Consider the following 111081-nt stretch of genomic DNA (forward strand, 5'->3'; position numbering starts at 1 on the left):
GTGCAGCCGACGCCCGCTCCGGCCGCGGTTCCGCCGCCGGTGATCGTGACCCAGCCCCTGCCGGAGCCCGCGCCCGCCACGCCGGCGCCGACCGCGGCCGAGCGCACGACGGCCGACCCCGACGCGCCGATCACGACGCGGCCGCAACGGCTGGATTGACCCGAGAAACCCGGCCTAGCGCAGGGTGATGTAGCCCCGCTCGACCATCCGGCGCAGGCCTTCATAGACCTCGGCCAGCTCTTCATAGGCCATGCGCGCGGCGGTCAGCCGGGCGACCTGGTCGACGGTCGAGGGCGCGCCGGATTCGGATTGGCGGAGGCCCTCCGACACCCATTTGCCGCGCGCCGTGGCGGTCAGCACCGCCAGCCGCTGGAAGGCTGCCGCGTCCAGGCCTGGGACCATCTGGCCGATGACCTCGCGGTTGGCGACGAAGGCCGAATAGTCGATCTGTTCCAGCAGGCCGCGCAGCCGGCGCTGTTCCTGGGGGTCGATGTCCTGCGGCTCGAAATGGTCCCGCTGGCGACGGTAGCTGCCGGTCTGCATGGTCGACATCGCGCCTCTCCCAACAACACACGAGGGACCTGAACCCTGCGCCGCGCCGATTAACGGGGCGTTGCGATGCGAAAAGCCCCTCGCTTGCAATTGCAGGCGCGCCGTAATACTTAAGTGAATGCTTCAGTATCAACAGCCGCTCGATCTCGCCTTCCAGGCCCTGTCGGACCCGACCCGGCGGCGCATGGTCGAACGCCTGTCGGCGGGGCCGGTCTCGGTCAGCGACCTGGCCGAGCCCCTGCCGATGTCGATGTCGGCGGTGATGCAGCATCTGAAGGTACTGGAGGCGGCGGGGCTGGTCCGGTCGGAGAAGGTGGGCCGCGTGCGCACCTGCCGGGTCGAGCCCGAGGCCCTGAGCGCCGCCGAACGCTGGCTCAATGACCGGCGCCGGTCCGTCGAACGCAGTCTCGACCGGCTGGGCGCCTTCCTGGACGAAACCAAACCAGAGACGGAGACCTGACCATGAAGACCCCGGACACGCCGGTCCTCGCCCACGGGACCTTCACGATCAAGCGCCGCTACGACGCCTCGCCCGAACGGGTGTTCCGCGCCTATGCCGATCCGGCCGCCTTCCGCCGATGGTTCGTCGACGGCGAGGGCTGGACCATCCATGACTGGTCCCACGACTTCCGCGTCGGCGGCAGCGCCGGCGGCAGTTTCCGGTTCGGCGACGAGACCAACGACACCTGGTTCAACGACACCGAATACCTCGACATCGTCGAGAACAGTCGGATCATCACCAGCTATGTGATGGGCCGGATGGTGGGCGGGGAGAAGGAGCGCGCCTCCGCCTCCCTGGCCACGATCGAACTGGTCGCCGACGGCTCCGGCACGCGCCTGATCTACACCGAGCAGGGCGCCTTCTTCGGTCCGGACGGGGCGGATCACATCCCGCTGCGCGAGCACGGCTGCGGCGAGATGCTGGATGCGCTCGGCCGCGAGTTGAAGGCGCAGGCGTGATGGCCGGCAAGGTTCGCGTCAGCAGCTTCGCGATCTCCGCCGACGGGTTCGGCGCGGGGCCGGACCAGAGCCTGGAGGCGCCTCTGGGCGTCGGCGGCGAGCGGCTGCACGACTGGTTCTTTCCAACCCGGACCTTCCAGGCGATGTACGGCGACGGCAAGGGCGCGGACGGGATCGACAACGGGTTCGCCGAGCGCGGCATGGCCGGCCTGGGGGCCTGGATCCTGGGCCGCAACATGTTCGCGCACTCGCGCGGCCCCTGGGTGGATGACGGCTGGGAGGGCTGGTGGGGCGAGGAGCCGCCCTATCACTGTCCGGTCTATGTCCTGACCCACCACCCGCGCGCGCCGCTCGAGATGAAGGGCGGCACGGTCTTCCATTTCGAGACCGGCGGGATCGAGGCGGCGCTGGACAAGGCGCGCGCCGCGGCCGGCGACCGGGACATCCGCATCGGCGGCGGAACCGAGACCGTCCGCCAGTACCTGCGGGCCGGGCTGATCGACGTGCTGCACCTCGCCGTCTCGCCGGTGCTGCTGGGCCGGGGCGAGGCGTTCTGGGACGGGCTGGATCTGCCCGCGCTCGGTTACGAGATCGGCAGATCGACCGCGGGCGAGCGGGCGACCCATCTGGAGATCGTGCGCATCGGCCGGCGAGGCGAGGCATGACCGACGACCGCCTTGTCTTCGGCGCCTTCACGATCGAGCGCCGTTACGACGCCCGCCCCGAGCGGGTCTTCCGCGCCTTCACCGACCGCGAGATCAAGCAGCGCTGGATGGGCTGCGAGCATGTCGCCTCGCCGGTGATCGAACAGCTGGACTTCCGTGTCGGCGGCAGGGAGGTCAGCCGGGGCGGCGGCGAGGACGGCGAGCATCTGTTCGAGGGGACCTATCTCGACATCGTCGAGGGCCGCCGCTTCATCTTCGCCTTCGTCATGACGGTGGGCGGCCGCAAGCTGTCGGCCTCCCTCGCCTCGGTCGAGATCCTGGCCGACGGGGACGGGGCGCGGCTGATCTTCAACGAGCAGGGCGTCTATTTCGGCCAGGACGGCTGGGCCGAGCGCGAGGAAGGCACGGCCGTCGGAATGCAACAGATGGCCGACTGGCTGGCCGCCAACGAGGAGACTGTCTGATGGCCCTGATCCTGTGGTCCCACCCCTATGCCGGATACGGGCAGAAGACCGCGGTCGCCCTGTACGAACTGGGCCTGCCGTTCGAGCTGAAGCTGGTGGACGGTTCGCCGGAGGCCATGGAAGGCTTCATGGCCGTGTCGCCCTTCGCCAAGATGCCCGCGCTGGTGGACACGGCGGCGGGCCGCACGGTGATCGAGTCCAGCATCGTCATCGAATACCTGGACCGGCTGGCGGGCGGCGGGCGGCTGATCCCTGCCGATCCTGACCTGGCCCTTGAGGCGCGCTTCATCGACCGCATCCTGGACACCTATGTCGGGGGCAACATGAACAGGATCGTCTTCAACCGGCTGGGCCGCGCCGGCACGCCGAACGAGACGGCGATGGCGCTGGATGCGAAGGAGCTGGAAAGCGCCTGGGACATGCTGGAGGCGCGGCTGGGCGACGGCCGGACCTGGGGCGCGGGCGAGACCTTCACCCTGGCCGACTGCGGAGCTGCACCGCTGATGACCTACGCCCGGCGGCTGGTCCCGTTTGGCGACCGGCCCCGGCTGCGGGCCTGGCACGCGCGGCTGATGGCGCGGCCCAGTTTCGTGCGCGCACTGGAAGACGCCGCGCCGTTCGGAAATCTGATGCCCGCCCCTCTGCCTGAGGACTAGGCCAAGGCGCTCAAGGCCTCGGCTGCAGCACCATCAGGGTCGACAGGCCGTGCGCCAGCAGGCGGCCGGCTTCATCCTTCACCGTCGCCTCGGCGGTGATGATCTGGCGTCCGGCGTTGACCACCCGGCCCTCGCAGCGGACCCGGCCGGCGTCGGCGGTGATCGGCCGGGTGAAATTGGCCTGGGTCGACAGGGTCGAATAGCTGACCCCCGCCGGCAGCAGCGAATGGGCCGCGCAGCCCGTGGCGCTGTCGATCAGCGTCAGGGCCCAGCCGCCGTGGACCGTGCCCTGCGGGTTGAGGATGTGCGGCCCGGTCCGCCCTTCAAACGCGGCGAAGCCCTCGCCGACCTCGACCAGGTCGAAGTCCAGGGTGGTGCTGATGGTGGCGGGCGGCAGCTTTCCGTCCAGCACGGCCTGCAGGACCTCGCGGCCGGGCAGGCGTCCGACGGCTTCGGCGGTGGTCTTCGGCGTATCGGTCATGGCGTCACAGTTAGGGGGTCGGCGATCCGACGCAAGCACGCGGCGGATCGCCGCGCGGGGGTGGCCGTTCCACCGTCCCGCACGTAGCTGTGGGGAAACCACCGGAGGAAACCCCGATGCCGCTTCTGATGTGCCCCAACGACAACGCCGCGATGCAGACGCTGGAACGCGGCGGCGTCCAGTTCGACATGTGCCCGAATTGCCGGGGCGTCTGGCTGGACCGCGGCGAGCTGGAAAAGCTGATGGAGTCCGCGACCGCTGAAGGCCGCGCCTCGGCCCCGCAGGCCGCGCCGGCGCCCCAGCCCCAGGCCCCCTATCCGCCGCAACAGGCGCAGCAGCCGTGGGGCGGCCAGCCGCAGGGCTATCGCGACGACCATCGCCGGGACGACCGCTACCGCCACGACGACGACTACAAATACAAAAAGAAGAAGCGCGACAGCATCTTCGACATTTTCGACTGACGCCTAGGCGGCCAGGCCGGCCGCCTTCATCAGGGTCTTCAGCGGGACCAGAACCTCGGGCTGCGCGGCCAGTGCGGCCCGGGCCTCGGGTGCGCGGAACAGCTTGATCGCCTCGGCCTTGGCCCGATCGGCCGCGGGGCCCAGCGGTGCCGTCTCGCCCGCCGCCAGCCGCAGCAGCACCACCAGTTTCTGCGGCGCGGGCGCCGGCGAGCGGGACAGCATGGCCACGATCCGCGCCTCCGCCTCGACGGCGCCCCCCACCTTGCCGATCGCCTCGGTGATGTCGGCCTCGTCCTTGTCCGACAGGCCGCAGGCGCGCACCGCCCGCTGCAGGACGGCCAGAACGCCCAGCTTCTGCGCCGCCGTCTGCCCGCCCGCCTGCCGCATCTCGGTTTCGAAGCGCAGCGAGCCGACGCAGGCCGACAGCCAGCGCGCGGCGGACCGCTTGTTGGCCACGCCGGTGACGTTCTCGCACAGCCGGGTCAGGGCCTCGGCCTCGCACAGGACCGTGCGGCAGGTCTTGACGTAGGCGGCGACGAAATCGGCGGTGACCAGGGCCTTGGATCGCTCGTTGAAGGCGTTCTGGACCTCCTCCAGCGTCAGCAGCCGCCCGGCGGTGGCGGTCAGACAGGTCGCCAGCGCCCGCAGGATGTCGATCTCGCCGGCGGCGTCGTTGGGCCGCAGGCGGCGCGGGCTCATCAGCTCGCGCAGCACCATCCGGGCCAGGGCGGCCGACAGCAGGGGGAATTCGGCGATCTCGATGCGCGCCCCCAGCCGGGCGGCGGGGCCTTCCACGGCGGGGACGTGCAAGGCCATGCGCGGATCGTGCCGAACCAGAATTCCCACCTCGCGCGGGGCCACCATGCGAACCACGGCCGCCATGGCCGCGCCCTGGTCCAGCGACGGTCCCAGAATGTCGGCCAGGCCGGCGCGCGACCCCAGCATCTCGCACAGGATCTGTTCGATCGGGACCAGCACCATGGCGCGAGCCTGGCCGTCGCCCGGTGCGCGGTCGGCCAGGTCCATCAGCCGGTCCAGACGCGTCCGGCCGTCCTTCAGCCCCGCCAGGGCCGCGGCGACGACGCCGCCCATGATGAAGGCGCGCTCGGCCTGACCTTCCAGTCGGTGGGCCAGGTCCGCGAGCGAATGATGCTCAAGGCTGGGGAACCGGTTCTTGCGGCCCGCCATGACCAGCCGCTCGATCGTCGCGTCCGACAGCTTCTGATAGTGGCGCACCAAGTCGTGGACCGGCTTCCCGTCCGCCTGCGCCTCGGGCACGGCGACCTTCTGGATGGCGTGCTGAAGCTCCACGCCCGAGGCGTCCAGCCGTTCCGCCAGATCAGGCCGGTGCAGAAGCTCGAAGGCGGTCACGCCCTGCCGCTGCAGCCAGTCCTCCAGAACGCGGCCGATCTGTTCGCGGGCCATGGGCGCGTAGAGGTCGTAGGGCGTGCTGCAGCGCGGGCCCGCGGCGTCCTCCACCGTGACCCGCTTGGCCTTCATCTCCGGGACGCCGCGGGTCAGCACCGTCACGCTGTTGAATTCCATGGTGTCGGGGTCGAGGGTTTCCTTGGTCACCCGCACCGCCGCCGCATAGCCGTCGCGCAGCAGATCCTCGGCCGTGTCGATCGCATGGGCGCGATGCTCGGTCGCGATCTGGAGGGTCCAGGACGACGGCGCGGTCTTGCGGATATAGACTTCGTAGTGGATCGGGCCGGCCATGGAACGCTCTGACAGTTCCCCCTGATCATGGGACGGAGACTTTAAGGGCGGGTTTCGTTGCGGAATTGGCCGACGCGGCCCATCTTTTGCGCCGTAAAGTAACCGCGATGACGTAGAACGGTTACGCTTGCCGTGCGTTCATTGCGCGGACGATGAGCCTGCAAGGAGAAGCCGACTTGGCCAATATCACCCTGGTGGACGACGACGAGAACATCGTGGCGTCGGTTTCGCTGGCGCTGGAAAGCCATGGCCACAAGATCACGGCCTACCATGACGGCGCCGCCGGACTGGAAGCCCTGGAGGCGTCGCCGCCGGATCTGGCCATCCTCGATGTGAAGATGCCCCGCATGGACGGCATGGAAGTGCTGCGCCGCCTGCGCCAGACCTCCCAGATCCCGGTCATCATGCTGACGTCGAAGGATGAGGAGATCGACGAGATTCTCGGCTTCAACCTCGGCGCCGACGACTACATCCACAAGCCCTTCAGCCAGCGCCTGCTGATCGAACGGGTGAAGGCCCTGCTGCGCCGCACCGGCGCCGACGGCGGCGAGCCCGAGCCCAGCGCCGAGAACTCGAACAAGGCCATCAAGCGCGGCAAGCTGACGATGGACCCGGCGCGCCACGAAAGCACCTGGGACGGCCGTCCGGTGAAGCTGACGGTCACCGAATTCCTGCTGCTGCAGGCCCTGGCGCAGCGTCCCGGCTTCGTGAAGAGCCGCGACAACCTGATGGACGCCGCCTACGACGATCAGGTCTATGTCGATGACCGCACCATCGACAGCCACGTGAAGCGCATGCGCAAGAAGTTCAGGGTCGTCGATCCCGAGTTCGACGCGATCGAGACCCTGTATGGCGTCGGATACCGTTACCGCGAAAGCTGATCCGGCGCGGGCCGGAGACGGCCGGCCCCGCCGACCCAAGCGGTTCGGCGGGTCGCGTCTCGGCGGCCTGATTCTCGCGCTCAACCTGCTCAGCCTGCTGATCCTGTTCGTCGGGGCCCTGCTCCTGAACGAATGGCAGCGGGGCCTGATCGAGTCCCGGCAGGAGACGCTGGCGGCCCAGGCCGAACTGCTGGTGCGCGTGCTCGGCGAGCCCCAGATCGGCGTCACCCGCGGCGAACCGATCCCGGCGCTGGACCCGATCGAGGCCAGCCGCTGGCTGCGCGACAACTTCATTCCCGCCGGGCAGCGCGCGCGCCTGTTCGACGTGGACGGCATCCTGGTGGCCGACAGTTACTGGGTGACCGAGGCCATCCCCGGCGAACCCCTGCCTGACGCCCGGCCCGCGGGTTCGCCGGTGGCCGCGCCCGATGACGCGGCGGTGGCGGGTGACAGCCAGAAGGCCGAACGCGCCCGCCTCGCCCTCGCCGCCGAGGTCGAAGGGGCGCTGGAAGGCCAGCCCCAGGCCGAGGTGCGCACCTCGGAGAGCGGCGACCGCGTGGTGTCGGTCTCCATTCCCGTCCGTCACGTCCAGATGGTGCTCGGCGTCCTGACGCTGGAGGCCGGCGATGTCGACGAGACCATCGGCGCCCAGCGCCGCGCCCTGATGCCCTTCGCCCTGGTGGCCCTGTTCGTGAACCTGCTGGGGTCGCTGCTGCTGCACCTGTTCGTCGCCCGGCCGGTGATGCGGCTGTCCGCCGCCGCCGACGAGGTCCGTCTGCAGCGGGCGCGAGCCATCTCCCTGCCCGACCTGGAAAGCCGCAAGGACGAGATCGGCGATCTGGCGCGGTCGCTGGAGTCCATGACCGAGACCCTGTCCGCCCGGATGGACGCCATCGAGGCCTTCGCCGCCGACGTCAGTCACGAGATCAAGAATCCCCTGACCTCGATCCGTTCGGCGCTGGAGACCCTGCCGCTGGTCAAGACCGAGGCCCAGCGCGAGAAGCTGACCGCCCTGCTGCAACAGGACGTGCGCCGCCTCGACCGGCTGATCACCGACATCTCCAACGCCTCGCGCCTGGACGCCGAGCTGAACCGCGACCGGCCCCGGACCATCGATCTGACCGCCCTGCTGGTCGATATCGTCGGCGTCTATGAGGCGGGGCGCAAACCCGGAGAGGCGCGTGTGACCTTCACCCCGCCCGCCGGTGACCACGCCCTGATCGTCGGCCGCGATGGGCCGCTGGGGCAGGTGTTCCGCAACCTGATCGACAACGCCCGTTCGTTCAGCCCGCCGGACGGCGAGGTGCGCCTGACCCTGCTGCGCGACGAGATCGACGAACGCGCGGTCCATGTCCGGATCGACGACGACGGCCCCGGCATTCCGGTCGAGAACCTCGAGACCGTGTTCGAGCGCTTCTACACCTCGCGTCCGCGCGGCACGGCCTTCGGGGCCAACTCGGGCCTCGGCCTGTCGATCGTGCGCCAGATCGTCGAGGCTCACGGCGGGACGGTGCGGGCGGAGAACCGGCCCGGCGACGGCGGCCCCGCCGGAGCCCGCTTCGAGGTGGCCCTGCCCGCCGCCCCCGGAGCCCGCCGCCCATGACCCAGCCCGTTCACGCCACCGTCGTCGCGCAATGGGCCCCGGGCCGGGGCTGGCGCGCCGCCGCCCTGTTCGGGCCGCCGGGCGCGGGCAAGAGCGATCTGGCCCTGAGGTTGATCGGCGCCGGTTGGCGGCTGGCGGCCGACGACTACGCCCATTTGTTCGCCGCCTCGGGCAGCCTCTATGCCCGTGCGCCGCGCACCATCGCGGGCAAGATCGAGGTGCGGGGCGTCGGCGTGGTGCCCGCCTGCGCCCTGGATCTGGCCCGGGTCGTGCTGGCCGTGGAACTGGGTCCGGAGCCCGTTGAACGCCTGCCGGAACCGGCGATCCGGCGCGTGGAGGGGGTCGATCTGCCCCTGCTGCGGCTGGATCCGAGGGAGGCCTCGGCGGGTGAAAAGGTCGCGGCGGCCATCGCCCGGCTTTAACCCGACGCGGAGTTGGGCTATTCCGCGCGGCTTGCGGTCAGCTCAGGGAGCGATCGGAACGCGGGGGCGCAAGTCTTGGTGAAGCCTTCATGATCGGGCTGGTGATCGTCACCCACGGGGGTCTGGCCTCCGAATTCCTTTCGGCCATGGAGCACGTCGTGGGCCCCCAGCGCGGGGTCGCGGCCATCTGCATCGGCCCGGAGGACGATATGGAGCGCCGTCGGCGCGACATCGTCGACGCCGCGCGCGCCGTCGATGACGGCGACGGCGTGATCCTGCTGACCGACATGTTCGGCGGCACGCCCTCCAACCTCGCCATCTCGGTGATGGAAGAGACCCACGCCGAGGTCATCGCCGGCCTGAACCTGCCCATGCTGATCAAGCTGGCCAGCGTGCGCGGGCGCGAGCCGCTGGAAGCCTGCGTCGCCCACGCTCAGGACGCGGGCCGCAAATACATCTCCGTGGCCAGCTGGGTGCTGCAGGGCGAGAAATGACCGATCCCGTCGCCGCGACCGTCGGCATCTGCAATCAGCGCGGCCTGCACGCCCGCGCCTCGGCCAAGTTCGTGAAGCTGGCCTCGACCTTCGACAGCGAGATCCGCGTCACCCGCGACGGCGTGACGGTGAACGCCCTGTCGATCATGGGCCTGCTGATGCTGGGCGCCGGCAACGGCTGCGACGTCCACATCGAGGCCGAGGGCCAGGACGCCGCAGAGGCCGTCGAGGCCCTGGCCGACCTGGTCAACCGCAAGTTCGACGAAGACCAGTAGGTCCGATCAGGCCTTGGAGCGTTCCGGCAGCACCGCGCCGACGTGGTCGATGCCCAGCTGTTCGGCGATCTCCATCTGCCGCGCCCGTTCCGCGTAGCGATCCCGCTGCTCGACCGTGCGCGTGGCATGGCAGCGTTCGCAGCAGACCCCTTCGACGTACAGCGGCGAGGCGCGTCCGGCCTCGCTCACCGGCATGCGGCAGCCGCGGCACAGGGTGTGGCAGCCGCCGGACAGGCCGTGGCCGACGGCGACCCGCTCGTCGAAGACGAAGCATTCGCCCCGCCACAGGCTTTCCGGCTCGGACGCCGTCTCCAGGTAACGCAGGATGCCGCCTTCCAGGTGGAAGACCTCCGGCACGCCCTCGGCCTTCAGGAAGGCCGTCGCCTTCTCGCAGCGAATGCCGCCGGTGCAGTACATGGCCACCTTGGGTGGGGTGGGGCGGTCCAGCAGGGCGCGGCCCTCGGTGCGGAACCAGGCCGGAAAATCGCGGAAGCTGCGGGTGTTGGGCTGCACCGCGCCCGCGAAGGCGCCGATGGCGGCCTCGTAGTCGTTGCGGGTGTCGATGACGATGGTGTCGGGATCCGCGATCAGGGCGTTCCACTCGGCGGGAGAGACATAGGTCCCGGCCTCCGTCGCCGGATCCAGATCGGGCTCGCCCATGGTGACGATCTCGGCCTTGATCCGCACCTTCATGCGCCGGAAGGGCGCGGTGGCGGCGTCGGCGAATTTCACATCCAGCCCGCTGAAGCCGGGCAGGCCCCGGATGCCGTCCAGCACCCGGTCGATGGCGTCGGCGGGCCCGGCGATGGTCCCGTTCAGCCCCTCGTGCGCCACCAGCAGGATGCCGCGCACATCCGGCGCGCACAGCTGTTCGAGCCGCGCCCGCACGGCCTCGCGATCCCCGATCCGCGCGAAACGGTACAGGGCGGCGACGCGAAAGGAAGCGGCGGGGGGCGGGGAGGACGTCATGGATTGATCTGGACCTTCGGGTCCTTCTCCTGCTGTTCCATCCTGCGAAGCGCGCTAGCGCGAGGCAGGATGGTGGAGCCGAGGGGAGTCGAACCCCTGACCTCGTCATTGCGAACGACGCGCTCTACCAACTGAGCTACGGCCCCCCAAACCCCACTGAATAGTCGGGTGCAGGCGAGCGGGCGACATACGAGCGGGGGACCGGTGGTGTCAACCGGTCGCAGGTTGCAGTCGGGGCGCGAGTGCGGAAAAGTTGGCGGGAAGGGGCGGCTAAGGTTAGAAGCGGCGCTCAACCCTCTGCAGGAGCACTTCAGGGTATGGCGGCGATTATCGGCTTCTTGTTCTTCCTCATCACGGCGGTGCTGCGCCTGTTCGTGATCGCCCTGATCGTCAACGCCGTCCTGAGCTGGCTGGTGGCGTTCGACGTCATCAACTACCGCAACCGCTTCGTCGCCTCGCTGGCCGCCACGCTGGACCGGATCGTCAGCCCGGTGCTGGAGCCCCTGCGGCGCATCATTCCGCCTCTGGGCGGCATCGACGTCACCCCGATCGTGGCCATCATCGTGATCCAGGGGATCATGATCTACCTGCTGCCCGCGTCGCAGGCCGCCCTGTTGAGCTTCGTCCCCTTCTGACGACAGGGACGGTGCGAACAGGCCACGCCTCCCGGGTCATCGCGCCTCTCGCATCATCCCGCGCTTGCGCCGTCCGGCCACCGTCCTAAGGTGCCCGCCGACGGGGCCGCAGGGCCTGAAAGCCAACCGGATTCCATGACCACGATCAAATCAGTCGCCATCATCGGCGCGGGCCAGATGGGTGCGGGTATCGCCCAGACGGTGGCTGCGGGCGGCTATGACGTGAAACTCTACGACGCCGCCGGCGATCGCGTGCCCCAGGCCATGGGCGCCATCGCGGCCAGCCTGGCGCGCCAGGTGGCCCGCGGGCTGAGCACCCAGGCCGACGCCGACGCCGCCCTGTCGCGCATCACCGCCGCCGCCTCTCTGGCCGACGCCGGCAAGGCCGACCTGGTGATCGAGGCCGCCGTCGAGGACGAAGCGGTCAAGAAGGCCATCCTCGCCGACCTGGCGCCGCACCTGGCCGATCACACCCTGCTGGCGTCCAACACCTCGTCCATCTCGATCACCCGGCTGGCCTCGACCACGGACCGGCCCGAGCGGTTCATCGGCCTGCACTTCATGAAGCCGGCTCCGGTGATGAAGCTGGTGGAGATCATCCGCGGCATCGCCACCTCGGCCGAGACCTATGAGGTCGCCGTCGCCTTCGCCGAGTCGCTGGGCAAGACGACCACCAATTCCGAGGACTTCCCCGCCTTCATCGTCAACCGCATCCTGGTGCCGATGATCAACGAGGCGATCTACACCCTGTACGAAGGGGTCGGGAACGTCGCCTCGATCGACAAGGCGCTGAAGCTGGGCGCCAACCATCCGATGGGTCCGCTGGAGCTGGCCGACTTCATGGGGCTGGACGTCGTTCTGGCCATCATGAACGTGCTGTACGACGGTCTGGCCGACAGCAAATACCGGCCCTGTCCGCTGCTGGTGAAATACGTCGAGGCCGGCTGGCTGGGCCGCAAATCGGGCCGCGGCTTCTACGACTATTCCGGCGACACGCCGGCGCCGACGCGATGATCCCCCGTCTCGAGCGGCCCGAGGACTTCCCGGGCCAGCAGCGCGTCGCCTGGCGGCGCGAGCCGCAGCGGACGGTGCTCGCCGTCGTGCTGGCCGTGCTGTGGCCGCCGCTGTGGGTGACGCTGGCGATCTGGCCGCCCCGCAACTGGGTTCCCGGGCTGGAGATGGACTGGCGCCTTCAGGCGATCACCCTGGGCCTGCTCGCGGTTCCGGCCATCCTGTGGCTGCTGGCGCGCGAGACCCGGCGCTCGGGCCGTCCCGCGACCCGGCTGGGCGTGGTCTGGCGCTTCATGTTCTACGGCGGCCTGCTGGCGGTCATCCTGGCGGCGCTGTTCGCCTTCGGCCAGGTGATCCAGCAGTGGCTGAACGCCGCCAACCTCGGCGAGGGGGTCGGCGGCAGCGAGACCACCCTGCTGATCTACGGCGTCGGCGGCCTGCCGTTCGCGGTCGTCATCGGCGTGGCCTACGCCCTGTGGGCCGGCCTGTGCGTGGCCTTCGTCGCCTTCTCGCCCCAGCCCGAGGTGCGCGACCGCCTCGGCGTCATGGGCCGCGACGGACAGGCCTGAGGCCTTACCGCGAATTGGTTTGACGCCGGACGCCGGCGCGGCAATCTGCCCCCCTGACCTCGGGGGGAGATCACGACATGGCCGCAACCGACGCCCTGACGGGCGAGACGACGGCGCCTGCCGCCCGGCTGGCCCCCGTTGCGCCCGCGGATCGCATCTTCACCCTGGACATGCTGCGGGGCTTCGCGATCCTCGGCATCCTGGCGGTCAACGCCGTGGCCTTCGCCTGGCCGATGGAACTGCAGACGGGCGCCGACGTCGCGCCGCCCTGGCCGCACGACCAGGCCAATATCCTCGGCCACTGGGTCACCGAGGTCTTCTTCCACAACAAGGCGCGATCACTGTTCTCCATGCTGTTCGGGGTGTCGATCTTCCTGATCGGCGGCGAACGGCGGGACGAGGCGCGGGGCGCCCTCCTGTGGCGGCGCCTGCTGTGGCTGGCCGTGTTCGGCCTGATCCACGGCGCGGCCTTCTGGTACGGCGATATCCTGCTGCACTACGCCTACACGGGCGTTCTGGTGATGCTGGCGCGGTCGTGGTCGGCCAAGCGGCTGATCTGGACCGGAGCCCTGCTGAACCTGCTGTTCGGCCTGCTGTCGGCGGCCGCCTTCGCCGCCCAGGCCTTCATGCCCGAGGGCGCCGCGGCCGCCGGCGGCGGACCCTTCGCGGTGACGCCCGAAAGCCTGGCGGCGACCATCCAGGCCTATCAATCGGGCTGGCCGGCCGCGCTGATCGAAAACCTGAAGGCCGAGGCGATCCTGCAGGCCATGAGCATCACCCTGATCCCGATCACGGGCGCGCTGATGCTGCTGGGCATGGGGCTGTTCAAGGCCGGCTTCCTCAGCGGCCGGTCGCCGACCTGGGTCTATGTTCTCCTGCTGCTGATCGGCGGCGCCAACCTCGCCGCTCTGGGGTGGTACGAGTGGTTCAAGGCCGCGGCGCCGCACGGCGCGCCGGATCCGACCGGCGGCATGGCCGATATCGCGGCCAGCTTCGCGCCCCTGATCACCCTGGCCTACGTCAGCCTGCTGATCCTGATGACGCGGTTCGGTCTGAGGGTCGTCACGGGGGTGCTGGCGCCGGTCGGGCGGATGGCCTTCACCAACTACCTGACCCAGACCCTGATCATGACGACCCTGTTCTACATGCCGTGGGGGCCGCACTGGTTCGGCGATCCGGCCTGGGGGCAGGGACAGCTGTGGCTCGCGGTCGGAGGCGTCTGGATCGCCCAGCTGATCTGGTCCCCGATCTGGCTGTCGGTGTTCAGCATGGGGCCGCTGGAGTGGCTGTGGCGCTGTCTGATCTACGGACGGCTGGTGCCGATCAGAAGGGGCGAGGGCTGAGGGGCGGGGGGCGAGACAGGACGTTGGGCGGTTGACGGCTCGGCGGTTCACGGTGTTCAGGCAGGAAATCATTCCGACCCTCGACCCTCGACCTTCGACCCTCTAGACCGCCAGCATGACCGAAGACGCCGCTCCCACCCGCCCCGAAGCCCGCGCCCCCCGGGGGTTCGCCGACCGCCGTGGCCGTGACCTGGTGGCCGAGCGCCGCCTTGTTCAGCGCGTGTCCGAGGTCTATGAGCGCTGGGGCTTCGAGCCGCTGGACACCGGGGCGTTCGAATACGCCGACGCCCTGGGCAAATTCCTGCCCGACGCCGACCGTCCGAACGAGGGCGTCTTCGCCCTGCAGGACGACGACGACCAGTGGATGGCCTTGCGCTACGACCTGACGGCGCCGCTGGCTCGGTTCGCGGCGCAGTCGTGGGAGACCCTGCCCAAGCCGTTCCGTCGCTACGCCTTCGGGCCGGTGTGGCGCAACGAGAAGCCGGGGCCGGGCCGTTTCCGCGAGTTCGTGCAGTGCGACGCCGACACGGTGGGCTCCGACCGTCCCGAGGCGGACGCCGAGATCATCGCCATGGCCTGCGAGGGCCTGCAGGCCGCCGGCCTGGCGCCGGGGCAGGCGGTGATCCGCGTCTCGAACCGCAAGCTGTTCGACGGTCTGTTCGAGGCCGGCGGCGTGGTCGATCCGATCCAGAAGCTGACCGCCCTGCGCGCCATCGACAAGTTCGACCGGCTGGGCTGGGAAGGCGTCTCGGCCCTGCTGGGCGAAGGCCGTCTGGACGAGTCCGGCGACTACACAAAGGGCGCCCAGCTGCCGCTGGGCGTGGCCTCGACCATCGAGGCCTTCCTCGCTTCGGCGGGCGATGCGGCGCTGAGCCGGGCGGAGACGCTGGAGGCCGTGGCCCGCGCCGGCGGGCTGGGCGCCGTCGGCGAGGCGGCGCTGGAAGAGCTGGCGGCCATCGACCGGGCGCTGAACGCCATGAAGGTGGGGCAGGACGCGGTCCGCTTCGATCCGACCATCGTGCGCGGGCTGGAATACTACACCGGCGCCGTGTTCGAGGCCGAACTGCTGCTGGAGACCACCGACGAGAAGGGCCGCGCCGTGCGCTTCGGCTCCATCGGCGGCGGCGGGCGCTACGACGACCTGGTCGCCCGCTTCACCGGCGAGCGCCTGCCCGCGACCGGCTTCTCCTTCGGCGTCTCGCGGCTGGCCTCGGCCCTTCGCGCGGCCGGGCGCGGCGACGAGGACGCGGTGCGCGGCCCGGTGGTCGTGATCGTCTTCTCGGAGGCCGACATGCAGCACTATCTCGATGCGGTGTCCGAGCTGCGCAACGCCGGGATCGCCGCCGAACTCTACCTCGGCCGGGCGGGCATGAAGGCGCAGATGAAGTACGCCGACCGGCGCGGCGCGCCCGCCGCCGTCATCCTGGGCGGCGACGAGATCGCGGCCGGTCAGGTGACGATCAAGGACCTCGACGCAGGCCGCGCGGCCGCCGCTGGCGTCACGGACAACGAGGCCTGGAAGGCCGAGCGTCCGGGACAGCAGGTCGTGCCTCGCGCCCAGCTTGTGGCGACGATCCGGGGTATCGTCGGTTCCTGACGCACAGCTCCGTGAGTTATCGTTGATAACAAAGGAAAAGCCCCTGTCCGTGTCAGGGTCTTGATTGACTTGGAGCGGGAATTGTCGTCTTTCTGACGTACTCGGGAAGCGCAGCGTTTCGACGCAGCAGCGGCCCGGAGGCGTTTCGGGGAGGAAACGTCCGCTCCATGAGAGCGAAAGAAAGCCCGCCGCGATGTATCCCCCGCGGCGGGCTTTTTTGCGCCCGGAATCATGATGTTGGCGCTACCGCGCGGCGGCTCGCTGCTGGAGCCTGCGCGAAGCGCCCGGCCGCGTCGGGTCGGGAGGTCCCAAGGGCCGATGGTCCGCGGCCCAACAAAGAAAGGCGGAGCCTTTCGACCGTGGCCCAACAAAAAAGACCGGAGCGTGAGCCCCGGCCTTCTTCGTTCAGTGCGGCGATCCGCTTACCAGATACGGACGCGGTCTTCCGGCGCGAGGTAGTATTTCGTGCCCGGCTGGACGCCGAAGGCTTCATACCAGGCGTCGACGTTGCGCACCGGGCCGATGACCCGGAATTCGGCCGGGCTGTGCGAGTCGGTGTCGATCTGCTGCTTCAGCGCCGCTTCGCGATACTTGGACTGCCACACCTGGGCCCAGCCGTAGAAGAAGCGCTGGTCGCCGGTCGTGCCGTCCAGGACCGGAGCCGGCTGGCCGTTCAGCGACAGGTGATAGGCCTCCAGGCCCACCGCCACGCCGGCGGCGTCGCCGATGTTCTCGCCCATCGTCAGGCCCGGACGGACATGGAACCCGGGGATCGGCTCGAACTGGCCGTACTGGGCGCCGAGGCGGGCGGTCAGGGCTTCGAAATTGGCCTTGTCCTGAGGGGTCCACCAGTTGCGCAGCACGCCGTCGCCGTCGGACTTGGAGCCCTGGTCGTCGAAGCCGTGGCCGATCTCGTGACCGATGACGCCGCCGATGCCGCCGTAGTTGACGGCCGGGTCCGCGTCCGGATCGAAGAAGGGCGGCTGCAGGATGGCGGCCGGGAAGACGATCTCGTTATTGGCCGAGTTGTAGTAGGCGTTCACGGTTTGCGGGGTCATGCCCCACTCGTCCTTGTCGACCGGTTGGTTCAGGCGGTTCAGCTGGTAGTTCCACTGGAACAGGCCGGCGCGCTCGCCGTTGCCGAACAGGTCGTCCGGACGGATCTCCAGGGCCGAATAGTCACGCCACTTGTTCGGATAGCCGATCTTGACGGTGAACTTGTTCAGCTTCTCCTCGGCGGCCGCGCGGGTCTCGGCGCTCATCCAGGTGTAGTTGCGGATGCGGTTGCCCAGCGCGGTGCGCAGGTTGGCGACCAGCTGCTCCATCTTCGCCTTGGACTCGGCCGGGAAGTAGTCGGCCACGTACTGGCGGCCGACGGCCTCGCCCAGCATGCCTTCGGCGAAGCTGATGCCGCGCTTGTCGCGGGGGCGCTGCATGGGCTGGCCCTGCAGATCGCGCGACCGGAACTCCCACTGGGCGTCCGCGAAGCGGCGCGACAGGCGGCCGGCGGCGTCGTCGGTCGTGTGGAAGGCCTGCCAGGCCTGGATCGTCGCGATCGGGGTATCGGCGTAGAGCGCCGCGATCTTCGGCATGGCCGTGTCCTGGCGGACGATCAGGCGCGGCACTTCACCCACGCCGACAGCGGTGTAGTAGGCCTGCCACGGGAAGCCCGGAGCCTCCGAAGCCAGCTGCGAGATGCTATACTCGTTGTAGGTTTCGTCGCGGTTGCGGTTCTGCTCCGGCGTCCAGTGCGCCTCGGCGATCTTGGTCTCGAAGGCGACGATGTCGGCCGCGGCCTGTTCCGGATTGGCCCAGCCGATCATGCCCAGCATGCGGGCGACATAGGCCTGGTACAGGACCTTCTTGTCGGCCCAGCGCTGCTCCAGATAATAGTCGCGGTTCGGCAGGCCCAGGCCCGACTGGCCGGTCGAGACGACGTAGCGGGTCGGCGCCTTCTGGTCGATCGTGATGCCGGTGCCGAAGATCGAGCCGCCGATGCGGCCCTGGGTCTGGCCCATGTAGACCGCGGCCTTGTCATGGGTGTCGGCGGCGCGGATTGCGGCGAGGTAGGGGGCCAGCGGCTGGGCGTCCAGCGCTTCGATCCGGGCCTCGTCCATGTAGGAGCGATAGGCGTCGGCGATCTTCTGCTCGTCGGAGCCGGCGGTCAGATCGGTGCGGGCCACCAGGCCTTCGATCATCACCTTGACGCGGTTGTCCGACAGTTCGCGCAGCAGGTTGAACGAGCCGTAGGAGGTGCGGTCCGACGGAATCTGCAGGCGGTCCAGCGCGGCGCCGTTGGCGTAGCGCATGAAGTTGTCGCCCGGGTTGACCGAGGTGTCGCGGCCGTTCAGGTCGAAGCCCCAGGTCCCGTATTTGGGGGCCTCGACGCCTTGCCAACCGGCGACGGCGGCGCCCTGTGCGGGGGCCTGGAACAGTTCGACGACCGTGCAGGATTCGTCGACGCAGGCGTGTTCGTCAGCATCGGTCCAGCTCTGCGCCTGGGCGGCGGCGGGCAGGAGCAGGGCGCCGAGGGCGGCGCCGATAAGCAGCTTCTTCATAGGAGTTTCCCCGACTTCTCTTCACCAACTTGGAAGGGTCGGCGCGGACCCTACGCCCGCCTCGGAGACTGTCGCCTGAATTTTTTGTCATGAAACGACGGAAAGCCAGACGCGGCGGCGTTTCAGCCTGTAGGCTGAACCGGACGGAGGGCGAATGACTCACGGCGGCAGCGGCGGCGAATATAAGGACCTTGTGGTCTTCCTGGCGGCGGCCGGGGTGGTGGTTCCCCTGTTCAACCGGCTGAAGATCAGCCCGGTTCTCGGCTTTCTTGCGGCAGGCGTCCTGCTGGGGCCCGACGGTCTGGCCCGATTCGCCGACACCGTACCCTGGCTGGCGTGGCTGACCATCTCCGACGCCAACCAGTTGCGCGCCCTGTCCGAACTGGGCGTGGCCTTCCTGCTGTTCATGATCGGGCTGGAGCTGTCGTGGGAGCGGCTCAAGGCGATGCGCCGGCTCGTGTTCGGCCTGGGGCTGACGCAGGTCTTGTTCTGCACGGTCGGACTGGCCGCCCTGTTCATGGCGATGGGCCAGACCTTGGTGTCGTCCGCCGTGCTGGGCCTGGGGCTGGCGCTGTCCTCGACCGCCGTGGTCATGCCGGTCATGGCTGAGCGCGGCCGCCTGGGCGGCGCGGCGGGGCGCACCATCTTCTCGGTCCTTCTGGCCCAGGACCTGGCCGTGGCGCCGATCCTGATCACCGTCACCGTGCTGGCGGCGTTGGCGCAGGGCGGAGTCACCGCCGGCGGCGACTTCGATCCGGCCGTGCTGGGCACGGCGCTGTTCACCCTCATCCCGGCCGCTATCGGTCTGGCCCTGCTGGTGGTGCTGGGCCGTCTGGTGCTGCGTCCGCTGTTCCGGTCGGTGGCCAAGGCCCGGGCCAAGGGGCAGGGGCAGGAGATGTTCGTCGCCGCCTGCCTGCTGGTCGTGGTCGGCGCCGGGCTGGGGGCCCAGGCCGCGGGCCTGTCGATGAGCCTCGGCGCGCTGGTGGCGGGCCTGCTGCTGGCCGAGACGGAGTTCCGGCGGGCGGTCGAGGTGTCGATCGAACCGTTCAAGGGTCTGCTGCTGGGCGTCTTCTTCGTCGGCGTCGGCATCGGGCTGGACGTGGACGCGGTGGCGGCCGATCCGGTGGCCGTGTTTGGGCTGGCGATCGGGCTGACCCTGTTCAAGGCCCTGATGATCTACGGCGCGGCGCGGCTGTGGGGCGTGAAGAACAAGACCGCCATCGAGACCGCGCTGGTGTTGGGACCGGCGGGAGAGTTCGCCTTCGTCATCCTGGGTGCAGGTTTGGTGGAAGGAATCGCGTCGCCTGACTTCACACGTACAGTCATGCTTGCGGCCACCATAAGTATTTTTACTGTACCGTTGATGGCGATGTTCGCCGATCGACTGACGCGACAGGACGCCGCAGTTTTGCCTGATCTTCCGGCCGAGGCGCTGGAGCCTCCGTCGGTCGAGGGCCAGGTGCTGATCGTCGGCTTCGGCCGGGTGGGACGCCTCGTCGGGGAAATGCTGACCGAGCACGGACAGAGTTTCGTGGCCGTCGACGCCAACGCCTCCACCGTCGCCAAGGGGCGCGGCGAGGGCTCGAACGTCTTCTACGGCGACGCCGGCCAGGCCGACCTGCTGGCGCGCTGCGGCATCGAAAAGGCGCGCGCCATGGTGGTCACCATGGACGCCCCCGCCAAGGTCGACGAGGTGGTCGTCGCGGCCCGCTCGTTGAGGCCAGACCTGATCCTGATCGCCCGGGCGCGGGATTCCCGACACGCCGAACGCCTGTACCGGCTGGGCGTCACCGACGCCGTTCCGGAGACCACGGAGGCCAGTCTTCAACTGGCGGAAAACACCCTGGTCGACCTCGGCGTGCCGATGGGTCTGGTGCTCGCTTCGATCCATGAACGACGCGACCGTTTCCGCAAATTGTTCCAGGACGCCATGCCCGACGGGGAGGCTGCGCGGAGACCCCGGGCGCTGAGGTCGACGCTCAAAAGATAGGCCGCGACGGACTTGGCAAGCTGCGCCGTTAACCCAGCAACTAACGCTGCTGTTAATCTGTACACCCCAATTTGGTCATCGTTGCGTGATGAGTGCCGCTGTTCGCCGGGCCTTCAGGTCGGGCCTGAGGTGCTTTCCGGAGCGCCCGAAACCCTGCCGTCATGGCGCTGTTTTCCTGCCGGTGGTCCTCCCCGCCGCTTAGTCGAGTAGCCGTTTTACATGCGAGACATCGCCCTTAGCTCCGCCCAGACCGCCTCGGATTCCGAGGCTGACGCCCCCCGCCTGAACCGTCGTCAGGCCGCCAAGGTGCGGACCCGTCAGAAGGTCCTGGACGCCGCGCGCACCCTCTTCGCGGAACGCGGCTACGAGCCCGCCACCATCCGCGACATCGCCAAGGGCGCGGGCATGTCGACCGGCGCGGTCTTCGCCAACTTCCAGGACAAGGCCGAACTGTTCGAGGCCGTCCTGGCCGAGGACCTGGCCCGTCTGGCGGAATCGCTGAAGGCCGCCGTCGCCGCTGAAAACTCGGTGCGCGGACGCCTGGTGGCCGCCATGACCGCCGCCTATCACGAATCCCTGGAGCATCTGCCGCTGGTGCAGGCCGTCGTCGCCCGCTCGTGGTTCCAGCCGGTCGCCGCTGAAATGCGCAGCCGCGCCGCCGCCCGTCCGGTCTCCGTCATCGTCTCGGACGCCCTGCAGGCCGGCGTGCGTGAAGGCGAGCTGCGTCAGGACGCGGACATCCGCCTGCTGGGCGAGCTGATCTACGGCGCCTTCATCGCCAACTACCGCCACGCCGCCTACGACGGCTGGGGCATCGAACAGCTGACGACCCAGATCTCCAAGCAGATCGACATCGTCCTCGCCGGCGCGCTGGCCCGGCAATAATCGGGGGCCGCGGACCGTCGGCCCTTCGGGACCTCCCGACCCGACGCGGCCTGGCGCTTCGCGCATGCTGAACAGATCAAAGGCCGCGGCATCCGCTGCGGCCTTTGTCTTGCGCTCAAGCAGCGAGCGACCGCGTCGCGAGCGTTAGCGCCCTTCGAAGAGCGTCAGCTCTTCCAGCGCAAGGTCGCGGGCTTCACCGGGTTGGCGAACGGCCGGCCCTCGGCGCGGGACTTGATCCATTCGCGCTTCAGCTGCTGGTACCATTTGGCCTGCTTGTCGGCGTCGTCGATCCAGATCAGGGCCGGATCGTAGCGCAGGCCCTCGTTCTGCAGGTTCACCATGCCGCCGTCCTGCTTGAGGAAGGCGACCACGCCCATGCGCAGGAAGGGCTTGGCCAGGTCGAAGATCCAGTGGTCCGACCAGAAGATCTGGGTGATCCGGGTCTTGGTGTCGGTGATGGGCGTCAGGCAGGTCAGCGCCAGCACCTGCTTCTCTCCGACCTGGATGTGCTCCCAACGGTAGCCGGGCAGGCGGAAGGTGATCTCGGTCGCCGGGGCGCCGCCCAGGATCTTGTAGGCCCGGCTGTTCGACGACGGCGCGTGGCGCACCATGGCGAAGCCCTGTTCGCGCGGTTCGAAGGCCTTGGCCTTTTCGTGCATCGAATGCTCGGACCGCCACCACCACTGCTGATGGACGTAGGGGCCGTGGGCGGGGTCCATCAGGCCGACGACCGCGTGGTCGATGTGGCTGTCGAAATCCATCCATTCGACCAGCTTGGCGTCGCCGCCCACCACGCCCGGAAACTGCGGCGGCTCGTGATCCGGCTCGCCCGCGCCGCGCGGGTCGGCGCTGACCCAGACGAAGACCATCCCCTGGCTTTCGCGGACCGGATAGGCGCGCACCTTGATGCGGTCGGCCTCGAAGGCCTGTGCCTCGACCAGGGACGGAATGGCGGCGCAGACGCCGTCGGGGCGGAAGCGCCAGCCGTGATAGGGGCACTCGACCGTTTCGCCTTCGCCCGGCTTGTTCACCACCCGGCCGGCCGACAGGGGCGCGGCGCGGTGGGGGCAGATGTCGCGCATGGCGAAGACCTGCCCGGCCTTCGTCCGCCCGATCAGGACCGGTTCATTGAGCAGTTCGTAGCGCTTCAGCGACTCGGGTTTCACGTCGCGCGCCAGGGCGACGAAATACCAGGCGTCCAGAACGAAGCCCTTGCCGAAGGCGGTCGGCGGGGCCTTGGCTTCCGGGGCGTTGGAGGAAACAGGAGCGGAATCTGCGGGCGTCATGACGCCACTTTAGCGTCGGCGGCGCGGGAAGTCTTGACCGCCTGCATCCAATCGCGCCCCCTGCGGCGACTACGGGACAGATGCGGGCGAATGGCCCGTACACGGGGAACCGCCATGAAGACCATGACCGCCGCCGCCGCCCTCGCCGCCTGCCTGTCGCTGGGGCTGGCCGCGCCCGCCCTGGCCCAGGCGCACGGCTCGCACGCCGCCCACGGGCAAGCTACTCAGCAAGGGGCCGCGGACCACGGCCACCGCCACGCCGACTTCCAGTCGGGCCGGTTCCATGTCCGCATCGACGGGCCGGAGCATCCGGTCGGCGACATCATCCTGATCCCCGGCCTGACGTCGTCGCCCGAGGTCTGGGATGGCCTGACCGATCAGCTCAAGGGCCGCTACCGCATCCACCGCGTCCACGTGCAGGGCTTCGCCGGCGCACCGGCCGAAGACAACGCCACCGGCCCGGTCGCCGCCCCGGTCGCCGAGGATCTGGCCCGCTACATCGCCGAACAGCATCTGAACAAGCCGGTCGTCATCGGGCACTCGATGGGCGGCACCATCGCCATGATGCTGGCCGCGCGCCATCCCGACAGCGTCGGCAAGCTGATGGTCGTCGACATGGTGCCCTTCATGGGCGCGATGTTCGGCGCCCCGGGCGCGACGGCCGAGAGCGTCACGCCGATCGCCAACCAGATCTACGCCAGCATGTCGACCGGCACGCGCGAGGCCTACAACACCCAGGCCACGGCTTCGATCAACTCGATGATCAAGACCGAAGCCCTGCGCGCCGGTCCGATCCGCGACATGGAGACCAGCGACCAGCAGGTGGCCGCCTCGTCCTTCCGCGAGCTGATCGTCACCGACCTGCGGCCCGAACTGTCGCGCATCACCGCCCCGACCGAGGTGCTGTACGTCCTCTTCACCGGGCAGACGCCCGAGTTCACCGACATGGTCTACCGCATGTCGTACCAGGGCCTGCCGGGCGCCGAGCTGAAGCGGATCGACAATAGCGCCCACTTCATCATGCTGGACCAGCCCGCCGCCTTCGCCGCCGAGGTGAACGCGTTTTTAGAATAGGGCCCTCAAAGGTCATCCTTTCGGCGGAAACGCCCTTCACGGTCCTGTGAAGATTAGGGCGACCCGAAAAGTGGTTCCGGTTTTCGGATAAGTCGCCCCACTTTGTATCTTGAGAGGTTGTCGGCTTTCCAAGCCGCCAACCGCTCGGGGGCGTTTCCGTGCACCGTCCGATGGGCTAAGGCCGTCGGGCGGGTTGGGTGAGGTTTTAGATGGCCGGTGGCTTCAGCTTCGGACGTGGCGCCAATGGGGGCGGCGACAAGCCGGCCCGGACGCCGTTGCAGCGCGTGCTCTATTGGGGCGCGGTTCTGGGCGTGTGGGGCGTCATCTTCCTGGTCGTCTTCTTCGCGGTGTTCGCCCGCGACCTGCCCGACACCTCGACCCTGTACAATGTCGATCGCCAGCCCTCGATCACCTATCTGGACCGCAACGGCGCCCTGATCGCGGTGCGCGGCACACAGCAGGCCCCGCCCGCTGACCTGGACGCCCTGCCCGACTATGTCCCGGCGGCCTTCATCGCCATCGAGGACCGGCGCTTCTACCACCACCCCGGCTTCGACCCGATCGGCATGAGCCGCGCGATCGTGTCCAACATGCGCGCCGGGCGCGTGGTCCAGGGCGGCTCGACCCTGACCCAGCAACTGGCCAAGAACCTGTTCCTGTCCCCGGACCAGAACATGAAGCGCAAGGTCCAGGAGCTGATGCTGGCGGTCTGGCTGGAGATGAAATTCTCCAAGAAGGAGATCCTGGCTCTCTATCTGAACCGCGTCTATTTCGGCGCCGGCGCCTACGGCATCGAGGCGGCGTCGCAACGCTATTTCGACAAGAGCGCCAGGCAGTTGACCGTCGGCGAGGCGGCGCTGCTGGCCGGCCTGCTGAAGGCTCCGTCGCGCTATTCGCCGGTGTCCGAGAGCGAGCGGGCCGCCACCCGCGCCACCGTCGTGCTCAATGAGATGGTCGACGCCGGCGTGATCACGCCCGAACAGCGCGCCCAGGCGGTGACCGAGCCGGTGCGCGTGTCGCGCACCCTGGCCACCCAGCACGCCCAGTACTTCATCGACTGGCTGGACAAGCAGATCCGCGAACTGGTCGGCGAGCCGACCGAGGACATGATCGTCGAGACGACGCTGGACCTGACGCTGCAGACCCAGGCCGAGCGCTCGGTGCGCCGCATCCTGGACCGCGACAAGTCCAAGGGCGTGGAGCAGGCGGCCCTGGTCGCGCTGGACGGTGAAGGCCGGGTGCGCGCCATGATCGGCGGCAGCTCCTACGCCGACAGCCAGTTCAACCGCGCCACCGACGCCCGGCGCCAGGCCGGCTCGGCATGGAAGCCCTTCGTCTATCTGACAGCGCTGGAGAGCGGTTACACGCCCGAGACCCGGGTCAACGACGCCCCGATCCACATCGGCAACTGGTCGCCGCGCAACTACTCCGGGACCTTCGCGGGCGAGATGACCCTGGCCAACGCCGTGGCCCAGTCGACCAACACCATCGCCGCCGGCGTCGCCGACCAGATCGGCCGGGACAATGTCGCCCGCACGGCCCGCCGTCTGGGCGTCTCCAGCCGCATCGGTCTGGAGCCCGCCATGGCGCTGGGCGCGGTGGAGGTTTCGCCGCTCGAGATGGCCCAGGCCTATGACGCCTTCTCCAACGGCGGCAAGCGCGTGCAGGCCTATGGCATCAGCCGCATCCGGACCCCGCAGGGCCGGGTCATCTATCAGCGCGCCAGCCGCGCCGAAGGGCCCGCCCAGGCGATCACCAACCCTTACCTCTATTATCTGAACTCGATGCTGCGGGGCGTGATGACCTCGGGCACCGGGCGGTCGGCGGCGATCGGCGGCCGCGACCTGGCCGGCAAGACCGGTACGACCTCGGACTACAAGGACGCCTGGTTCGTCGGCTACACCGGCGGCTTCGTCACCGCGGTCTGGGTCGGCAAGGACGACAACACCCCGATGCGTGGGGTGACCGGCGGCTCTTCGCCCGCCGCCATCTGGCGCAGCTTCATGGAGGCGGCCCTGCCGCGCCTGAACGCCCCCGCCATCCCCAACGGCCCCGCCATGCCCGAGGGCTGGCAGCCGCCCAGCCCGGTCGAAAGCCTGATCGGCCAGATCGGCGACCTGTTCGGCGACAATCCGCCGGGCGACAGCAATGTCGATCCGCTGGACGAGCGGCTGCTCGAGCCGCAGCCGGCCCCGCGTCCCACCGCGCCCAATCGCCCGGAGCAGCAGCCGGTCATCCGCCCGACCCAGCCGCAGCCCCAGCGCGAGGAGCCACGCCCCGAACCGGCGCCCCAGCCCGAGAAGAAGGCCGACCCGCTGTTCTTCTGAGGGGTCCAGACGCCGCCTGAGTGCTTGACCTCCCGGAAGCGCCAGACTTAGGGTTGCGTTTCGACGGGAGGATCATCTCATGCGTGCAGTTCTGCGTGTTTCTGTCCTGGCTCTCGGTCTCGTATCGATGTCGGCGTTCGCTCCGGCGCCGATGGCGTCCCAGCTTCAGGTCAGCCGGTCATCGGCCGTCAGCGCCGATCCGATCTGTGACGAGTATTTCCGATGCGTCGCCCAGTGCCCGATCGAGGACGTGACGGCATGGGAAATCTGCAACAACGGCTGCTACGACCTGTACCCCTGCATTCTGGGGCAATAACGCCGCCGCTAGCGCCCCACCGCGTGTAGCGCGGGGCCGTGGTCCCGCAGCCATTTGCGGAACGGGCGGTGGTCGCCGACCAGCCGCTGCACCACCGACCAGTAGGCCGGGCTGTGGTCCGCGTGGACCAGGTGCGCGACCTCGTGCGCGGCCAGGTAGTCGGCCACGGCGGGCGGGGCCATGATCACCCGCCAGCTGTAGCGGATCGAGCGATTGTGCGGGCTGCAGGAGCCCCAGCGCGACTTGGTGTCGGCGATGGAAACCTTCACCGGGCGCTGGCCGAGGGTGCGCAGGTGATGTTCGGTGCGCTCGACCAGCACCTGCCGCGCCAGCCGCTTGAACAGGTTCTCGATGCGCCGGGCGAACGCCTCGCCCTCGCCGCCGGACTGGATCACCGCGCCGTCCGGGCCGTCGATCAGCCGCGCCGCGCCCGCGCCGCCGACGGCGACCAGACGGGTCGGAACCCCGAACAGGGGAACGACCGCGCCGGGCTCCAGCGGGGCACCGTCGGGCCGTTCGGCCAGCCGCTCGCGCATCCACGCCGACTTGGTGCGGGCGAAGGCCACGGCCTCGGCCAGCTTGCGTTCGGAGGGGGCGACCAGCACCGCCTCGCCCGCGCGGCCGTCGATGCGGATCGACAGCCGGCGCGCGCGCGGATTCACCGAGAGTCTGGCGGGGACCCCGACCGCCTCAGGCGGCAGCCGCTGGCCGTTGCGGTATTGCACTGAGGGCCTCGTTGGCCGCGATGAAGTCGCGGACGCGGGGATAGATCTCGTCGCGGAAACGACGACCGTTGAAGACGCCGTAGTGGCCGACCTCGGGCTGGACGTACAGCACGCGGCGCTCGTCCGTCAGACTGGTGCACAGTTCGTGCGCGGCCTGGGTCTGGCCGACGCCGGAGATGTCGTCCTTCTCGCCCTCGACCGTCATCAGGCCGATGTCGGTGATCTTGGTCAGGTCGACCTTGCGCCCGCGGTGCTCCAGCAGGCCGCGCGGCAGCAGGTGCTGCTGGAAGACGATGTCGATGGTCTGCAGGTAGAACTCTTCCGACAGGTCCAGCACCGACAGGTACTCGTCGTAGAATTCCTCGTGCTTCTGCGCGCCGTCGCCGTCGCCGGAGACCAGGTCCTGGAAATAGCGCCAGTGGGCGTCGGTGTGCTTTTCCTCGTTCATCGACATGAAGCTGTAGAGCTGCACGAAGCCCGGATAGACCCGCCGTCCGAAGCCCGGATAGGGCCAGGGCACGGTGTGGATCATGTTGGACTTGAACCAGGTGAAGGGCTTTTCCTCGGCCAGCTGGTTGGTGACCGTCGGCGACAGGCGGGCGTCGATGGGCGAGCCCATGAAGGTCATGGAGGCGGGACGGTTGGGATCCTCGTCCTCGGCCATCAGGGCGCAGGCGGCCAGGACCGGCGGACCCGGCTGGCAGACGCCGACGACGTGGGCGCGCGGGCCGATCTGGGCCAGCATGGTGCGGACGTGGTCGATGTAGTCGAAGAAGTCGAAGCGGCCTTCCAGCATCGGCACCTGACGCGCGTTCGACCAGTCGGTGACGTAGACGTCGTGGTCCTGCAGGAAGCCCTCGACCGTGCCGCGCAGAAGGGTGGCGTAGTGGCCCGACAGCGGGGCCACGATCATCACCGCCGGGGCGACAGCGGGCTTGCCCGCGCGCTTAAGGTCGCCGATGTGGCGCGCGAAGCGGACCAGGCGGCACCAGGGCGAGGACCAGACCACCTGTTCAGTGACGCGCACCGGGCGATTGTCGATGGTGACGACGTCCAGACCCCACGACGGCTTGCCGTAGCGGCGCGTGACGCTTTCGAACAGCTCGGCCGAGGCGAACGCCGTACGCCCGATGGCGGTGTCGGCGGCCGGATTGAACGGCGATGTCCAGAAGTCCCGGGCCATCTGGGCCCCGATCCGGTAGGGAGCGGCCGAGGCGTAGGCCAGCTCATGAAGCGTGTACAGCATGCGTGTCCTGAGACGGCCCCCGCCGTGAGTGCGGCAAGGCAACATAGAACGCTTCGCACTGCAAAAAGATTATCGGCGATCACCGAAATCGTGAACGGGGTAGACGCGGACCGTATCGTCGGGCCCGGGCCGCTGGAAAAAAGCGTCCGAAGCGTCCGAAGCGTCCGAAGCGTCCGAAGCGTCCGGGCGTGAAGCGCGGCGGCCGGCGGCCGGCGGCGGGCGGGCAGGTGACCATGACGCCATCTTACGCCCCGCCTACGTCAGCATTGGACGTAGACCGTCTTCAGCCGCGCGCCATGTTCCGTTCGATCACCTGGGCGCCGCGCTCCGGCCCGATGTCGTGGGCCAGCGGCCCGCGGAACTGTCCGTCCGGCCCCATCAGATAGATCGTGAGCGAGTGGTTCATGGTGTAGCCCTCGCCCTCGCCGACCTTGCTGTACATGGCGCGGTAGGCGTCGGCGGCGGCGCGGACCTGCTGCGGCGTGCCGGTCAGGCCGACGACGCCTTCGGGGAAGCCGTCCGCGGACAGGTAGTCCTTCAGGGCCTGGGGCGTGTCGCGCTCCGGATCGACCGAGATGAAGACGATTTGCAGGTCCTTGGCCTTGTCGCCCAGCCGGGCCTTGGTGGCCTCCAGCATGGTCAGGGTCGTGGGGCAGTAGTCGGGGCAGTAGGTGAAGCCGAAGAAGACCAGGGTCCATTTGCCGTTCAGGATGGTCTGATCGACCGGCTGTCCATCCTGGTTGACCAGCTGGAACGGACCGCCGACCTGGGCCTGGCCGGTTGAGCCGACTTCAAGCGACTGAGGCGTGGGCGCCTGACGACCGACGACGACCATGGTGACGACCGCGAGCGCCGCGGCGATGGCGACGCAGGCGCCGGCGAAGACGAGGATGGAGCGGCGCGGCATCGCGACCCTTTCGAAAAGGCCCCGAACGAGCCGAACGCGTCTATAGAAGAGCCGTGAGCGCTACAGAAGATCATCCAACGCCGCAGTTCGCCGACGCGCCCGAGGGCGGCGGGCGTTTCGCCAACTGGCGCAATCTGCCGAGACGCAGCCGGGGCCTGTCGCTGCGGACCCTGGTCATCCTGCGCTGGATGGCCATCACGGGGCAGAGCGCGACCATCTTCGCCGCCACCGCCTGGTTCCATTTCGACCTGCCGCTGTGGGGCTGTCTCGCCGCCATCGCGGCCAGCGTGGCGATGAACCTGAACGCCACCGCCCGGCTGAAGCGCAGCGACGGCTCGACGCCGGACGGCGCCCTGACCGCGGCGCACCTCGGTTTCGACATCCTGCAGATCTCGACCCTGCTGGGGCTGACCGGCGGGCTGCAGAACCCCTTCTGCCTGCTGCTGGTCGCGCCGGTGACGGTGGCGGCGGCGTCCCTGCCGGGCCGGCAGGCGGTGCTGATGGGGCTGCTGGTGCTGCTGGCCACCGTCTGCCTGTTCTTCTTCTCCCTGCCGTTGCCGTGGCAGGCGGGGACCGAGCTGAACCTGCCGTCGCTGTACAAGATCGGCATCGGCATGGCCCTGACCACGGGGGTGGTGTTCACCTCCGCCTACGCCTGGCGGGTGGCGGCGGACGCCGAGAAGCTGGAGCTGGCCCTGGCCACGACCCAGGACGTGCTGCAGCGGGAACAGCGCATGGCCGCGCTGGGCGGTCTGGCCGCGGCCGCCGCGCATGAGCTAGGCACGCCGCTGGCGACCATCCAGGTGGTGGCCAAGGAGCTGTTGCGGGCCTCGCCCAGCGACGGCCCGGCGGCCGAGGACGCCGCCCTGATCCTGCAGCAGGCCGAGCGCTGCCGCGACATCCTGAAACGCCTGTCGCAGCAGCCGGAGGAGGGCGGCATCGCCTTCGCCGAGGTCGGGCTGAAGGCCTTGCTGGAAGAGGTGGTCGAGCCGCACCGGGGGTTCGACCTGGCCTTCGAGGTTTCGGTGCGCACCGCCTCGGGCGAGAAGCCGCCGCGCGTGCGCCGCCTGCCCGAGGTCATCCACGGCCTGTCGACCCTGGTGGAGAACGCCGCCGACTTCGCCGCCGACAAGGTGCGGGTGCGGGCCCTGGTCGACGCGGGCTTCATCGAGATCGAGGTGGTCGATGACGGCCCCGGCTTCCCGGCCGACATCCTGCCCCGTCTGGGCGAGCCCTATGTGACCAGCCGACCGCAGGGCAAGGCGCGCCGCGCCCTCGCCGCCCAGATCGCCGCCTCGGTCGCCGCCGCCGCGCCGGGCCGCAAGTCCAAGAAGGCCGCGCCCGCGCCTGAAGAGATCGCCCCCAGCCAGGGCGGGATGGGCCTGGGCTTCTTCATCGCCCGCACCCTGCTGGAACGGACGGGCGGAAAGGTCAGCGTCGGCGCCGGCGACGGCGGCAAGGGCCAGCCCAAGGGCGCCCGTGTGACGGTGCGCTGGCCGCGTCCGGCGCTGGAGGTGGCTTCGTGAGCCGTGGTGTCGCACCCCCCGTCTGAACCTTGACCGCAGGCCAGCCGTTACCGACTTGAGCGGCAGGAGAACGAAGATGTCCGAGACCGAAGCCCGTATCGCCGCACTGGAGGACAAGACCCTCCTTCTGCTGGACGACGACAACGCCCTGCGCACCCGGATGGGCCGCGCGCTGGAAAGCCGCGGCTTCGTGGTGACCACGGCCGGATCGGTGGCCGAGGCGACCGACGCCCTGCGCGCCTCGCTCCCCGCCTTCGCCGTGCTGGACATGCGGCTGGAGGACGGCAATGGCCTGAAGGTGGTGGAGATGATCCGCGACCGCCGCGAAGACGCCCGCATCGTCATGCTGACCGGCTACGGCGCCATCGCCACGGCGGTGGCGGCGGTGAAGGCCGGCGCGGTCGACTATCTGCAGAAGCCCGCCGACGCCGACGACGTGGTCAAGGCCCTGCTGATGACCGGCGAGGCGCCCGAGCCGCCGGACAATCCGATGAGCGCCGACCGGGTCCGCTGGGAGCATATCCAGCGCGTCTACGAGCTGTGCGATCACAACGTCTCCGAGACGGCGCGCCGTCTGGGCATGCATCGCCGCACCCTGCAACGCATCCTGGCTAAGCGCGCGCCGCGCTGACAGGCGCCGACGTTCGGCCGCGCCCTAACCACCCCAAGCCGCGTCGGGTCGGGAGGTCCGCGTAGCGGCCGACGGTCCGCGGCCCAAAGTGGGGTGTCCATTCGCGAAACGCGAACGGACAGGCGTGATCGTTCGCGAAGTCGGGGCGTCCTCTCCTGCAAACGGCGTGGCGGCCCGTGAAGGCGGTCGGCACGGTCGGGTCATCGGAGGCCCGGTGGTCGGGTCTCTTCCTGAGGACCCTGACATGATCCGCATCGCCACCCTGGCCGCCGCCGCGCTTCTGGCCCTGACCGCCGTCCCCGCCCAGGCTGAGGACGCCACCGTCACCCTGACCTTCGAGACCGGCGCCCGCACCGGCAAGGTCATGGTCGCCCTGTTCAACTCCGAAGCCTCGTATCAGTCCGGCCAGCCGGTCGCCGCCCAGGCGGTCGACGCCAGCGGCGCGGTGGTGGCTGTCTTCGGCGACCTGCCCGCCGGCGACTACGCGGTGAAGGCGTTCCACGACGTCAACGGCGACGGCCAGATGAACACCAATCCGTTCGGCATCCCCAGCGAGCCCTACGCCTTCTCCAACAACGCTCCGGCCAACATGGGTCCGGCCAGCTGGAGCCGCGCGCGCTTCACCGTCTCGGGCGACACCGCCCAGACGATCAGCATCCGCTGAGCTTTTTCTCTCGGGGGCTAACGCGCCTTGCGCTGCTTGAGCCCCCGAACCCCCTGACTCCAAATTTCGAAGAGACAGTCATGCTCGCCTCCCGCCGCCACTTCCTGATGGGCGCCGCCGCCCTGTCCGCCGCCGTCGTCACGCCGGAGACGGTCCGCGCCATGGCCGCCATGCAGGCGTCAGCCGACTGGGCCCTGGCCACCGCCGACCTCGAGGGCGATATCGCGCCCCGGGCGATGCGGCTGGCGAGGGGGCGGGCTCCGGCCGGGCTGGAGGGCGCCCTGTTCCGCAACGGCCCGGCCAAGTTCCGGCGGCCGGGCGGGTCGGCGACCCACTGGTTCGACGGCGACGGCCTGATGCGCGCCTTCCGCGTCCGCGATGGACAGGCCACGCTGGAGGCCCGCTTCGCCGACACGCCCAAGCGGCGCTGGGAGAGCGAGATCGACGCCGTGGTCACGCCCGGCTTCGGCACCCCCGGAGACGACCGCGCCCGCGTCGGCTCGCCCGACGACGCCAACGCCGCCAACACGGCGATCATGATGGCGGGCGACGAGGTCTGGGCCCTGTGGGAGGCCGGTTCGCCCCTGGCCATGAACGCCTCGGACCTGTCGACCAAGGGGTTCGTCACCCTGCGCGACGACCTGAAGGGCATGCCCTTCCAGGCCCATCCCCGCTACGACCCCGACGGCACGGTCTGGAACATCGGCCTGTGGGGCGACCGGATGGTCGTCTGGCGGCTGAACGCCGACCGCAGCCTGCACACCGCCGAGATCGTCGCGCTGCCGCGCGCCTGCTACATGCACGACTTCACCGCCACGGCCCGCCACCTGGTGATCGTGATGCAGCCCTGGGTCTTCGACCACGACGCCATGCCCTTCGCGGCGCGGTTCGCGTGGAAGCCGGAACTGGGGACCCAGGTCATGGTCATCGACAAGGCCGACCTGACCCGCCGCCGGATCTTCGAACTGCCGGCTTTCAGCTATTTCCATCTGGGCGACGCGTGGGAGGACGGCTCGGGGACGATCCGCTTCGACGTGGCGGCGGGCAAGGAAATGACCTTCGCGCTGGAAGGTGCGCGGGTCCTGGTCGAGGGGCGGGGGACCGTGCCGGGTGAACCGTCCCAGCTGTCGCTCGTGACCCTGCATATCGACGGGCGGGCGGAGATGACGTCCTCGGGCGTCACCGCCGAGTTTCCGCGCAGCGATCCGCGCCGGGCCGGCCTGGCCCGGCGCTACACCGCCCACGTCGCGGGCGAGCGGGGCGGGCGGCCCCTGCCGACGGGGCTGGCGGTGCATGACTGGGAGACCGGGCGCTCGGACGGCTTCGACTTCGGCGACGGCGTGATCATGGAAGAGGCGGTCTGGGTCCCCAAGCCCGGCCGTTCGGGCGAGATCGACGCCTGGCTGGTCGCGCCGGCGATCAACCTGCGGCGGGGCGTGACCGAGCTGCACGCCTTCGACGCCGCCCGGGTGTCGGACGGGCCGACGGCCAGCTGGCGGGCGGACATCGCCCTGCCGGCGGGCTTCCATGGGCTGTGGAACGGCTAGATAGGGCGCCTAGTACCAGCCGGCCTCGCGCAGGGCCTTGGCGTAGCGCCGGCTGACCGGGGCCTCGACGCCGCCGTCCAGGGTCAGGGTGGCGCGGCCCTCGCCCCGGCTGACGGCGCGCACGGCGTTGCGCGCGACCCACCAGCTGCGATGCGTCTGGGCGCCTTCCAGCCCCTTCAGCTCGGTCAGGGCGTCGGACAGCCGCATCAGGATCAGGTCCGAGCCGCGGTCGGTGTGGATGCGCAGATAGTGGTCCTCGGACTCCACCGCCCGGATCGCCGCGCCGCGCAGCTTGGGCGGCAGGCGGTCGAGGAAGCGGGCCGGGGCGCCGCCGACGGGCGCGGCGTGGGTCTGCACCGGGGCGCGTTGCAGGAAGATGTTCAGCACGCTCATCACGCCGGTCACGACCGTCACCGGAATGAAGAAGTAGACCAGCCGTCCGACCGCCGGGTGCCGACCGTGTTCGAACAGGAAGACCGTGTAGCCCCATACGACGAACGTCAGCGGCACGGACATGGCGGCGGTCAGGACCAGGGCGCCGAGCCAGGGCTTGCGGTCGAAGTCGATCCAGCGCTCGATGATCTGCGAGCAGACGTGCCCCCAGACGGCCCCGCCGATCATGAGCGGCACCCAGTAGATCAACCGGTGCAGAAAGGGCGCGCCGGTCATGCCGAAGGCGCCGGTGAAGGCCAGCACGACCCCGGCGATCGACGAGACGGCCAGACCCTTCACCAGGTTGCGATCCAGCGTCAGCGACAGACGAAATGGCGCGTCCGTCACTCGGGCCTCGGCGTGCAGACGGCGCGGAAGCCGGCGGCGGCGAAGCGCACCATGTAGTCGGCGGCGCTCTCCAGATCGCCGGAGCGGCACAGGCCGCCGGACAGGCGGTCCAGGCGGCCCGTCTCGCCCAGCGTCAGGGTGAGGGCGCCCGACAGGTTGTGATAGGCCCAGTACAGGTCGACGTCGCGCGCCTCGGGCAGGACCTGCTTGATCAGTTCGATCAGCCGCCGGATCGCCGGGTCGAAATAGCGGGCCATGGTCTCGCCGCCGAAGGTCGGGTTGGCGTTGGTCTGGGCCACCAGGGCCGAATAGTGTTTCCAGCCGGGCCCGCCCTTCAGCGACCACTGGAACGGCGGACGCAGGAAGGCCTCCAGCAGCCCCTCCAGCGTCATCGTCTCGCCGACCTCGCGGGCGTAACGATTGATGGCGTCGACCCGTTCGTTGTTCCAGACCTCGGCCCGGCGCAGGAAGACGGCGTCGAACAGGCCGCGCTTGGCCCCGAAATAGTAGTGGACCAGCGCCGTATCGACTCCGGCCTCGCGCGCCACCTCGCGGATGGTGACGCCGTAGAAGCCGTGCTTGGAGAACAGGTCCTCGGCCGCGTCGAGAATAGATTCCCGGGTGTCGGTGCCGCCGGCGGCCCGCGTTTTCGGCGGCCGGCCCCGCCGCGCGGGGCGGACCTCGGAATCGGGAGCGGGCGCATCAAGCTTGGTCATGGCCCACGCTAGGCCGTGGGACCCCGCCAGTGCAACGGCGCCACAGGTTTCCGCCACGCTTCCGTCGCGGAAGCGCCACGGTTTGACAGAGGAGGGAAAACGGTTACCTTCCCGGAAAATCATTGAACGCTGAATAAAAGCGTCGACACCGGAAACATCAGGGATTGGGGCTGCAAATGAACAGACTCGTGAAAACCGCCTTGCTCGCGGGGGCCGCCTGGAGCGCGCTCTCAACCATGGCCATGGCGCAGGACGTCCCCCAGGACGGGGCGTCGACGCTGGACGAAGTCGTCGTCTCGGCGCGTCGTCGCGATGAAGCGCTGAAGGATGTGCCGATCTCGGTCTCGGCCATCGGCGCCGAGCGCCTGGAACAGACCGGCGCCGCCGACATCACGGCCCTGCAGCAGCAGACGCCGAACGCCACCGTCCAGGTCGCCCGCGGCTCGAACTCGACGCTGATCTCCTTCATCCGCGGCATCGGCCAGCAGGATCCGCTCTGGGGCTTCGAGCCCGGCGTCGGCCTGTACGTCGACGACGTCTATGTCGCCCGTCCTCAGGGCGCGGTGCTGGACATCTATGATGTGCAGCGCATCGAGGTCCTGCGCGGCCCGCAGGGCTCGCTGTACGGCCGCAACACCGTCGGCGGCGCGGTCAAATACGTCACCTCGCGCCTGTCCGCCGATCCGGAACTGACGCTGCGCGGGTCCTACGGCAGCTATAATCAGACCGACCTTCTGGCCATGGGCAGCCTGCCGCTGGCCGACAATTTCCGCGTCGGCGGGGCCATCGCCAGCTATCAGCGCGACGGCTACGGCACGAATCTGAACACCGGCGCCGAGCACTACAACAAGGACGTGCTGGCCGGCCGGCTGAGCGCCGAATGGGAACCGCGCGAGGACGTCCAGATCCGTCTGGCCTACGACCGCACCGAGGACGACTCGAACCCCCGCCACGGCCACCGCGAAGTGGCCGGCGCGACCCCGAACTCGGGCGTTCCCGGCAGCGTCTACGACACCTACGCAGGCATCGGCGACAACAACTCGGTGATGAACCAGGGCCTGTCCGCCACGATCCAGATCGACGTCAACGACCACTGGACGTTCAAGTCGATCAGCGCCTGGCGCGAAGGCGACACGGACACCGTCATCGACTTCGACAACACCCCCGCGCCGACGCTGGACATCCCCGCCTACTATTCGGACGACCAGATCACCCAGGAGTTCCAGTTCCTGTTCAACTACGACCGCATCCAGGGCGTGATGGGCTTCTTCTACCTGGACGGCCATGCGGAGGGCGCGTTCGACACCATCGTCGGCAACCCCCTGCTGCCGGTGGCGAGCCAGTTCGTGATCGGGACCTCCGGCTATGTCGACACGACCAGCTACGCCTTCTTCGCGGACGTGAACCTGGACCTGACCGACCGGCTGCACCTGTCGCTGGGCGGCCGCTATACGCTGGACGAAAAGACCGGCCGCGTGTTCCGGGCCAACTACGCCGGCGCGACCCGCAGCCCGCTGCTGGGCGGCACGGCCCGCGCGCCGACCCTGCTGCGCACCGACTATCGGCGCACCAAGGACTTCGACCAGTTCACCCCGAAGGTGGCCCTGTCGTATGACCTGACGGACGACCTGACGACCTACGCCTCGTTCTCGCGGGGCTTCAAGTCGGGCGGCTTCGACATGCGCGGCGACGCGATCCTGACGCCGGACACGGTCAACGGCTACAACCCCGAAACGGTCGACTCCTACGAGATCGGCCTGAAGGGTTCGCTCAGCCGGCTCTCGTTCGCCTCGTCGATCTTCTACAACGAGTACAACGACCAGCAGGTGACGACCCAGGTTCCGGCGGTGGGCGGCATCGCCTCGTTCGTCGACAACGTCGGCTCGTCCACCTTCTACGGGGCCGAACTGGAAGGCCGCCTGCGGATCCTCGACAACCTGACCGCCAACTTCGCGATCGGCTATCTGCACTCCGACTTCGAAGAGTTCCTCCGCTACAATCTGACGACCGCGAAATACGAGGACATCTCCAGCCAGGTCGTGCTGCAGAACGCGCCGGAATGGACCGGCTATCTCGGCTTCACCTGGATCGGCGACGTGGCGGGCGGCGAGCTGGCGGTGACGCCGTCGATCTCCTACCGCGGCGACTACAGCCAGTTCGAGTTCCCGAACCCGGTCCTCGACCAGCAGGCCTACAGCCTGGTCGATCTGTCGGTGGTCTGGACCGATCCGAGCGACCGCTTCACGGTCGGCCTGTACGGCAAGAACCTGACCGACGAGGAATACCGTGTCGGCGCCTACAACTTCGCGGGCGCGACGTTCGACAACTCGCTGATCGGCTACTACGGCCCGCCGCAGACGGTGACCGCCACGGTTCAGTTCAAGTTCTGACCCTCTGAAGCCTGATCGGTTCCGATCAAGGGCGGCGGTTCTGACGAGCCGCCGCCCTTTTCTTCTGGCGCCCGCCGACGGCGCCGCTACGGTTCGTTCAAAGAAAAATACAAGTCGAGGGAAACGCCATGACCGCCACCGACGCCCCTGTCCCGGAACCGACGACCGCCCAGCCGCCGGCCAAGGGGGGCTACCGCTACTATGTGCTGGCGGTCCTGATCCTGGTCTACATGCTGAACTTCCTGGACCGGCAGATCATCGGCATCCTGGCCGCGCCGCTGAAGGCGCATTTCGCCATGTCGGACACCCAGTTCGGACTGCTGGGCGGCATCGCCTTCGCCTCGGTCTATTCGACCCTCGCCATTCCCCTGGCCTGGCTGGCCGACCGGTTCAGCCGCGTCTGGATCATGACCGGCGCCCTGGCGGTCTGGTCGGGCTTCACCGCCCTGTGCGGCGTCGCCGGCTCCTTCACCCAGCTGTTCCTGTTCCGCATGGGCGTGGGCGTGGGCGAGGCGGGCGGCGTGGCCCCAGCCTATTCCCTGATCGCCGACTACTTCCCGCCGCACCAGCGGGCCCGCGCCCTGGCGGCCTTCGCCTTCGGCATTCCGCTGGGCACCGCGGCCGGCACCCTGATCGGGGGCCTGGTGGCCGTGGCCTACGGCTGGCAGACCGCCTTCATCGCCGTGGGCCTGCTCGGCCTGATCGTGGCGCCCGTGCTGCTGTTGACCGTGCGCAATCCGAAACGCGGCGCCACCGACGCGGCCAAGATCGTGGATCCGCTGGCTGACGCCACGCCCGCCGCGCCGGGCTCGGCCCGCGCCGGGATGCGCGCCGCCCAGATCATGCTGGTCCTGGGCGTGGCCGCCCTCGTCGCGGCCGCCATCTCGCATTTCACCGGCGGGACCTCGACCCTGCTGTTCGCCTTCGGCGGCCTGCTGGCCATCGCCATCGGCGCCTCGCTGTTCGTCGCCCGCTCGACCGCCTCGGTCCTGATCCCCAAGCGCAGCTTCTGGCTGCTGGCGCTGGGGGCGGCGTCGTCCTCGGTCTGCGGCTACGGCGTCGCCGGCTGGCTGCCGCTGTTCATGATGCGCAGCTTCGGCCTGACCCTGGGCCAGACCAGCTGGTACTATTCCGGCGTCGCCCTCATCGGCGGCCTGCTGGGCATCTGGGGCGGCGGCATGATCGCGGACAAGCTGGCCAAGCGCGGCAAGGGCGCCTATCCGCTGGTCCCGGCCATCGCCTTCCTGATCTCGGCGCCCTGCTTCGTGCTGGCGATGAACTCGCCGTGGCTGATCGGCCAGTTCATTCCGGGGGGCGGCACCCAGGTGCAACAGCTGACCCTGGCCTTCTTCATCTTCCTGATCCCCACCGGCCTGAACCTGGCCTGGCTGGGTCCGATCACGGCGGCGGTCCAGCATCTGGCCCCGGCCCCGATGCGTTCGACCGCCTCGGCCCTGTTCCTGCTGATCAACAACCTGCTCGGCCTGGCCGTCGGCTTCTTCTACTTCGGCTGGATGAGCGACCTGCTGCGTCCGCAGTTCGGGGACGAGAGCCTGCGCTGGGCGATCTACACCGGCATGGGCTTCTACATCCTGGCCGCCTTCCTGCTGATCGGCGCGTCGCGGACACTCAAGAAGGACTGGGTGGACTAGAGCGAAATCGGTTGACTTGGACGCAGTCCAACTCAGCTCAGATTTCGCTCCAGTTTGATGCTGGAGCATTTTTTGGGTTCAGGTCGTACCGACCTGAAGCAAGAATGGTCTAGGGAAAACGCCCCGCCGCGCAGGCTGACGCGGCGTGACGGTTGCACCTGCGAACGTGGGGGTCCTATAAGCGCCCCACGTTTTCCAGGCAGCGGTCCTCCCCATGAACATTCACGAGTATCAGGCCAAACAGGTCCTGAAGGGCTTCGGCGCACCGGTCGCGGCCGGCGTCGCCATCACCAGCGCCGACGAGGCCGAGGCCGCGGCGCGGCAGCTGCCGGGTCCGCTCTATGTCGTGAAGAGCCAGATCCACGCCGGCGGGCGCGGCAAGGGCAAGTTCAAGGAACTGGGTCCCGACGCCAAGGGCGGCGTCCGCCTGGCCCGCTCGATCGAAGAGGTCGTGGCCAACGCCAAGGAAATGCTGGGCAACACCCTGGTGACCGCCCAGACCGGCGACGCGGGCAAGCAGGTCAACCGCCTGTACATCGAGGACGGCGCCGACATCGATCGCGAGCTGTACCTGTCGATCCTGGTCGATCGCGACCATGGCCGCATCGCTTTCGTCGTCTCGACCGAGGGCGGCATGGACATCGAGGCGGTCGCCCACGACACGCCCGAGAAGATCGTCACCCTGGTCATCGATCCGAACACCGGCGTCACCGACGCCGACGTGGCCAAGATCAACACCGCCTACGGCCTGACGGGCGCGGCGGCCGAGGACGGCAAGTCGCTGTTCCCGATCCTGTACAAGGCCTTCGTCGATACCGACATGGCCATGCTGGAAGTCAATCCGCTGATCGTCATGACCGACGGCCACCTGCGGGTGCTGGACGCCAAGGTCAGCTTCGACGGCAACGCCCTGTTCCGCCACGAGGACATCAAGGCGCTGCGCGACGAGACCGAGGAAGACGCCAAGGAGATCGAGGCGTCCAAGTACGACCTGGCCTACGTCGCCCTGGACGGCGACATCGGCTGCATGGTCAACGGCGCCGGCCTGGCCATGGCGACGATGGACATCATCAAGCTGTACGGCAAGGAGCCGGCCAACTTCCTGGACGTCGGCGGCGGCGCCTCGAAGGAGAAGGTCACCGCGGCCTTCAAGATCATCACGGCCGACCCCAACGTGAAGGGCATCCTGGTCAACATCTTCGGCGGCATCATGCGCTGCGACGTCATCGCCGAGGGCGTGGTCGCGGCGGTGAAGGAAGTGGGCCTGAAGGTGCCGCTGGTCGTTCGCCTGGAAGGCACCAACGTGAAGGAAGGCAAGGCCATCCTGAACGAGTCGGGCCTGGCCATCACCGCGGCCGACGACCTGGACGACGCCGCCCAGAAGATCGTCGCGGCGGTCGGTTGAGTTCATTCGCTTACCGTCCCTGAGCATCGGGGGCCGGTTGGAGAGAGGCCTTGGCCAAGTTCGAAGTGGTCGCGATGGCGCTGGCGCCGGAGCGGCACATCAGCACCTTCGTCGCCCACTACCGCCGCAGAGGCGCGGATCGCATCCGCGTCTTCTTCGACGGGGAAACGGCGCTGGCGGGGGACTTTGAAGGCGCCGAGGTCATCGCCTGCGACGAGGGCTTCTGGCGTGATCTGGGCGTTTCACGTCCCGAAAGCGTCGAGGACCGGCAGAGGGCCGTCTACGATCTCGCCTACCGCCAGACGGCGTCCGACTGGCTTCTGGTGGTCGATATCGACGAGTTCATCCTGGGCGAGGGGTCGATCGGCGACCTGCTGGCGTCGACGGCTTCGGATCGGGAATCCGTCATCTTCCGCACCGTCGAGGCGGTCTACAGCGACCAGCACGATCTGTCCCAGGAGTATGGGGCGGCCTTCTTCAGACGATCCTATGGACGCCCCTTCAGCTCGGTCCTGCCCTACCTGCTCTATCCGGGCTGCGGCGGCTTCTTCACCCAGGGTCTGCTCGGCCACGACATGGGCAAGCATGCGGTCCGGGCCGGCCTTTCCGGCGTCGAGATCTGCATCCACGAATCCAAGCGCGGCGGCGCGCCCCTGTCGGCCGCCGTGGCCAAGACGCTGCTTCTGGCCCATTACGACGCCATCAGCCTGGAGCAATGGCGCGGCAAGTGGGACCGGCGGCTGGCGGTCCAGGACACCTGGGAGATGGGCCGCAAGCGACGCCTGCAATCAGCGCTCTATGACCGGGCGCGCCGCCTGGGCGCCGAGGCCGAGCTGTTCCGGCGAATCTACGTGGTCAGCGGCTTCCAGACCTTCGTCCTTCGCTGCCTCAACCTGATCATTCCAAACAACCAAACGATTTGACCGTCCAGAGAGAGCCTTCAGATGTCCATCCTCGTCAACAAAGACACCAAGGTCCTCGTCCAGGGCCTGACCGGCAAGACCGGCACCTTCCACACCGAGCAGGCGCTTCGCTACTACGGGACCAAGATGGTCGGCGGCATCCACCCCAAGAAGGGCGGCGAGCTGTGGCACGGGTCGGAAGGCGAGACCCTGCCGATCTTCGCCACGGTCGCTGAAGCCAAGGACGCCACCGGCGCCGACGCCTCGGTCATCTACGTGCCGCCGGCGGGCGCCGCGGACGCCATCATCGAGGCCATCGACGCCGAGATCCCCTTCATCACCTGCATCACCGAGGGCATCCCGGTGCTGGACATGGTGCGCGTGAAGGCCCGCCTGGAGAAGTCGAAGTCGCGCCTGCTGGGCCCGAACTGCCCGGGCGTCCTGACCCCGGAAGAGTGCAAGATCGGCATCATGCCGGGCTCGATCTTCAAGAAGGGCAACGTCGGCATCGTGTCGCGTTCGGGCACCCTGACCTATGAGGCGGTGTTCCAGACCACGAACGAAGGCCTGGGCCAGACTACGGCGGTCGGCATCGGCGGCGACCCGGTCAAGGGCACCGAGTTCATCGACGTGCTGGAGCTGTTCCTGGCCGACCCCGAGACGACCTCGATCATCATGATCGGCGAGATCGGCGGCGGCGCGGAAGAAGAAGCCGCCCAGTTCCTGATCGACGAGGCCAAGAAGGGCCGCAAGAAGCCGATGGCCGGCTTCATCGCGGGCCGCACCGCGCCCAAGGGCCGCACCATGGGTCACGCCGGCGCCATCGTCTCGGGCGGCAAGGGCGACGCGGAATCCAAGATCGCCGCCATGGAGGCCGCGGGCATCCGCGTGTCGCCGTCGCCGGCGCGCCTGGGCACGACCCTGGTGGAAGTCCTGAAGGGCTGATCCTTCCGGCGAGCATCCGGCTTGGGCCGGATGCTCGCACCGGTTGACTTGATCTCGCGCAATAGGCGAACGTCCGACGCCCTCATCTGGAGGGCGAGTTCGGAGGTTCCCATGACGATTCGTCTCAAGCTCCTGTCGGCCGTCGCCGCGTCGGTCGCCGTCTTCGTCGGCGCCGCAGCCGGCCCCGCGGTCGCCCTGTCCGAGCCGCTGTACAGCTATCTGTACTACAGCGACGCCACCCTCACCGAGCAGGTCGGCTCGTGGCAGGGGGTCTGCTACAATGGCTGGGCCGGGGTGACGCAATATCCCGACGGCCAGGTGACCCAGTACGAGGTGCGGGTGCGCATCGGGACCTGCACCGACAACGGCGCCATCTACGAATAATGAACTGACGTCAGGCCACGCCGGCGCGGTTCGCTGACCGGGTCGGCGTGGCGGACGCGAGCCGATGTCTCACTTGTGGGGCATGACGCGGGCGAATTTCACCCGATTTCAGCGAAATTCGACCCTAGCGCCGCTATTCGGTCATGACCCATAAGGAAACAGCGCCTATATGAGCGCCGTCGCCTCCGCGCAGACGTGCGCGCGCGCTTCAAGGGACTGACGAGAACGATGGCGGACGATGCCGGTCGGCTGAACCAGGTCTTTGCCGAGACCAGCTTCCTGTATGGCTCCAATGCCTCGTTTATCGAGGACCTTCACGAGAAGTGGGCCGACAATCCCGCCTCCGTGTCCGCTGAGTGGCGCGCCTTCTTCGACCAGCTGCGTGACAACGCCGAGCAGGTGAAGGCCGCCGGCGCCGCGGGCGGCTGGGGCCGTCCGATCACCAGCGAACCGACCGAAGCCGAGGCCGTGTTCGACGGTCGCTGGCCGGCGCCCAAGCCCGATCCGAAGAAGCCCGGCGCGCCTGTCGCCGCCGCAGCTCCGGCCGCCGCCGCGCCCGCCGCCTCGGCGGACGAGATCCGCGCCGCCGCCCACGATTCGATCCGCGCCCTGATGCTGATCCGCAGCTACCGCGTGCGCGGCCACCTGCAGGCGACGCTGGATCCGCTGGGCATCGAGCAGCCGGTGAACAACCCCGAGCTGACTCCCGAATTCTACGGCTTCACCGCCGCCGACATGGACCGTCCGATCTTCCTGGACGGCGTGCTGGGCCTGCAGACCGGCAGCATCCGCGAGGTGCTGGCCATCCTGCGTCGCACCTACTGCGGCAACATCGGCATCCAGTTCATGCATATCGCGGAGCCGGAGGAGAAGTCCTGGCTCCAGCAGCGCTTCGAGGGGCCGGACAAGTTCGAGCAGAACGCCTTCTCCAAGGAAGGCAAGCTGGCGATCCTGAACAAGCTGATCGAGGCCGAGGGCTTCGAGCGCTTCCTGCACAAGCGGTTCCCCGGCACCAAGCGCTTCGGCCTGGACGGCGGCGAGGCCATGGTCCCGGCGCTGGAGCAGGTCATCAAGCGCGGCGGGTCGCTGGGCGTCGACGAGATCGTGCTGGGCATGGCCCACCGCGGCCGCCTGAACACGCTCGCCGCGGTGATGGGCAAGCCCTATCGCGCCATCTTCCACGAGTTCCAGGGCGGCTCGACCGTGCCTTCGGACATCGAGGGTTCGGGTGACGTCAAATATCACATGGGCGCCAGCTCGGACCGCGAGTTCGACGGCAACACCGTCCACCTGTCGCTGACCGCCAACCCCTCGCACCTGGAGATCGTCAACCCGGTCGTCCTGGGCAAGGCGCGCGCCAAGCAGGCCTTCGACATCCGCGAGGCCAACGTCGGCAAGCCCGAGGAAGAGTGGGCGCTGGACCGTTCCAAGGTCGTGCCGCTGCTGATCCACGGCGACGCCGCCTTCGCCGGCCAGGGCGTGGTGGCGGAATGTTTCGCCCTGATGGGGCTGAAGGGCTACCGCACCGGCGGCACCCTGCATTTCGTGATCAACAACCAGATCGGCTTCACCACCAGCCCGCGCAACTCGCGCTCGTCGCCCTATCCGTCGGATGTGGCGCTGATGGTCCAGGCCCCGATCTTCCACGTGAACGGGGACGATCCGGAAGCGGTCGTCTTCGCCTCCAAGGTGGCCACCGAATACCGCCAGAAATTCCACAAGGACGCGGTGGTGGACATGTTCTGCTACCGCCGCTTCGGCCACAACGAAGGCGACGACCCCACCTTCACCCAGCCGCTGATGTATTCGAAGATCCGCGCCCTGCCCTCGACGCGCGAGATCTACGCCGCGCGCCTGGTCAAGGAAGGCGTGGTCACCCAGGCCGAGATCGACACCGAGGTCGCGCGCTTCGAGGCCTTCCTCGACGCCGAGTTCGACGCCGGCAAGGCCTTCGAGGCCAAGAAGGCCGACTGGCTGGACGGTCAGTGGACCGGCATCGGCCTGGCCGAAGGCGATGAGCGCCGCGGCGAGACCGCTGTCCCGCTGGCCAAGCTGTCCGACATCGGGCACCGCCTGACGACCATCCCGAACGCCGTCGACATCCACAAGACGCTGAAGCGCGTCATCGACGGCCGCCGCGAGATGATCACGTCCGGCCAGAACATCGACTGGGCCACGGCCGAGAGCCTGGCCTTCGGGTCGCTGCTGGAAGAGGGCTTCCCGGTCCGCCTGTCGGGTCAGGATTCGGTGCGCGGCACCTTCTCGCAGCGCCATTCGGGCATCGTCGATCAGACGACCGAGAAGCGCTACGTCCCGCTGAACAACCTGTCGGACAAGCAGTCCCATTTCGAGGTCATCGACTCGGCCCTGTCGGAAGAGGCGGTGCTGGGCTTCGAATACGGCTACGCCCTGTCCGACCCGAACACGCTGGTCATGTGGGAAGCCCAGTTCGGCGACTTCGTGAACGGCGCCCAGGTGGTGATCGACCAGTTCATCTCGTCGGGCGAACGCAAATGGCTGCGCATGTGCGGCCTGACCATGCTGCTGCCGCACGGCTACGAAGGGCAGGGCCCCGAGCACTCGTCGGCCCGTCTGGAGCGCTTCCTGCAGGCCTGCGCCGAAGACAACATGCAGGTCGCCAACTGCACGACCCCGGCCAACTATTTCCACATCCTGCGTCGCCAGATGCACCGGCCGTTCCGCAAGCCGCTGATCATGATGACGCCCAAGTCGCTGCTGCGTCACAAGAAGGCGGTCTCGACCCTGGCGGACATGGCGGAGGGCAGCTCCTTCCACCGTGTGCTGCACGACGACGCCCAGACGCGTCCGGAGGTGGCCGGCGTCAAGATCAGAGCCGACAAGGACATCCGCCGCGTCGTCCTGTGCTCGGGCAAGGTCTATTACGACCTGCTGGACCGCCGCGAGCGCGACGGGATCGACGACGTCTATCTGCTGCGTCTGGAGCAGTTCTATCCGTGGCCGATGAAGTCGATGATGACCGAACTGGCCCGCTTCCCGAACGCCGAACTGGTCTGGTGTCAGGAAGAGCCGAAGAACATGGGCGGCTGGACTTTCGTCGATCCGTGGATCGAACTGACGCTCGAAAAACTGGACGTGAAGGCCAAGCGGGCCCGCTACGTCGGTCGTCCGGCCTCGGCCTCGACCGCCGCGGGCCTGATGAGCCGGCACCTGAAAGAACTCGACGCCTTCCTGACCGACGCCTTCGCCTGATAGCGTAGCCGCACTTCTGATCTGAACGAGACCTGGACCCGACCATGGCCGACATCCTCACCCCCGCCCTCGGCGAATCCGTCACCGAAGCCACCATCGGCAAGTGGACGAAGAAGGCCGGTGATCCGGTGAAGAAGGACGAAGTCCTGGTCGAGCTGGAGACCGACAAGGTCTCGCTGGAAGTCGTTTCGCCCGCCGACGGCGTGCTGGCCGAGATCAAGTTCGCCGAAGGCGACACGGTCACCCCGAACGCCGTGCTGGGCGTGGTGTCGGAAGGCGCGAGCGCCCCGGCCCCTGCCGTCGTCGCCGCTCCGGCCGCCGAAGCGCCCAAGACCGAAGCCGCCCCGGCCGCAGAGGCGCCCGCCGCCGCTCCGGCTCCGGCACCCGCCGCCTCGGGCGGCGTCGTGCCGATCTCCACCCCGACCATGGGGGAAAGCGTCGCCGAAGGCTCGATGGGAACCTGGCTGAAGAAGTCCGGCGACACGGTCGCCAAGGACGAACTGCTGGTCGAGATCGAGACCGACAAGGTCGCCGTCGAGGTGTCGGCCCCGGCCGCCGGCGTGCTGACCATCCTCGCCGACTCGGGCGCCACCGTCACGCCGGGCCAGCAGATCGGCTCGATCGCCGCCTCGGGCGATGTCCCCGCCGCCGCTCCGGCCGCCGCCGCTCCGGCCAACAGCGGCTCGGCCCAGTTCGCTTCCGCGTCCTCGGGCGACGCCCCGCACCTGTCGCCCGCCGTCCAGCGCGTGGTGACCGAGAACAACCTCGATCCGAAGGCCATCGAGGCCACCGGCCCGAAGGGTAACATCACCAAGGGCGACGCCCTGGCCGCCATCGGGGCCGCCGCTCCGCAGGCCGCTCCGGCGCCGTCGGCCCCGGCTCCCGTCGCCGCCCCGGCCGCCCCGCGCGCCGACCAGCCGCGCGAAGAGCGGGTGAAGATGACGCGCCTGCGTCAGACCATCGCCCGCCGTCTGAAGGAATCGCAGAACACCGCCGCCCAGCTTACCACCTTCAACGAGGTGGACATGACCAACATCATGGCGCTGCGGGCCCAGTACAAGGACGTGTTCGAGAAGCGCCATGGCGTGAAGCTGGGCTTCATGTCCTTCTTCACCAAGGCCGTCGTCGCGGCCCTGAAGGAGATCCCGTCGGTCAACGCCGAGATCGACGGAACGGACATCATCTACAAGAACCACTACGACATCGGCGTGGCCGTCGGCACCGACAAGGGCCTTGTCGTGCCGGTGCTGCGCGACGCCGACGCCCTGTCGCTGGCCGGCATCGAGAAGGGCATCGGCGATCTGGGCAAGGCGGCCCGCGACGGCCACCTGACCCTGGACCAGCTGCAGGGCGGCACCTTCACCATCACCAACGGCGGCACCTACGGCTCGCTGATGTCGACGCCGATCCTGAACGCGCCGCAGTCGGGCATCCTGGGCATGCACAACATCGTGCAGCGCCCGATGGCCATCAACGGCGAGGTGAAGATCCGCCCGATGATGTACGTGGCCCTCAGCTACGATCACCGCATCGTCGACGGCAAGGAAGCCGTGACCTTCCTGGTCCGCGTGAAGGATCTGCTGGAAGACCCGGCGCGCGCGCTGCTGGATCTCTGACAACGTGACCTCGGCGGTCCGGGACATTCTCGAGGTCGCCCGTTTCTCCACCCTTCCGGAGGCGGAACTGGCGGTCACCATGCTCCGGCGGCACGGGATAGAGGCCTGGCTGCCTGACCGTGACATGGCGACCATGAACCCGGACATGCTGATCGGCCTGGGCGGCGTCCGGGTGGCGACGGAATCCGCTCGGATCGTCGAAGCGCGGCAGGTGATCGCCCGAATGCGCGCCGGCGAATTCGCGGACGAGGCGGAAACGACCGGCGAATGGATGCTGGACCATACGCCTGGCAAGGTCGGGGAACTGGACGAGCATGAAGTCCAGGGTGTGATGCGCCACGCCAAGAAGGCGGGGGTCGTCGTGGTCGTCCTGTTCTTCGTGGTCTTTCCGCTGGCCGGCTGCATCCTCACGATGATGGGCGGAGACCCGGGGGGCTACTGACGCTCCACGCGAAGGACATATGCGATGGCCAAGGCCTACTGGATCAACACCTTCCGCTCGATCAGCGACCCCGCGCGGCTTGAGGCCTACATCAAGCTGGCGGGGCCGGCGATGCGGCAGGGCGGCGGGCGGTTCCTGGCGCGCGGAACCCCGGCCGCGGCGTTTGAATCAGGCGTGGTCGAGCGCACCACGCTGATCGAGTTCGAAAGCGTCGAACAGGCGATCGCGACCCATGATAGCCCGGCCTATCAGGAGGCGCTGCGCGTTCTGGGGGACGCGGCGATCCGCGACCTGCGGATCATCGAGGCGATCCCGGAGGACTGAACCGGCTCACCCCCGGCGGGCGATCAGGTCTCCCGCGAGCCTCGCGTCCCCAGCACCGCGTCCGTATCGGCCCCCAGCGCCGGCGGCGGCAGGTCGTAGCGGACGGGCGTCCTGGACATGCGGATCGGCGAGGCGACGGTGCGGACCGGACCGGCCAGATCGGCGCGGGTCTGCTCGACCGCTAGCCCGCGATGCCTGGCCTGGGGCTCGTCGAAGACCTGATCGATGGTGTTGACCGGGCCGCAGGGCACGCCCGCCGCTTCCAGCATGGCCATCAGGGCCTTCATGCTGTGCGGCGCGGTCAGGGCGGCAAGCTCGGCGGTCAGGTCCGTGCGGTGCTCGATGCGGGCGGCATTGGTCGCGAAGCGCGCCTGCGTCCCCATGCCCTCGACGCCCAGCGCCAGGCATAGGGCGCGGAACTGGCCGTCATTGCCGACCGCGATGACCACCATGCCGTCCGCGCAGGGGAAGGGCTGGTAGGGGGCCAGGTTGGGGTGGGCGTTGCCCATCCGCGTCGGCGCCCTGCCGGAGACGAAGTAGTTGGCCGCCTGATTGGCCAGCATGGCCGCCTGGACGTCGAACAGGGCGATGTCGACGTGCTGGCCCTCGCCGCTGGCCCGGGCGTGCATCAGGGCGGCCAGGATGGCGTTGGAGGCGTACAGGCCCGTGAACAGGTCCACGACCGCCACCCCGACCTTCATCGGCTCGGCGCCGGGCGCGCCGTCCGGCTGGCCGGTGATCGACATCAGCCCGCCCATGGCCTGGATCATATAGTCGTAGCCGGCCCGGTGGGCGTCCGGCCCGTCCTGACCGAAGCCGGTGATGGAGCAGTAGACCAGCTTCGGATTGACCGCCGACAGGCCGGCGTAGTCGAGGCCGTATTTGCGCAGGCCGCCGGTCTTGAAATTCTCGACCACCACGTCGCAGGTCTTGGCCAGGTCGCGCACGGCGGCGGCGCCCTCGGGGCTGGCGATGTCCAGCTCGACCGACTTCTTGCCCCGGTTGGCGCACAGGAAATAGGCGGCGTCGCCCCTGGATCCGTCGGTTCTGGTGGTGAAGGGCGGGCCCCACTGGCGGGTGTCGTCGCCGACGCCGGGCCGCTCGATCTTGATCACCTCGGCCCCGAGGTCCGCCAGGGTCTGGGTCGCCCATGGACCGGCCAGCACGCGGCTGAGATCGAGAACGCGAACGCCTGAGAGGGGGCCTTGGGTCATGGCCCCTGCTTAGCCGTTGGCCGGCGAGCCTACAAACCCACGTCCCAGACGCCGGCATCCTTCATGCGGCATTCGCGGGCCTCTTCGGCGCGGCCGCCCATGTCGCGGGCCATGCATTTGATCTCGTCCGAGACGGTCGTCTTGTGAATCCCGGGCACCATCGCGTGCACGAAGGCGGTCGCCGACAGCCGCGCCAGCTTGAAGCCGAAGCTCGCCGAGTGCGCCATATGCTCAAAATAGCCCTCGCCCACCTCTCTCGGGTGATCGGCGAACAGTTGTTTCAGCGTTCGGGTCATGTCCCTGCATAGCCTGCGACGGGCGCTCCCTCTACCCGTCGCCGCCATTCTGGCCTAAACCGCAGCCCAGAACAGGGGGCTGATCGTCACGGATCCTCACGATCACCTGAACCCCGCACCGCTACTGGGAAGATTAGAATGGCCGACGGCGTCAGCGCTCATCAAAAGACCTTCCGCTGGGACGATCCGCTGGATCTGGACGGGCGGCTGACCGACGACGAGCGGATGATCCAGGAGGCGGCCCGGGCCTACGCCCGCGAGAAGCTGCTGCCGCGCGTGGTCGCCGCCTTCCGGGACGAGACCTTCGACCGCTCGATCATGACCGAGATGGGCGAGATGGGCTTCCTGGGGGCCACCCTGCCGGAACAGTACGGCGGCGCGGGCGCCAGCCATGTGGCCTACGGCCTGATCGCGCGCGAGATCGAGGCGGTCGATTCGGGCTACCGCTCGGCCATGTCGGTGCAGTCGTCGCTGGCCATGTACCCGATCTACGCCTTCGGCTCGGAAGAGCAGAAACTTCGTTTCCTCCCGAGGATGGCGGCCGGCGAGCTGATCGGCTGCTTCGGCCTGACCGAGGCCGACGGCGGGTCGGACCCGGCCTCGATGAAGACCAAGGCGGTCAAGGTCGACGGCGGCTACCGCCTGAACGGCGCCAAATACTGGATCACCAACAGCCCTATCAGCGACCTGGCCATTGTCTGGGCCAAGCTGGACGACGTCATCCGCGGCTTCATCGTCGAGCGCGGCTTCGACGGTTTCACCGCCGACAAGATCGGCGACAAGCTGTCCCTGCGCGCCTCGGTCACCGGCGACATCGGCCTGAACGACGTCTTCGTGCCCGAAGAGAACCTGCTGCCGGGTGTGAAGGGCCTGCGCGGCCCGTTCTCCTGCCTGAACAAGGCGCGCTACGGCATCTCCTGGGGCGCGATGGGCGCGGCCGAGGCCTGCTTCCACCTGACCCGCGGCTATGTCGCCGAGCGCATGCTGTTCGGCCGCCCGCTGGCCGCCCGCCAGCTGGTGCAGAAGAAGCTGGCCGACATGCAGACCGAGATCTTCCTCGGCTTCGAGGGCGCGCTGGCCCTGGGCCGCCGCCTGGACGCCGGCGACTGGGTCCCGGAAGCCATCTCGATGATGAAGCGCAACAACTGCGGCAAGGCCCTGGCCATCGCCCGCGAGGCCCGCGACATGCACGGCGGCGCCGGGATCACGGGCGAGATGCACGTCATGCGCCACGCCATGAACCTGGAGACGGTCAACACCTACGAGGGCGCCCACGACGTCCACGCGCTGATCCTGGGCCGGGCCATCACGGGCGAGAGCGCTTTTTAGGGCGCTATCGCTCGCGACGCGCTCGCTCGCTGCTTGAGCGCGAGGGTGACCTTTGGTCGGGCCTACAGCGCCTCGCAGCCCGTGGTGCGCTGGCTCCAGGTCAGGTTGACGATGGTCCACGCGTCGTTGCGGCGGATCAGGTCGAAATGGTTGACGCCGCAGTGGCTGGTCTGGCCGTCGATCTTGAAGACATAGCGGCCCCAGACCGTGGCGATATTGCCGTCGATGGCCACGGTCGGGTTGGGCATCTGCTCCTCGAACCGCTCCGGCCCGGCGGTCAGGCCGCTGGCGAACTCCGCCCAGGTCGGCGTACCGACGCGGCGTGCGCCGTCGACGCGATCCACCACGACGGTGATCCGGCCGTTCTGATCGACGTGAGGCAGGATCGCCTGGCCGTCGCGGGCGGCGAGCGCCGCGAAGACGGCGTTCACGGGCGCCATCACCGCGGCGCCTTCGGGCGAGGCGGGATCGACGGCGCCCGCCGGGGCGGCCTGAAGCGAAAGCGCGAGAGCGGTGGCGACGAGCATGGGATCCCTCCGAACAGGGCGGAACGGTAGCATGCGCCGCCGGACCGGCAATCGCCGTTCGATCAGGAAGAATCAGCCCCGCGTCCGCCCGCGCGCGTGCACGGTGGCGGTCGGGACCGGCGAGCTTTGTCATTCGGCTTCAACGTCCTATCGTTCGGCGACGGGAGGCGGCTGATGGACGGAGAACCAGTGATCGCGGGCGAGGACCCTTTCGCCCGGCTGCGCGAGGTCTTCGCGGGCCGCGCCGCCCTGTTGCTCGAGGATGATCCAGACCTGTCCGAACACGTCGCCGAACGGCTGCTGCGCGCCGGCTTCGAGCGGGTGGACCGGGTCGACCGGGGCGAGACCGCGCTCGAGGCGGCGGCGGCCCGGCCCTATGACGTGCTGATCCTCGACCGCCTGACTGCCGGGATGGACGGCCTGGAGACGCTGAAGCGCCTGCGCGCCTCCAACGGGCCGTCGTCCGATGCGCCCGCCCTGATGCTGACGGCCCTGGGCGGCGAGCGGCAGAAGGTCGAGGGCCTGCTGGAGGGCGCCGACGACTATGTGGCCAAGCCGGTGGGGGACGAGGAACTGCTGGCGCGCATCGCCGCCCAGCTGCGCCGCGCCGCCCGCCGGGCGAAACCCGTGAACGCCGATCTGGCCAACGGACCCATCCGCCTGTCGTTCGGTGCGCGCACGGTGAAGCTGGAGCTGGAGGCGACGTCGCGCACCATCGACCTGTCGCCGCTCGAATTCGCCATCGTCTGCGAGCTGATGACCGCGCGCGGCCAGCCGGTGACCAAGACCATGCTGTGGGACCGGTGCTGGGTGGAGTGGAATTTCCTGCCCGACAATTTCGTCAACATCATCGACGCCCGCATCAGCGCCCTGCGCCGACGGCTGAAGGAACAGGCGTCCGAACTGGGCGACGACCTCCATCCGCTGATCGTCTCGGCGCGCAGCCAGAGCCTGGTGTTCCGCGACCTGTCCGACTGGACGGGCTGAGATCGCCGTGACCGGCCCGTTCCGCCGCATCAGGGCCTGGCTGGGGCGGCGCACGACCACCCAGCTGGCGGCGGGCATCGCCGTCCTGTCCGCCCTGGCGCTGACCGGGTCGCTGGCGGTGACCAGCGCCGCGGTGCGCATGGATCAGCGCCAGAAGGCCGCCCTGGCCGCGCTCGACGACTACGGCGCCATGGCCTCCAAGCTGGGCGTGGAAGGCATGACCGGGGATACGCTGAGCCCGGCCGACGCGGTCTATCTCTCCAACTGGCTGACCGCCTTCCAGAACGGCCCGGCCCGCGAACGCGAGGCGCGGACGCTGGAGGAGACCTGCCGCACCGGCCGGGGCGGCGCGGGGGTGCGCTTCATCCGTGCGCCGGTCGGCAAGCCGGCGGGCCTGTCGGAGCTTGAAAGCCTGCGCGGCGAGCGGTCGCCCCGGCTGGGCGCCGACGTCTATGTGATGCGGCTGGGGCGCGGCGTCCTGTGCCCGGCGCGCGCCGTCGAGGTGGTGGTGGTCAAGCGTTCGGTCGGGGCGCTGGACATCGCCGTGGGCCGCGTCGTGGACGCCTCGGGCGACGCCTGGGGCTGGGCGGTGGCGGCGGTGATCGGGGCGGGGGGACTGCTGCTCGCCATCGGCCTGAGCGCCGCCACCTTCGCTCGCCGCCGCCTGACCAGCGCCGTGGCCCGGGTCAGCAAGGCGCTGGACCGCGCGGCGGTCGGCGACTTCTCCGAACGCGCGCCCGAGACCGAGGTCGCGCCGGAGCTGACCGAGCTGTCGGGCCATGTGAACAGCACCCTGGACCGGCTTGAGGAGCTGTTGGCCTGGCTGCGCGATTCCGCCGACCAGCTGGCGCATGATTTCCGCACGCCCCTGGCGCGCGCCTCGGCCCGGCTGGAGCGGTTGGCCGAGACGGCGGAGACGCCCGAGGCCCGCCGCCTGGTCAATGAGGCGCGCGCCGACCTGAACGAACTGACACGGGCGATGAACGAGGCCATGGCGCTGCGCGACGGCGAGGCCTGGTCGTTCGAGCCCGTGCGCCTGGACACCCTGGCCCGTCAGGCGGCCGAGCTCTACGAACCGCTGGCCGAGCTGCGCGGCGTGTCGATCCGGATCGAGGTCGAGCCGGTCGAGGTGCTGGGCGTGCGCAGTCTGCTGCAGCGGGCCGTGGCCAATCTGGTGGACAATGCGGTCAAGTATTCGCCGGACGACGGCGTCGTCACCCTGGCCGTCTCGGCGAGTGAGGGGCGGCCCCGCTTCTCGGTCGCCGACCAGGGCCCGGGCTTCCGGGGCGGCGGCGCGGGTGACGCCGCCAGCGTCGCCGCCGCCTCGGCCGAGGGCCGCGAGAGCCATGGCATGGGACTGGCCTTCGTGCGGGCCATCCTGAAACGGCACGGCGCATCCATGACGATTGATGACGCCGCGCCGGGAGCTGTCGTCACGGCGCATTTCTCGCGCTAGGGTCACGGTCCAGAACAAGGGATACGGCATGCGGCGCATCATTTCTCGGACCGGCGGAGTCTCCGTGCTGGCCCTCGCGCTCGCCGCACCCCTGCTGATCGCCGCGCCCGCTTGGGCCCAGACGGCCCAGCCGCAGTCGCTGCCCTATGACGCCGAGCGCGGCGTCTTCACCTTCGCCACCGACCTGGAACGCGCCCTGCCCGCCGTGGTGCAGGTGACCACCCTGGGCCAGTCCGAAGGTCCCAGCTCCGGCGACAACGAACCCCGCCCGATGGCCAGCGGCTCGGGCGCCGTGCTCGACGCGGCCGAGGGCATCGTCGTCACCAACAATCACGTGGTCGAGGGCGGACGGAAGTTCACCGTCGATCTGACCGACGGCCGGATCTTCGACGCCGTCCTGATCGGGGCGGACAAGGCCACCGACATCGCGGTGCTGAAGATCATCGCCCCGGGCCTGTCGCAGATCGAGGTGGCCAGTTCCGACACTCTGCGCACCGGCGACCTTGCCTTCGCCGTCGGCTACCCGCTGGGGCTCGACCAGACGCTGACCATGGGCGTCATCTCGGGCCTGGGCCGTTCGGGCATGGGCGACCGGATCGAGGACTACATCCAGACCGACGCGGCCGTGAACTCGGGCAACTCCGGCGGACCGCTGCTGGACAGCCGGGGACGGCTGATCGGCATCAACACCTCCATCCTGTCGGGCGGCGGCGGCGGCAATGACGGCATCGCCTTCGCCGTGCCCAGCCGGATCATGATGTATGTCGTGGAGCAGCTGCGCACGACGGGCGAGGTCAAGCGCGGCACGACCGGCGCCATCCTCGGCTCGCTGAACGCCGCCCGTTCGCGGGACTTCGGCCTGGGCATCGTGCGCGGGGCCGTGGTCGAGGACGTGACCCCGGGCTCGTCGGCCGAGAGCGCGGGCCTGCGCCGCGGCGACGTCATCACCCGTATCCAGAACCGCCCGGTTTCCAACGCCGGCACCGTCCAGGCCACCATCGGCATCGCCGAACCGGGGACCCAGGTCGAGGTCGTCTATCTGCGCGCCGGCCACGAGGGCCGCGCCACCCTGACGGTCACGCCGCGGGTCGAGCGTCAGGTCATCATCGGCGCCGAGGTGGTGCTGGCGCGCGGCGCCAGCGTGCGCGACGGCTCCACCGGCCTGCAGGTCTTCGCGGTGGAGGGCGGTTCGCCCGCCGCCGCCGCCGGCCTTCAGGCAGGCGACATCATCCAGTCGGTCAACGGACGGTCGGTGTCGGATCTGTCGGGTCTGGCGCGGGCGCTGGACGGAACCGGCGAGCGCCGTCTCTCGGTTCAGCGTGGCGGCGAGACGGAACGGGTCACCCTGCCCTGAGGCCTGCCTACGCCTGAACCCTGCTCCGGACAACAAAACGCCCGCTCGGCCGGAGGGGGGAGGTGGCGGAGCGGGCGTCTCGCTTTGGAGGAAGCATCGGCCCGCCGAAGCCCTTGAATGGAACAATTCCAGGGGGCTGGGGGGGCTGTTCAGGATCCGGAACCGCTCCGAACTCCGACGAGCCGATGGGTCCGGTGTCGCCTCCCAAGGGGGCGGGCGATGGGCGGAACGGAGGCGTTTTCGTGTTCGGGGCGATTTCCTCGCATTGCGGCGTTCCGGACACGGCGTTCGGCCGCGAGCAGGGACTGGCGCCCGGCGACCGCCCGCCTAGATTAAGGGGATGAGCGACGCCGCCGACGCCCAGCAGGCCGGACCGATCTTCTTCGACCGGCGCGAGCTGGACCAGATCCTGAGAGTCTACGGTCGTATGGTCGCCGCCGGCGAATGGCGGGACTACGCCATGGTCGGGCACAGGGAGGTGGCCGAGTTCGCCGTCTTCCGCCGCTCGGGCGACGCCCCCGCCTATCGCATAGAGAAGCGGCCGGCGCTGCGGCTGAAGCAGGGGCAGTGGGCGGTGATCGGGGAGGGCGGGATGGTCCTGCGCCGGGGCCGGGAACTGCCCCAGGTGCTGCGGGTCTTCGACAGCCGCAGGTTCACCGTCGTGGAATAGAAAAGGGCCCCGGCGTCGCCGCCGGGGCCCTCATTCTTTTGTGCCTAACGCTCCCCGCGCGGCGGGTCGCTGCTTGAGGCCATCCTGTTGGCCTATCGCTCACCACGCGGTGGTTCGCTGCATGAGGCCGGTCTGTCAGTTCGCCGCGGCGATCGCGCTCAAGCAGTGAGCCGCCGCGGCGAACGTTAGCGCCCTTAAGAGATCAGCGACGACCGCCGAACAGGGCCAGCAGGAATTGGAACATGTTGATGAAGTTGATGTACAGGCTCAGCGCGCCGAAGCTGGTGGCCACGCCCATCGCGTTCTGGTTCCCGCCCAGCGCATAGTAGGTCATCTTCAGGCGCTGGGTGTCGTAGGCCGTCAGGCCCGCGAAGATCAGGACGCCGGCGATGCTGATGATCATCTGCATCATCCCGCTTTGCAGGAAAATGTTCACCACCGAGGCGATGATCAGGCCGATGACGCCCATGATCAGGAAGCTGCCGATGCCGGTCAGGTCCTTCTTGGTCGTGTAGCCGAACAGGCTCAGCGCGCCGAAGGCGGCGGCCGTGATCAGGAAGGTCTGCACCACCGAGGCGCCGGTGTAGAGCAGGACCACGGTGCCCATCGAGGCGCCGATCAGGGCCACGATCAGCCAGTACAGCGCGCTGGCGCCGCCCGAGGTCGGGTTCTTCATCACGAAGTTCGAGCCCAGCAGGATGACCAGCGGCGAGAAGGCCACGATCATGCCCAGCAGGGTGTAGCCGGTGATCCGGGTCACGCCGTCGGGGAAGACCGCCGTGGCGAACAGCAGGTCGCGCACCGCAGGCACCGAGCCGGTGATGTAGGCCAGCACGGCCGAGACCAGCAGGCCGATGGCGACCTTGTTGTAGACGCCCAGCATGAAGCTGCGCAGGCCCGCGTCCACCGACATGTCGGCGGTCTGCGGGATGGAATATCCGTTTCTGAAATCGCTCATCGCGGTTTCGATCCTCCTCAGAGCCGGGCGATCCCGGCCTTTGCAGCAAATATCGGTCGCGACCGACCCTTCCGCAAGGAAAACCGGACTTGGGATCAGAGTTCGGACCCGCTACCAACGGTCGCATGATCCGGCTGTTCACCGCCCTGTCCGTCCCCTGGGACGTGGCCGAGACGCTGAAGCGTCGCCAAAGCGGCCTGCCCGGCGCCAAATGGCGCACCGACGAACAGCTGCATGTGACCCTGGCCTTCTACGGCGAGGTCGATGAGCGTCGGGCCGACGATCTGGCGGTCGAGCTGGAGCGCGCGGCGACCGGCGGGGCCTTCGAGATCGAGCTGAAGGGCGTCGGCGCCTTCGGCGATGCGCACCGCAGCCACACGATCTGGGCGGGCGTGGCCCCCAGCGAGCGCCTGGGCGTGCTGGCGGGCCGCTGCCGGTCGGCGGCCGAACGGGCGGGCGTCGCTCTGGAACGCCGCGAGTATCGGCCGCACCTGACGCTGGCCTATCTGAAGCCCCAGACCAATCCAGACCGGATCGGCGCCTGGATCACCGGCCACAACCTGCTGCATTCGCCGCCGATCCGGATCGACCGGTTCGGCCTCTATTCCAGCGTGCTGACCCCCGACGGCAGTCAGTACCAACTCGAACGGGAGTATCTGCTGTGACCGGACCGGTGCTTCAGACCGAACGCCTGACCCTGCGCCCCCTCGCCATGGAGGACTTCCCGCGCTGGGCCGAGATGATGGCTGATCCGGAGGCGTCGAAATTCCTCGGCGGCCCCCAGCCGGCCTCGACCGCCTGGCGCGGCTTCATGAGCATGGCCGGAGCGTGGAGCCTGACGGGCGTGTCGATGTTCTCGCTCATCGAGCGCGACAGCGGCCTGTGGCTGGGCCGGATCGGGCCGTGGCGGCCGCACGGCTGGCCGGGCAACGAGGTCGGCTGGGGCCTGCATCCGGACGCCCAGGGCAAGGGCTATGGCGTCGAGGCGGCGACGGCGACGCTGGACTACGCCTTCGACGTGCTGGGCTGGGAGGACGTCATCCACTGCATCGATCCGGACAACACGCCGTCGCAGCGCTTGGCCGAGCGGATCGGCTCGCGCAACCTGGGACCGACCCGGATGCCGCCGCCCTTCGCCGACCTGCCGGTCGACGCCTGGGGCCAGAGCAAAGCCGACTGGAAGGCGCGGCCCCGCCGTTGAAGCTGCGGTAAGGCGACGCTTTGACCGCCGTCCGGCTTCCGCTAGGCAGGACGGTAAGAAGAAAATGAGGGTGGAAATGCGCGTACTGGTTCTGGGCGGGGACGGCTTCTGTGGTTGGCCGACGGCCCTGCATCTGTCGGCCCGCGGCTGGGACGTGCTGGTCGTCGACAACCTCAGCCGCCGCAACATCGACAACGAGCTGGAGGTCCAGTCCCTGACCCCCATCCGGACCATGGGCGAACGTATCGCCGCGTGGAAGGAGGTCTCGGGCAGGGAGATCGAATTCGAGAACATGACGGTCGGCAAGGAGTTCGACCGGCTCGTCGCCGTGATCCGCGAGTGGAAGCCCGACAGCGTCGTACACTTCGCCGAACAGCGGGCCGCGCCCTATTCGATGAAGTCGGCCCGGCACAAGCTGTACACCGTCGACAACAACCTCAACGCCACCAACCACCTGCTGGCCGCCATCGTCGAGAGCGGCCGGGACGTGCACCTGGCACACTTGGGCACCATGGGGGTCTATGGCTATACGACCGCCGGCCTGCGCATCCCCGAGGGCTATCTGAAGGTCACGGTGGACACCGACTTCGGCCCGGCCGAGCAGGAGATCCTGTTCCCGCCGAACCCCGGCTCGATCTACCACATGACCAAGACGCAGGACGCCCTGCTGTTCCAGTTCTACGCCAAGAACGACGGCGTCCGGATCACCGACCTGCATCAGGGCATCGTCTGGGGGACCCAGACCGAGGAGACCCGCAAGGACGAGCGGCTGATCAACCGTTTCGACTACGACGGCGACTACGGCACGGTGCTGAACCGCTTCCTGATGCAGGCGGCGGTCGGCTATCCGCTGACGGTGCACGGCACCGGCGGCCAGACGCGAGCCTTCATCCATATCCAGGACACAGTACGCTGCGTCGAACTGGCCCTGAAGAATCCGCCCAAGACCGGGGACCGGGTCAAGATCCTCAACCAGATGACCGAGAGCCGCCGGGTGCGCGATCTGGCCACCATGATCGCCGGCATGACCGGAGCCGAGGTCCACAACGTCCCCAACCCGCGTCAGGAAGCCGACGAGAACGAGCTGGTCGTGGCCAACGACCAGTTCCGCGACCTGGGCCTGAAGCCGATCACCCTGCGGCAGGGCCTGCTGGACGAGGTCACCGACATCGCCCGCCGCTACGCCGACCGGGCCGATCTGACCAAGGTGCCCTGCGTGTCCAGCTGGAACACCCGGCGCGCCGAAGCGCTGAAGAGTGAAACCGCCACGGTTGCGACCGTCGGCGCCGAAACCCATGCTTGTTCCGCCTGAGGTCTGATGCCCGACGCCGCTTCGTCCGTTTCGCTGCTGGTCTTCGGCGGCGGCTGGCTGGGCCGCGCCGCGGCGCTTGAGGCCATTCGCGGGGGCGGGACGGCGGTCGCCACCTCGCGCGACGCCGACACCCGCGCTGCGCTTGAAGCGGAAGGCGTCGCCGCCGTCGATCCGACGGATGAGGCGGCCCTGTCCGCCGCCGTGGCGAAGGCCTCGGCCCTCCTCGTCACCGCTCCCCCGGACGCCCACGGCTGCCCCGGGCTGAAGGCCCTGATCCCGGCCATCACCGCCTCGGGCGCCTGGCCCGACTGGATCGGCTATGTCTCGTCCACCGCCGTGTTCGGCGACCGCGCGGGCGGCTGGGCCTTCGAAGACGACGAACTGAACGCGGCCAGCCTTGAAGGCGCGCGGCGCGTGCGGGCCGAGCGCGACTGGCTGGACGCCGGGCGCGGCATGGGCCTGACCGTCCAGCTGTTCCGCCTGCCCGCCCTCTATGGTCCGGGCCGCTCGCCGCTGGACAAGCTGCGCGACGGCACCGCCCGGATCGTCCGAAAGCCCGGGCAGGTGTTCAACCGCGTCCATGTCGAGGACGCGGTGGCCGGACTGTTCGCCTCCATCGCCCGGCCGCACCCGGGCGCCGCCTACACCCTGTGCGACGACGAGCCTTCGCCGGCCGACGTTGTCATCGCGGGCGCGGCGGCCCGGCTGGGTCTGCCCCTGCCGCCCGAGGTCGATCTGGACGATCCCTCGGTGTCGGACGCCATGCGGCGCTTCTACCTGGACTCCAAACGCCTCTCGAACGCGAAGGCCAAGGCGGAACTCGGCTGGCGGCCGCGATATCCGAGCTGGCGCGAGGGGCTGGAGGCGCTGATCGGCTGAGGGTTCAGCGCACGCGCTCGTGAAATTCGCCGTCGGCGAACAGCCTCTGCGGCAAGCCCCCTTCTCCCACGCCGATAAAGCTCGAACCGAAGATGATCTGGCGTCTATCGGGCCGGCAGCCCGGGCGCACGGGCGGCAGCACGCCGTAGTGGCCGTCGTAGGTCTTGCCGTCGCGGATCTGGATCAACCGGCCGGCGGCGTGTCGTACGCCGATCGGGTTTCGTTGCCACCACTCGAACCAGAAAAAGTCATACCGCGTGGGCCCGACCTGCATTGAGCAGAGCGGGCTGACGGTGACGTCGGGTTCGCCGTCCAGATAGCGGAAGCCCTGCGCGCGCAGCAGGCTGGTGATGTCCGACGGCGGGCCAGGGCGCTCGCAGCCCGCGAGTGCTAGGAAGGCAGCCGCAACGACGCCGCCCGCCCGAAGCATTCCGCGTCAGAACGGCAGGATGTTGCGCTGGCGGCTGTAGGCCATGGTGCCGACGTTGGCGCCCAGGCGCAGGCCGACGCCGGTGCGGATCGGGGCCAGGACGATGCCGTCGGCGCGCTGGTAGTTCACGCCCACGCCCCCGACCAGATAGGCCGAGCCTTCCACGCCGGGGTAGCGGCGATAGATCATGTCCGGGTGGTACAGGCCGTAGACCAGGGTGAAGACCCGGCTGCCGTTGCCGCCGACGTCCCAGCCGATCGAAATGCCCTGCCAGAACACCTCCTGCGAGGCCGACAGGTCCTTCATGTGCAGGGCGCCCCGGCCGTAGCGCAGGCCGACCCCGGCCGCGCCGGAGGCTTCCTCGCCCGCGATATAGGCGGTGGGGCGGTCGCCCTGGTCGGCGAAGATGCGCTCGATGGCGCCGCCGAGGGCCTCGGCCGCGATGCCCAGTTCGCGCGAGCCGGCCGCGATCAGTTCGTCGGAGGTGTAGGCCGGCGCCGTCTGGTCCGAACGGATCGGATAGTTGGGATCGGTCGGCCCGTTGCTGGCGCAGGCGCCGAGGGCGGAGGTCGCGCCGAGGGCGAGGCCGGACTGGATCAGGTGGCGGCGGTGCATGGTTCTGGCTCCGAAGACGAGGAGGGCCGCCCGACTCGCGCGGGCGCTCATGCCACCGTCGCCGGGCTTTGCGTCAGCCTTGCGGCGGCAAGGTTAACAGGAGATTGCGCTCCGTTCGGGCCCGCCGCCTCAACCGAGAAGCGCGTGACCCAGGAGCGCGCCGCCCGCGATGACCAGCGGCGCGGCCAGGCGGCTTCTCCAGCGCCAGATCACGATCAGGGCGAGCGCCAGGATGGCCAGGGCGGGCCAGATCGACGGGACCCGCCCGGCCGTCGTCCAGGCCAGTTGCAGGAGCGTCGCGGCGATGAGGCCGACCACGCCGGCGGCGATCCCGGTCAGGGTCCGATGAAGGCGCGGATCCGCCACGACGGCCTCCAGCCGCTCGTACAGGACCATGGAGAAGGCGAAGGCCGGCAGGAAGACGCCGACCGTGATCGCCGCCGCCCCCATCCAGCCGCCGGCCAGGTAGCCGACAAAGGTGCAGAAGATGACCAGCGGCGCCGGCAGCACGCCGGCGAAGGCCACGCCGTCCAGGAATCGGCCGTCCTCGACCCATCCGCGCCCGACGGTGTCCGCCCGCACGAAGGGAATGGCCGTATAGGCGCCGCCGAAGGTCAGCAGCCCCGCCTTCAGCCCTGACCAGAACAGAGCGACGGCGCCCGGTTCGGTCACGGCCTCGGTCATGGGCGCGAAGGTCGGGGCCTGGTCGAGGCCGGTCAGGCGAAGCGTCAGCGCGGCCGCCAGGCCCGCCGCCAGGGCGAGCCACGGCGCGGTTCGCCGTCCCGACGCCATGAGGCCGTAGACGGCGCCGGCCGTCGCCAGGATGACCCAGAAGCTGACGCCCGCCAGGGTGGCGACGAAGGCTCCCGCGGCCAGGCCGAAGAGCAGCCGGTTCTCCAAGGCGTGTCCGCCGATGTGGCGCACGGCCCGCGCGATCAGGGCCAGGACCACGATCTGCACGCCGAGAAGGGCGGCGTCGAAGGCGTCGGTTTCGGTGAGGAAGCGGTCGTAGGCCCAGGCGACGCCGAGCATCAGCAGCAGGCCCGGAAGCATGAAGCCGAGGCCGGCCAGCAATCCGCCGAAGCGGCCGCGCGCGGCGATGCCCAGATGGACGCACAGTTCGTGGGCCTCCGGTCCCGGCAGGACCTGCATCACCGCCAGAAGGCGATTGAAGCGGGCGCTGCTGATCCAGTGTTCGTCTTGGACCAGCGCCTTGCGGATCATGGCGATCTGGGCGACCGGCCCGCCGAAGGCGTTCAGGCCGAAGCGCAGAAAGCGCAGGAACAGGCGGCCATAGTCGAGGCGGGGCGGCGTGGGTTCGCAGGTGGGGTCCAAGGTCTTCGCTCCTGGCCGCGCGGCGAGGCGCGGCGAAAAGAACGGAGCTTGGGCGAGACGCCTGAGCGGGCGCCCGTGCCAGCCCGCGCCCCGATCCTAAGCCTGAAGGCCGGGGGAACGGAAGAGGCGAAACGCCGTGCCGGCGGTCAGCCCCGAAGCACGGCGCCCAGCTTGCCGGCCGCCGCCACGACCTTGGCCGACAGGGCCTCGATCTCGGCGTCGGTCAGGGTGGCCTCGACCGGCTGGATGACGACTTCCAGCGCCACCGACTTGAACCCGTCGTCCACGCCTTTGCCGCGATAGATGTCGAAGACCCGGACCTCGTCGATCAGGGCCTTGTCGGCGCCGGCCACGGCGCGGACCAGATCGCCGACCGCCTTGCCGTCCTCGACCACGAAGGCGAAGTCGCGGGTCAGGGGCATCAGATTGGCCAGGCTGGCCGGACCCCGCGTCTTGGACTTGGCGCCGCGCGGCTCGGGGACCGCGTCCAGCACGATCTCGAAGGCCAGCATCGGGGCGTCGGCGTCCAGCGCCTTCAGCACCCGGGGGTGCAGGGCGCCGAACTCGACCATCACATTCTTCGGACCCAGCTGCAGCCGCGCCGAACGGCCCGGGTGCCACCAGTCGCGGTTCTGGCCCTGAACCAGCTGCAGCGACGCCGTCGGCGCGCCCAGTTGGTCCAGCAGGGCGATCAGGTCCCCCTTCAGGGCGAACAGGGCGTCTTCCGCCCCACCGCCCCAGTGGCGTGCCGAGCGCGGCGCGATCAGGCCCGCGATGACGGTGCGCTGGCCGTTCGGCTGGTCGTCCAGATAGATCGGGCCGATCTCGAACAGGGCGGCGTCGGCGTGACCGCGCGCGGCGTTGCGGGCGGCGGCCTGGATCAGGTTCGGCAGCGCCGAGGGCCGCATGCAGTCCAGATCGGCGGCGATCGGGTTCTCGACCACCAGCTTTTCATCGCCGCCGCCGAACAGCGCCGCGATCGACTGCTTGGTGAAGGACCAGGTGATCGCTTCGGCGTAGCCCATGGCGGCCAGGGCCCGGCGAGCCAGGCGCACCCGCGCCTGACGCGGGTTCAGAACCCCCTTCGAGGGCGCGCCCTGGTCGGGCAGGGGCGTCGACGGCAGCTGGTCGAAGCCCTCGATGCGGGCGACCTCTTCCACCAGGTCGGCGGGACCGTCCACGTCGCGGCGCCACGAGGGCGGCGTCACCGCCCAGGGTGAACCGCGCGTCACGGCGAAGCCGAGGGCGGTCAGGATCTCGGCGATGCGATCTTCCGTCAGCGACAGGCCGGTCAGCGAACCGACACGGGCCGGATCGAAGGCGAAGGCGGTCGGGACGGCCGGCGCCTGACCGACGACCACGACCTCGGACGGCTCGCCGCCGCACAGGTCGAGGATCAGCTTCGTCGCCAGTTCGACGCCCGGCACGGCCGAGGCCGTATCGACGCCGCGCGCGAAGCGGTACTGGGCGTCCGAGGTCAGCGACAGGGTGCGGCCCGTCTGGGCGATCAGGATCGGGTCGAACCAGGCGGCTTCGACGAAGACATCGACGGTCTCGCCCGAGCAGCCCGTGCTCTCGCCGCCCATGACGCCGCCCAGGCCGATGGGGCGCTCGCCGGCGGCGTCGGAGATGACGCACATCGACGGATCGACGGTGTAGGTCTTGCCGTCCAGCGCGATCAGATGCTCGTGCTCGCCCGTATCCTTGGCCACCTGTCCCTGGCGGACGATGATCTCGGTCCCGCACAGCTTGGCGATGTCATAGACGTGCAGCGGGCGGGCGCGGTCGTAGGAGATCAGGTTGGTCACATCGACCAGCCGGTTGATCGAGCGCAGGCCGATGGCCTCCAGGCGGCGCTTCAGCCACTCGGGCGACGGGCCGTTCTTGACGCCGCGGATCGTGCGGCCGGCGAAGACCGGGCACATCTCGGGCGCGTCGAGGCGCACCGTGATCGGCGAGGCGAAGGTCCCGGCGACCGGTTCGATGGCGGGGGTCTTCAGCGTGCCCAGGCCGGCGGCGGCCAGGTCGCGGGCGATGCCGGCGACGCCCAGCCAGTCGGGGCGGTTCGGCGTCACTTCGAAATCGATGACCGGTTCGGCGCCGAACACGCCGGCGGCGGGCTCGCCCACCTTCAGGGCGTCGTCCAGCTCCAGGATGCCGTCGCTCTCATCGGCCAGCTCAAGCTCCGAGGCCGAGCACAGCATGCCGTTCGAGACCACGCCGCGCACCGGCTTCTCGACCAGGGTCACGCCCAGGCCGGGCACATAGGCGCCGATGGGTGCATAGATGGTGGTCAGACCCGCGCGCGCATTGGGCGCGCCGCAGACGATCTCCTTCATCCCGTCGACGGTCTCCACCTGACAGACTTGCAGGCGGTCGGCGTTGGGATGGCGTTCGGCCGAGACGATCTTCGCCACGGTGAAGGGGGCCAGCGCGGCGATGGGGTCGTGGACGTCCTCGACCTCAAGTCCGGCCATGGTCATGGCTTCGGCCACGGCGGCGACGTCCGCCTCCGTGTCCAGATGGTCCTTCAGCCAGGAGAGAGTGAATTTCACGAAGCGGTCCCGGGGAGCTGGCTCGTCAGGGTCGTCACGCCGGCTTGCAGCTGCTCGAGCAGGCCGTCCGAGCCGGTGAAGCCGACCTGGGCGAAGCGGCAGCGCACGAAGGTGCAGTTCGACATGCCGACGACGCCGGCCAGCTTCTGGCCCATCGGCCGGTACAGCAGGTTCCGCGTGTCGGTGGTCGTGCCCATGGCGCAGGAATCGAAGGTCGTGTTGTTCATCACGGCGACCACGGCCGGGCCTTCGATCAGGCAGTCGGTGAAGGTCTTGCCTTCGATGCTCATCTTGCCGGCGTTCCAGTGCTGAACCGCCATGGCGGGCAGCCAGACGGCTTCCTTCTCGAAGGCGTCGCGGCTGACCAGATCCTGGTTGGCCATGGCGTCGAGCGGCATAGGTGCGGGGGTGTCGGTCATGATCGTCTCTACACTCTGAATCAGCTGAGGCCGCTGGCCGGGTTCGGGGCGGCGAAGGCGGAGAAGCCGTAGTGCGCCAGCCAGCGCGTATCGGCCTCGAACATGGGGCGCAGGTCGGAGATGCCGTACTTCAGCATGGCCAAGCGATCCACGCCCATGCCGAAGGCGAAGCCCTGATACTCGTCCGGATCGATGCCGCACTTCCGCAGCACGTTCGGGTGCACCATCCCGCAGCCCAGAATCTCCATCCAGCTGTCGCCGGTGTTCAGCTTCAGCTCGCCGCCCGAGCGGTCGCAGCGGATGTCCATCTCGGCCGACGGCTCGGTGAAGGGGAAGTGGTGCGGGCGGAAGCGGGCGTCGACGCCGTCCAGCTCGAAGAAGCGGGCGACGAAGGTCTCCAGCGTCCACTTCAGGTGACCCATGTGGATGGCCTTGTCGATCACCAGGCCCTCGACCTGATGGAACATCGGCGTGTGGGTGGCGTCGCTGTCCTTCCGGAAGGTCCGGCCCGGCGCGATGATCCGGATCGGCGGCTTCTGCGTCATCATGGTGCGCACCTGCACCGGGCTGGTGTGGGTGCGCAGCACCTTGCGCTCGCCCGTTTCCGGGTCGGGCTTCAGGAAGAAGGTGTCGTGCATCTCCCGCGCCGGATGCTTGGGCGGGAAGTTCAGGGCCGTGAAGTTGTGGAAGTCGTCCTCGATGTCCGGGCCTTCGGCGACGGCGAAGCCCATGTCGGCGAAGATGGCGATCATTTCGTCCATCACCTGCATGGTCGGGTGCACGCTGCCCTGGCGGCGCGGGCGCGGCGGCAGCGTCAGGTCGACGTGTTCGGCCTTCAGCCGGGCGTCCAGCTCGGCGCCTTCCAGCTCGGCCTTGCGGGCGGCCAGGGCGGATTGCACCCGGTCGCGCAGGCCGTTGATCATCGGACCCTGCTCGCGGCGCTCGTCGGGGCTCATGGCTCCCATGCCCTTGAGCAGGCCGGAGATCGAGCCGGACTTGCCCAGCGCCGCGACGCGCAGGTCCTCCACGGCGGCGGCGGTTTCCGCCGAGCCGATGGCGTTGATCAGGTCGAGTTCGAGTTGGGCGAGATCGGTCATGTCCGGCAGCATCTAGCGGCTGACGGGCCGCGCGTCACCTGTCCGGCTCAAGGCGCGGTGCGCGCGGCGGACTGGGCCGCCGCCAGATCCTCGGCCGTGCCCCGATTGGCCGCCACGATCCATTCCGGCGGCTCGGGCTCCCAGCGGATCGCCCGGCCGTCCGTCCGCGTCCAGCGATGCAGCCAGGATATGCCGTTGGCCCGGACATAGCTGTCGGCGTGGCTGTAGATCGGATCGGCCAGCGCCTCGCCCAGCGAGACGAAGCGATAGCCCCGCGCCAGGTAGAGGGCGTGGATCCGCGGATAATAGTCCCGGTTCAGGCTGTTGGCGTGCAGCAGCAGGACCTGCGCGGGCTCCCGGCCGCCGGTGATCTCCGCGCTGTACGGCTCGAAGAAGTCCAGCACGGTGGTCATGTAGGCGACGTAGGCCTCGCCCACCCTCGCCTTCAGGGCCGGATCATCCAGCCGCTCGGCCTTGCGGTAGACGTCGGCGAACATCCAGTCGACGTTGTCGATCGTCACCGGCGCGACCTCGTAGCCGCGTTCGGCCAGGCCCGAGGCGATGGCGGCGTGCTTCTCCGGCGTCTCCCCGGTGAAAAGATAGGGGTGGCGGAACCAGCGCAGTTTCTGGCCGCGCGCCTCCAGCAGCGGCCGGGTGATCTCCGCGCCCCGGTCCGCGTCGGCGAGGTAGGCCTCAGCCGTGTTCTGATGAATGTTGATGTGGCTGAAGGTGTGGTTGCCGACCTCGAACCCGGCGTCCAGCCACAGGGTCAGCAGTTCGGGCAGCAGGACCGCGCGCTGGGCGTCGCAGACCTTGCCTTCATTGACGAAGATCGTGCCGTGCGTGTCCAGCGGCGCCACGACCGCGATCAGGTCCCGGGTCAGGGCGCGCGCCGCGTCCGGATCGCACAGGGCGGCTTCCGGCGCCTGATAGGGCAGGTCGTCGAAGGTGACGGCCACGGCGCGCTGCTGGGCGGCGGCGGGGCCGGCGAGGCCGAACACGAGGGCGGCGACGAGAAGCGGGCGCGAGATCATGGCCGCAGCCTAGCCGCGCAGCGTCCGATACGGCAACGCCCGGCGCCGTCTGACCGGGTCGTCCTCAGTCGTTGAGGACGAAGGTGACCTTCATGTTCACCCGGTACTCGGTGATCTGGCCGCCCTTCACGATGACCTTCTGCTCCTGGATCCAGGCGCCCTCGACGTTCTTCAGGGTCTTGTCGGCGCGGGCGATGCCCTGTTTCAGCGCGTCCTCGAAGCTGACGGTGGACGAGGCGGTGATTTCGGTGACCTTGGCGACGGACATGGGTCGGCTCCTGGATCAGGTTGGACGCCGGTTTATGGCGACGCTTCCCTGAACGACCGGGCCCATTCGTCGGTTGCGCGGCGCATACGAAAACGCCCGCCCCGGCGAACCGGAGCGGGCGTGTTTCAGACGTTCGGCGTGAAGGCTTAGGCGGCCTTCAGAGCGTCACGGACCTTGTCGGCGATCGCCTTGAAGGCGGCTTCGTCGGCGGCCATCGCGGCCAGGACCTTGCGGTCCAGTTCGATGCCGGCTTCGCCGAGACCGTGGATGAACTGCGAGTAGGTGAAGCCTTCGATCCGGGCCGCGGCGTTGATGCGCTGGATCCACAGGGCGCGGAAGTTGCGCTTCTTGGTGCGGCGGTCGCGGTAGGCGTACTGGCCGGCGCGATCGACGGCGGCCTTGGCGGTGCGGATGGTGTTCTTGCGGCGGCCGTAGAAGCCCTTGGCCTGCTTCAGAACCTTCTTGTGTTTGGCGTGGGACGTTACGCCCCGAGTGACGCGAGCCATGTCGCTATCCTTTCAAATTCAGGTGGAGATCAATCGAAACAGCGCGCGCCGATCAGGCGTACGGCATGTAGGATTTGATCTTCTTGGCGTCGGCGTCGGCCATGACCGAGGTGCCGCGGTTCTGGCGGATGTATTTGCTGTTGTGGCTGATCAAGCGGTGACGCTTGCCAGCAACGCCGGCCTTAACCTTGCCAGTGGCCGTGAATTTGAAGCGCTTCTTGGCGCCCGACTTCGTCTTCAGTTTCGGCATTTTCATCTCACTTTTTGAGTGGGTTACCGCTCTTCGAGCCACTTGGGCCCGAGGGGAGGTTTCCCTGATTAAGAACCGCCCAGGCATGCCTGTTCGCCCGGCGGTTCGGTACGCGAAGGCGCGGCTTCTAGTCGAAGCGGCGGCCAGAGTCCAGTGTTGAGCGGGATTTCAGGTCGCCGCAGCCTCCGCCTGATGCTTGCGGAAGGCGCGGCCGGCGTTGATCGCCATCACCGCCGCCGGAACCGTCAGCGCCGCCCCGACCAGGAAGGGCCAGTCGTGGCCCAGGGCCGAGAACAGGGCGCCGGCGGCCATCGGGCCGAAGATGCGCGCGATCGAGCCCGAGGCCATGTTCAGTCCCAGCATGGCGCCCTGCCGGTCCGGCGGCGTCGAGCGGCTGATCAGGGCCGAGATGTTGGGCATGGCCAGCGACATGCCGCAGGCGCCGACCGCCATTACGATCGGAATGATCCAGCCCTGCGCGACGGGCAGCGTCCAGGCGCCGATGTCCAGGGACACGGCGGGGAACCAGGCGACGGGCGCGGCCACCTGGGCGACCAGCGAGGCGCCGAACAGCAGCATCCCGAACGCCAGCACCGGCGCCTCGCCGAACCGCTTGGCCAGCCGCCCGGCGAAGAAGCCCTGGTTCAGGGTCGAGACGATGCCGACGATCATGAAGCTCAGCCCGACCTCCAGCGCGTTCCACGCATAGCGATCCTCGGCCCACAGCCCGAACACGCTCTCCATCGCCGAGAAGCCGGCCATGTAGACCAAGGTCACCAGCAGCACCCGCGACACGACCGGATTGGCCCGGGCGTCATGCAGGCCGGCCAGGAAGCGCGGACGCGGAGCGGCCGGATCGGCCTTGGCGCGGCTTTCCTTCAGGAAGACGACCACGCCGACCGCCGCCAAGGCGGCCAGGGCCGCGGCGGTGAAGATCGGCAGCTGATAGCCGATATGCCCCAGTTGCGGCTGGGTCAGCAGCCCGCCCAGACCCGGACCGACGATGAAGCCCAGTCCGAAGGCGGCGCCGATCAGGCCCATGCGCCCGGCCCTCTGTTCCGGCGGGGTGATGTCGGCGACATAGCCCTGGACGGTCGAGATGTTGCCCGCCCCCAGGCCGGTGAACAACCGCACCGCGATGGCCAGCCAGATGTTGGGCACGAAGGCCAGCGCCAGATAGCCCACGGCGTTCGCGACCAGGGTGATCAGCAGGACCGGCTTGCGTCCGATCCGGTCCGACAGCCGCCCCCAGAACGGTTCGGCGAAGAACTGGCCCAGCGAATAGGCCGAGAACATCAGCGTGATCTGCCAGGCCTCCGCCTTCAGGCTCTGGGCGAAGAACGGCAGCAGGGGCACCACCAGGCCGAAGCCGACCAGATTGATGAAGACGACGGAAAACAGCACGGCCAACGCCGGTGCCTGAACCTTGGGCGCGGGAGGCGAAGCGTCGGTCTGTGTCATGCGGACAGGCTTAGCCTGTTGCGGCGCATACGAAAACGCCCCGGCCGATGGGCCGGGGCGTTTCTGTTTCAGCGGCGGATCCGATCAGCGCGGGGCCAGGATCATGATCATCTGGCGGCCTTCCATACGCGGGGCGTATTCGACCTTGGCGATCTCGTCGAAGTCGGCCTGCACCTTGTTCAGCAGCTTCATGCCGAGTTCCGGGTGGGCCATTTCACGACCGCGGAAGCGCAGGGTGACCTTCACCTTGTCGCCCTCGTCGAAGAAGCGATGCATGGCTTTCGCCTTCACTTCGTAGTCGTGGGTGTCGATGTTCGGGCGGAGCTTGATTTCCTTGAGCTCGACGACCTTCTGGCGCTTGCGGGCCTCGGCCTTCTTCTTCTGCTCCTGGAAACGGTGCTTGCCGTAGTCGAGGATCTTGCAAACGGGCGGATCCGACGTGGCGACGATCTGAACCAGATCCAGGCCCGCCTCCTCGGCGGCCTCCAGCGCGGCCGAGGTCGGCATGACCCCCTGCTTCTCGCCATGCTGGTCGATCAGCAGGACGCGAGGCGCGCGGATATCGTGGTTCATGGGCGGCCCGTCCTTGACGGGCGGCGTTTGCATCGGACGGCGAATGGGCGTCGTTTCCTTATGTGGTCGAAGAGGGTCGATATTCTGACGAGAAGGAGCGCGCGATAAATCGCGGCGTTCCCCTCCGGCGGCCTATATGAGCCTCAAACCCCGTATTTTCAAGGCGTGACGGGCGCTCAGGACGCGATGAAGTCCGCGTGTAGCGCCAGCACCGCATCATAGACGTGATCGACCGTCAGGTCCTCGATGGGCGCGAACTGGCCGCGCGTCTCGTTGGAGGCCGCGGTGCGGGTTTTGGGGCCCCACGGGCCGTACAGCCACCACTCGGTCGGCCCGAACAGGCCCAGCGTCGGTCCGCCCAGCGCCGCCGAGACGTGCATCAGGCCGGAATCGTTGCCCACGAACAGCGCCGCCCGGTCGATGGCCGCGGCCGAGGCCAGGATGTCGCCCTTGCCCACGAAGTCGATGCCGCGGTCTCCGGCGGCTTCCAGCGCGGGGGTCGCCGGCGGGCGGTCGCCCGGTCCGCCGACGGGCATGAAGCGCCAGCCGTCGAAGCGGGGATCGGCCTTCAGCTTTTCGACCAGGGCGCCCCAGCGGTCGGCGGGCCAGCTCTTGCCCGGCTGGTGGGCGATGGGGGCCAGGGCGAGGATCGGGCCCGGCCCTGCGCCGCCCGCCAGCTGCGGATCGATGACGGCGGCGGCCTCGGCGCGGGCCTGGTCGTCCAGCCAGATTTCCGGGTCCAGCGGCGTCTCCGAGCCCATCAGGCGCGACACCATCTCGACCTTGCGCAGGCCGGTCTCCCACGAGCGGTTGTAGATCACCCGCCGTTTCGTCGGGATGATGTAGGCCAGGCCCGAGCCGCGGATGTCGATGACCAGATCCCAGCGGGTCCCGACCACCTGCTTCCACAGGTCGATCCAGTGTCCGGACAGCTTCTTCTTGTCCAGGATGATGGTCCGCTCGACGCCGGGGGCGTTGCGGAAGAAGGGGGCCGGCGGACGGCCGCAGGCGACGGTGATCCTCGCGCCCGGGATCTGGCGGCCGATCTCGCGGATCACGCCCGAGGAGATGACGCAGTCGCCGATCCGGTTGGAGGTGACGAACAGGACCTTGGGTTCAGACACGCGTTTCGGCCTTCGCTTCGATGATGGTCGTTCGCTATCAGTCCCCGAACGATTTCGCGAGAGGAACGGCCATGGATGATCTGGAACGCCTGAACCGCCCGGATGGCGAGACCCTGGCGCTCAGGCGCGTTCACGGGGCCGGACCGACGGTGATCTGGATCGGCGGCTTCCGGTCCGACATGGAGGGGACCAAGGCGCTGGCGCTGGAGGCGGCGGCGCGCGAACGCGGCTGGAGCTACGTCCGCTACGACCATTTCGCCCATGGCCAGTCCTCCGGCGACTGGCGCCGGGCCACCATCGGCCGCTGGCGCGAGGACGCCATCGCTCTTATCGACAGCCTCGAAGGCCCCGTCATCCCGGTCGGTTCGTCCATGGGCGGCTGGGTCGCCCTGCTGGCCGCCGTGGCGCGGCCCGAGCGGGTCAGGGCGCTGGTTCTGGTCAATCCGGCGCAGGACTTCACCGAGCGGCTGATGTGGCCCGGCCTGCCGGATCACGTCCGTCAGGCCATCCTTCGGGACGGCGAGGCCCTGATCGTCGAGGAGGGGCTGGGAGAATATGTCCTGACCCGCCGCATGTTCGAGGAGGCCCGCGACTGGCTGCTGCTGGACAGCGTCATCCCGGTCGCTGCTCCGGTCCATATTCTGCAGGGGCGCAAGGACGATGTCGTGCCGTGGCGTCATCAGATCGAGCTCGCCGAACGGCTGAAGGGCGGCGACGTCACGCTGGACCTTGTGGCCGACGGGGATCATCGTCTGTCCACGCCCGCCGATCTCGACCGTCTGGTCGAGGCGGTCGAGCGCAACCGTGGGCAGGCCGCGACATTGTCCTGACCAAAGGAGGAACGCATGCGCATCCTGACGATCTTCACGCCCGTCGTGCTGGGTCTGGCCCTCTCGGCCTGTTCGACCGCCACCGGACCGGACCGGTACAATACCGACCTGCAGAAGCTGGCCGACGACTGCCGCGCCCGCGGCGGCATCCTGGCCCCCACGGGCCAGCTGACAAGCAATCCGCAGACCGACAACGTCTGCGAAATCCGCGGCCAGACGGGGCGCGCGCCCAGCAACCCGGGCTGACGCCGCCCCGACGCTTACGCGCCGGATGTCCTAGAGAAGCGCGGTGATCGCCGCGCGCGCCGCCTCGCCCAGATCGGCGCGCTTCAGCGCCAGCGCCACATTGGCGCGCAGCAGGCCGATCTTGTCGCCGCAGTCGTGGGTCACGCCCGCGTACTGGACCGCCGTGAACGCCTGGTCGGCCATCAGCCGCGCCATGCCGTCGGTCAGCTGGATCTCGCCGCCCGCGCCGCGCTCCTGGGTTTCCAGGATGTCGAAGATTTCCGGCTGCAGGATGTAGCGGCCCGAGATCGACAGGTTCGACGGCGCCGTGCCCTTGGCGGGCTTCTCGACCATTCCCTTCATGCGGATGCGGTTGCCCTCGCGGCCCTCGATGGGATCGACGATGCCGTATTTGTGGGTTTCGCTCTCGGGCACCTGTTCGACGCCGATGACGTTGCCGCCGACCTCGGCGTAGACCTCGGCCAGCTGCTTCAGCGCGCCCGGCTGGCTGTCCACGATCACGTCCGGCAGGATCACCGCGAACGGCTCGTCGCCGATGATGTCGCGGGCGCACCAGACCGCGTGACCCAGGCCCTTGGGCTGCATCTGGCGGGTGAAGCTCATCTCGCCGGCGCTGGCCAGTTCGGCGTTCATCATCTCCAGGATGTCGGTCTTGCCCTTGGCCAGCAGCTGGGCCTCTAGCTCGATCTGGTGGTCGAAATAGTCCTCGATGGCGCCCTTGGAGCGGCCGGTGACGAAGACGATGTGCTCGATCCCGGCCTCGCGGGCCTCCTCGACGATGTAGCTCAGGATCGGCCGGTCGACGACGTTCAGCAGTTCCTTGGGCGTGGTCTTGGTGCCGGGCAGCACCCGGGTGCCGAGGCCGGCGACGGGCAGAACGGCCTTGCGGAGACGGCGGGAATGGGCGGGCATGAAATGTCCTGATCAGAAGGGTCGGGCAGCCTAACGTATTTGCGTCAGGAAGCGATCACTCGACGGTGACCGACTTGGCCAGATTGCGCGGCTGATCCACGTCGGTGCCCTTCTGCACGGCGGTGTAATAGGCCAGCAGCTGCACCGGGATGGCGTAGATCAGCGGCGCGATCAGCGAATGGCATTCCGGCGCATCGACGCGGCGGATGCCCGCGCCGTGCGGATCGGGCGCCGACTTCGGCGCGATCATGATCACCGGCCCGCCGCGCGCGGCGACTTCCTGCAGGTTGGAGGCGGTCTTTTCGAACACCTCGTCCAGCGGGGCCAGGGCCACGATCGGCGTCAATTCGTCGACCAGGGCGATCGGCCCGTGCTTCAGCTCGCCGGCGGCATAGCCCTCGGCGTGGATGTAGCTGATCTCCTTCAGCTTCAGCGCGCCCTCCATGGCCAGCGGGAACATGGCGCCCCGGCCCAGGAACAGCACGTCCGTCGCCTTGGAGATGTCGTGGGCGACGGCCTTCAGGTCGTCTTCCATCCGCATGGCTTCGGCGATCAGGCGCGGCGCCTCGAACAGCGCCTTGACCAGTTCGGCCTCCTTGGCCGCGTCGATGCGGCCGCGCTGCACGCCCGCCGACACGGCCAGCGCCAGCAGGGCGGCGACCTGGGCGGTGAAGGCCTTGGTCGAGGCGACGCCGATTTCCGGCCCGGCGTGGGTCGGCCACAGGCTCTCGGCTTCACGGGCCATGGACGAGGAATGGACGTTGACCAGGGCGGCGGTCTTCAGCCCGGCGGCCTTGCACCAGGACAGGCTGGCCAGGGTGTCGGCGGTCTCGCCCGACTGGCTGACGGCGACGGCCAGCGTTCCCGGCGTCAGGGCCGGATGGCGATAGCGGAACTCCGACGCGATCTCGACGTCGCAGGGCAGGCCCGCCAGCTTCTCGAAGGCGTAGCGGCCGATCTGGCCGGCATAGAAGGCGGTGCCGCAGGCGACGATCTGGACCCGGTCGACCTGGGCGAAGTCGACCTCATTGGTCTTGGCCCGGCCGTTCACGAAGTCGAGGTAGTGGCTCAGGGTGTGCTGGACGCTGTCCGGCTGCTCATGGATCTCCTTTTCCATGAAGTGCCGGTACTCGCCCTTCTCGACCAGGGCCGAGGAGGCGGAGACCTGCACGATCGGCCGGTCCACGGCCGCGCCCGAGGCGTCGAACATGCGCGCGCCGTCGCGATCCAGGGCGACGAAATCGCCTTCTTCCAGATAGCTGATGCGGGTGGTGAAGGGGCCGACCGCCAGGGCGTCGGAGCCCAGGTACATCTCGCCGTCGCCCCAGCCGACGACCAGCGGGCTGCCCCGGCGGGCGCCCAGGATCAGGCCGTCCTCGCCTTCGATCAGCACGGCCAGCGCATAGGCGCCCGTCAGCCGGTCCAGCACCGATTTGAACGCGACCAGCGGGTCATTGGACTTGGCCAGCTCGCTGTCCAGCAGGTGGGCGACCACCTCGGTGTCGGTCTGGCTCTCGAAGGCGTGGCCTTCGGCGACCAGCTCGGCTTTCAGCTCGGCGAAATTCTCGATGATGCCGTTGTGCACCAGCGTGACCCGGCCCGCCTTGTGCGGGTGGGCGTTGGCCGTGGTGGGGGCGCCGTGGGTGGCCCAGCGGGTGTGGCCGATGCCGATGGTCGCGGTCAGCGGTTCGGCGGCCAGCACGGCCTCCAGCTCGCGAATCTTGCCCTTGGCCCGGCGCCGTTCGATCTTGCCGTCGACCAGCGCGGCCACGCCCGCGGAGTCATATCCGCGGTATTCCAGCCGCTTCAGGCTGTCGATCAGACGGGGAACGGCCGGGCCGACGCCCGTCACGCCAATGATGCCGCACATGAGAGAACCCTCGGAGAAATAATGGTATCCGCGCTTGGCGCCGCGGCGCGGGAGGGTCTAAGCCGACCCTGACTGTCAGCGCCGGTGTAGGCGACGATGACCTGGATTTGCACCTGAAAAGCGGTTTCGCAAGGTTACGGCGAACCGTCGAGCAAGGAAGACTGGATTTGGCTGAGCGACGCTATTTCGGCACCGACGGCATTCGCGGGCGCGCCAACACCCATCCGATGACGCCGGAAGTGGCGCTGCGCGTCGGTCTGGCGGCGGGCCGGATGTTCATGTCGTCGGACGACCGCCGCCATCTGGTGGTCATCGGCAAGGACACCCGCCTGTCGGGTTACATGATCGAGCCGGCGCTGGTGGCGGGCTTCTCGTCCGCCGGGATGGACGTGCGCACCTTCGGTCCCCTGCCGACGCCGGGCGTGGCCATGATGACCCGCTCCATGCGCGCCGACATCGGGGTGATGATCTCGGCCTCGCACAACGCCTTCCTCGACAACGGCATCAAGCTGTTCGGTCCCGACGGCTACAAGCTGTCGGACGCGGTCGAGCTGAAGATCGAATCGATGATGGACGAGGATCTGGGCGCCGGCCTGGCCCCCGCCGACGGCCTGGGCCGGGTCAAGCGCATCGACGACGCCCAGGCCCGCTATGTCGAGATCGCCAAGGCCAGCTTCCCCAAGGGCCTGAGCCTGCAGGGCCTGCGCATCGCCGTCGATTGCGCCAACGGCGCCGGCTACAAGGTCGCCCCGACCACCCTCTATGAACTGGGCGCCGAGGTCTTCCCCGTGGGGGTCGAGCCGAACGGCCTGAACATCAACGAGAACTGCGGCTCGACCCACCCCGGGACCCTGTCCGAGGCGGTCCGCGCCTGCCGGGCCGACATCGGCATCGCCTTGGACGGCGACGCCGACCGGGTCATCATCTGCGACGAGAAGGGCGAGGTCATCGACGGCGACCAGATCATGGCCATGGTGGCCCTGGACTGGGCGCGCCGGGGCCGGCTGACCGGCGGCGGCCTGGTCGCCACGGTCATGTCCAACCTGGGTCTGGAGCGGGCTTTGGCGGCCGAAGGCCTGACGCTGGAGCGCACCAAGGTCGGGGACCGCTATGTCATGGAGCGCATGAAGGAAGGCGGCTTCAACGTCGGCGGCGAGCAGTCGGGCCACATCATCCTGCACGACTACGCCACCACGGGCGACGGCCTGATGTCGGCGCTGCAGGTTCTGGCCGTGCTGGTCGAGAGCGGCCGTCCGATGAGCGAGCTGGCCCGCCAGTTCGACAAGGTGCCCCAGCTTCTGGAGAACGTCCGCTTCACCGCCGGCAAGCCGCTGCAGGACGCCGCGGTCAAGGCCGCCATCGCCGACGCCGAGGCCCGCCTCGCGGGGGTCGGCCGCCTGCTCGTCCGCCCCTCGGGCACCGAAAAGCTGATCCGCGTCATGGCCGAGGGCGACGACGAGGCGCTGGTGAAGTCGGTGGTTGCGGACGTGTCGGCGGCGGTGCGGGCGGCGGGCTAGGCCTCAGTCCGGCCGTCCCCAGTCGCTGACCGGCTGCGGCTCCGGCGCCAGTGTGGTCTCGCCATGGCGGTTCGGTCCGGGCGCGCCCCGCTGGGCCAGGATGATGATCAGCGTCACCAGCGCGACCATGTAGAGCGCGTTGTTGAGGACCAGCAGGCCGAACAGGCCGAGGTTCGGCGTCTCGCTGGCCATCATGTCCGTCATCATGATCGGAAAACCGATCGCGGCGATGCCGAGGAAGGGCACGGGCATCAGGCCCCAAAGCGCCGTCATGTTGCGATCATGCAGGCGCCGCGACACCGCCGCCGCCAACAGGCTGATCGCCAGGACGACCGTCACTCCCATGACTCCGCCCAGGATGCGGAAGTCCGGCGTCGGCGGCGGCGGAAGCGGAGGCGGCTCCGCCTCGATCCGTACGGGGGTGTCGGGCGGCAGGTCTGGGTCGATCAACAGGACCGGTTGCGCGTCGGTATAGGCCTGCGCCTTCCCGATCAGATCGGCCATCACCCAGCTCATGCCCATGGCCTGGACGAGAAAGACCAGCGCGACCACCATGCCGACGTAGGGCCAGAACTCGCCGCGGGTATCGCGGCCCGAGAACTGCGTCAGCTTGCTGAAGCCTCGAATGATCGGATTGGCCATGCCGTCCCCCTTGATGACGGCTCCAGCCTATCGGGGGACGCCGGTCGGGGCCAGTCAGTCCCGGATCGGCTCCACCGTCAGCACCGTCGCGTCGCGCGCGCCCACCTCGCCGCGGGGGCAGGGGCGCGGGTTGAACGACAGGTCGTTGCAGATGCGGACCTCGCGCAGCCTGTCGTCCTCTGTCGTAGCGATATAGACCGCCTGGCGCGGCAGGCCCGGGTTGGCGCGGGCGAAGGCGTCGCGCAGCTCGCCCGCCGTGCGCAAGGCCCGCGGATCGGGCCGGACCAGCTTGTCGTACATGGCGGCCGATTGCTGGAAATAGGCCTCGGGCGTGTCCCAGCCGCAGGTGCCGTGCGCGGCCCATTCATGCTGCACCAGATCGACCGACGGCGTCCGGCACAGCTCGGCCCGGATGGTCTGGGGCGCCACCCGCGTCGCCGCCCGGCAGTAGCGCGGATAGGGTCGCCCGTCCGAGTTCGGCCACAGCCCGTGCAGGGTCCAGCCGAAGCGGTTGGCGTCGCACGCCAGGTCGCCCTGGCCGTCCCCGCCGGTGCGGCAGGTCTCGGGCATCCAGGTCACCGCCAGCATGTGGAACAGGATCGGCCGGTCGGCCACGACCTCGTCGGGCCGGACATGCTCCATTTCCGGCGCGGGCAGCACGGCGGGCAGGCGGCAGGACTGCGCCGTCGCCGCGACGACGGCGGGCGCCGCCGGCTGCGTCTCGCAAGCGGTCAGCGCGGCGGTCGCGGTCAGCAGGCCGGCCAGCAGGATCGTGGGTCGGATACGCATCACGCCGGCTCCCGGTTAAGCGCGCCCAGCGCCTGGGCCACATCGTCGACCCGCTTGCGGATGTCCGGCACGGCGATGGTCTCCCAGAAGGTCGCGCGGGCCGGCGGTCCCAGCACGAACAGGCGCGGGTCGGCCGTTCCGTCGGCGTGCAGGACGCGTCCCTGCAGGTCCAGGTCCAGGCCCAGCCTCAGCGGGTCCATCCGCGCCCGTCCGTCCGCCAGCAGGGGTCCGGTCAGCGGGTCCTTGGCCGGGTCGTGGCCCGGCCCGGTGCAGTCGATCAGCCAGCGTCCGGTGATCGGCGGCTGTTCCGGCCCGCTGCGGGGGCGGAAGGTCAGGGTCACGGCTTCCGCGCCCTCCTCGATCCGCTTCACGCGGCCGGCGGTGATCGTCAGGCGGCCTTCGTCCTCAAGGGCGGCGATGGCGGCGGCGATGGTGTCGGCGATCCGGTGCCGGTGGACGTCCCACCAGGGCCGAAGGTGGCGCACCAGTCGCGCCCGGGTCGGAATGTCCGCCGCCTGCCACAGGTCGGCGGTGATCGGCCTCAGCCCGTCCATGACCCCGCGCCAGTCGCCGTCCGCGGACAGACGCCGCGCTTCGTGCAGCCGCCGGGACGGGGCCGCGTGCAGCAGGTCGTCCGTGGGTTCGACATAGGCGTCGGGCCGGTTGTCGTGCCCCCGGGGCTTCAGCCCCCGTCGCGAGAGCGCCCGCGCCCGGCCGCGCCAGCCGCGCGCCTGAAGCCACAGCACCATGTCCACCATCGTCAGCCCGGTGCCGACGACGATCACGTCGTCTTCCGGTCCGATGCGGTCCAGCGCGCCGGCGGCCCAGGGGTCGCCGATCACCCGGCCGGCCGTCCCGTCCTGACCGGCGGCCGCCGTCTTCGGGGCCGGGTTGCCGGTGGTCAGGACGATGGCGTCGGCTTTCACGATCTGTCCGTCGGCCAGGCGCACCGCGTCGGTGTCGATGGCGACGACCTCGCTCTTCACGGTCTCGATCAGCCCGGGGCGAGCGGCCCGCACCTCGGCCAGCCGGTCCTGCACATATTGGCCGTACAGGCGGCGCGGCGCGAAGCCGTTCGGGTCGGCGCGGTCGGGATGGTGGGTTTCCAGCCAGCGCACGAAGTCGCCGGGACGGTCGCTGATCGCGCTCATCCGGTTGGAGCGCACGTTCAGCAGATGCCCGTCGAACGGCGTCGAATAGGCGACGCCCAGGCCGAAATTCCCGGTGCGGTCGATGATCGTCGAGGCGATTCGCCGTTCGGCCAGCCGCGCGGCCAGCATGGCGCCGGAGAAGCCTCCGCCGATGATCGCCACGCGCTCGATGGTCCGGGTCACGACGCCTCCTCCGTTGGCGGGGTTCTGGACCGCGCCGCCCGAGGGGTCAAACCCGGGTCACTGAACCTCGCAGCCGTAGGCCTCGCGGTAGGGTCGGTCGAAGCAGCTCTGCAGGCGGCGCAGGGCGCGCGCGTTGATCTGGTTGCGCATCCCCTCCTGCGCCGACAGGGCCGTGACCGCGGCGTCCATCGCGGCCCGGTCCTTGGTCAGGAAGGCGTGGGTGCCCCGGGCGTAGGTGTTCCAGTCGAAATTGTCGGGCGTCATCTCTTCGTTGCGCATGGTGGTCGCCATCACCCGCGCCGCCTCCAGCTCCGCGCCCGCCGAGGCCAGGTACTGACCCAGGTGCCAGCTCACCACCTGCCTTTGGCGCTCGGTCAATTCGGGACCGTGCAGCAGATAGTCCTCGCTGGCCCGCGCCGCCTCGATGTAGCACTCGCGCTCGCCCAGCTTGCGCGCCGTCCACGGCGTCACGCCCCGCTGGTCGAACGACTCGAAACTCAGGGTCCGGTTGGCGACCAGATGTTCGGGCGTCAGGGCGCAGCCGACGGCGGCGTCGGGCGCGGCCTGCAGGGCGAGGGCGGTCACGAGGGCGGCGAGCATGATCGGCTTCTCCGTTTATGGTGAAGCTTAATCTGTCCGCGCCATTGTGTCGGAATCAGGCCCGGCGGCTGACGTCAGATTTCCTGGTTGTAGGCGCCGACTTCCTTGTACTTCGCCAGACGCGGCTTCACTTCCTCGCGGAACAGGGCCCGCATGTCGTCCTCGGACCGCATGCTCTCGACCACCACCACCAGCTCCGGCTTGTTGGACGAGGCGCGGACCAGGACCCAGCTGCCGTCTTCCAGGTGCACGCGCACGCCGTTGACGGTGATGGCCTCGACGATCTTGCGGCCCAGGATCGATCCGCCGGCGTCCGCCAGGGCCTGATACTCGGCCACGATCCGCTCCAGCACCTCGTACTTCAGCTCGTCGTCGCAGTGGGGCGACATGGTCAGGCTGGTCCAGGCGTCCGGCAGGGCGGCCTTCAGCTCGCTCAGCTTCTTGCCCGGATTGCGGTCCAGCATCGCCAGCACGGCGCCGGCGGCGACGATGCCGTCGTCATAGCCGTGGCCCAGCGGGGCGTTGAAGAAGAAGTGGCCCGACTTCTCGAAGCCCGCCAGCGCGCCCAGCTCGGCCGTCTTGCGCTTGATGTAGCTGTGACCGGTCTTCCAGTAGACGGTGCTCGCGCCATTGGCCTTCAGCACCGCGTCGGTCTTGTACAGGCCGGTCGACTTCACATCGACGACGAAGGTGGCGTTGGGGTGCAGCGCCGACAGGTCGCGGCCCAGCATCAGGCCGATCTTGTCGGCGAAGATTTCCTCGCCCGTGTCGTCCACCACGCCGCAGCGGTCGCCGTCGCCGTCGAAGCCCAGAGCCAGGTCCGCGCCGGTCTCGCGCACCTTGGCCGCCATCTGCACCAGCATGGCGTGGTCTTCCGGGTTCGGATTGTATTTGGGGAAGGTGTAGTCCAGCTCGGTGTCCATCTCGATCACCTCGCAGCCCATCCGGCGCAGGGCCTCGGGGGCGAAGGCGCCGGCGGTGCCGTTGCCGCAGGCCGCGACCACCTTGATCGGCCGCGTCAGCTGAACCTTGGACACGATGTCGGCGATGTATTTCTCGCGGAAGCCCTCGATGCGCTTCAGGGTCCCGCCGGCGCGCGAGACGCCCTGATTCTCCAGCACGATCTCCTTCAGGCGGCCGATCTCGTCGGGGCCGAAGGTCAGGGGCGGGTTGGCGCCCATCTTCACGCCGGTCCAGCCGTTCTCGTTGTGGCTGGCGGTGACCATGGCCACGCACGGCGCGCCCAGCTCGAACTGGGCGAAATAGGCCGTCGGCGACAGGGCCAGGCCGATGTCCAGCACCTCCATGCCGCCTTCCAGCAGGCCCAGGGTCAGCGCCTGCTTCACCGACAGGGAGTAGGAGCGGTAGTCGTGGCCGACCACGATCTTGGGCCGCTGGCCGATCTCGTGGATGTAGGTCGCCAGCCCCAGGCCCAGCGCCTGGATGCCCAGCAGGTTGATCTCCTTCTCCAGCACCCAGCGCGCGTCGTACTCACGGAAGCCGGTCGCCTTCACCAGCGGCGTGGTCTCGTACTCGGCGGTGTTCGGGCGAAGGTCGGCGCGAGGCTTCAGCATGGGTCGTCCTGGGTGGCCGGACCGGAGCGGTCGCGGCGGAGGTGCGCCTTGATAGCCCCGGGCGCTCGGGCGCCGCAACAACGCGCGAACGCCGTCATGGGCGCCGGGAACCGGACGTCGGCCCAAAGCTTGACCCTTCCGGACCCCGGGCCTACCCCCGACAGATCACAACCGGAGACCCGCATGCCTCGCCTGATCCTGCTGCGCCATGGCCAGAGCCAGTGGAACCTCGAAAACCGCTTCACCGGCTGGGTCGACGTGGACCTGACCGCCGAGGGCGAGGCGCAGGCGCGCAAGGGCGGCGAATTGATCGCCGGAGCGGACTTCCACCCCGCCGTCATGTTCACCTCCGTGCTCAAGCGGGCCAAGCGCACCGGAGCGCTCGCCCTGGACTCGGCGGGTCTGAAGGATGTCCCGGTGGTCGAGGACTGGCGGCTGAACGAGCGCCACTACGGCGGCCTGACCGGGCTGGACAAGGCCGAGACGGCGGCGAAGCACGGCGAGGACCAGGTCAAGATCTGGCGCCGCAGCTACGACATCCCGCCGCCTCCGCTGGCCCCCGGCGGCGAATGGGACTTCACCGCCGACCCCCGCTACGCCGGCAAGTCCATTCCGGACACCGAAAGCCTGAAGACCACGCTGGACCGCGTCCTGCCCTACTGGGACGAGGCTGTCGCCCCGCGCCTGAAGGCCGGCGAGGACGTGCTGATCGCCGCCCACGGCAATTCGCTGCGGGCCATCGTCAAACACCTGTTCGGCGTGCCGGACGACCAGATCGTCGGCGTCGAGATCCCGACCGGCAATCCGCTGGAGATCGATCTGGACGGATCGCTCACGCCGACGGCCGCGCGCTATCTGGACGACAGCCGCGCCACGCCACTGCCGCCGATCCCGGGAGCCTGATCATGACCAGCGCGCAGCAGGCGTCGGACGACATCCGCTTCATGGGCCGGGCCATCGCCCTGGCCAAGGCGCGGATGGGCCAGACCTGGCCGAACCCGGCGGTCGGCTGCGTGATCGTCAGGGACGGGGAGGTGGTCTCCGAGGCCGCCACCGCGCCCGGCGGCCGTCCCCATGCCGAGGAACAGGCCGTTCCGGCGGCGGGCGACAAGGCCAGGGGCGCCACCGCCTATGTCACCATGGAGCCGTGCGGCGCCCGGTCGTCGGGCCGCACCTCCTGCTCGCACTTCCTGATGGACGCCGGCGTCGCGCGGGTGGTCGTGGCCGCCGTCGATCCCTCGCCCTTCGCCTCGGGCCGGGGCGTCGAACGCCTGCGCAAGGCCGGGCTGGAGGTCGAGACGGGCCTGCTCTCGCAGGAGGCCGCCGTCCTCTACGAAGGCTATCTGCACCGCGTCGAGACGGGCCGCCCCATGGTCCGCGTCGACGACACCGGCGAGGGCTTCGACGCCCGCTTCGCCGCCTCCTCGCGCGCCGATCTGGCGACCGAGCTGAAGCGGCTGGGCGAGGCCGGCTACACCCGTCTGTGGGTCGGGCCGGGCGAGCTGGCCGAGGCGCTGGACGAGCAGGGCCTGCTGACCCGATAGACTGGGCCTCAAAGTCGCCCGCGCTCAAGCAGGTCACGACCGCGTCGTGACCGATAGCGCACTAAAAAACGCCCTCACGCTTCCTTAAGCGGAGGCGTGCCATTCTGGCGCAATGTCGGGAAACACGGCTCAAACCCCTGCCGCCAGAAGGCGCATCACCCAACAGGAACTGGACGTCATCTGCGCCCGGCACGACCGCCTGTGGCAGGCCAAGCCCGGCGGCGCCCGGGCGGTGTTCGCCTGGATGGATCTGTCCGGACTGTCGCTGACGGGCCGCAACCTGGCCGACGCCGATTTCGCCGCCGCCTGCCTGATCGGGTGTGACCTCTCCGGCTGCCGGCTGGACAACGCCACCTTCTTCGGCGCCGACATGCAGGACGCCGTCTTCCGCGACGCCAGCATGCGCCGCTCCGACCTGCGCGGCGCCTGCCTGCGCGGCGCCGACCTGACGGGCGCCGACCTGTTCGAGGCCGACCTGCGCGAAGGCGCCATCGCCGCCGCCGACGCCCGCCTGGGCTTCCGCGTCATCGAGGCCCGCTCCGTCCGCGACACCACGGCCCAGGGCGCCTGCCTGGCCGGCGCTAATCTGGAGCGGTCCAAGCTGACCGGCGTGGTCGCCGTCGCCGCCGATTTCTCCGACGCCATCATGAAGGACTGCAAGCTGGTCCGCGCCAACCTGAAGCAGGCCAGCTTCAAGGGCGCCAATCTGGCCGGGGCCGACCTCTCGGGCGCCGACCTGACCGGGGCCGACCTGCGCGACGCGGTGCTGGTGGGGGTCAAGTCCGCCATGTGGCGGACCGACGGGGCGGACATGGCCGGCGCCCTGACCGACGACAGATCCTCCGGCGAACCGGTCGGCAAGATGCCGGCCGCCGAAATGCTGTCCGAGCACGCCCAGTGGTGCGAGACCGGCGGCGCGTTGGGCCAGCCCTCCGTGTTCGACGGCGTCGATCTGCGGGCGCTGGGCTCGATCCGCGGCTACAATCTGACCGCCCTGTCGGCCAAGGGCGCCGTCTTCTACGGCCTCGACATGGGCGGGGTGCAGCTGCAGGGCGCGCATCTGGAAGGGGCCGATCTTCGCTCGGTCAATCTGCGCGGCGCCGACCTGCGCGGCGCGCGGCTGGCCCGGGCCCGCCTGGACGGCTCCGACCTGCGCGAGGCGCAGATGGGGCCGCTGATGATCGCCGCCGACCGCCTGCTGCCCGCCGACCTGACCGGGGCCAGCCTCAAGGGGGCGGACCTGTCGGGCGCCGACATGAAGCGCGCCAGCCTGGTCGACGCCGAACTGAACCGCGCCATCCTGCACGGCGCCTGCCTTAGGCAGGCCGAGATGCGCGGCGCTGTCACCCACGGCGCCAAGGGTCTGGAAGCCGCGCTCCAGGCCTGAAAAAAGGGGCGACGCACCGCGCCGCCCCTCAGGTCTTTTCTTGCCCTATCGCCTATTGGCGGCTTGAGGGCGGATAGCTCAGGCGGCGGTCTTCGCCTTCTTGCCTTCGATCAGCTTGGAGCCTTGGCCGATATCGATGCGGCGGGGCTTCAGGGCTTCGGGCAGTTCGCGGGCCAGGTCGATCGACAGCAGGCCGTTGACCAAGTCCGCGCCCTTCACGACCACATAGTCGGCCAGCTGGAAGCGGCGCTCGAAGTCACGCTCGGCCAGGCCGCGGTGCAGGAAGTTGCGCTCGGGCGGCGCGACGCCGTCGCCCGGCAGGTCGTTGGCGGCCTTGCGGCCGGTCACGGTGAGCAGGTTTTCCTTCACCTCGATGTTCAGCTCGTCGGGCTTGAAGCCGGCGACGGCCACCTCGATGCGATAGGCGTTCTCGCCCGTGGTCTCGATGTTGTAGGGCGGCCAGCCGTTTTCCTGGCTGGTGCGCGCGGCGCTCTCCAGCAGATTGGCCAGACGGTCGAAGCCGACGGCCGAACGGTACAGCGGCGAGAAATCATAGGTACGCATGGGTCATCCTCCTGAGGATCAGCAAGGGGACCGGTCCCGCGGTTTGTGCCCGGACCGGCGATGGGAGTTCGGCTCGTGCGGCCCGTGATCGGCCCCGCGCGCTCCGGAGGCCCCGACATCGGCGGCCTCGACGGATCAGATGGGAAGCCGCGTTTGGACGTCAAGACCGCGTGATCGTGTCGCGTCGAACGCGATGCGGCTTGCTCCACCGGACGGGGGCCGTCAGGGTCGCCGCCTCTTCTGAAGCTTCCGGGAAAACCGATGCGCCTGACCATACTGGCCGTGACCGCCGTCCTCGCCCTTCCCGCCACAGCGTTCGCGCAGGCCCTGCCCGCCCTGCCCAACCTCGACGAATCCGCGGCCCAGCGCTCGGCCCGTCGCGCGGCCATGGCGCCGCCGGTGCTTCAGGAAGACGCCGCGCTGCAGGCCGCCGTCGCCTCGGCGACGCGTCCCGAGGCCGACCGCGCCCGCGACGCCGCCCGTCACCCGTTCGAGACCCTGACCTTCTGGGGCCTGCACCCCAACATGACGGTGGTGGAGATCGAGCCGGGCCGCGCCGGCTGGTGGCGCAACATTCTGGAGCCCTACGCCGCGGCGACCGGCGGCCGCTACGTCCCGGTCAATCGCCCGCTGGAAGGCATGGGCGTCGAAGACGGAAGCGCCGACATGATCGTGGTCGCCCGCGCCCTGCACAACTGGCACCGCAGCAACCGCACCGCCCCCTATATGGCCGCCTTCTTCAAGGCGCTGAAGCCGGGCGGCGTGCTGGCCATCGAACAGCACCGCGGCGCCGAGGGCCTGAACGCCGACCAGACCGCCCCGACCGGCTATGTCTCGGAAAGCTACGTCATCCACGCCGCCCAGGCCGCCGGCTTCGTGCTGGAGGGCCGCAGCGAACTGAACGCCAACCCGAAGGACGACCACGACCATCCCTACGGCGTCTGGACCCTGCCGCCGACCCGCGTCAGCACGCCGCGCGACGGCGTCGCCACGGACCGCCCGACACCGCTTACCGAACAGGAGCGCGCCCAGTTCGACGCAGTCGGCGAGAGCGACCGCATGACCCTGCGATTCCGCAAGCCGGACTGAGCGATGTGCGTTTTGACCGCGCGGATGAACAGGGTTAAGCCCTCCGTTCCGGGGCGGGACCAAGGGCGTCCGGACCGTCCTGCGGGGGCCGTGCATGAATGATCTGAACGAGGCTTGGCGACGGCGTCCTTCACGCCGGAGCGTCCTGACCGGCGTTGCGGCCTCGGCCCTCGTCGGTCTGGCCGCATGCGGCAAGCGGGAAGAAACCGCCGAGCCGCCGACCACGCCCGACGGTCCGCCCAAGGGCTCGCTGGAGTGGGCCGTCGCCGGCCCCTGGCGCGCCCAGGACCGCAGCCGCGACGCCGCCCGTCATCCGATGGAGACCCTGCGCTTCTTCGGCCTGCAGCCGCGCATGACCGTGGTCGATTTCTGGCCCGGCAGCGGCTGGTACACCGAGATCCTCGCGCCCTATCTCGCCGAGGGGGCGGGCCACTACATCGCCGCCGGCTTCCAGACCGGACCGGGCGCCGATCCGGCGCAGGTGCAGCTGATGTCGGCCTTCCAGCAGCGCTTCACCAACGACCGCAAGCTCTACGGCGAGATCGAACTGACCGCCTTCGGCCCGACCTCGGGGCCGGTGGCTCCCGCCGGCACGGCGGACCTGGTCCTGTTCATGCGCAACATCCACGCCTGGATGGCGGCGGGCATCGCCGAAAAGGCCTTCGCCGACGCCTGGGCCGCCCTGCGTCCCGGCGGCGTCCTCGGCGTCGAACAGCATCGCCTCGGCCCCGATGAAGATCAGGACCCGGCCGCGGCGAACGGATACGTCCAGGAAGCGTTCGTCAGGCAGCTGGCGGCGGAAGCCGGGTTCGCCTTCGTCGCCGCGTCGGAAATCAACGCGAATGAAAGGGATACCAAGGATCATCCCTTCGGAGTGGATACCTTGCCGCCGCTGCGCCTCACCGCGCCGCGCGGTTCGCCGCCGGATCCGGCCTTCAATCGTACGAAGTACGATGAGATCGGGGAAAGCGACCGCATGACCTTGAAGTTCAGGAAGCCTGAGTGAACCGAGCCGTCGCCTATGCCGCCAACGCGCCCCTGATGGGCGTTCCGGGCGCCTCTTCGCCTCCCGGCGGAGAGGGTGAGTGGTTCCGCGGGGCCGGGGGCTTGCGCCTGCGCGCCGCCTTCTGGACGCCCTCGGCCCTGGTGGCCCGCAAGCCGCGCGGCACCGTGGTGCTCAGCCCCGGCCGCACCGAGCCGATCGAGAAATATTTCGAGGTGATCGGCAATTTCCTCGCGCGCGGCTGGTGCGTCCTGGCCCACGACTGGCGCGGCCAGGGCCTCTCGGCCCGCCTGCTGCCGGACCGCCTCAAGGGCCATGCCCGGGCCGTGGAGGAATTCCTCGACGACTACGCCCGCCTGCTCGACGCCTTCGAAGGCCGGGCGCCCAAGCCCTGGGTCATGGTCGGCCATTCCATGGGCGGCTGCCTGAACCTGATGACCCTGGAGAACGGCGAGGACCGCTTCTCCGGCGCCCTGCTGTCCAGCCCCATGCTGCGCATCAAGACCGGCAAGCGGTCGATGTGGTCGGTCAAGCTGGCGGTGCGCTGGAACCTGCGTCACGGCAAGGCCGGGGACTATGTGCTCGACGACGCCGATGATCCCTTCGACCACACCTTCGAGAAGGACGCCCTGACGACGGACGAGAGCCGTTACGAGCAGTGGCGCCAGCAGCTCTTCGCCTGCCCGCACCTGGCCGTCGGCGGTCCCACCTGGGGCTGGTTGGCCTTCGGCCTGGACGCCGGCGAGCGCGCGCTCAAGCCCAAGGCGCTGAAGGCCGTCCGCATCCCCGTCGCCATCGTCCAGTCGGGCGAGGACGACCGCGTCTGGAAACAGACCAACAAATGGGCCGCCAAGCGGCTGGGCCGCGGCCGCTACATCGAGGTCGCGGGCGCCAAGCACGAAGTCATCATGGAGACTGACGACAAGCGCGCGGTCTTCCTGGAGGAGTTCGACGCCCTGGCGGCCTATGTCTCGCCGATCGAGGACCTGAGCCCGGTCGTCGTGACGCCCGAGCCCGCTGCGGTCGCGGAACCGGCCTCGGACCTGGGCTTCCCGCCGAGTACGGAACCCTCGGCCGCCTGAGCCCAGCCAGTGATAAGTGGTTAGTGATTAGTGGATGCTGGCTTCGAGGGCGGTAGTCGCCGTCCTGGCGCTGACGCCTGCCCCATCGAACCACTAGTCACTAACCACTAATCACTAGCTAGGCGCTGCCGCACGAAGACGGCCCTCCGCGTTACAGCGCCGCCCGCTTCAGCGTCACCAGCGCCTGATCGATCAGGCGTTCGTCGCCGACGGCCAGCACCTGCCCGCCGTCGTCCGGTTTCTGGCCGCGCCAGTTGACCACCTTGCCGCCCGCCGCCTCGATCACCGGGACCAGCGCCGACCAGTCCCAGGGCTTCAGGCTGGTCTCGGCGACCAGATCCATCCGCCCGGCGGCGACCATGGCGTAGGCGTAGGCGTCGCATCCCAGCCGGGCCAGCCGCGCGGTGGCCCGCACCTGGGTCCAGGCGCCCAGTTCGGCGCCGTTGAAAATGTTAGGATCGGTGGTCGAGATGACCGCGTCGGTCAGCTTTTCGCAGGCGCGCACCTTCAGCGGCGTCTCTGCCCCGCCATGCAGCAGGCGCGCGCCCGACGGCCCGCCGATGAAGATCTCGTCCAGATAGGGTTGGGCGATCGCGCCCACCGTCGGCGTCCCGCCCACGCGCAGGGCGATCAGCGTCGTCCACAACGGCAGGCCCGAGATGAAGGCCCGGGTTCCATCGATGGGATCCAGCACCCAGACGAACTCGGCGTCCGGCCGGTCCTCGCCATACTCTTCGCCGATCACGCCGTGGTCGGGATAGCGTTCGGCGATCAGCTTGCGGATCGCCGCCTCGGCCTGTTTGTCGGCCTCGGTGACGGGATCGAACCCGGCGGCGCCGCCCTTGTCCTCATGTCCGATGTCGGACCGGAAGAAGGGCAGGGTGACGGCCGCGGCCGCCTGCGCCAGTTCGACGATGAAACGCTCATGTTCGGTCATGGCAGGCGGCATACCCACGCGCCGCCCGCCTGTCACCGGATGATCGCCGTCCCCGCGCCGTGCAATGCCCGTGAGACGGCCGCCCGGGCGCTGTGCAACGCGCCACGGGGGAACTCGAACCTGCCCTCAAGAAGCGCGACCGCGCGTTAGGGCAAGCATAAAGCCCTCAGGCAGCGCGCCGCCGCGCGGCGCGCGATGGGGCAAGGAAAGACATCAGGCCGGCTCGCCGCCTTCCGCGTGCAGCGACTTGGCCAGGTCCAGCAGGCGGCGGCGCGGACGTTCGCCCAGTTGATAATAGGCCTGGATCAGGTCGAGCGTTTCCTTGCGGGAAAACATCTCGCCGCCCTGGCTGGCCGCCTCCCGGCGTTCCATGGCCTCTTCCAGGCCGTCGTAGAAATAGCTGATCGGCGATTCCAGGGCCTCGGCCAGCTGCCACAGGCGGGCGGCCGAGATGCGGTTCGCGCCGCATTCGTATTTCTGGATCTGCTGGAAGCGGATGCCGACCTGCATGGCCAGCTGCTGCTGGGTCAGGCCCAGCAGGCGGCGGCGGCGGCGAAGACGGCGTCCGAGGTGAAGATCGATGTCCGAGGCCATGGTCCGGGTCCCTGGTGCGATGTCCCGATGCGGGACGGCTCGCCCTCCAAGGGGCAAGGGGCGTGCCGGGCTCGCGTCCCGGGGGATTACGGAAAAACAGGGTTCGCCACGGTCAAGGCAACCCAAGCGAAGCGGGGGCGTTCGTTGCTCGAGCGTTGCTTTGTGGAGAAAGCTGAAATGAACATCATCTTCTGGATTATCGTCGGCATCATCGCCGGTTGGCTGGCCGAACAGATCATGGGCCGCAACCACGGCCTGCTGACCAATCTGATCGTCGGCATCGTGGGTGCCCTGATCGGCGGCTTCATCGCCAACGCCCTCGGCTTCGCCTGGGGCGGCTGGATCGGCTCGACCATCGTCGCCACCCTCGGCGCGATCATCCTGCTGTTCCTGCTGGGTCTGGTGAAGCGCAAGGCCTGATCGACCGGCGAGAACGAACGAAAAAGGGCGGCTCCTTCCGGAGCCGCCCTTATCTTTTGCCTTCAGCCGATCAGTTGCTCGGCGGCGTGGCCGGTTCGGCCGGTTCGGCCGGCTCGGCCGGCGGTTCGGCGGGGGTCGCCGGTTGGGCCGGTTCAGTGATGGCCGGGGCCGCGGAGAACTGCGAAGCGGACCAGCCCACGGCGACGCCGGCGCCGTCCTGGCGCACGCCGCCGGACACGGGCACGCCGCGCAGGACGCCGTCCGAACCGCGTACGGTCAGTTCCTGGCCCGCCGGGGTGTTGCGGGCGCCTTCAAGCTTGCCCAGCACCGCGCCGTCCGAGCCCTTCACGTCCGAACCGGGTTGAAGCTCGAGAGCCTGTGATTGTTCAGCCGCCGGCGGGGAGGCCGGGGCGGGGGTTTGCGGGGTGGCCGTGCTGTCCTGGGCGAACGCGGGAGCGGTCATGAGGAGCAGGCCGGCGACGCCAGTGAGGAGCGCGGTCTTTCGCATGATGTCAGCCTCGATCAACGCGGGCGGAAGCGCCCACCTGGGCCAAACACCCTCTGTTTCGGTTTGTTTCAGGCGCCCAGAAATGACCTTGGGCTTGCCGTGATTGGCCGATTCCGGCTCTACGAGAGGCATGGGGAAGGGAAAGACCATCCGCCGCGGACTGGCGGCCCGGGCGGCCGGGCTGGCGCTCGAAGCGTCGCCGCAGGTCTTCGCCATGCTCGCCGTGGCCGCCGGGGCGGTGATCCTGGTCTCGGGCGCGACCCCCGCCTTCGCCGATCGCCTGGCCACCGTGCGCGCCTTCCTGCCGCCGGTGCTGATTGACCTGTCCCACTTCGCGGCCAGCATCGCGGGCTTCCTGCTGCTGCTGCTCTCCGCCGGCCTGTGGCGGCGCCGGCGCGGGGCCTGGCTGGCGGCGCTGGTGGTGTTGCTGGGCGGCGCGGCCTTCTCCCTGCTCAAGGGGCTGGACTGGGAAGAGGCGATCGAGCTGACGGCCCTGGCCCTGATCCTGGCTCCCTGCCGCCCGGCCTTCGACCGCAAGTCCCGCCTGTTCGAGGCGCTGTCGCCGACCTGGGTCGTGCTGGTGGTGGCGGTCGTGGCCGGAACGCTGTGGCTGGGCTTCTTCGCCTATCGGGACGTGGCCTATACCGATGACCTGTGGTGGAGCCTGCTGATCGATCGGGAGGTTTCGGGCTTCCTGCGCGCGGGCGCCGTCCTGGCCCTGCTGGCCGTCGTCATCGCCGGGCGCTCGCTGGTCTCGGCTCCGGGCGCGCGCAGGCATGGCCCCGCCGCCCCGGACCAGGTCGAGCGCGCCCTGTCGGTGCTGCGCGACGGTCAGGGGATCGCCCCCGACGCCTGGCTGGCGGCGCTCGGTGACAAGGCCCTGATGTTCAGCCCCTCGGGCCGCGCCTTCATCACCTATCGGGTTCGCGGCCGCCGCTGGATCGCCATGGGCGAGCCCGCGGGCCCCGCCGAAGAGCGCCTGCCCCTGCTCTGGGCCTTCGCGGAGATGGCCGACAGCTACGGCGCCGCTCCGGTCTTCTATGCGGTCGGCGAGGCGGCGCTGGCCGATCTGGCCACCCTCGGCATGGCCATGCGCAAGGTCGGCGAGGCCGCCCTGGTCGACACCCGCGCCTTCTCGCTGGAGGGCAAGTCGCGCCAGAACCTGCGCACCGCCGTCAATCGCTGCGAGCGCGACGGCGCCGCCTTCGACCTGTTGCCGCCAGGCGACGCCCTGATCTTCGCCGACCAGCTCAAAGCCGTTTCCGACGCCTGGCTGGCGCATCACAACGGGTCGGAGAAGGGCTTCTCCCTCGGTCGTTTCGACCCGGCCTATCTGTCGCTCAACCCCGTCGCCGTGGTGAGGCAGGGCGGGCGGATCGTCGCCTTCGCCAACCTGCTGCCCGGCACGGACCGGGTGGCCGTGGACCTGATGCGCTTCACGCCCGACGCCCCTCCCGGCGTCATGGACTATCTGTTCGTCCGCGCCATCCAGTGGGCCGGGGCTCAGGGCTATCCCGTCCTCGATCTGGGCATGGCTCCGCTGTCGGGGCTGGAGGATCGCCGCCTCGCGCCGGTCTTCGCCCGCGTCGGGGCGCTGGTCTTCGAGGAGGGCGGGGCGCTCTACGGCTTCGCGGGTCTGCGGGCGTGGAAGTCGAAATTCGGCCCGGACTGGCGGCCGCGCTTCATCGCCGCCCCGGCCTCGACCCCGCTCGCCTTCGCCCTGCTGGACGTGGCCCTGCTGACCAGCGGCGGCTGGCGCGGCATGCTGGGCCTGAATGCGAAAAGGGCGGACCCTGCGGCCCGCCCTTCAAGTGCTTCGGCTGTCGCGGAAGACTAGTCTTCCTTCACGCGGCGCTTGCGGAACGAGGGGTTCAGCACGGCCTTGCGCAGGCGGATCGACTTCGGCGTCACTTCCACCAGCTCGTCGCTCTCGATGTAGGCGATGGCCTGTTCCAGCGACGGACGGCGCGGCGGGGTCAGGCGCACGGCCTCGTCCTTGCCCGAGGCGCGGACGTTGGTCAGCTGCTTGCCCTTGATCGGGTTGACGTCCAGGTCGTCGCCGCGCGAGTTCTCGCCGATGATCATGCCCTGATAGGTCTTCTCGCCGGCGCCGACGAACATCACGCCGCGGTCTTCCAGGTTCCACAGGGCGAAGGCCGCCGTGTCGCCGTCCGAGTTCGAGACCAGCACGCCCTTCAGACGGCCTTCGATGGGGCCCTTGTGCGCCTCATAGTGGCTGAACACGCGGTTCAGCACGCCCGAGCCGCGCGTGTCGGTCAGGAACTCGCCCTGGTAGCCGATCAGCGAACGCGACGGGCACATCAGCTGGATGCGGGTCTTGCCTGCGCCCGACGGGCCCATGTCCTTCAGCTCGGCCTTGCGGGTCGACAGCTTCTCGATGACCACGCCGGTGTACTCGTCGTCGACGTCGATCATGACGTCCTCGATCGGCTCCAGGCGCTCGCCGTTCTCGCCGGTCTGATAGACCACGCGCGGACGGCTGATCGACACTTCGAAGCCTTCGCGGCGCATGTTTTCGATCAGAACGCCCAGCTGCAGTTCGCCGCGGCCGGCGACTTCATAGGCGTCGGCGCCGGCGGTCTGCGTCACGCGGATGGCGACGTTGGCCTCGGCTTCCTTCAGCAGGCGGTCACGGATGACGCGCGACTGGACCTTGTCGCCTTCGCGGCCGGCCAGCGGGCTGTCGTTGACCGAGACGGTCATGGAGATGGTCGGCGGATCGATCGGCTGGGCCGGCAGGGCGTCCATGACTTCCAGGGCGCACAGGGTGTCGGCCACGGTCGCCTTGGACATGCCGGCGATGGCGACGATATCGCCCGCTTCCGAACCTTCGTCCAGGGCGGTGCGCTTCAGGCCGCGGAAGGCCAGGACCTTGGTGATCCGGCCCTGTTCGATCTGCTTGCCGTCGCGGTCCAGCGCCTTGATGGCCATGCCGGGAACGGCTTTGCCGCTCTCGATGCGGCCGGTCAGGATGCGGCCCAGGAACGGGTCGGACTCGATCAGCACGTTCAGCATCTGGAACGGCTTGTCCTTGTTCTCCTGCACCTTCGGCGCCGGCACGTGCTCGACGATCAGGTCGAACAGCGGCGCCAGGGTGTCGGACTTCTCGTTCATGTCCAGCGTCGCCCAGCCGTTACGGCCCGAGGCGTAGATGTGCGGGAAGTCCAGCTGCTCCGGCGTCGCGCCGATGGCCTCGAACAGTTCGATGGTTTCCAGGTGCACGCGGTCCGGATCGGCGTGGGCGCGGTCGACCTTGTTGATGCAGAGGATCGGACGCAGGCCCATCTTCAGGGCCTTGGTCAGGACGAATTTGGTCTGGGGCATGACGCCCTCTTCGGCGTCCACCAGGATGACGCAGCCGTCCACCATGCCCAGGATGCGCTCGACCTCGCCGCCGAAGTCGGCGTGGCCCGGGGTGTCGATGATGTTGATGCGGGTCTCGCCCGCCTTGCCGTTCCACAGCACCGAGGTGGCCTTGGCCAGGATGGTGATCCCGCGCTCTTTTTCCTGGTCGTTGGAGTCCATCGCGCGCTCGGTCGTCGCTTCGTTGGCTCGGAACACGCCCGACTGGGCCAGCAGTTGATCGACCAGGGTCGTCTTGCCGTGGTCAACGTGGGCGATGATGGCGACGTTGCGCAGATTCATTTGAGTATCGCGAATGGGCGGCCGGAACGGTTCGGGCCGCTGGGTCAGGGCGTAAATGCGGGAAGGCGCGCGCCTCTTACCGAAGCGCGCGCCGAAAAGCCAGCATCACCGGTTTGTGAGGCGGATTGAGGGCCGGTCCGCGGCCCTTGGGTCACGCCGCCGGGGCTTCCTCCTCCGGAGCCCAGGAATCCTGAACGGCGGGCTTCCTGATAAGCAGCCGGAGCAGCGGCCAGCAAAGCGCGGCGCCCCCCAGCATCAGGCTGGCGCTGAACACGGGAAGCAACCAGGGCCAGGCCGGAGGCTCGGGCGAGCGCGCCAGGGCGATCCCGATGAAGATCGACGCGATCCCAAGGGCGACGAGCGACAGCCCCAGGATCGCCAGAACGCCCAGTGGCGCATAGACCCGCCAAAATCGTCGGGGCGAGGGAAACGGCCCCGCCCGACCGATCGCTCTCGAGTTCAGCCACAGGCGCCAGATCAGCAGGGCGGAGAAGCCCAGGCTCCCCGCCGCCATCAGCCAATGTCTCGGCGACGTCGGAACCAGGACGGCGCTGCTGATCCAGCCCCCCGCCATCAGCAGGGCCAGCGGCAGGGTGATCCAGTAGAATACGACCACGGACCCCCGGAAGACCCTCAGGGCCTTCCGGGCGTGCGGTGCGGGGGCGGCCCCTTCGGTCAAACCTTGGCCGACTGGCGGATGACCCAGTTGTACAGGCCGAAGGTCAGGACCACGAAGGCCGCGATTCCCGCCAGCATGGCCGGCCAGGCCGACCCTTCCGGCAGCATGGCGAACGGCGCGTCATTGCCGGTCCCCACGATCACGCCGGCGGTCATCACCAGGAACAGGCTCTCGCCGACGATCAGGCCGGACGCCAGCAGCACGCCCATGCGGCGGCCGACATCGGCGAAGCGGGTGCTCTTGATCGCCTTGTCGTAGATCCAGCCGCAGACGGCGCCGACGACCAGCATCGTGGTCACGGCCGCGGGCAGGTAGAAGCCGATGCCGACGGCCAGCGGCGGCAGCTTGACCTTGCCCTTGGTCGCCTTGTTCAGCACCGCGTCCAGCACGATGATGACCACGCCGATCACCGCGCCCAGGCCGATCAGGTCCCAGCGCAGGCCGCCTTCGATCACGCCCTTGGCCAGGGCCGAGATCAGCGTGGCCTGCGGCGCGGCCAGCGGCGCGTCGGCGATGCCCTTGGGTCCGCCCGCGAAGCCGAAGGCCTGGTTGAGCAGGTTCAGGATCACCGGGATCACGATGGCGCCGGCGCCGACGCCGATGATCAGGGCCACCTGCTGACGCCAGGGCGTCGCGCCGACCAACTGGCCGGTCTTCAGGTCCTGCAGGTTGTCGTTGGCGATGACGGCCACGGCGAAGACCACGGCGGTCACGATCAGGGCGAAGGCCACCACCGACGGATCGGCGGGCACGCCGGCCAGGGCCAGCACGCCCAGCAGCAGGACCGAGGCGATGACGATGGCCAGGATGCCCACGCCCGAAACCGGGCTGTTCGACGAGCCGATCAGGCCGGCCATGTAGCCGCAGATGGCGGCCACGGCGAAGCCGATGACGATGACATAGACCAGGCCGCCGCCGACCAGCAGGGCGGTCGATCCGGCCAGGGTCGGATTGCCCTGGGCGAACAGCGCCAGGATGGCCGCGATGCCGACCAGGCAGACGACCGACAGGCCGGCCACGATGTTGATCGGGATGTCCTGCTCGGTGCGGTCCAGCACCTCGCCGCCCTGGCGGCGGCGGTTGGCGGCCAGCGCCGAGGTCAGGCCGCCGATCAGCGGTCCGGCCAGTTTGATCAGGGTCCAGATCGCGGCCACGCCGATGACGCCGGCGCCCATGAAGCGGACTTCCTTGGCCCAGACGGTGCTGGCCAGTTTCTCGGCCTCCACGCCCACGGGCAGGGTCGTCGCGATGGACGGGATATTGTGCGCGGTCAGCCAGGCGATGGTGTCAGGGCTGGTCAGCAGGGGCACCGCGATGCACCAGGCCAGGATCAGGCCGAACAGTTGGGCCAGGCCCACGGTCAGGCCGATCAGGTGGCCGGCGCCCAGCAGGGCGAACTGCATGCCGAAGCCGATGCCGGTCGCGCCGCCGCCCAGCGCCGCCGGCAGCTTGATGAATTTGGCCGCCTCGCCGGCGAACACCCGGCCCGCCACCAGCAGGGCGTAGCCCGCCGAGGCCACGGCGCCGGCGATCACGACCCACAGGCCGGCCGCGTTCTCACGCACCGCGCTCTCGGTCTGCTCGGCGCCGCGCGACCCGACGGTCAGCACCTCGGCCGCCGCCACGCCCTCGGGGTAGGGCAGGCCGGCTTCGACCACCAGCGCCCGGCGCAGCGGGATCGAGAACGTCACCCCCAGCACGCCGCCGAAGATACAGATCGCCACCGACTCCCAGAACGGGAACTCCAGCCACCAGCCGACCATCACCAGGCCGGGCAGCACGAAGATGATCGAGCTCATGGCCCCGCCGACCGACGCCACGGTCTGGACGGTCATATTCTCCCAGATGGTCGAGGTGCGGAACGCCCGCAGGATCGCCATCGAGATCACCGCCGCCGGAATGGCGGAGGCGAAGGTCAGCCCGACCTTCAGGCCCAGATAGGTGTTGGCCGCGGTGAAGACCACGGCCAGCAGACAGCCCAGGATCACCGCCCGGATGGTCAGTTCGATGCGCTTGCCGCCGGTCGCGGCGGGCGTGTTGGTGGCGTCCGTCATTGCGGCCCTCTCCCTTGTTGCGCGGACCTAAACCGGAAATGGTTCAGGCGTCGAGAGGGCGCGCGCGATTGACAGGCGTACCGGCGCGGCGGAGCTTCGCCGAAACGGGAGAGGGACCCCATGCGCAAGACACCGACGGCCGCCGTGATCGGCCTGCTCTGCATCGGCGGCGCCGCGAACGCCCAGGGCTCGCCCGAGGTGCTGGTCAAGGCGCGGCAGGCGGGCATGGCCCTGTCCGGCTCGGTGGTCGGCGGCATCAAGGCGGCCATCGACGCCGGCCAGGCGCCCTCGACCCAGCGCAACGCCGCCCGCTCGCTCGCCCGCTGGTCCCACACCCTGCCCGAGCTTTTCCCGGAGGGGACCGACCCGGCCTCGCTGGAGACCGGCGCCCAGCCCGCGGTCTGGACCGACCGTGAGGGTTTCAACGCCAAGGCCGCCGAGTTCGCCGCCGCCGCCGACCGCCTCGCCGAACTCAGCCAGGGCGAAGACGCCGCCGCCTTCTCCGCCCAATGGAGCGCGGTCCGGGGCCAGTGCATGAGCTGCCACGCGGTCTACAAGGAGTGAGGGATCAGGAACTAAAAAGCTGACCCCTTGTGACAGGGCGGGGCGAAAACCCCCTTTGTGTGATCAAAATTTCCCATGTTTTTCAAAGTGTTTCCGGTTCGTCGAAAAACGGGTCCCGCCCAAGGTAGTTAGATTTATAAATTAAGCAGTGTGACATTGGATGAGCCACGACGTTGCAGGTTACCTGAAGGAACATGGACCGTGCCGCGCCAGCGCAATTACGGAGGCATGGATCAAGGAAGGCATTGCACCCGCTACGGCTCGTCAACGCATGTCGCGTGCCCGGGGTGACGTAAAGCGCTTTCCCGTTTCCCTGCTGCCGAAGCGTGAAGCGTTCCTCTACCTTCAAAGCCAACGCAACTACGATGTCTTTTGGGTCAACCTGATGCGCGACCTGCGCGCGACCGGTTCGGTATACGGCACGACCATCGACGCGATGCAGGCGCGCGGCGACTTCGTGAGCGAAGCCGATTTCCGCGTCATCTGTGGTGGCTATGCCTATCCGCAGCGCGGTCAGGTCACAATTGACGCGCTCACCAAAACGCTCATCGCCGCCGACATCATCAAGCCCATGCACTCGGAGGATCGGGGTGATGGGTATGTCCTTTGTCCCGGCCTGCGCCACCCCATGGCCGACAAGGACGAGCGGGCACGATACTTGGCTGAAGGCATTGTGCTCGACGGAGTGCGTGAGTGGGCACGCAAACTTGGGCTTGCGGGGTTCAACTCAATCGCCATTCGAGGTGACGCCCATCTCAAGGCGATTGGACCGTTTTTCTACGATCTTGCTGGGCCGTCCTATCTGCTGCCACTGCAACGGGTGACGAACAAGCCAGGCTTCCTCGTCGCCGACGTGTTTGCCGAAGGCACGATGACTCTGGATCAGATCCAGTACTTCATCCGCAAAGCACGGATGGCGCGCTCCGCGATGCAGGAAGCCGCCGTGCTGTCGATCCTTGTGGCTGAGCGTTTCACCGGCGAAGCGCTGACGGCCGGTCATCGGGCAGGGATCGTTCTCGCGACACCGCGCGACCTGTTCGGACAGCGCGTCGGCGCCGCTATCGCCTCGCTTGTCGAAACGCTCAAGAACGCTGCCGCTTTTGCAGCGTACAGCCCTGACAGGCTTGTGCGCCTTGTGAACGACTTGTCCGAGATTGAAGGCCGAAGCCTCAATCTGCGCGGCGTCCTGTTCGAACTGCTCGCCGCCTATCTCGCGCGCCGTCAGTTCGCCTCCATCGATGTCGGGCAAACCGCACGGGACCTTGAAACCGGCAAGACCGCCGACATTGATATCCAGTGCTTCTCGAACAAGATGAGCGATGTCCTCGCCATCGAGTGCAAAGGCAAAGAGCCGGGTGGCGTCGTCAGCTTGGAAGAGGTCGAAACTTGGCTGCGCAAGACCGCGATCATGCGTGCGCACTACGCCTATGATCCACGTTTCCGAGAATCGAAGATCCGGTTCGAACTTTGGACGTCCGGCACCTTCCATCCCGACGCGCTTACGAAGCTAGAGAAGGAAAAGGCACTGCGCATCAGGATGCCTATCGACTGGAAGGACGGGCAGGATGTTCTTGCGCTCGCGCGTGAGGACAAAGAAAAGTCGGTCGCCGACACCCTCTATCAGCACTTCATCCATCACCCGCTTTCCGAAGTGGCGGCTGTCGCCGCGACCACTGGCTTGGTCGCGCCGGTGACGTCCTTCCTCGACGACATTCTGAAGCCGTCGGAGATCAAGACAGCGTCCCCTGCGAAGCCCGTCTTGGCGTTGCCTGCCCCGCCAGAGACGACAGACGCATCCTAGTTGTTCAGCCCCAACCCCTAGTCCCTCCCATGCCCGAACTTCCCGAGGTCGAAACGGTCCGTCGCGGCCTGCAGCCGGTGCTCGAGGGCGCCCGGCTGGACCGCGTGCGCCAGAACCGGCCGGACCTGCGTTTCCCCTTTCCCGACCGCTTCCCCGAGCGGCTGGACGGGGCGACCGTCGAGCGGATCGACCGTCGGGCCAAATATCTGCTGATGCGGCTGTCGACCGGCGAGACCTGGGTCACCCACCTGGGCATGACCGGCCGCTTCACCCTCGACGGGCGTCAGCTGGGCGAGTTCGAGGAGCCGGCGCCCATCGCCGGCAAGCACGAGCATATGAGCTTCTGCGCCACCAAGGGCGCCGCCACCCACCGCATCGGCTTCGCCGACGCCCGCCGTTTCGGCTTCATGGGCCTGATCCCCACCGACCAGGTCGAGGCCCATCCGTGGTTCGCCGGCATGGGGCCTGAGCCGCTCGGCAACGGCTTCTCCGGCGCGCATCTGGCCGAGGTCTTCTCCGGCAAGAAACAGAACATCAAGGTCAGCCTGCTGGATCAGCGGATGGTCGCGGGCCTGGGCAACATCTACGTCTGCGAGGCCCTGTACCGCGCCCGCATCTCGCCCCTGATCGCGGCGGGCAAGGTCTCGAAGCCCCGGCTGGAGATCCTCGCCGCCGAGGTCCGCAATGTCCTCAACGACGCCATCGCCGCGGGCGGCTCGACCCTGCGCGACTTCGCCAACGCCGAGGGCGGGCAGGGCTATTTCCAGCATCGCTTCGACGTCTACGGCCGCGAGGGCGAGCCCTGCCGCGGAGACGGCTGCACGGGTGTCGTCAAACGCATCGTCCAGGCCGGGCGGTCCACCTTCTACTGCCCCAGCTGCCAGAAGCGCTGACCATGCCGATCCGCGTCGCCCTCATGCGCAGCATCCTGATCAACGGCCGCCGCGTGAAGGGCGAGGAGGCGAGGGGGCTGGCCGAAACCGTGGGCGCCGCCGACGTCCGCTCGGTCGGCGCCACCGGCAACCTCCTGTTCCGCTCGCGCAAGGCGCCCGCGACCCTGGAGCGCGAGCTCGAGGCGGCCTGCGCCGAACTCTATGGCCGCCCGACCGAAATGGTGGTCAAGACCGTCGAGGAATGGCGCGCCTTGCTGCAGGCCAATCCCTTTCCGGACAGGACGATCGCCGCACCCGCCCGCGTCCTGGTCTGGGCCATGCGCGAGCCGCTTCCCGACGCGGGCCTCGACCAGCTGCGCCGCCGCGCCTCCGCCGACGAACAGGTGGAACGCACCCGGTCCGGCGACATCTACATGTGGTTCGGCGGCGAGGATCCCAACGCGTCCAGGCTGCCGGCCGGCTTCGGCCTGAAGGCTCTCGGCGCGGTCGGCACCAACCGCAACTGGAACACCGTGATGAAGATCACCGCCTTGCTTGACCAGATGGAGGCCGCGACATGACCCACCGCATCATCCTGTTCCGGGGCATGAACACCGGCGGCGTCCGCGCACCCGTGGGCGAGCAGCGCGCCATGGCCGAAGCGATGGGCCTGAAGAATCCCCGCACCCTCCAGGCCAGCGGCAACCTCGTGGTCGAAAGCGGCAAGGCGACCGCCGCGCTGGAAGCCGAGATCGAGGCCGCCATGGACAAGACGTTCGGCCTGAAGGTCGCCGCCATGGCCCGCACGCCCGAACAGTGGTCGGTCCTGATCGCCGCCAACCCCTTCCCCAGGGAGGCCGCCGCCCATCCCGCCAAGGTCGTCGCCATGGTCATGAAGGACGGGATCAAGCCCGGCGCGGTCGAGGCCTGCCGCGACCTGGCCGCGGGCGGCGAGGCGGTCCAGGCGATCGACGACGTGCTCTATTTCTGGTTCCCGAACGGCCAGGGCGAATCCGCCATCTTCAAGAAGGCCACGCCCCGCATGCTCGGCATGGGCACGGGCCGCAACTGGAACACGGTGCTGAAGCTGGGCGAGATGGCGGGAGTGGGATCATGAGCCTGCGAGAGAAACAACTCTGGGCCAGCCTGGCTGCGGGGCTTGTGGTCTGGGGCGCCTATGCGGTGTGCGTCGTCCCGATCCTGCTCGATCCCGGCCATCCCCATCCCGCCCGTGCGACCGGTCTGGCCTTCCTCGTCGCGCTCATTGTCTTCTTGGTCGTTGAGGGCGCCCTGGCCGGCGCCATGGCCTGGTTCCAGCGCCGCCACCGCCCGGCCCAGGACCAGGCCCTGACCGACGCCGCCCTCGTCGCGGGCCAGGTCGCCTTGGTCGTCCTGATCGGGCTGGTGGTCCTGACCCTGATCGGCCTCTGGCTCTTCGCGGTCTGGATCGAGAGCCAGTATGCGGTTGGTGTGGGCGCCACCCTCCTCAGCCGCGCCCCCATGCTGCTGGCCAATCTGCTGCTGCTCGAGATCATCCTCGCCGAAGGCGTGCGGACCATCCTCACCCTTCTGGTGGTCCGGCGACGCTGAGGCGGCTTTCGCAGGGATGAGCGGATGGGTATGCAGACCGCAGACTTCTGGAGAGCTTCCATGGCCGACACCTACGCCAACATCCTCATCGAGCGTCACGCCGACGGCTATGCGGTGGTCACCCTGAACCGGCCCGAGGCGTTGAACGCCCTCAACTCGGCCCTGTTCAAGGACCTCGCCGACTTCCTGGACAGCGTCGAGCAGGACGACGGCGTCCGCTGCCTGATCCTGACCGGTTCGGGCGACAAGGCCTTCGCCGCCGGCGCCGACATCAAGGAGATGGCGGACCAGTCCTACGCCCAGATGTACACGGGCAACTATTTCGCCCTCGGCCACGACCGCATCACCCGCTTCCGCAAGCCGATCATCGCCGCGGTCAACGGCTTCGCCCTGGGCGGCGGCTGCGAACTGGCCATGCTGTGCGACTTCATCGTCGCCAGTGAGAAGGCGAAGTTCGGCCAGCCCGAGATCAACCTCGGCGTCGCCCCCGGCATCGGCGGCTCCCAGCGCCTGACCCGCCTGGTCGGCAAGTCCAAGGCCATGGACATGGTCCTGACCGCCCGCATGATGGACGCCGCCGAGGCCGAACGCGCCGGCCTGGCGTCGCGCGTCTTCCCGCACGAGACCCTGCTGGACGAGGCCCGCAAGATCGCCGCGAAGATCGCCTCGCAGAGCCCGCTGGCCGTCATGGCCAACAAGGAAATGGTCAACGCCGCCCTGGAGACGACGTTGACCCAGGGCGTCCAGTTCGAACGCCGCCTGTTCCACAGCCTCTTCGCCTTCGAGGATCAGAAGGAAGGCATGGCGGCCTTCGTCGAGAAGCGGAAGCCGAACTTTACGGGACGCTGATCTCGGTCTGAACGCCCGGCGCCTGTCGCTCCGTGAAGGCCACGGTCGCGGTCAGGTTCCGGGCGGTCCCCTGCGAGCCCGGGGCCAGCCGGATCAGCGCGGGCGCGGATGAGCGGCGGATCGCCCCGTCCGGGCCATGGATGTCGGCGACCAGCCGATAGGTGCGGACGCCTTCGCCGATGCCCGGGAACTCCGCCCGCGTCAGCGGAATCCGCACGCCGTCCGCCGGGTCGACCGCCACGGTCTCGGCGACCGGCCGGTGGTTGTCGCCGATCAGGGCCACGCGCAGCTGTTCGTCCGGCGCCAGTTTCGATGCGACCCCCTCGATCTCGACCGGCATCCAGGTCACCACCGGGTTGGCCGGCGCGGCCTGGGCGCGTACCGCGACCGGGCTCGGTCGGGCGTCGCAAGGGAAGGCCTGCGCCATCGCCCGTTCGGCGTAGCCGTGGGCGCCTTCGTCCGTGCGCGCCGCCAGCCGGCGCATGACCCGCCGTCCGCCCTCGACATAGGCGGCCAGCGCTGCGCCGCGATCAGCGCCGGGCGTCGTCGTCTCGGCGGACGGGCAGACTCCGGCCTTGTCGATCTGGGCGAACATGACGCCCGCGCAGAAGCCGTCATCCAGCGGATCGGTCGAGGCGCAGACCTCGCGATAGCCTTGCGCCGACAGGCCGCGATAACGGGCCTGCTGATCCTGTGACAGCGGGCGGGCTGTTTGCGGCGACGGCCGGGCGGCCTCCTGTTTCGGCGCGATACTCAGGCTGGCGTCGGTCCGGTCGATACGGTCGCTGATGCGGACCTCGGCTTCCCGCTGCCCGGCCAGGGCGGCGGTCGTCGCGCCGGTCGCGGCCAACAGGGCGATCCCGGCGGCGGCGGCGATCAGTCGGGCCCGGCGGCCGGCGGGCGCGGCGGGGGTCAGGACGGCTTTCAGGCGATGCATGGCGGTGGTCCTTCCGGCGCCGGTGAAGGTGAGGGCGAGCGTCTGCGGACCGGCGCGGTTCCGCAGGGCCTCGATCAGGGTCTGGGCGTAGGCCCGACGGGTTTCCGGCCCGGCGTCGGCCAGGGCGATGGCGTCGCAGGCCTCTTCCCGGGCGGCGGCCCGGCGGAGGCGCAGCAGGGGCATCAGGGGATTGGCCGCCAGCATCGCCAGCACCAGTTCCTCGACCCACAGGGCGCGGTGGTCGCCCCGCTTCAGATGGGCCAGTTCATGCGCGATCACGGCGCGGGCCACGCCGGCGTCGCCTGTGGTGAAGCTCACCGGCAGCACCAGTCGCGCCGGACGCAGGCCGGCCAGCAGGGCTTCGGGCGCGGCCGCGCTGATTACGACCGGGGGCGGGGCGATCGCCAGCCCGCGGGCCGCGTCGCGGACCGTCTCCATCGTTCCGGCGTCCGGCGTCTCGCCGGTCCGGATCAGAAGGGACAGCCGCCGGGCGCGCAGCATCAGGGCCGCGATCCGCAGAACGGCCAGCAGGATCGCCATGGCGACCACGACGGTGGCGATCAGGGTCCAGTCCAGTTCAGGCCCGGGCAGCGGCGCCGGCGCGGCCGCCGGGGCGGCCGGGGCCGCGAGGGCGACCGCCGCCGCCGGCGCGATCACGACCTCGCGCACGGGCGCCGGCGTGATCAGCAGAAGCGCCGTCGCGACCGGAGGCAGGACCGGCAGCAGCAGCGCCGCGCCCCATGCCTTGTCCCTCAGACCGGGATCGGCGCTCAGCCGTTCGATGATCGTCCCGCCCGCCAGGCCCAGCGCCGCCACGGCGACGGACAGGCCCAGAGACAGGGCCAGAAGCTCGGGCGCGCCCACTATTGCGTCTCCCCGTCGGCCTTGCCGGCGTCGTCGGTCAGCGCCTGCTCCAGCGCGGCGATGTCGTCGGCGTCCAGAAGCTGGCTGCCCGAGAAGGCGGCGGCGGGCAGCGGGCCGTCGATCTCCAGCAGGGCCGACAGCCGCTTCATCATCCCGCTGATCACGGCCACCTTCGGCTGGGTCGCTTCATAGACGGCGACGCCGTGCACCTCGCGCCGCGCCAGCAGCCCCTTGGCCCGCATCCGCTCCAGCACCGTCCGGGTCGTCGACGAGGTCCAGCCCAGCCCGTCGGCGATGCGCGTCTGCACTTCCCGCGAGCTCAGCGCCCCGTCGCGCCAGAAGGCTTTCAGCACATCCAGTTCGGCGTCCGTGGGTACGGTCGGTTCGCTCATGACGGCCTCTCGGTTACGTTGGTCGCCGTAGCGCTACAATTGTAACCAATCGGCGTCAACTGTCGCCTTTGAGAACGCCGAGCCCTCCTGTATGGAGCCGGGACCTGGCCGGCGGCCCGACAGGGCTCTCGCAGAACGAGTCAGACTCCCGCTTGCCGGGCGAGGCCCTTTCCGCTATAGCCGCGCGCTCTTGAGATTTCCGCGCCGTGGACGTGTGCTCCGCGGCGTTTTCCGTTCGAAGGTTTGACTGATGGCCAACAACCCCGGCGCCAAGAAAGCGATCCGCAAGATCGCCGCTCGCACCGAAGTGAACAAGGCGCGCCGCACGCGCGTCCGCACCTTCCTGCGCAAGTTCCAGGAAGCCGTCACCGGTGGCGACGCCACCGCCGCCAAGGGCGCCTTCGTGGAGGCTCAATCGGAGCTGATGCGCGCCGTCTCCAAGGGCGTGGTTCACAAGAACACGGGCTCGCGCAAGGTGTCGCGTCTGGCCGCCCAACTGAAGAAGATGTCGGCCGCCTGATTTTTCGGGCTCCGGACGGCCTTTCATAGGCCTGTCATGGTAAATAGCAGTGAATTCAACGGCGAGGGCGCACACGCTCCCTCGCCGTTTGCACGTGTCGCGGTAACCGTTGTCACGCGAATTCGCGCTCGCGTCTGTGGCGAAATCAGGATTTCCCAAGGCCGCGACGCGCTTTAGCGGAGTCAACAATTTTAACTGCATTTTGAGTCGCGAATCAGCGTTGACCCACCCTTCGCCGAGCGTAAGTTCAAGGGGCTGACGCACTTCCATCCCCACACGGATGAAGACGGCGCGGAACCCTGTTTCGCTCCGGCGTGAGCCGTCTGATCGAGAGAACGACCCCAATCCGGGCGGCGGTTGCGCCGCACCGGGCAGGAGAAGTCGTCCCTGCGCCAGCCGGCTCTGAAGGGTGTCACGGTGATGGATTTTTGCGGCGGGTGGCTGACCGATGATGGGGAGCGCGAGGATGGCGGGGATGACGGATCCGGATCATATCTGGACCGAGGCGGCCGGTCGGCTGCGCGGCGAGATCGGCGAGGGGGCGTTCAGTTCCTACATCGCGCCGTCGGCTGTGCGCGTGGACGGCGCCGGCCAACTGATCCTGGTCACGCCGACCGCCTATGCGCGTGACTGGGTGCGCAAGAACGCCCTGCGCCGCATGAACGAGCTGTGGCTGGGCCTGGACGGCCTGAACCGCCGCCTCGACGTGCGCTGCCGCGCCGAAATGGGCTCGGTCGCCCCGGCCTCGCAGGTCGCCGCCGGCCGCGCCGCCTCGGCGATCTCGGGCAATGTGGTGGCCATGCCCCACGCCTCCATGCCCCTGGCCACGGTGCCCCCGGTCGCCGACGGCGCCCGCGCCGTGCGCGCCGCCGGCCTGCAGGACCGCCTGACCTTCGACAGCTTCGTGGAAGGGCAGGGCAACGCCTTCGCCCTGGCCATCGCCCGCCAGGCCGCCGCCTGGGCCGACGGCCACTTCAACCCGATCTTCTTCTGCGGCCCCTACGGCTACGGCAAGACCCACCTGCTGAACGCCGTCGCCTGGGAGGCCCAGCGCCTGCGTCCGGACGCCAAGGTCGTCTACCTGACCGCCGAACGCTTCCTGTCGACCTTCGTGCGCGCCATGCAGGACCGCTCGACCGCGGCCTTCAAGGACAGCCTGCGCAGCGCCGACATGCTGCTGATCGACGACGTGCAGTTCGTCGGCGGCAAGACCTCGACCCAGGAAGAGCTGCTCTCGACGCTCACCGCCCTGATCGAGGACGGCAAGCGCATCATCCTGTCGGCCGACAAGCCGCCGATGGCCCTGACCGAGATCGAGCCGCGCCTGCGCAGCCATCTCGCCTCGGGCCTGACCTGCCCGGTCGAGCCCGCCGACCGCACGCTCAAGCTGGCCGTGGCCCGCAACCGAATCGAGGCGCTCGCCAGACTCGGCGTCGTCTCGGGCGAGGTCCGCCCCGACGTGCTGGAGCACCTGGTCGACCGCACCCCCGGCTCGATGCGCGAGCTGGAAGGCGCGGTGAACACCCTGGCCGCCGTCGCCGCCACCCGCCTGTCGGCCCTGACCGTGGACGAGGCCCAGAGCCTGCTCGGCTCGGCCCTGCGCGGCGGCCCCGAGCGCCGCATCACCGTCGACGAGATCCAGAAGACCGTCGCCGAGCATTTCACCCTCAAGCAGGCCGACCTGCTGTCGGAGCGCCGCACGCGCTCCGTCGCGAGGCCGCGCCAGATCGCCATGTGGCTGTGCAAGCAGCACACGACCCGCTCCTATCCGGACATCGGCCGCCGGTTCGGCGGGCGCGACCACACCACGGTCCTGCACGGCGTGCGCAAGATCGAGGAACTGATCGCCCAGGACGAGCAGATCGCCCGCGACGTCGAGGCCCTGACCCGCAAACTGCGCGGCTGACCGAAGGCTCTCCCTCCCCTTTATGGGGAGGGTGGTCGCGCAGCGACCGGGTGGGGAATTCCAGACTTGCCCCACCCTGTCGCCGCTGCGCGACGACATCCCTCCCCATAAAGGGGAGGGAGAAGTCTGTGGACCGCGTTCCAGACCGTTGCTCCGCCCCACCAATCCGCTAGTGTCCAAGGCCCTCTATTCGCGGTGACGCTTTGAGTCGCCGCACCCCGGGCGAGACGACATGCAGCTGACCATCGAACGATCCGCGCTCCTGAAGGCCCTCGGCCACGTCCAGAGCGTCGTCGAGCGCCGCAACACCATTCCGATCCTGTCCAACGTCCTGCTCAGCGCGGGCCGGGACAAGCTGGCCTTCGCGGCCACGGACCTGGACATGGAGATGGTCGATGAGGCCGAGGCGACGGTGAACGTCGAGGGCCAGATCACCGCCCCGGCCCACACCCTGTACGAAATCGTCCGCAAGCTGCCGGACGGCGCCGAGGTGTCCCTGTCCTATTCCGGCGACGACCCCCGTCTGGTGGTCCAGGCCGGCCGGTCCAAATTCAACCTGCCGGTCCTGCCGGCCGGCGACTTCCCGGTCATGTCGACCGAGACCTCGGGCTCGCGCTACGCCCTGTCCAAGGAAGACCTGGCCCGGCTGATCGACAAGACCCGCTTCGCCGTCTCGACCGAAGAGACCCGCTATTATCTGAACGGCCTGTATCTCCACACGGTGGCCGAGGGCGGCATTCCGCTGCTGCGCGCCGTGGCCACCGACGGCCACCGCCTGGCCCTGGCCGAGACCCCGGCCCCCGAGGGCGCCGCCGGCGGTCCGGGCGTCATCGTCCCGCGCAAGACCATCGACCAGGTCCGCCGCCTGCTCGACGACGGCTCCGGCATGGTCGAGGTCCAGGTCAGCCCGCAGAAGATCCGCTTCGAGTTCGGCCAGGCCTCCCTGACCTCCAAGGTCATCGACGGCGCCTTCCCCGACTACATGCGCGTCATCCCCAAGGGCAACGACAAGCAGGCCGACATCGACAACGCCGTCTTCGCCTCGGCCGTCGACCGCGTCGCCACCATCTCGGCTGAAAAGAGCCGCTCGGTGAAGCTGGCCTTTGAGCTGGACCGCGTCACCCTGACCGTCCGCAACATGGAAGCCGGCCAGGGCGTCGAGGAGGTCGAGATCGGCTACTCCGAAGAGCCCTTCGAGATCGGTTTCAACGCCCGCTACCTGCTGGACGTCGCCGGCCAGATCACCGGCGAGACCGCCCACTTCAAATTCGCCGACCCGGCCAGCCCGACCCTCGTCCTCGATCCGGGCGACCCGGGCGTCCAGTACGTGCTGATGCCGCTGCGGGTGTGAACGCACGGCCTGGCGGGTCGCGAGCGCACCATGTGATCCTGAGTTCACGATGGGAATACGGACTCGGGGCGGCGTTCGCCCTGCCGATCTGTATTGCCGGGGGCGTCTATCCGCGAAGCTGGTTCGGCTTTTTCCTGTTCATGCTGTTCGGCTGCATGACGGCGGTATGCATCTTTCGGGCGGTTCGACCCAAGCGTCTTGAACTCACTCGTGAGGGCTTGAAATATTCGCGCCTCGTCGGTTCGCCTCTCTTTGTGGAGTGGCGCGATGTGGACCGCTTCCTTGTCGTTTCGACCCGTTATGGGGATCGGATCAGTTTCACCGGACGACGTGTGAAGGCCGCGACCGGGACATTCCCCTCGTCGTGGCGTGTTGTGTGGCGCTGGGGCGATCTCGGTGGCGGATGGCGCGGATCGATATACCGTTTGGTGGATCTTCTCGAGGAATGGCGGGTCTTCTACTCGTGATCACCTCTCTCACTCTCACCGACTTCCGCTCCTATGCAGCGGCCACCCTGCCCATAGCGGCGGGGTCGGTGGTGCTTCACGGGCCGAACGGGGCGGGCAAGACCAACCTGCTGGAGGCGCTCAGCCTGTTCACCCCCGGCAAGGGCTTGCGCGGGGCCTCCGCGCCCGAGATGGGCCGCCGCGAGCCGGGGGAGGCGACCGGCCGCGCCTGGGCCGTGGCCGCGGTCCTCACCGGCGACGGCGACGAGACGAAGCTGGGCACCGGGGTTCAGAGCCCCGGCGCCGCCCGCCGCATCGTCCGCATCGACGGCGAGACGGCCCAGCCCGGCCGCCTGCTGGACTATCTGCGTCCTGTCTGGGCCACGCCCGAGCAGGACCGGCTGTTCTCCGACGCGCGGGCCGAGCGGCTGAAATTCTTCGACCGGCTGGTCTTCGCGGCCAATCCCGATCACGCCGCCGCCGTCTCCGGTTACGAGAAGGCCCTGCGCGAGCGGCTGCGCCTGCTCACTGACGGCGCCGAAGGCCGACCCGCCGATCCCCTGTGGCTGGACGCGCTGGAGATCCGGCTGGGCGAGGCCGGGGCCGCCGCCGCCATGGCCCGCGCCGCCGCCCTGACCACGCTCCAGGCCGCCATCGACACCCGCGGCGACCGCCTCTTCCCCCAGGCCGATCTCGGCCTGGCCGGCGAGGCCGAGGCTTTGGCCGCCTCGGGCGCCGACGCCGAAGCCATCGCCGGCTCCATCCGCGAGGGCATGGCGCGGTCCCGTCCGCGCGACGCCGCCGCCGGCCGCTCCCTGTTCGGCCCGCACCGCTCCGACCTGACCGCCCTGCACCGCGAGAAGAACCGCCCCGCCGCCGAAGGCTCCTCGGGCGAGCAGAAGGCGCTCGTCCTCAATCTGATCCTGGCCCAGATCGCCCGTCTCTCGGGCCAGGCCGCGGCCCCCGTCCTGCTCCTGGACGAGGCCCCGGCCCACCTCGACACGGCCCGTCGGGCCGCCCTGTTCGACGAGATCGAAGCCTTGGGTCTGCAGGCCTTCATGACCGGTACCGA

Annotated in this window: 111 protein-coding genes and 1 tRNA gene (1 of these 112 only partly in view); 67 read left to right on the forward strand and 45 right to left on the reverse strand. The window is 69.1% G+C overall.

Annotated elements, in window-relative coordinates:
• Positions 1 to 174 precede the first annotated feature (174 nt).
• Positions 175 to 552 (reverse strand): hypothetical protein, encoded by a 378-nt coding sequence (locus tag AC07NB_RS10770; RefSeq protein WP_492312109.1) that lies wholly within the window; start codon positions 550 to 552, stop codon positions 175 to 177.
• Between the two features lie 118 nt (positions 553 to 670).
• On the opposite strand from AC07NB_RS10770, the gene AC07NB_RS10775 reads away from it, so the two are divergent.
• From AC07NB_RS10775 to AC07NB_RS10795, 5 genes are read left to right on the forward strand one after another with little or no spacing between them, the layout of a single operon-like run.
• Positions 671 to 1012 (forward strand): ArsR/SmtB family transcription factor, encoded by a 342-nt coding sequence (locus AC07NB_RS10775; RefSeq protein ID WP_492312110.1) that lies wholly within the window; start codon positions 671 to 673, stop codon positions 1010 to 1012.
• 2 nt (positions 1013 to 1014) lie between these two features.
• Positions 1015 to 1512, forward strand: coding sequence for an SRPBCC family protein (locus AC07NB_RS10780; RefSeq protein ID WP_494570999.1), 498 nt, complete (start codon positions 1015 to 1017; stop codon positions 1510 to 1512).
• On the forward strand, positions 1512 to 2177 hold the full coding sequence (locus AC07NB_RS10785) for a dihydrofolate reductase family protein (RefSeq protein ID WP_494571000.1): 666 nt from the start codon (positions 1512 to 1514) through the stop codon (positions 2175 to 2177). Before AC07NB_RS10780 ends, AC07NB_RS10785 begins: the two co-directional genes overlap by 1 nt.
• A complete protein-coding gene (locus AC07NB_RS10790; RefSeq protein WP_494571001.1) occupies positions 2174 to 2641 on the forward strand; it encodes an SRPBCC domain-containing protein in 468 nt (155 codons plus the stop codon). Before AC07NB_RS10785 ends, AC07NB_RS10790 begins: the two co-directional genes overlap by 4 nt.
• Positions 2641 to 3297: a glutathione S-transferase family protein gene (locus AC07NB_RS10795; RefSeq protein ID WP_494571002.1), complete on the forward strand. Its 657-nt coding sequence runs from the start codon at positions 2641 to 2643 to the stop codon at positions 3295 to 3297. The genes AC07NB_RS10790 and AC07NB_RS10795 overlap by 1 nt, the downstream gene beginning before the upstream one ends.
• A gap of 10 nt (positions 3298 to 3307) precedes the next feature.
• On the opposite strand, the gene AC07NB_RS10800 is transcribed toward AC07NB_RS10795, so the two are convergent.
• Complete coding sequence (locus AC07NB_RS10800; protein ID WP_291839054.1) at positions 3308 to 3778, reverse strand: PaaI family thioesterase; 471 nt, start codon at positions 3776 to 3778, stop codon at positions 3308 to 3310.
• Positions 3779 to 3894: 116 nt separating this feature from the next.
• Here AC07NB_RS10800 and AC07NB_RS10805 point away from each other — a divergent pair, with 116 nt between their 5' ends.
• A complete protein-coding gene (locus AC07NB_RS10805; RefSeq protein WP_492312115.1) occupies positions 3895 to 4239 on the forward strand; it encodes a TFIIB-type zinc ribbon-containing protein in 345 nt (114 codons plus the stop codon).
• Between the two features lie 3 nt (positions 4240 to 4242).
• Here the strand turns inward: AC07NB_RS10805 and AC07NB_RS10810 are convergent, their stop codons facing one another.
• Complete coding sequence (locus AC07NB_RS10810) at positions 4243 to 5958, reverse strand: hypothetical protein (RefSeq protein WP_494571003.1); 1716 nt, start codon at positions 5956 to 5958, stop codon at positions 4243 to 4245.
• 176 nt (positions 5959 to 6134) lie between these two features.
• On the opposite strand from AC07NB_RS10810, the gene chvI reads away from it, so the two are divergent.
• The 5 genes from chvI (at position 6135) to AC07NB_RS10835 (ending at position 9633) form a co-directional block, all read left to right on the forward strand.
• Positions 6135 to 6839 carry a two-component response regulator ChvI gene (gene chvI, locus AC07NB_RS10815; protein WP_291839067.1) on the forward strand — a complete coding sequence of 235 codons (705 nt, stop codon included), beginning with the start codon at positions 6135 to 6137 and terminating at the stop codon, positions 6837 to 6839.
• Positions 6808 to 8442 (forward strand): two-component sensor histidine kinase ChvG, encoded by a 1635-nt coding sequence (gene chvG / locus AC07NB_RS10820; protein ID WP_494571004.1) that lies wholly within the window; start codon positions 6808 to 6810, stop codon positions 8440 to 8442. Before chvI ends, chvG begins: the two co-directional genes overlap by 32 nt.
• Positions 8439 to 8864, forward strand: a complete 426-nt coding sequence (locus AC07NB_RS10825) for an HPr kinase/phosphorylase (RefSeq protein ID WP_291837380.1) — start codon at positions 8439 to 8441, stop codon at positions 8862 to 8864. The genes chvG and AC07NB_RS10825 overlap by 4 nt, the downstream gene beginning before the upstream one ends.
• A gap of 89 nt (positions 8865 to 8953) precedes the next feature.
• Positions 8954 to 9358: a PTS sugar transporter subunit IIA gene (locus AC07NB_RS10830; RefSeq protein WP_291837378.1), complete on the forward strand. Its 405-nt coding sequence runs from the start codon at positions 8954 to 8956 to the stop codon at positions 9356 to 9358.
• The gene (locus AC07NB_RS10835) at positions 9355 to 9633 is read left to right on the forward strand and encodes an HPr family phosphocarrier protein (protein WP_291837375.1); all 279 of its coding nucleotides are present in this window, start codon (positions 9355 to 9357) and stop codon (positions 9631 to 9633) included. The genes AC07NB_RS10830 and AC07NB_RS10835 overlap by 4 nt, the downstream gene beginning before the upstream one ends.
• Before the next feature lie 6 nt (positions 9634 to 9639).
• On the opposite strand, the gene trhO is transcribed toward AC07NB_RS10835, so the two are convergent.
• Together trhO and AC07NB_RS10845 are read right to left on the reverse strand one after the other, a co-directional pair.
• Positions 9640 to 10602 carry an oxygen-dependent tRNA uridine(34) hydroxylase TrhO gene (gene trhO / locus AC07NB_RS10840; protein WP_494571005.1) on the reverse strand — a complete coding sequence of 321 codons (963 nt, stop codon included), beginning with the start codon at positions 10600 to 10602 and terminating at the stop codon, positions 9640 to 9642.
• A 70-nt stretch (positions 10603 to 10672) separates the two neighbouring features.
• A tRNA-Ala gene (locus AC07NB_RS10845) sits at positions 10673 to 10748 on the reverse strand.
• 171 nt (positions 10749 to 10919) lie between these two features.
• Between AC07NB_RS10845 and AC07NB_RS10850 the strand changes: the two genes are divergently transcribed.
• The 5 genes from AC07NB_RS10850 (at position 10920) to hisS (ending at position 15757) form a co-directional block, all read left to right on the forward strand.
• Positions 10920 to 11237 carry a YggT family protein gene (locus tag AC07NB_RS10850; protein WP_291837371.1) on the forward strand — a complete coding sequence of 106 codons (318 nt, stop codon included), beginning with the start codon at positions 10920 to 10922 and terminating at the stop codon, positions 11235 to 11237.
• A 135-nt stretch (positions 11238 to 11372) separates the two neighbouring features.
• Positions 11373 to 12251: a 3-hydroxybutyryl-CoA dehydrogenase gene (locus tag AC07NB_RS10855; RefSeq protein ID WP_492312120.1), complete on the forward strand. Its 879-nt coding sequence runs from the start codon at positions 11373 to 11375 to the stop codon at positions 12249 to 12251.
• Complete coding sequence (locus tag AC07NB_RS10860; RefSeq protein WP_291837367.1) at positions 12248 to 12817, forward strand: phthalate transporter; 570 nt, start codon at positions 12248 to 12250, stop codon at positions 12815 to 12817. Before AC07NB_RS10855 ends, AC07NB_RS10860 begins: the two co-directional genes overlap by 4 nt.
• 77 nt (positions 12818 to 12894) lie before the next feature.
• Positions 12895 to 14160, forward strand: coding sequence for a DUF418 domain-containing protein (locus AC07NB_RS10865; protein ID WP_494571006.1), 1266 nt, complete (start codon positions 12895 to 12897; stop codon positions 14158 to 14160).
• 115 nt (positions 14161 to 14275) lie between these two features.
• Positions 14276 to 15757 (forward strand): histidine--tRNA ligase, encoded by a 1482-nt coding sequence (gene hisS / locus AC07NB_RS10870; protein ID WP_494571007.1) that lies wholly within the window; start codon positions 14276 to 14278, stop codon positions 15755 to 15757.
• A gap of 422 nt (positions 15758 to 16179) precedes the next feature.
• Here hisS and AC07NB_RS10875 read toward each other — a convergent pair whose 3' ends face one another.
• Positions 16180 to 18315 (reverse strand): M13 family metallopeptidase, encoded by a 2136-nt coding sequence (locus AC07NB_RS10875; protein WP_494571008.1) that lies wholly within the window; start codon positions 18313 to 18315, stop codon positions 16180 to 16182.
• Positions 18316 to 18469: 154 nt separating this feature from the next.
• Here AC07NB_RS10875 and AC07NB_RS10880 point away from each other — a divergent pair, with 154 nt between their 5' ends.
• Both AC07NB_RS10880 and AC07NB_RS10885 read left to right on the forward strand, forming a co-directional pair.
• Positions 18470 to 20305, forward strand: coding sequence for a cation:proton antiporter domain-containing protein (locus AC07NB_RS10880; protein WP_494571009.1), 1836 nt, complete (start codon positions 18470 to 18472; stop codon positions 20303 to 20305).
• Positions 20306 to 20524: 219 nt separating this feature from the next.
• Positions 20525 to 21190, forward strand: coding sequence for a TetR family transcriptional regulator (locus tag AC07NB_RS10885; RefSeq protein ID WP_494571010.1), 666 nt, complete (start codon positions 20525 to 20527; stop codon positions 21188 to 21190).
• Positions 21191 to 21354: 164 nt separating this feature from the next.
• Here the strand turns inward: AC07NB_RS10885 and AC07NB_RS10890 are convergent, their stop codons facing one another.
• Complete coding sequence (locus AC07NB_RS10890; RefSeq protein WP_494571011.1) at positions 21355 to 22476, reverse strand: Rieske 2Fe-2S domain-containing protein; 1122 nt, start codon at positions 22474 to 22476, stop codon at positions 21355 to 21357.
• 114 nt (positions 22477 to 22590) lie between these two features.
• Between AC07NB_RS10890 and AC07NB_RS10895 the strand changes: the two genes are divergently transcribed.
• From AC07NB_RS10895 to AC07NB_RS10905, 3 genes are all read left to right on the forward strand, one after another.
• On the forward strand, positions 22591 to 23550 hold the full coding sequence (locus AC07NB_RS10895) for an alpha/beta fold hydrolase (protein ID WP_494571012.1): 960 nt from the start codon (positions 22591 to 22593) through the stop codon (positions 23548 to 23550).
• Between the two features lie 209 nt (positions 23551 to 23759).
• Complete coding sequence (locus AC07NB_RS10900) at positions 23760 to 25877, forward strand: PBP1A family penicillin-binding protein (RefSeq protein ID WP_492312127.1); 2118 nt, start codon at positions 23760 to 23762, stop codon at positions 25875 to 25877.
• Positions 25878 to 25956: 79 nt separating this feature from the next.
• The gene (locus tag AC07NB_RS10905; RefSeq protein ID WP_291838884.1) at positions 25957 to 26193 is read left to right on the forward strand and encodes a hypothetical protein; all 237 of its coding nucleotides are present in this window, start codon (positions 25957 to 25959) and stop codon (positions 26191 to 26193) included.
• Positions 26194 to 26201: 8 nt separating this feature from the next.
• Here the strand turns inward: AC07NB_RS10905 and AC07NB_RS10910 are convergent, their stop codons facing one another.
• From AC07NB_RS10910 to AC07NB_RS10920, 3 genes are all read right to left on the reverse strand, one after another.
• Positions 26202 to 26918, reverse strand: a complete 717-nt coding sequence (locus AC07NB_RS10910) for a M48 family metallopeptidase (protein WP_494571013.1) — start codon at positions 26916 to 26918, stop codon at positions 26202 to 26204.
• The gene (locus AC07NB_RS10915) at positions 26884 to 28164 is read right to left on the reverse strand and encodes a polyhydroxyalkanoate depolymerase (protein WP_291838891.1); all 1281 of its coding nucleotides are present in this window, start codon (positions 28162 to 28164) and stop codon (positions 26884 to 26886) included. The genes AC07NB_RS10910 and AC07NB_RS10915 overlap by 35 nt, the downstream gene beginning before the upstream one ends.
• Before the next feature lie 283 nt (positions 28165 to 28447).
• Positions 28448 to 29071 (reverse strand): SCO family protein, encoded by a 624-nt coding sequence (locus tag AC07NB_RS10920; RefSeq protein ID WP_494571014.1) that lies wholly within the window; start codon positions 29069 to 29071, stop codon positions 28448 to 28450.
• Positions 29072 to 29124: 53 nt separating this feature from the next.
• Here AC07NB_RS10920 and AC07NB_RS10925 point away from each other — a divergent pair, with 53 nt between their 5' ends.
• From AC07NB_RS10925 to AC07NB_RS10940, 4 genes are all read left to right on the forward strand, one after another.
• Positions 29125 to 30597, forward strand: coding sequence for an ActS/PrrB/RegB family redox-sensitive histidine kinase (locus AC07NB_RS10925; protein WP_494571015.1), 1473 nt, complete (start codon positions 29125 to 29127; stop codon positions 30595 to 30597).
• Between the two features lie 76 nt (positions 30598 to 30673).
• The gene (locus tag AC07NB_RS10930; protein WP_492312132.1) at positions 30674 to 31228 is read left to right on the forward strand and encodes an ActR/PrrA/RegA family redox response regulator transcription factor; all 555 of its coding nucleotides are present in this window, start codon (positions 30674 to 30676) and stop codon (positions 31226 to 31228) included.
• A 244-nt stretch (positions 31229 to 31472) separates the two neighbouring features.
• Complete coding sequence (locus AC07NB_RS10935) at positions 31473 to 31892, forward strand: DUF2141 domain-containing protein (RefSeq protein WP_492312133.1); 420 nt, start codon at positions 31473 to 31475, stop codon at positions 31890 to 31892.
• 80 nt (positions 31893 to 31972) lie between these two features.
• A complete protein-coding gene (locus AC07NB_RS10940) occupies positions 31973 to 33439 on the forward strand; it encodes a carotenoid oxygenase family protein (RefSeq protein WP_494571016.1) in 1467 nt (488 codons plus the stop codon).
• Positions 33440 to 33448: 9 nt separating this feature from the next.
• Here the strand turns inward: AC07NB_RS10940 and AC07NB_RS10945 are convergent, their stop codons facing one another.
• Both AC07NB_RS10945 and AC07NB_RS10950 read right to left on the reverse strand, forming a co-directional pair.
• Complete coding sequence (locus AC07NB_RS10945; RefSeq protein WP_291836979.1) at positions 33449 to 34219, reverse strand: LytTR family DNA-binding domain-containing protein; 771 nt, start codon at positions 34217 to 34219, stop codon at positions 33449 to 33451.
• Positions 34216 to 34935, reverse strand: a complete 720-nt coding sequence (locus AC07NB_RS10950; protein WP_494571017.1) for a TetR/AcrR family transcriptional regulator — start codon at positions 34933 to 34935, stop codon at positions 34216 to 34218. Before AC07NB_RS10950 ends, AC07NB_RS10945 begins: the two co-directional genes overlap by 4 nt.
• Before the next feature lie 176 nt (positions 34936 to 35111).
• On the opposite strand from AC07NB_RS10950, the gene AC07NB_RS10955 reads away from it, so the two are divergent.
• The 10 genes from AC07NB_RS10955 (at position 35112) to AC07NB_RS11000 (ending at position 48226) form a co-directional block, all read left to right on the forward strand.
• Positions 35112 to 37325 carry a TonB-dependent receptor gene (locus AC07NB_RS10955; RefSeq protein ID WP_291836982.1) on the forward strand — a complete coding sequence of 738 codons (2214 nt, stop codon included), beginning with the start codon at positions 35112 to 35114 and terminating at the stop codon, positions 37323 to 37325.
• 128 nt (positions 37326 to 37453) lie between these two features.
• Positions 37454 to 38977 carry a spinster family MFS transporter gene (locus AC07NB_RS10960; protein ID WP_494571018.1) on the forward strand — a complete coding sequence of 508 codons (1524 nt, stop codon included), beginning with the start codon at positions 37454 to 37456 and terminating at the stop codon, positions 38975 to 38977.
• Positions 38978 to 39191: 214 nt separating this feature from the next.
• Complete coding sequence (gene sucC / locus AC07NB_RS10965) at positions 39192 to 40382, forward strand: ADP-forming succinate--CoA ligase subunit beta (protein WP_494571019.1); 1191 nt, start codon at positions 39192 to 39194, stop codon at positions 40380 to 40382.
• Between the two features lie 50 nt (positions 40383 to 40432).
• The gene (locus AC07NB_RS10970; RefSeq protein ID WP_291836988.1) at positions 40433 to 41305 is read left to right on the forward strand and encodes a glycosyltransferase family protein; all 873 of its coding nucleotides are present in this window, start codon (positions 40433 to 40435) and stop codon (positions 41303 to 41305) included.
• Between the two features lie 21 nt (positions 41306 to 41326).
• Complete coding sequence (sucD, locus tag AC07NB_RS10975; protein ID WP_492312136.1) at positions 41327 to 42229, forward strand: succinate--CoA ligase subunit alpha; 903 nt, start codon at positions 41327 to 41329, stop codon at positions 42227 to 42229.
• Positions 42230 to 42340: 111 nt separating this feature from the next.
• A complete protein-coding gene (locus tag AC07NB_RS10980) occupies positions 42341 to 42613 on the forward strand; it encodes a hypothetical protein (RefSeq protein WP_492312137.1) in 273 nt (90 codons plus the stop codon).
• Between the two features lie 228 nt (positions 42614 to 42841).
• Positions 42842 to 45844, forward strand: a complete 3003-nt coding sequence (locus AC07NB_RS10985; RefSeq protein ID WP_494571020.1) for a 2-oxoglutarate dehydrogenase E1 component — start codon at positions 42842 to 42844, stop codon at positions 45842 to 45844.
• A 44-nt stretch (positions 45845 to 45888) separates the two neighbouring features.
• Positions 45889 to 47460, forward strand: a complete 1572-nt coding sequence (gene odhB, locus AC07NB_RS10990; protein WP_494571021.1) for a 2-oxoglutarate dehydrogenase complex dihydrolipoyllysine-residue succinyltransferase — start codon at positions 45889 to 45891, stop codon at positions 47458 to 47460.
• 4 nt (positions 47461 to 47464) lie between these two features.
• The gene (locus AC07NB_RS10995) at positions 47465 to 47902 is read left to right on the forward strand and encodes a hypothetical protein (RefSeq protein ID WP_494571022.1); all 438 of its coding nucleotides are present in this window, start codon (positions 47465 to 47467) and stop codon (positions 47900 to 47902) included.
• Between the two features lie 24 nt (positions 47903 to 47926).
• Positions 47927 to 48226 (forward strand): DUF1330 domain-containing protein, encoded by a 300-nt coding sequence (locus AC07NB_RS11000; RefSeq protein ID WP_492312141.1) that lies wholly within the window; start codon positions 47927 to 47929, stop codon positions 48224 to 48226.
• 23 nt (positions 48227 to 48249) lie between these two features.
• Here AC07NB_RS11000 and AC07NB_RS11005 read toward each other — a convergent pair whose 3' ends face one another.
• Together AC07NB_RS11005 and AC07NB_RS11010 are read right to left on the reverse strand one after the other, a co-directional pair.
• A complete protein-coding gene (locus AC07NB_RS11005) occupies positions 48250 to 49440 on the reverse strand; it encodes a CaiB/BaiF CoA transferase family protein (protein WP_494571023.1) in 1191 nt (396 codons plus the stop codon).
• Between the two features lie 29 nt (positions 49441 to 49469).
• Positions 49470 to 49736, reverse strand: a complete 267-nt coding sequence (locus tag AC07NB_RS11010) for a DUF6356 family protein (RefSeq protein WP_494571024.1) — start codon at positions 49734 to 49736, stop codon at positions 49470 to 49472.
• Positions 49737 to 49874: 138 nt separating this feature from the next.
• Between AC07NB_RS11010 and AC07NB_RS11015 the strand changes: the two genes are divergently transcribed.
• Positions 49875 to 51065 (forward strand): acyl-CoA dehydrogenase, encoded by a 1191-nt coding sequence (locus tag AC07NB_RS11015; RefSeq protein WP_494571025.1) that lies wholly within the window; start codon positions 49875 to 49877, stop codon positions 51063 to 51065.
• Between the two features lie 62 nt (positions 51066 to 51127).
• Here AC07NB_RS11015 and AC07NB_RS11020 read toward each other — a convergent pair whose 3' ends face one another.
• A complete protein-coding gene (locus AC07NB_RS11020; RefSeq protein ID WP_494571026.1) occupies positions 51128 to 51592 on the reverse strand; it encodes a nuclear transport factor 2 family protein in 465 nt (154 codons plus the stop codon).
• A gap of 174 nt (positions 51593 to 51766) precedes the next feature.
• Here AC07NB_RS11020 and AC07NB_RS11025 point away from each other — a divergent pair, with 174 nt between their 5' ends.
• The 4 genes from AC07NB_RS11025 (at position 51767) to AC07NB_RS11040 (ending at position 56059) form a co-directional block, all read left to right on the forward strand.
• Positions 51767 to 52579: a response regulator transcription factor gene (locus AC07NB_RS11025; RefSeq protein WP_494571027.1), complete on the forward strand. Its 813-nt coding sequence runs from the start codon at positions 51767 to 51769 to the stop codon at positions 52577 to 52579.
• 7 nt (positions 52580 to 52586) lie between these two features.
• The gene (locus tag AC07NB_RS11030) at positions 52587 to 54035 is read left to right on the forward strand and encodes a HAMP domain-containing sensor histidine kinase (protein ID WP_492312145.1); all 1449 of its coding nucleotides are present in this window, start codon (positions 52587 to 52589) and stop codon (positions 54033 to 54035) included.
• A gap of 28 nt (positions 54036 to 54063) precedes the next feature.
• On the forward strand, positions 54064 to 55389 hold the full coding sequence (locus tag AC07NB_RS11035; protein ID WP_492312146.1) for a trypsin-like peptidase domain-containing protein: 1326 nt from the start codon (positions 54064 to 54066) through the stop codon (positions 55387 to 55389).
• A gap of 340 nt (positions 55390 to 55729) precedes the next feature.
• Positions 55730 to 56059, forward strand: coding sequence for a DUF2794 domain-containing protein (locus AC07NB_RS11040; protein WP_291834571.1), 330 nt, complete (start codon positions 55730 to 55732; stop codon positions 56057 to 56059).
• 202 nt (positions 56060 to 56261) lie between these two features.
• Here AC07NB_RS11040 and AC07NB_RS11045 read toward each other — a convergent pair whose 3' ends face one another.
• The gene (locus AC07NB_RS11045; RefSeq protein WP_291834568.1) at positions 56262 to 57017 is read right to left on the reverse strand and encodes a Bax inhibitor-1/YccA family protein; all 756 of its coding nucleotides are present in this window, start codon (positions 57015 to 57017) and stop codon (positions 56262 to 56264) included.
• 125 nt (positions 57018 to 57142) lie between these two features.
• Between AC07NB_RS11045 and thpR the strand changes: the two genes are divergently transcribed.
• The 4 genes from thpR (at position 57143) to AC07NB_RS11065 (ending at position 60409) form a co-directional block, all read left to right on the forward strand.
• A complete protein-coding gene (gene thpR, locus AC07NB_RS11050; protein ID WP_291834565.1) occupies positions 57143 to 57682 on the forward strand; it encodes an RNA 2',3'-cyclic phosphodiesterase in 540 nt (179 codons plus the stop codon).
• Positions 57679 to 58218 carry a GNAT family N-acetyltransferase gene (locus AC07NB_RS11055; protein ID WP_291834561.1) on the forward strand — a complete coding sequence of 180 codons (540 nt, stop codon included), beginning with the start codon at positions 57679 to 57681 and terminating at the stop codon, positions 58216 to 58218. Before thpR ends, AC07NB_RS11055 begins: the two co-directional genes overlap by 4 nt.
• A 76-nt stretch (positions 58219 to 58294) precedes the next feature.
• Complete coding sequence (locus tag AC07NB_RS11060) at positions 58295 to 59530, forward strand: NAD-dependent epimerase/dehydratase family protein (RefSeq protein ID WP_494571028.1); 1236 nt, start codon at positions 58295 to 58297, stop codon at positions 59528 to 59530.
• A gap of 6 nt (positions 59531 to 59536) precedes the next feature.
• The gene (locus tag AC07NB_RS11065) at positions 59537 to 60409 is read left to right on the forward strand and encodes a Rossmann-fold NAD(P)-binding domain-containing protein (RefSeq protein ID WP_494571029.1); all 873 of its coding nucleotides are present in this window, start codon (positions 59537 to 59539) and stop codon (positions 60407 to 60409) included.
• Positions 60410 to 60413: 4 nt separating this feature from the next.
• On the opposite strand, the gene AC07NB_RS11070 is transcribed toward AC07NB_RS11065, so the two are convergent.
• The 13 genes from AC07NB_RS11070 to AC07NB_RS11130 form a co-directional block, all read right to left on the reverse strand.
• A complete protein-coding gene (locus AC07NB_RS11070) occupies positions 60414 to 60839 on the reverse strand; it encodes a hypothetical protein (RefSeq protein WP_494571030.1) in 426 nt (141 codons plus the stop codon).
• Positions 60840 to 60845: 6 nt separating this feature from the next.
• Complete coding sequence (locus AC07NB_RS11075) at positions 60846 to 61454, reverse strand: DUF1134 domain-containing protein (RefSeq protein ID WP_291834552.1); 609 nt, start codon at positions 61452 to 61454, stop codon at positions 60846 to 60848.
• 129 nt (positions 61455 to 61583) lie between these two features.
• The gene (chrA, locus tag AC07NB_RS11080) at positions 61584 to 62789 is read right to left on the reverse strand and encodes a chromate efflux transporter (RefSeq protein WP_494571031.1); all 1206 of its coding nucleotides are present in this window, start codon (positions 62787 to 62789) and stop codon (positions 61584 to 61586) included.
• A 146-nt stretch (positions 62790 to 62935) separates the two neighbouring features.
• The gene (gene pheT, locus AC07NB_RS11085) at positions 62936 to 65344 is read right to left on the reverse strand and encodes a phenylalanine--tRNA ligase subunit beta (protein ID WP_494571032.1); all 2409 of its coding nucleotides are present in this window, start codon (positions 65342 to 65344) and stop codon (positions 62936 to 62938) included.
• Positions 65341 to 65763 (reverse strand): hypothetical protein, encoded by a 423-nt coding sequence (locus AC07NB_RS11090; RefSeq protein WP_494571033.1) that lies wholly within the window; start codon positions 65761 to 65763, stop codon positions 65341 to 65343. Before AC07NB_RS11090 ends, pheT begins: the two co-directional genes overlap by 4 nt.
• Before the next feature lie 20 nt (positions 65764 to 65783).
• On the reverse strand, positions 65784 to 66860 hold the full coding sequence (gene pheS, locus AC07NB_RS11095; protein WP_494571034.1) for a phenylalanine--tRNA ligase subunit alpha: 1077 nt from the start codon (positions 66858 to 66860) through the stop codon (positions 65784 to 65786).
• Positions 66861 to 66907: 47 nt separating this feature from the next.
• The gene (locus tag AC07NB_RS11100) at positions 66908 to 67894 is read right to left on the reverse strand and encodes a polysaccharide deacetylase family protein (RefSeq protein ID WP_291832148.1); all 987 of its coding nucleotides are present in this window, start codon (positions 67892 to 67894) and stop codon (positions 66908 to 66910) included.
• Between the two features lie 64 nt (positions 67895 to 67958).
• Complete coding sequence (locus AC07NB_RS11105) at positions 67959 to 68162, reverse strand: dodecin family protein (protein ID WP_492312153.1); 204 nt, start codon at positions 68160 to 68162, stop codon at positions 67959 to 67961.
• 146 nt (positions 68163 to 68308) lie between these two features.
• Complete coding sequence (gene rplT, locus AC07NB_RS11110; RefSeq protein WP_141625602.1) at positions 68309 to 68668, reverse strand: 50S ribosomal protein L20; 360 nt, start codon at positions 68666 to 68668, stop codon at positions 68309 to 68311.
• A gap of 52 nt (positions 68669 to 68720) precedes the next feature.
• The gene (gene rpmI / locus AC07NB_RS11115; protein WP_003166435.1) at positions 68721 to 68918 is read right to left on the reverse strand and encodes a 50S ribosomal protein L35; all 198 of its coding nucleotides are present in this window, start codon (positions 68916 to 68918) and stop codon (positions 68721 to 68723) included.
• Positions 68919 to 69086: 168 nt separating this feature from the next.
• Positions 69087 to 70379 (reverse strand): MFS transporter, encoded by a 1293-nt coding sequence (locus AC07NB_RS11120; protein WP_494571035.1) that lies wholly within the window; start codon positions 70377 to 70379, stop codon positions 69087 to 69089.
• An 84-nt stretch (positions 70380 to 70463) separates the two neighbouring features.
• Entirely contained in the window at positions 70464 to 70985 is a 522-nt protein-coding gene (gene infC / locus AC07NB_RS11125; RefSeq protein ID WP_291832151.1) for a translation initiation factor IF-3, read from the reverse strand.
• A gap of 143 nt (positions 70986 to 71128) precedes the next feature.
• Positions 71129 to 72076, reverse strand: a complete 948-nt coding sequence (locus AC07NB_RS11130) for a glycosyltransferase family 9 protein (RefSeq protein ID WP_492312155.1) — start codon at positions 72074 to 72076, stop codon at positions 71129 to 71131.
• Between the two features lie 71 nt (positions 72077 to 72147).
• On the opposite strand from AC07NB_RS11130, the gene AC07NB_RS11135 reads away from it, so the two are divergent.
• On the forward strand, positions 72148 to 72906 hold the full coding sequence (locus AC07NB_RS11135) for an alpha/beta fold hydrolase (protein WP_494571036.1): 759 nt from the start codon (positions 72148 to 72150) through the stop codon (positions 72904 to 72906).
• A 15-nt stretch (positions 72907 to 72921) separates the two neighbouring features.
• Positions 72922 to 73152, forward strand: a complete 231-nt coding sequence (locus AC07NB_RS11140) for a hypothetical protein (RefSeq protein WP_494571037.1) — start codon at positions 72922 to 72924, stop codon at positions 73150 to 73152.
• Between the two features lie 30 nt (positions 73153 to 73182).
• Here the strand turns inward: AC07NB_RS11140 and galU are convergent, their stop codons facing one another.
• Both galU and glmS read right to left on the reverse strand, forming a co-directional pair.
• Positions 73183 to 74064: a UTP--glucose-1-phosphate uridylyltransferase GalU gene (galU, locus tag AC07NB_RS11145; RefSeq protein WP_291832155.1), complete on the reverse strand. Its 882-nt coding sequence runs from the start codon at positions 74062 to 74064 to the stop codon at positions 73183 to 73185.
• 55 nt (positions 74065 to 74119) lie between these two features.
• Entirely contained in the window at positions 74120 to 75934 is a 1815-nt protein-coding gene (gene glmS, locus AC07NB_RS11150) for a glutamine--fructose-6-phosphate transaminase (isomerizing) (RefSeq protein WP_494571038.1), read from the reverse strand.
• Between the two features lie 167 nt (positions 75935 to 76101).
• Here glmS and glmM point away from each other — a divergent pair, with 167 nt between their 5' ends.
• On the forward strand, positions 76102 to 77451 hold the full coding sequence (gene glmM / locus AC07NB_RS11155) for a phosphoglucosamine mutase (RefSeq protein WP_291832157.1): 1350 nt from the start codon (positions 76102 to 76104) through the stop codon (positions 77449 to 77451).
• 3 nt (positions 77452 to 77454) lie between these two features.
• Here the strand turns inward: glmM and AC07NB_RS11160 are convergent, their stop codons facing one another.
• The 5 genes from AC07NB_RS11160 to AC07NB_RS11180 form a co-directional block, all read right to left on the reverse strand.
• A complete protein-coding gene (locus AC07NB_RS11160) occupies positions 77455 to 78093 on the reverse strand; it encodes a DUF805 domain-containing protein (protein WP_492312158.1) in 639 nt (212 codons plus the stop codon).
• A gap of 54 nt (positions 78094 to 78147) precedes the next feature.
• Complete coding sequence (locus AC07NB_RS11165; protein WP_494571039.1) at positions 78148 to 78882, reverse strand: ribonuclease T2 family protein; 735 nt, start codon at positions 78880 to 78882, stop codon at positions 78148 to 78150.
• Entirely contained in the window at positions 78882 to 80216 is a 1335-nt protein-coding gene (locus tag AC07NB_RS11170; RefSeq protein WP_494571040.1) for an FAD/NAD(P)-binding protein, read from the reverse strand. The genes AC07NB_RS11165 and AC07NB_RS11170 overlap by 1 nt, the downstream gene beginning before the upstream one ends.
• 57 nt (positions 80217 to 80273) lie before the next feature.
• A complete protein-coding gene (locus tag AC07NB_RS11175) occupies positions 80274 to 80816 on the reverse strand; it encodes a hypothetical protein (RefSeq protein WP_494571041.1) in 543 nt (180 codons plus the stop codon).
• A gap of 74 nt (positions 80817 to 80890) precedes the next feature.
• Positions 80891 to 82390 carry a phosphomannomutase/phosphoglucomutase gene (locus AC07NB_RS11180; RefSeq protein WP_494571042.1) on the reverse strand — a complete coding sequence of 500 codons (1500 nt, stop codon included), beginning with the start codon at positions 82388 to 82390 and terminating at the stop codon, positions 80891 to 80893.
• A 183-nt stretch (positions 82391 to 82573) separates the two neighbouring features.
• Here AC07NB_RS11180 and gpmA point away from each other — a divergent pair, with 183 nt between their 5' ends.
• The 3 genes from gpmA to AC07NB_RS11195 all read left to right on the forward strand — a co-directional run bounded on the left by gpmA (position 82574) and on the right by AC07NB_RS11195 (position 85321).
• Positions 82574 to 83293: a 2,3-diphosphoglycerate-dependent phosphoglycerate mutase gene (gene gpmA / locus AC07NB_RS11185; protein ID WP_494571043.1), complete on the forward strand. Its 720-nt coding sequence runs from the start codon at positions 82574 to 82576 to the stop codon at positions 83291 to 83293.
• 2 nt (positions 83294 to 83295) lie between these two features.
• Entirely contained in the window at positions 83296 to 83934 is a 639-nt protein-coding gene (gene ribD, locus AC07NB_RS11190) for a bifunctional diaminohydroxyphosphoribosylaminopyrimidine deaminase/5-amino-6-(5-phosphoribosylamino)uracil reductase RibD (RefSeq protein WP_494571044.1), read from the forward strand.
• A 112-nt stretch (positions 83935 to 84046) separates the two neighbouring features.
• Positions 84047 to 85321, forward strand: a complete 1275-nt coding sequence (locus AC07NB_RS11195; protein ID WP_494571045.1) for a pentapeptide repeat-containing protein — start codon at positions 84047 to 84049, stop codon at positions 85319 to 85321.
• Between the two features lie 78 nt (positions 85322 to 85399).
• On the opposite strand, the gene AC07NB_RS11200 is transcribed toward AC07NB_RS11195, so the two are convergent.
• Positions 85400 to 85885, reverse strand: coding sequence for an Hsp20 family protein (locus AC07NB_RS11200; protein WP_291832166.1), 486 nt, complete (start codon positions 85883 to 85885; stop codon positions 85400 to 85402).
• 261 nt (positions 85886 to 86146) lie between these two features.
• On the opposite strand from AC07NB_RS11200, the gene AC07NB_RS11205 reads away from it, so the two are divergent.
• The 3 genes from AC07NB_RS11205 to AC07NB_RS11215 all read left to right on the forward strand — a co-directional run bounded on the left by AC07NB_RS11205 (position 86147) and on the right by AC07NB_RS11215 (position 89059).
• Positions 86147 to 86974 (forward strand): class I SAM-dependent methyltransferase, encoded by an 828-nt coding sequence (locus AC07NB_RS11205; protein WP_291832167.1) that lies wholly within the window; start codon positions 86147 to 86149, stop codon positions 86972 to 86974.
• Between the two features lie 94 nt (positions 86975 to 87068).
• Positions 87069 to 87980 carry a class I SAM-dependent methyltransferase gene (locus AC07NB_RS11210; RefSeq protein ID WP_291832168.1) on the forward strand — a complete coding sequence of 304 codons (912 nt, stop codon included), beginning with the start codon at positions 87069 to 87071 and terminating at the stop codon, positions 87978 to 87980.
• Positions 87977 to 89059, forward strand: coding sequence for an alpha/beta hydrolase (locus AC07NB_RS11215; RefSeq protein WP_291832169.1), 1083 nt, complete (start codon positions 87977 to 87979; stop codon positions 89057 to 89059). Before AC07NB_RS11210 ends, AC07NB_RS11215 begins: the two co-directional genes overlap by 4 nt.
• A 151-nt stretch (positions 89060 to 89210) precedes the next feature.
• Here the strand turns inward: AC07NB_RS11215 and hisN are convergent, their stop codons facing one another.
• Both hisN and AC07NB_RS11225 read right to left on the reverse strand, forming a co-directional pair.
• Complete coding sequence (gene hisN, locus AC07NB_RS11220) at positions 89211 to 89996, reverse strand: histidinol-phosphatase (RefSeq protein ID WP_492312164.1); 786 nt, start codon at positions 89994 to 89996, stop codon at positions 89211 to 89213.
• Between the two features lie 213 nt (positions 89997 to 90209).
• The gene (locus AC07NB_RS11225; RefSeq protein WP_291832171.1) at positions 90210 to 90590 is read right to left on the reverse strand and encodes a helix-turn-helix domain-containing protein; all 381 of its coding nucleotides are present in this window, start codon (positions 90588 to 90590) and stop codon (positions 90210 to 90212) included.
• 177 nt (positions 90591 to 90767) lie between these two features.
• Here AC07NB_RS11225 and AC07NB_RS11230 point away from each other — a divergent pair, with 177 nt between their 5' ends.
• Positions 90768 to 91010 carry a GlsB/YeaQ/YmgE family stress response membrane protein gene (locus AC07NB_RS11230; protein ID WP_291832172.1) on the forward strand — a complete coding sequence of 81 codons (243 nt, stop codon included), beginning with the start codon at positions 90768 to 90770 and terminating at the stop codon, positions 91008 to 91010.
• A gap of 70 nt (positions 91011 to 91080) precedes the next feature.
• On the opposite strand, the gene AC07NB_RS11235 is transcribed toward AC07NB_RS11230, so the two are convergent.
• The gene (locus AC07NB_RS11235; RefSeq protein ID WP_494571046.1) at positions 91081 to 91518 is read right to left on the reverse strand and encodes a superoxide dismutase; all 438 of its coding nucleotides are present in this window, start codon (positions 91516 to 91518) and stop codon (positions 91081 to 91083) included.
• Positions 91519 to 91648: 130 nt separating this feature from the next.
• Here AC07NB_RS11235 and AC07NB_RS11240 point away from each other — a divergent pair, with 130 nt between their 5' ends.
• The gene (locus tag AC07NB_RS11240; protein WP_494571047.1) at positions 91649 to 93355 is read left to right on the forward strand and encodes a phosphatidylglycerol lysyltransferase domain-containing protein; all 1707 of its coding nucleotides are present in this window, start codon (positions 91649 to 91651) and stop codon (positions 93353 to 93355) included.
• Here AC07NB_RS11240 and typA read toward each other — a convergent pair.
• The 3 genes from typA to AC07NB_RS11255 form a co-directional block, all read right to left on the reverse strand.
• Positions 93352 to 95184: a translational GTPase TypA gene (gene typA, locus AC07NB_RS11245; RefSeq protein WP_492312167.1), complete on the reverse strand. Its 1833-nt coding sequence runs from the start codon at positions 95182 to 95184 to the stop codon at positions 93352 to 93354. The two genes, AC07NB_RS11240 and typA, sit on opposite strands and share 4 nt — an antisense overlap.
• A gap of 151 nt (positions 95185 to 95335) precedes the next feature.
• Positions 95336 to 95800, reverse strand: coding sequence for a hypothetical protein (locus AC07NB_RS11250; RefSeq protein ID WP_494571048.1), 465 nt, complete (start codon positions 95798 to 95800; stop codon positions 95336 to 95338).
• 59 nt (positions 95801 to 95859) lie between these two features.
• Complete coding sequence (locus AC07NB_RS11255; protein ID WP_494571049.1) at positions 95860 to 97917, reverse strand: OPT family oligopeptide transporter; 2058 nt, start codon at positions 97915 to 97917, stop codon at positions 95860 to 95862.
• A gap of 120 nt (positions 97918 to 98037) precedes the next feature.
• Here AC07NB_RS11255 and AC07NB_RS11260 point away from each other — a divergent pair, with 120 nt between their 5' ends.
• From AC07NB_RS11260 to AC07NB_RS11290, 7 genes are all read left to right on the forward strand, one after another.
• The gene (locus AC07NB_RS11260; RefSeq protein ID WP_494571050.1) at positions 98038 to 98481 is read left to right on the forward strand and encodes a c-type cytochrome; all 444 of its coding nucleotides are present in this window, start codon (positions 98038 to 98040) and stop codon (positions 98479 to 98481) included.
• Between the two features lie 160 nt (positions 98482 to 98641).
• Complete coding sequence (locus AC07NB_RS11265; RefSeq protein WP_494571051.1) at positions 98642 to 100282, forward strand: hypothetical protein; 1641 nt, start codon at positions 98642 to 98644, stop codon at positions 100280 to 100282.
• Positions 100283 to 100311: 29 nt separating this feature from the next.
• Positions 100312 to 101175, forward strand: coding sequence for a bifunctional DNA-formamidopyrimidine glycosylase/DNA-(apurinic or apyrimidinic site) lyase (mutM, locus tag AC07NB_RS11270; protein WP_494571052.1), 864 nt, complete (start codon positions 100312 to 100314; stop codon positions 101173 to 101175).
• Positions 101176 to 101177: 2 nt separating this feature from the next.
• Positions 101178 to 101735 carry a DUF1697 domain-containing protein gene (locus AC07NB_RS11275; protein ID WP_494571053.1) on the forward strand — a complete coding sequence of 186 codons (558 nt, stop codon included), beginning with the start codon at positions 101178 to 101180 and terminating at the stop codon, positions 101733 to 101735.
• The gene (locus tag AC07NB_RS11280; RefSeq protein ID WP_494571054.1) at positions 101732 to 102271 is read left to right on the forward strand and encodes a DUF1697 domain-containing protein; all 540 of its coding nucleotides are present in this window, start codon (positions 101732 to 101734) and stop codon (positions 102269 to 102271) included. Before AC07NB_RS11275 ends, AC07NB_RS11280 begins: the two co-directional genes overlap by 4 nt.
• Entirely contained in the window at positions 102268 to 102744 is a 477-nt protein-coding gene (locus tag AC07NB_RS11285; protein WP_494571055.1) for a hypothetical protein, read from the forward strand. Before AC07NB_RS11280 ends, AC07NB_RS11285 begins: the two co-directional genes overlap by 4 nt.
• Positions 102745 to 102804: 60 nt before the next feature.
• Positions 102805 to 103593: an enoyl-CoA hydratase-related protein gene (locus AC07NB_RS11290; RefSeq protein WP_494571056.1), complete on the forward strand. Its 789-nt coding sequence runs from the start codon at positions 102805 to 102807 to the stop codon at positions 103591 to 103593.
• Here AC07NB_RS11290 and AC07NB_RS11295 read toward each other — a convergent pair.
• Both AC07NB_RS11295 and AC07NB_RS11300 read right to left on the reverse strand, forming a co-directional pair.
• The gene (locus AC07NB_RS11295; protein WP_494571057.1) at positions 103580 to 105394 is read right to left on the reverse strand and encodes a M56 family metallopeptidase; all 1815 of its coding nucleotides are present in this window, start codon (positions 105392 to 105394) and stop codon (positions 103580 to 103582) included. The genes AC07NB_RS11290 and AC07NB_RS11295 overlap by 14 nt on opposite strands.
• Positions 105394 to 105786, reverse strand: coding sequence for a BlaI/MecI/CopY family transcriptional regulator (locus AC07NB_RS11300; RefSeq protein WP_291841216.1), 393 nt, complete (start codon positions 105784 to 105786; stop codon positions 105394 to 105396). Before AC07NB_RS11300 ends, AC07NB_RS11295 begins: the two co-directional genes overlap by 1 nt.
• Before the next feature lie 250 nt (positions 105787 to 106036).
• Here AC07NB_RS11300 and rpsT point away from each other — a divergent pair, with 250 nt between their 5' ends.
• The 5 genes from rpsT to recF form a co-directional block, all read left to right on the forward strand.
• Complete coding sequence (gene rpsT, locus AC07NB_RS11305; RefSeq protein WP_291841218.1) at positions 106037 to 106306, forward strand: 30S ribosomal protein S20; 270 nt, start codon at positions 106037 to 106039, stop codon at positions 106304 to 106306.
• Between the two features lie 466 nt (positions 106307 to 106772).
• Entirely contained in the window at positions 106773 to 108212 is a 1440-nt protein-coding gene (gene dnaA, locus AC07NB_RS11310; RefSeq protein ID WP_494572577.1) for a chromosomal replication initiator protein DnaA, read from the forward strand.
• A gap of 232 nt (positions 108213 to 108444) precedes the next feature.
• The gene (dnaN, locus tag AC07NB_RS11315) at positions 108445 to 109563 is read left to right on the forward strand and encodes a DNA polymerase III subunit beta (RefSeq protein ID WP_492835633.1); all 1119 of its coding nucleotides are present in this window, start codon (positions 108445 to 108447) and stop codon (positions 109561 to 109563) included.
• Positions 109564 to 109595: 32 nt separating this feature from the next.
• A complete protein-coding gene (locus AC07NB_RS11320; RefSeq protein ID WP_494571059.1) occupies positions 109596 to 110030 on the forward strand; it encodes a hypothetical protein in 435 nt (144 codons plus the stop codon).
• Positions 110027 to 111081, forward strand: the 5' portion of a protein-coding gene (gene recF, locus AC07NB_RS11325) for a DNA replication/repair protein RecF (protein ID WP_494571060.1). 70 nt of this gene lie beyond the right edge of the window; the window shows 1055 of its 1125 coding nt (coding positions 1-1055); it begins with the start codon at positions 110027 to 110029; its stop codon lies off the right edge, out of view. The genes AC07NB_RS11320 and recF overlap by 4 nt, the downstream gene beginning before the upstream one ends.

Source organism: Brevundimonas sp. GW821-FHT09G01 (assembly GCF_059416065.1).

Coding starts and splice junctions, on each gene's coding strand:
- AC07NB_RS10770 (WP_492312109.1), bottom strand. CDS start 552: ATGTCGACCATGCAGACCGGCAGCTACCGTCGCCAGCGGGACCATTTC.
- AC07NB_RS10775 (WP_492312110.1), top strand. CDS start 671: ATGCTTCAGTATCAACAGCCGCTCGATCTCGCCTTCCAGGCCCTGTCG.
- AC07NB_RS10780 (WP_494570999.1), top strand. CDS start 1,015: ATGAAGACCCCGGACACGCCGGTCCTCGCCCACGGGACCTTCACGATC.
- AC07NB_RS10785 (WP_494571000.1), top strand. CDS start 1,512: ATGGCCGGCAAGGTTCGCGTCAGCAGCTTCGCGATCTCCGCCGACGGG.
- AC07NB_RS10790 (WP_494571001.1), top strand. CDS start 2,174: ATGACCGACGACCGCCTTGTCTTCGGCGCCTTCACGATCGAGCGCCGT.
- AC07NB_RS10795 (WP_494571002.1), top strand. CDS start 2,641: ATGGCCCTGATCCTGTGGTCCCACCCCTATGCCGGATACGGGCAGAAG.
- AC07NB_RS10800 (WP_291839054.1), bottom strand. CDS start 3,778: ATGACCGATACGCCGAAGACCACCGCCGAAGCCGTCGGACGCCTGCCC.
- AC07NB_RS10805 (WP_492312115.1), top strand. CDS start 3,895: ATGCCGCTTCTGATGTGCCCCAACGACAACGCCGCGATGCAGACGCTG.
- AC07NB_RS10810 (WP_494571003.1), bottom strand. CDS start 5,958: ATGGCCGGCCCGATCCACTACGAAGTCTATATCCGCAAGACCGCGCCG.
- chvG (WP_494571004.1), top strand. CDS start 6,808: ATGGCGTCGGATACCGTTACCGCGAAAGCTGATCCGGCGCGGGCCGGA.
- AC07NB_RS10825 (WP_291837380.1), top strand. CDS start 8,439: ATGACCCAGCCCGTTCACGCCACCGTCGTCGCGCAATGGGCCCCGGGC.
- AC07NB_RS10830 (WP_291837378.1), top strand. CDS start 8,954: ATGATCGGGCTGGTGATCGTCACCCACGGGGGTCTGGCCTCCGAATTC.
- AC07NB_RS10835 (WP_291837375.1), top strand. CDS start 9,355: ATGACCGATCCCGTCGCCGCGACCGTCGGCATCTGCAATCAGCGCGGC.
- trhO (WP_494571005.1), bottom strand. CDS start 10,602: ATGACGTCCTCCCCGCCCCCCGCCGCTTCCTTTCGCGTCGCCGCCCTG.
- AC07NB_RS10850 (WP_291837371.1), top strand. CDS start 10,920: ATGGCGGCGATTATCGGCTTCTTGTTCTTCCTCATCACGGCGGTGCTG.
- AC07NB_RS10855 (WP_492312120.1), top strand. CDS start 11,373: ATGACCACGATCAAATCAGTCGCCATCATCGGCGCGGGCCAGATGGGT.
- AC07NB_RS10860 (WP_291837367.1), top strand. CDS start 12,248: ATGATCCCCCGTCTCGAGCGGCCCGAGGACTTCCCGGGCCAGCAGCGC.
- AC07NB_RS10865 (WP_494571006.1), top strand. CDS start 12,895: ATGGCCGCAACCGACGCCCTGACGGGCGAGACGACGGCGCCTGCCGCC.
- hisS (WP_494571007.1), top strand. CDS start 14,276: ATGACCGAAGACGCCGCTCCCACCCGCCCCGAAGCCCGCGCCCCCCGG.
- AC07NB_RS10875 (WP_494571008.1), bottom strand. CDS start 18,315: ATGAAGAAGCTGCTTATCGGCGCCGCCCTCGGCGCCCTGCTCCTGCCC.
- AC07NB_RS10880 (WP_494571009.1), top strand. CDS start 18,470: ATGACTCACGGCGGCAGCGGCGGCGAATATAAGGACCTTGTGGTCTTC.
- AC07NB_RS10885 (WP_494571010.1), top strand. CDS start 20,525: ATGCGAGACATCGCCCTTAGCTCCGCCCAGACCGCCTCGGATTCCGAG.
- AC07NB_RS10890 (WP_494571011.1), bottom strand. CDS start 22,476: ATGACGCCCGCAGATTCCGCTCCTGTTTCCTCCAACGCCCCGGAAGCC.
- AC07NB_RS10895 (WP_494571012.1), top strand. CDS start 22,591: ATGAAGACCATGACCGCCGCCGCCGCCCTCGCCGCCTGCCTGTCGCTG.
- AC07NB_RS10900 (WP_492312127.1), top strand. CDS start 23,760: ATGGCCGGTGGCTTCAGCTTCGGACGTGGCGCCAATGGGGGCGGCGAC.
- AC07NB_RS10905 (WP_291838884.1), top strand. CDS start 25,957: ATGCGTGCAGTTCTGCGTGTTTCTGTCCTGGCTCTCGGTCTCGTATCG.
- AC07NB_RS10915 (WP_291838891.1), bottom strand. CDS start 28,164: ATGCTGTACACGCTTCATGAGCTGGCCTACGCCTCGGCCGCTCCCTAC.
- AC07NB_RS10920 (WP_494571014.1), bottom strand. CDS start 29,071: ATGCCGCGCCGCTCCATCCTCGTCTTCGCCGGCGCCTGCGTCGCCATC.
- AC07NB_RS10930 (WP_492312132.1), top strand. CDS start 30,674: ATGTCCGAGACCGAAGCCCGTATCGCCGCACTGGAGGACAAGACCCTC.
- AC07NB_RS10935 (WP_492312133.1), top strand. CDS start 31,473: ATGATCCGCATCGCCACCCTGGCCGCCGCCGCGCTTCTGGCCCTGACC.
- AC07NB_RS10940 (WP_494571016.1), top strand. CDS start 31,973: ATGCTCGCCTCCCGCCGCCACTTCCTGATGGGCGCCGCCGCCCTGTCC.
- AC07NB_RS10950 (WP_494571017.1), bottom strand. CDS start 34,935: ATGACCAAGCTTGATGCGCCCGCTCCCGATTCCGAGGTCCGCCCCGCG.
- AC07NB_RS10955 (WP_291836982.1), top strand. CDS start 35,112: ATGAACAGACTCGTGAAAACCGCCTTGCTCGCGGGGGCCGCCTGGAGC.
- AC07NB_RS10960 (WP_494571018.1), top strand. CDS start 37,454: ATGACCGCCACCGACGCCCCTGTCCCGGAACCGACGACCGCCCAGCCG.
- sucC (WP_494571019.1), top strand. CDS start 39,192: ATGAACATTCACGAGTATCAGGCCAAACAGGTCCTGAAGGGCTTCGGC.
- sucD (WP_492312136.1), top strand. CDS start 41,327: ATGTCCATCCTCGTCAACAAAGACACCAAGGTCCTCGTCCAGGGCCTG.
- AC07NB_RS10980 (WP_492312137.1), top strand. CDS start 42,341: ATGACGATTCGTCTCAAGCTCCTGTCGGCCGTCGCCGCGTCGGTCGCC.
- AC07NB_RS10985 (WP_494571020.1), top strand. CDS start 42,842: ATGGCGGACGATGCCGGTCGGCTGAACCAGGTCTTTGCCGAGACCAGC.
- odhB (WP_494571021.1), top strand. CDS start 45,889: ATGGCCGACATCCTCACCCCCGCCCTCGGCGAATCCGTCACCGAAGCC.
- AC07NB_RS11000 (WP_492312141.1), top strand. CDS start 47,927: ATGGCCAAGGCCTACTGGATCAACACCTTCCGCTCGATCAGCGACCCC.
- AC07NB_RS11005 (WP_494571023.1), bottom strand. CDS start 49,440: ATGACCCAAGGCCCCCTCTCAGGCGTTCGCGTTCTCGATCTCAGCCGC.
- AC07NB_RS11010 (WP_494571024.1), bottom strand. CDS start 49,736: ATGACCCGAACGCTGAAACAACTGTTCGCCGATCACCCGAGAGAGGTG.
- AC07NB_RS11015 (WP_494571025.1), top strand. CDS start 49,875: ATGGCCGACGGCGTCAGCGCTCATCAAAAGACCTTCCGCTGGGACGAT.
- AC07NB_RS11020 (WP_494571026.1), bottom strand. CDS start 51,592: ATGCTCGTCGCCACCGCTCTCGCGCTTTCGCTTCAGGCCGCCCCGGCG.
- AC07NB_RS11025 (WP_494571027.1), top strand. CDS start 51,767: ATGGACGGAGAACCAGTGATCGCGGGCGAGGACCCTTTCGCCCGGCTG.
- AC07NB_RS11035 (WP_492312146.1), top strand. CDS start 54,064: ATGCGGCGCATCATTTCTCGGACCGGCGGAGTCTCCGTGCTGGCCCTC.
- AC07NB_RS11040 (WP_291834571.1), top strand. CDS start 55,730: ATGAGCGACGCCGCCGACGCCCAGCAGGCCGGACCGATCTTCTTCGAC.
- AC07NB_RS11045 (WP_291834568.1), bottom strand. CDS start 57,017: ATGAGCGATTTCAGAAACGGATATTCCATCCCGCAGACCGCCGACATG.
- thpR (WP_291834565.1), top strand. CDS start 57,143: ATGATCCGGCTGTTCACCGCCCTGTCCGTCCCCTGGGACGTGGCCGAG.
- AC07NB_RS11060 (WP_494571028.1), top strand. CDS start 58,295: ATGCGCGTACTGGTTCTGGGCGGGGACGGCTTCTGTGGTTGGCCGACG.
- AC07NB_RS11065 (WP_494571029.1), top strand. CDS start 59,537: ATGCCCGACGCCGCTTCGTCCGTTTCGCTGCTGGTCTTCGGCGGCGGC.
- AC07NB_RS11070 (WP_494571030.1), bottom strand. CDS start 60,839: ATGCTTCGGGCGGGCGGCGTCGTTGCGGCTGCCTTCCTAGCACTCGCG.
- AC07NB_RS11075 (WP_291834552.1), bottom strand. CDS start 61,454: ATGCACCGCCGCCACCTGATCCAGTCCGGCCTCGCCCTCGGCGCGACC.
- AC07NB_RS11090 (WP_494571033.1), bottom strand. CDS start 65,763: ATGACCGACACCCCCGCACCTATGCCGCTCGACGCCATGGCCAACCAG.
- pheS (WP_494571034.1), bottom strand. CDS start 66,860: ATGACCGATCTCGCCCAACTCGAACTCGACCTGATCAACGCCATCGGC.
- AC07NB_RS11100 (WP_291832148.1), bottom strand. CDS start 67,894: ATGATCTCGCGCCCGCTTCTCGTCGCCGCCCTCGTGTTCGGCCTCGCC.
- AC07NB_RS11105 (WP_492312153.1), bottom strand. CDS start 68,162: ATGTCCGTCGCCAAGGTCACCGAAATCACCGCCTCGTCCACCGTCAGC.
- rplT (WP_141625602.1), bottom strand. CDS start 68,668: ATGGCTCGCGTCACTCGGGGCGTAACGTCCCACGCCAAACACAAGAAG.
- rpmI (WP_003166435.1), bottom strand. CDS start 68,918: ATGCCGAAACTGAAGACGAAGTCGGGCGCCAAGAAGCGCTTCAAATTC.
- AC07NB_RS11120 (WP_494571035.1), bottom strand. CDS start 70,379: ATGACACAGACCGACGCTTCGCCTCCCGCGCCCAAGGTTCAGGCACCG.
- infC (WP_291832151.1), bottom strand. CDS start 70,985: ATGCAAACGCCGCCCGTCAAGGACGGGCCGCCCATGAACCACGATATC.
- AC07NB_RS11135 (WP_494571036.1), top strand. CDS start 72,148: ATGGATGATCTGGAACGCCTGAACCGCCCGGATGGCGAGACCCTGGCG.
- AC07NB_RS11140 (WP_494571037.1), top strand. CDS start 72,922: ATGCGCATCCTGACGATCTTCACGCCCGTCGTGCTGGGTCTGGCCCTC.
- galU (WP_291832155.1), bottom strand. CDS start 74,064: ATGCCCGCCCATTCCCGCCGTCTCCGCAAGGCCGTTCTGCCCGTCGCC.
- glmS (WP_494571038.1), bottom strand. CDS start 75,934: ATGTGCGGCATCATTGGCGTGACGGGCGTCGGCCCGGCCGTTCCCCGT.
- AC07NB_RS11160 (WP_492312158.1), bottom strand. CDS start 78,093: ATGGCCAATCCGATCATTCGAGGCTTCAGCAAGCTGACGCAGTTCTCG.
- AC07NB_RS11165 (WP_494571039.1), bottom strand. CDS start 78,882: ATGCGTATCCGACCCACGATCCTGCTGGCCGGCCTGCTGACCGCGACC.
- AC07NB_RS11175 (WP_494571041.1), bottom strand. CDS start 80,816: ATGCTCGCCGCCCTCGTGACCGCCCTCGCCCTGCAGGCCGCGCCCGAC.
- AC07NB_RS11180 (WP_494571042.1), bottom strand. CDS start 82,390: ATGCTGAAGCCTCGCGCCGACCTTCGCCCGAACACCGCCGAGTACGAG.
- gpmA (WP_494571043.1), top strand. CDS start 82,574: ATGCCTCGCCTGATCCTGCTGCGCCATGGCCAGAGCCAGTGGAACCTC.
- ribD (WP_494571044.1), top strand. CDS start 83,296: ATGACCAGCGCGCAGCAGGCGTCGGACGACATCCGCTTCATGGGCCGG.
- AC07NB_RS11195 (WP_494571045.1), top strand. CDS start 84,047: ATGTCGGGAAACACGGCTCAAACCCCTGCCGCCAGAAGGCGCATCACC.
- AC07NB_RS11200 (WP_291832166.1), bottom strand. CDS start 85,885: ATGCGTACCTATGATTTCTCGCCGCTGTACCGTTCGGCCGTCGGCTTC.
- AC07NB_RS11205 (WP_291832167.1), top strand. CDS start 86,147: ATGCGCCTGACCATACTGGCCGTGACCGCCGTCCTCGCCCTTCCCGCC.
- AC07NB_RS11210 (WP_291832168.1), top strand. CDS start 87,069: ATGAATGATCTGAACGAGGCTTGGCGACGGCGTCCTTCACGCCGGAGC.
- hisN (WP_492312164.1), bottom strand. CDS start 89,996: ATGACCGAACATGAGCGTTTCATCGTCGAACTGGCGCAGGCGGCCGCG.
- AC07NB_RS11225 (WP_291832171.1), bottom strand. CDS start 90,590: ATGGCCTCGGACATCGATCTTCACCTCGGACGCCGTCTTCGCCGCCGC.
- AC07NB_RS11230 (WP_291832172.1), top strand. CDS start 90,768: ATGAACATCATCTTCTGGATTATCGTCGGCATCATCGCCGGTTGGCTG.
- AC07NB_RS11235 (WP_494571046.1), bottom strand. CDS start 91,518: ATGCGAAAGACCGCGCTCCTCACTGGCGTCGCCGGCCTGCTCCTCATG.
- AC07NB_RS11240 (WP_494571047.1), top strand. CDS start 91,649: ATGGGGAAGGGAAAGACCATCCGCCGCGGACTGGCGGCCCGGGCGGCC.
- typA (WP_492312167.1), bottom strand. CDS start 95,184: ATGAATCTGCGCAACGTCGCCATCATCGCCCACGTTGACCACGGCAAG.
- AC07NB_RS11255 (WP_494571049.1), bottom strand. CDS start 97,917: ATGACGGACGCCACCAACACGCCCGCCGCGACCGGCGGCAAGCGCATC.
- AC07NB_RS11260 (WP_494571050.1), top strand. CDS start 98,038: ATGCGCAAGACACCGACGGCCGCCGTGATCGGCCTGCTCTGCATCGGC.
- AC07NB_RS11265 (WP_494571051.1), top strand. CDS start 98,642: ATGAGCCACGACGTTGCAGGTTACCTGAAGGAACATGGACCGTGCCGC.
- mutM (WP_494571052.1), top strand. CDS start 100,312: ATGCCCGAACTTCCCGAGGTCGAAACGGTCCGTCGCGGCCTGCAGCCG.
- AC07NB_RS11275 (WP_494571053.1), top strand. CDS start 101,178: ATGCCGATCCGCGTCGCCCTCATGCGCAGCATCCTGATCAACGGCCGC.
- AC07NB_RS11280 (WP_494571054.1), top strand. CDS start 101,732: ATGACCCACCGCATCATCCTGTTCCGGGGCATGAACACCGGCGGCGTC.
- AC07NB_RS11285 (WP_494571055.1), top strand. CDS start 102,268: ATGAGCCTGCGAGAGAAACAACTCTGGGCCAGCCTGGCTGCGGGGCTT.
- AC07NB_RS11290 (WP_494571056.1), top strand. CDS start 102,805: ATGGCCGACACCTACGCCAACATCCTCATCGAGCGTCACGCCGACGGC.
- AC07NB_RS11300 (WP_291841216.1), bottom strand. CDS start 105,786: ATGAGCGAACCGACCGTACCCACGGACGCCGAACTGGATGTGCTGAAA.
- rpsT (WP_291841218.1), top strand. CDS start 106,037: ATGGCCAACAACCCCGGCGCCAAGAAAGCGATCCGCAAGATCGCCGCT.
- dnaA (WP_494572577.1), top strand. CDS start 106,773: ATGGCGGGGATGACGGATCCGGATCATATCTGGACCGAGGCGGCCGGT.
- dnaN (WP_492835633.1), top strand. CDS start 108,445: ATGCAGCTGACCATCGAACGATCCGCGCTCCTGAAGGCCCTCGGCCAC.